Origin of the sequence: Natrarchaeobius chitinivorans (assembly GCF_003841505.1) — an archaeon.
In the GTDB taxonomy this organism is placed as follows: Archaea; Halobacteriota; Halobacteria; order Halobacteriales; family Natrialbaceae; genus Natrarchaeobius; species Natrarchaeobius chitinivorans.
The window spans coordinates 1-97,779 of the sequence record NZ_REGA01000020.1; the positions used below are offsets into that span (position 1 = coordinate 1).

The 97,779-nt window shown below is 62.7% G+C and carries 103 protein-coding genes, 1 other RNA gene and 2 pseudogenes; 56 read left to right on the forward strand and 50 right to left on the reverse strand.

Annotated elements, in window-relative coordinates:
• Positions 1-21 precede the first annotated feature (21 nt).
• Positions 22-1,014 (reverse strand): transposase, encoded by a 993-nt coding sequence (locus tag EA473_RS18060; protein ID WP_124197049.1) that lies wholly within the window; start codon positions 1,012-1,014, stop codon positions 22-24.
• Between the two features lie 612 nt (positions 1,015-1,626).
• Here EA473_RS18060 and EA473_RS18070 point away from each other — a divergent pair.
• Together EA473_RS18070 and EA473_RS18075 are read left to right on the forward strand one after the other, a co-directional pair.
• Positions 1,627-2,124 carry an Lrp/AsnC family transcriptional regulator gene (locus tag EA473_RS18070; RefSeq protein ID WP_124197051.1) on the forward strand — a complete coding sequence of 166 codons (498 nt, stop codon included), beginning with the start codon at positions 1,627-1,629 and terminating at the stop codon, positions 2,122-2,124.
• Positions 2,125-2,418: 294 nt separating this feature from the next.
• Positions 2,419-3,219 carry a TrmB family transcriptional regulator gene (locus EA473_RS18075; RefSeq protein ID WP_124197052.1) on the forward strand — a complete coding sequence of 267 codons (801 nt, stop codon included), beginning with the start codon at positions 2,419-2,421 and terminating at the stop codon, positions 3,217-3,219.
• Positions 3,220-3,284: 65 nt separating this feature from the next.
• Here the strand turns inward: EA473_RS18075 and EA473_RS18080 are convergent, their stop codons facing one another.
• The 6 genes from EA473_RS18080 to EA473_RS18105 all read right to left on the reverse strand — a co-directional run bounded on the left by EA473_RS18080 (position 3,285) and on the right by EA473_RS18105 (position 7,827).
• Complete coding sequence (locus EA473_RS18080; RefSeq protein WP_243645299.1) at positions 3,285-3,539, reverse strand: hypothetical protein; 255 nt, start codon at positions 3,537-3,539, stop codon at positions 3,285-3,287.
• 328 nt (positions 3,540-3,867) lie between these two features.
• A complete protein-coding gene (locus tag EA473_RS18085; RefSeq protein WP_124197053.1) occupies positions 3,868-4,308 on the reverse strand; it encodes a response regulator in 441 nt (146 codons plus the stop codon).
• 199 nt (positions 4,309-4,507) lie between these two features.
• Positions 4,508-4,969, reverse strand: coding sequence for a response regulator (locus EA473_RS18090; protein ID WP_124197054.1), 462 nt, complete (start codon positions 4,967-4,969; stop codon positions 4,508-4,510).
• Positions 4,970-5,147: 178 nt separating this feature from the next.
• Positions 5,148-5,330: a DUF7576 family protein gene (locus tag EA473_RS23410; protein ID WP_449289218.1), complete on the reverse strand. Its 183-nt coding sequence runs from the start codon at positions 5,328-5,330 to the stop codon at positions 5,148-5,150.
• Between the two features lie 5 nt (positions 5,331-5,335).
• Positions 5,336-5,635: a HalOD1 output domain-containing protein gene (locus EA473_RS18100; RefSeq protein WP_124197056.1), complete on the reverse strand. Its 300-nt coding sequence runs from the start codon at positions 5,633-5,635 to the stop codon at positions 5,336-5,338.
• A gap of 86 nt (positions 5,636-5,721) precedes the next feature.
• Positions 5,722-7,827 (reverse strand): bacterio-opsin activator domain-containing protein, encoded by a 2,106-nt coding sequence (locus EA473_RS18105; protein ID WP_165875323.1) that lies wholly within the window; start codon positions 7,825-7,827, stop codon positions 5,722-5,724.
• 189 nt (positions 7,828-8,016) lie between these two features.
• On the opposite strand from EA473_RS18105, the pseudogene EA473_RS18110 reads away from it, so the two are divergent.
• Positions 8,017-8,103: pseudogene (locus EA473_RS18110) on the forward strand (IS6 family transposase); the annotation flags it as partial.
• Positions 8,104-8,298: 195 nt separating this feature from the next.
• Here EA473_RS18110 and EA473_RS18115 read toward each other — a convergent pair.
• Positions 8,299-9,312 (reverse strand): tyrosine-type recombinase/integrase, encoded by a 1,014-nt coding sequence (locus EA473_RS18115; protein WP_124197058.1) that lies wholly within the window; start codon positions 9,310-9,312, stop codon positions 8,299-8,301.
• A gap of 532 nt (positions 9,313-9,844) precedes the next feature.
• Between EA473_RS18115 and EA473_RS22845 the strand changes: the two genes are divergently transcribed.
• Genes EA473_RS22845 through EA473_RS18130 form a run of 4 tightly spaced genes read left to right on the forward strand, consistent with a single transcriptional unit; the run spans position 9,845 to position 11,269 of the window.
• On the forward strand, positions 9,845-10,444 hold the full coding sequence (locus EA473_RS22845) for a hypothetical protein (RefSeq protein ID WP_243645300.1): 600 nt from the start codon (positions 9,845-9,847) through the stop codon (positions 10,442-10,444).
• On the forward strand, positions 10,392-10,682 hold the full coding sequence (locus EA473_RS18125; RefSeq protein ID WP_124197059.1) for a DUF7692 domain-containing protein: 291 nt from the start codon (positions 10,392-10,394) through the stop codon (positions 10,680-10,682). Before EA473_RS22845 ends, EA473_RS18125 begins: the two co-directional genes overlap by 53 nt.
• 54 nt (positions 10,683-10,736) lie before the next feature.
• The gene (locus tag EA473_RS22410; protein WP_165875324.1) at positions 10,737-10,883 is read left to right on the forward strand and encodes a hypothetical protein; all 147 of its coding nucleotides are present in this window, start codon (positions 10,737-10,739) and stop codon (positions 10,881-10,883) included.
• Positions 10,880-11,269 carry a type II toxin-antitoxin system VapC family toxin gene (locus EA473_RS18130; RefSeq protein ID WP_124197060.1) on the forward strand — a complete coding sequence of 130 codons (390 nt, stop codon included), beginning with the start codon at positions 10,880-10,882 and terminating at the stop codon, positions 11,267-11,269. Before EA473_RS22410 ends, EA473_RS18130 begins: the two co-directional genes overlap by 4 nt.
• A 12-nt stretch (positions 11,270-11,281) precedes the next feature.
• Here EA473_RS18130 and EA473_RS18135 read toward each other — a convergent pair whose 3' ends face one another.
• The 5 genes from EA473_RS18135 to EA473_RS18155 all read right to left on the reverse strand — a co-directional run bounded on the left by EA473_RS18135 (position 11,282) and on the right by EA473_RS18155 (position 15,158).
• Positions 11,282-11,665: a hypothetical protein gene (locus EA473_RS18135; RefSeq protein ID WP_124197061.1), complete on the reverse strand. Its 384-nt coding sequence runs from the start codon at positions 11,663-11,665 to the stop codon at positions 11,282-11,284.
• A 166-nt stretch (positions 11,666-11,831) separates the two neighbouring features.
• Positions 11,832-12,371, reverse strand: a complete 540-nt coding sequence (locus EA473_RS18140) for a hypothetical protein (RefSeq protein WP_243645301.1) — start codon at positions 12,369-12,371, stop codon at positions 11,832-11,834.
• 50 nt (positions 12,372-12,421) lie between these two features.
• On the reverse strand, positions 12,422-12,904 hold the full coding sequence (locus tag EA473_RS18145) for a hypothetical protein (RefSeq protein WP_124197062.1): 483 nt from the start codon (positions 12,902-12,904) through the stop codon (positions 12,422-12,424).
• Positions 12,901-13,557: a nucleotidyltransferase domain-containing protein gene (locus EA473_RS18150; RefSeq protein WP_124197063.1), complete on the reverse strand. Its 657-nt coding sequence runs from the start codon at positions 13,555-13,557 to the stop codon at positions 12,901-12,903. The genes EA473_RS18145 and EA473_RS18150 overlap by 4 nt, the downstream gene beginning before the upstream one ends.
• Positions 13,558-13,883: 326 nt before the next feature.
• A complete protein-coding gene (locus EA473_RS18155; protein WP_124197064.1) occupies positions 13,884-15,158 on the reverse strand; it encodes an RNA-guided endonuclease InsQ/TnpB family protein in 1,275 nt (424 codons plus the stop codon).
• A 154-nt stretch (positions 15,159-15,312) separates the two neighbouring features.
• Here EA473_RS18155 and EA473_RS18160 point away from each other — a divergent pair, with 154 nt between their 5' ends.
• Both EA473_RS18160 and EA473_RS18165 read left to right on the forward strand, forming a co-directional pair.
• Positions 15,313-16,032, forward strand: a complete 720-nt coding sequence (locus EA473_RS18160) for a DUF429 domain-containing protein (RefSeq protein WP_124197065.1) — start codon at positions 15,313-15,315, stop codon at positions 16,030-16,032.
• Positions 16,032-16,877, forward strand: a complete 846-nt coding sequence (locus tag EA473_RS18165) for an endonuclease/exonuclease/phosphatase family protein (protein WP_124197066.1) — start codon at positions 16,032-16,034, stop codon at positions 16,875-16,877. Before EA473_RS18160 ends, EA473_RS18165 begins: the two co-directional genes overlap by 1 nt.
• Positions 16,878-16,977: 100 nt before the next feature.
• Here the strand turns inward: EA473_RS18165 and EA473_RS18170 are convergent, their stop codons facing one another.
• Positions 16,978-17,988, reverse strand: coding sequence for a tyrosine-type recombinase/integrase (locus EA473_RS18170; protein ID WP_124197067.1), 1,011 nt, complete (start codon positions 17,986-17,988; stop codon positions 16,978-16,980).
• 436 nt (positions 17,989-18,424) lie between these two features.
• Between EA473_RS18170 and EA473_RS18175 the strand changes: the two genes are divergently transcribed.
• Positions 18,425-18,646 (forward strand): hypothetical protein, encoded by a 222-nt coding sequence (locus tag EA473_RS18175; protein WP_124197068.1) that lies wholly within the window; start codon positions 18,425-18,427, stop codon positions 18,644-18,646.
• A gap of 18 nt (positions 18,647-18,664) precedes the next feature.
• Positions 18,665-19,081, forward strand: coding sequence for a PIN domain-containing protein (locus EA473_RS18180; RefSeq protein ID WP_124197069.1), 417 nt, complete (start codon positions 18,665-18,667; stop codon positions 19,079-19,081).
• Between the two features lie 383 nt (positions 19,082-19,464).
• Here EA473_RS18180 and EA473_RS18190 read toward each other — a convergent pair whose 3' ends face one another.
• Together EA473_RS18190 and EA473_RS18195 are read right to left on the reverse strand one after the other, a co-directional pair.
• Positions 19,465-19,956, reverse strand: coding sequence for a PaaI family thioesterase (locus EA473_RS18190; protein WP_124197135.1), 492 nt, complete (start codon positions 19,954-19,956; stop codon positions 19,465-19,467).
• Between the two features lie 64 nt (positions 19,957-20,020).
• Positions 20,021-22,708, reverse strand: coding sequence for a PAS domain S-box protein (locus tag EA473_RS18195; RefSeq protein WP_124197070.1), 2,688 nt, complete (start codon positions 22,706-22,708; stop codon positions 20,021-20,023).
• Between the two features lie 175 nt (positions 22,709-22,883).
• On the opposite strand from EA473_RS18195, the gene EA473_RS18200 reads away from it, so the two are divergent.
• On the forward strand, positions 22,884-24,320 hold the full coding sequence (locus EA473_RS18200; RefSeq protein WP_124197071.1) for a serpin family protein: 1,437 nt from the start codon (positions 22,884-22,886) through the stop codon (positions 24,318-24,320).
• A 474-nt stretch (positions 24,321-24,794) separates the two neighbouring features.
• Here the strand turns inward: EA473_RS18200 and EA473_RS18205 are convergent, their stop codons facing one another.
• Positions 24,795-25,766, reverse strand: coding sequence for a hypothetical protein (locus EA473_RS18205; protein WP_124197072.1), 972 nt, complete (start codon positions 25,764-25,766; stop codon positions 24,795-24,797).
• A 74-nt stretch (positions 25,767-25,840) separates the two neighbouring features.
• On the opposite strand from EA473_RS18205, the gene EA473_RS18210 reads away from it, so the two are divergent.
• A complete protein-coding gene (locus EA473_RS18210; RefSeq protein WP_124197073.1) occupies positions 25,841-26,584 on the forward strand; it encodes a lipoyl protein ligase domain-containing protein in 744 nt (247 codons plus the stop codon).
• A 129-nt stretch (positions 26,585-26,713) separates the two neighbouring features.
• Positions 26,714-27,268: a DUF7529 family protein gene (locus tag EA473_RS18215; protein ID WP_124197074.1), complete on the forward strand. Its 555-nt coding sequence runs from the start codon at positions 26,714-26,716 to the stop codon at positions 27,266-27,268.
• A gap of 148 nt (positions 27,269-27,416) precedes the next feature.
• Here EA473_RS18215 and EA473_RS18220 read toward each other — a convergent pair whose 3' ends face one another.
• On the reverse strand, positions 27,417-28,181 hold the full coding sequence (locus EA473_RS18220; protein ID WP_243645302.1) for a DUF5806 family protein: 765 nt from the start codon (positions 28,179-28,181) through the stop codon (positions 27,417-27,419).
• A gap of 147 nt (positions 28,182-28,328) precedes the next feature.
• Here EA473_RS18220 and EA473_RS18225 point away from each other — a divergent pair, with 147 nt between their 5' ends.
• The 7 genes from EA473_RS18225 to EA473_RS18255 all read left to right on the forward strand — a co-directional run bounded on the left by EA473_RS18225 (position 28,329) and on the right by EA473_RS18255 (position 35,065).
• Positions 28,329-29,465: a thiolase family protein gene (locus tag EA473_RS18225; protein WP_124197075.1), complete on the forward strand. Its 1,137-nt coding sequence runs from the start codon at positions 28,329-28,331 to the stop codon at positions 29,463-29,465.
• A gap of 165 nt (positions 29,466-29,630) precedes the next feature.
• On the forward strand, positions 29,631-29,870 hold the full coding sequence (locus EA473_RS18230) for a hypothetical protein (RefSeq protein WP_124197076.1): 240 nt from the start codon (positions 29,631-29,633) through the stop codon (positions 29,868-29,870).
• A 4-nt stretch (positions 29,871-29,874) separates the two neighbouring features.
• The gene (locus EA473_RS18235) at positions 29,875-31,041 is read left to right on the forward strand and encodes a hypothetical protein (RefSeq protein ID WP_124197077.1); all 1,167 of its coding nucleotides are present in this window, start codon (positions 29,875-29,877) and stop codon (positions 31,039-31,041) included.
• Positions 31,034-32,176: a TrkA C-terminal domain-containing protein gene (locus EA473_RS18240; protein ID WP_124197078.1), complete on the forward strand. Its 1,143-nt coding sequence runs from the start codon at positions 31,034-31,036 to the stop codon at positions 32,174-32,176. The genes EA473_RS18235 and EA473_RS18240 overlap by 8 nt, the downstream gene beginning before the upstream one ends.
• Positions 32,177-32,251: 75 nt before the next feature.
• On the forward strand, positions 32,252-33,325 hold the full coding sequence (locus tag EA473_RS18245; protein WP_124197079.1) for an ATP-binding protein: 1,074 nt from the start codon (positions 32,252-32,254) through the stop codon (positions 33,323-33,325).
• Between the two features lie 264 nt (positions 33,326-33,589).
• Positions 33,590-34,198: a DUF7310 family coiled-coil domain-containing protein gene (locus EA473_RS18250; RefSeq protein ID WP_124197080.1), complete on the forward strand. Its 609-nt coding sequence runs from the start codon at positions 33,590-33,592 to the stop codon at positions 34,196-34,198.
• A gap of 264 nt (positions 34,199-34,462) precedes the next feature.
• On the forward strand, positions 34,463-35,065 hold the full coding sequence (locus tag EA473_RS18255; protein WP_124197081.1) for a hypothetical protein: 603 nt from the start codon (positions 34,463-34,465) through the stop codon (positions 35,063-35,065).
• A 34-nt stretch (positions 35,066-35,099) separates the two neighbouring features.
• Here the strand turns inward: EA473_RS18255 and EA473_RS18260 are convergent, their stop codons facing one another.
• Genes EA473_RS18260 through EA473_RS18270 form a run of 3 tightly spaced genes read right to left on the reverse strand, consistent with a single transcriptional unit; the run spans position 35,100 to position 37,950 of the window.
• Positions 35,100-35,870, reverse strand: a complete 771-nt coding sequence (locus EA473_RS18260; RefSeq protein WP_124197082.1) for a metallophosphoesterase family protein — start codon at positions 35,868-35,870, stop codon at positions 35,100-35,102.
• The gene (locus EA473_RS18265; protein WP_124197083.1) at positions 35,867-36,427 is read right to left on the reverse strand and encodes a GNAT family N-acetyltransferase; all 561 of its coding nucleotides are present in this window, start codon (positions 36,425-36,427) and stop codon (positions 35,867-35,869) included. Before EA473_RS18265 ends, EA473_RS18260 begins: the two co-directional genes overlap by 4 nt.
• Complete coding sequence (locus EA473_RS18270; RefSeq protein WP_124197084.1) at positions 36,424-37,950, reverse strand: methyltransferase domain-containing protein; 1,527 nt, start codon at positions 37,948-37,950, stop codon at positions 36,424-36,426. The genes EA473_RS18265 and EA473_RS18270 overlap by 4 nt, the downstream gene beginning before the upstream one ends.
• A gap of 308 nt (positions 37,951-38,258) precedes the next feature.
• Between EA473_RS18270 and EA473_RS18275 the strand changes: the two genes are divergently transcribed.
• The 9 genes from EA473_RS18275 (at position 38,259) to EA473_RS18310 (ending at position 46,620) form a co-directional block, all read left to right on the forward strand.
• Positions 38,259-38,774, forward strand: a complete 516-nt coding sequence (locus EA473_RS18275; protein ID WP_124197085.1) for a DUF7437 domain-containing protein — start codon at positions 38,259-38,261, stop codon at positions 38,772-38,774.
• A 6-nt stretch (positions 38,775-38,780) separates the two neighbouring features.
• Positions 38,781-39,062, forward strand: a complete 282-nt coding sequence (locus EA473_RS22855) for a hypothetical protein (RefSeq protein ID WP_243645303.1) — start codon at positions 38,781-38,783, stop codon at positions 39,060-39,062.
• Between the two features lie 72 nt (positions 39,063-39,134).
• Entirely contained in the window at positions 39,135-39,407 is a 273-nt protein-coding gene (locus tag EA473_RS22860; RefSeq protein ID WP_243645304.1) for a hypothetical protein, read from the forward strand.
• A 374-nt stretch (positions 39,408-39,781) separates the two neighbouring features.
• Positions 39,782-41,683, forward strand: a complete 1,902-nt coding sequence (gene nosZ / locus EA473_RS18285) for a TAT-dependent nitrous-oxide reductase (RefSeq protein ID WP_124197086.1) — start codon at positions 39,782-39,784, stop codon at positions 41,681-41,683.
• Between the two features lie 22 nt (positions 41,684-41,705).
• Positions 41,706-42,590 carry a hypothetical protein gene (locus tag EA473_RS18290; protein ID WP_243645305.1) on the forward strand — a complete coding sequence of 295 codons (885 nt, stop codon included), beginning with the start codon at positions 41,706-41,708 and terminating at the stop codon, positions 42,588-42,590.
• Positions 42,587-43,981, forward strand: coding sequence for a nitrous oxide reductase family maturation protein NosD (gene nosD / locus EA473_RS18295; protein ID WP_124197087.1), 1,395 nt, complete (start codon positions 42,587-42,589; stop codon positions 43,979-43,981). The genes EA473_RS18290 and nosD overlap by 4 nt, the downstream gene beginning before the upstream one ends.
• Entirely contained in the window at positions 43,962-44,945 is a 984-nt protein-coding gene (locus EA473_RS18300; RefSeq protein ID WP_124197088.1) for an ABC transporter ATP-binding protein, read from the forward strand. The genes nosD and EA473_RS18300 overlap by 20 nt, the downstream gene beginning before the upstream one ends.
• Positions 44,945-45,979 carry an ABC transporter permease gene (locus tag EA473_RS18305; RefSeq protein WP_124197089.1) on the forward strand — a complete coding sequence of 345 codons (1,035 nt, stop codon included), beginning with the start codon at positions 44,945-44,947 and terminating at the stop codon, positions 45,977-45,979. Before EA473_RS18300 ends, EA473_RS18305 begins: the two co-directional genes overlap by 1 nt.
• Complete coding sequence (locus tag EA473_RS18310) at positions 45,976-46,620, forward strand: nitrous oxide reductase accessory protein NosL (protein ID WP_124197090.1); 645 nt, start codon at positions 45,976-45,978, stop codon at positions 46,618-46,620. Before EA473_RS18305 ends, EA473_RS18310 begins: the two co-directional genes overlap by 4 nt.
• Here the strand turns inward: EA473_RS18310 and EA473_RS22415 are convergent, their stop codons facing one another.
• The 5 genes from EA473_RS22415 to EA473_RS18320 form a co-directional block, all read right to left on the reverse strand.
• Positions 46,621-46,767: a hypothetical protein gene (locus EA473_RS22415; RefSeq protein WP_165875325.1), complete on the reverse strand. Its 147-nt coding sequence runs from the start codon at positions 46,765-46,767 to the stop codon at positions 46,621-46,623.
• Between the two features lie 153 nt (positions 46,768-46,920).
• Positions 46,921-47,082: a hypothetical protein gene (locus tag EA473_RS22420; RefSeq protein WP_165875326.1), complete on the reverse strand. Its 162-nt coding sequence runs from the start codon at positions 47,080-47,082 to the stop codon at positions 46,921-46,923.
• Positions 47,079-47,228, reverse strand: coding sequence for a hypothetical protein (locus EA473_RS22425; RefSeq protein ID WP_165875327.1), 150 nt, complete (start codon positions 47,226-47,228; stop codon positions 47,079-47,081). The genes EA473_RS22420 and EA473_RS22425 overlap by 4 nt, the downstream gene beginning before the upstream one ends.
• A gap of 162 nt (positions 47,229-47,390) precedes the next feature.
• A complete protein-coding gene (locus EA473_RS18315; protein WP_124197091.1) occupies positions 47,391-47,588 on the reverse strand; it encodes a hypothetical protein in 198 nt (65 codons plus the stop codon).
• A gap of 496 nt (positions 47,589-48,084) precedes the next feature.
• Positions 48,085-48,300: a hypothetical protein gene (locus tag EA473_RS18320; protein ID WP_124197092.1), complete on the reverse strand. Its 216-nt coding sequence runs from the start codon at positions 48,298-48,300 to the stop codon at positions 48,085-48,087.
• Positions 48,301-48,639: 339 nt separating this feature from the next.
• Here EA473_RS18320 and EA473_RS18325 point away from each other — a divergent pair, with 339 nt between their 5' ends.
• Positions 48,640-49,317, forward strand: coding sequence for a hypothetical protein (locus tag EA473_RS18325; protein WP_124197093.1), 678 nt, complete (start codon positions 48,640-48,642; stop codon positions 49,315-49,317).
• A 228-nt stretch (positions 49,318-49,545) separates the two neighbouring features.
• A complete protein-coding gene (locus EA473_RS18330; RefSeq protein WP_124197094.1) occupies positions 49,546-49,986 on the forward strand; it encodes a MaoC/PaaZ C-terminal domain-containing protein in 441 nt (146 codons plus the stop codon).
• Positions 49,987-50,080: 94 nt separating this feature from the next.
• Here the strand turns inward: EA473_RS18330 and EA473_RS18335 are convergent, their stop codons facing one another.
• Positions 50,081-50,659: a cysteine hydrolase family protein gene (locus tag EA473_RS18335; protein WP_124197095.1), complete on the reverse strand. Its 579-nt coding sequence runs from the start codon at positions 50,657-50,659 to the stop codon at positions 50,081-50,083.
• 162 nt (positions 50,660-50,821) lie between these two features.
• Here EA473_RS18335 and EA473_RS18340 point away from each other — a divergent pair, with 162 nt between their 5' ends.
• The 7 genes from EA473_RS18340 to EA473_RS18370 all read left to right on the forward strand — a co-directional run bounded on the left by EA473_RS18340 (position 50,822) and on the right by EA473_RS18370 (position 57,581).
• The gene (locus tag EA473_RS18340) at positions 50,822-52,603 is read left to right on the forward strand and encodes an Hvo_1808 family surface protein (RefSeq protein WP_124197096.1); all 1,782 of its coding nucleotides are present in this window, start codon (positions 50,822-50,824) and stop codon (positions 52,601-52,603) included.
• A complete protein-coding gene (locus tag EA473_RS18345; protein ID WP_124197097.1) occupies positions 52,600-54,039 on the forward strand; it encodes an Hvo_1808 family surface protein in 1,440 nt (479 codons plus the stop codon). The genes EA473_RS18340 and EA473_RS18345 overlap by 4 nt, the downstream gene beginning before the upstream one ends.
• A 30-nt stretch (positions 54,040-54,069) precedes the next feature.
• Positions 54,070-55,275: a nicotinate phosphoribosyltransferase gene (locus EA473_RS18350; protein ID WP_124197098.1), complete on the forward strand. Its 1,206-nt coding sequence runs from the start codon at positions 54,070-54,072 to the stop codon at positions 55,273-55,275.
• A gap of 394 nt (positions 55,276-55,669) precedes the next feature.
• A complete protein-coding gene (locus tag EA473_RS18355; RefSeq protein WP_124197099.1) occupies positions 55,670-56,026 on the forward strand; it encodes an Lrp/AsnC family transcriptional regulator in 357 nt (118 codons plus the stop codon).
• Entirely contained in the window at positions 56,023-56,436 is a 414-nt protein-coding gene (locus EA473_RS18360; RefSeq protein WP_243645306.1) for a DUF7521 family protein, read from the forward strand. Before EA473_RS18355 ends, EA473_RS18360 begins: the two co-directional genes overlap by 4 nt.
• 2 nt (positions 56,437-56,438) lie before the next feature.
• A complete protein-coding gene (locus tag EA473_RS18365) occupies positions 56,439-56,711 on the forward strand; it encodes a DUF7521 family protein (protein WP_124197100.1) in 273 nt (90 codons plus the stop codon).
• Between the two features lie 147 nt (positions 56,712-56,858).
• The gene (locus EA473_RS18370) at positions 56,859-57,581 is read left to right on the forward strand and encodes a sensor domain-containing protein (RefSeq protein WP_124197101.1); all 723 of its coding nucleotides are present in this window, start codon (positions 56,859-56,861) and stop codon (positions 57,579-57,581) included.
• Between the two features lie 41 nt (positions 57,582-57,622).
• Here EA473_RS18370 and EA473_RS18375 read toward each other — a convergent pair whose 3' ends face one another.
• Positions 57,623-58,222: a TIGR00296 family protein gene (locus tag EA473_RS18375; protein ID WP_124197102.1), complete on the reverse strand. Its 600-nt coding sequence runs from the start codon at positions 58,220-58,222 to the stop codon at positions 57,623-57,625.
• A gap of 105 nt (positions 58,223-58,327) precedes the next feature.
• Between EA473_RS18375 and rnpB the strand changes: the two genes are divergently transcribed.
• Positions 58,328-58,892, forward strand: an RNA gene (gene rnpB / locus EA473_RS18380) — RNase P RNA component.
• A gap of 109 nt (positions 58,893-59,001) precedes the next feature.
• On the opposite strand, the gene serB is transcribed toward rnpB, so the two are convergent.
• The gene (serB, locus tag EA473_RS18385; protein WP_124197103.1) at positions 59,002-59,646 is read right to left on the reverse strand and encodes a phosphoserine phosphatase SerB; all 645 of its coding nucleotides are present in this window, start codon (positions 59,644-59,646) and stop codon (positions 59,002-59,004) included.
• A 105-nt stretch (positions 59,647-59,751) separates the two neighbouring features.
• On the opposite strand from serB, the gene EA473_RS18390 reads away from it, so the two are divergent.
• Positions 59,752-60,408, forward strand: a complete 657-nt coding sequence (locus EA473_RS18390) for a cyclase family protein (RefSeq protein ID WP_124197104.1) — start codon at positions 59,752-59,754, stop codon at positions 60,406-60,408.
• Between the two features lie 78 nt (positions 60,409-60,486).
• Here the strand turns inward: EA473_RS18390 and EA473_RS18395 are convergent, their stop codons facing one another.
• Complete coding sequence (locus tag EA473_RS18395) at positions 60,487-61,692, reverse strand: mechanosensitive ion channel family protein (RefSeq protein ID WP_243645307.1); 1,206 nt, start codon at positions 61,690-61,692, stop codon at positions 60,487-60,489.
• A gap of 160 nt (positions 61,693-61,852) precedes the next feature.
• On the opposite strand from EA473_RS18395, the gene EA473_RS18400 reads away from it, so the two are divergent.
• Both EA473_RS18400 and serA read left to right on the forward strand, forming a co-directional pair.
• Positions 61,853-62,749, forward strand: coding sequence for an EamA family transporter (locus EA473_RS18400; RefSeq protein ID WP_124197105.1), 897 nt, complete (start codon positions 61,853-61,855; stop codon positions 62,747-62,749).
• An 87-nt stretch (positions 62,750-62,836) separates the two neighbouring features.
• The gene (gene serA / locus EA473_RS18405; protein ID WP_124197106.1) at positions 62,837-64,423 is read left to right on the forward strand and encodes a phosphoglycerate dehydrogenase; all 1,587 of its coding nucleotides are present in this window, start codon (positions 62,837-62,839) and stop codon (positions 64,421-64,423) included.
• A gap of 63 nt (positions 64,424-64,486) precedes the next feature.
• Here serA and EA473_RS18410 read toward each other — a convergent pair whose 3' ends face one another.
• Positions 64,487-65,368: a hypothetical protein gene (locus tag EA473_RS18410; protein ID WP_124197107.1), complete on the reverse strand. Its 882-nt coding sequence runs from the start codon at positions 65,366-65,368 to the stop codon at positions 64,487-64,489.
• 72 nt (positions 65,369-65,440) lie between these two features.
• Entirely contained in the window at positions 65,441-65,731 is a 291-nt protein-coding gene (locus tag EA473_RS18415; protein ID WP_165875328.1) for a HalOD1 output domain-containing protein, read from the reverse strand.
• 458 nt (positions 65,732-66,189) lie between these two features.
• Between EA473_RS18415 and EA473_RS18420 the strand changes: the two genes are divergently transcribed.
• Positions 66,190-67,209, forward strand: coding sequence for a hypothetical protein (locus tag EA473_RS18420; protein ID WP_124197108.1), 1,020 nt, complete (start codon positions 66,190-66,192; stop codon positions 67,207-67,209).
• A gap of 120 nt (positions 67,210-67,329) precedes the next feature.
• The gene (locus tag EA473_RS18425) at positions 67,330-67,599 is read left to right on the forward strand and encodes a hypothetical protein (protein WP_124197109.1); all 270 of its coding nucleotides are present in this window, start codon (positions 67,330-67,332) and stop codon (positions 67,597-67,599) included.
• A 90-nt stretch (positions 67,600-67,689) separates the two neighbouring features.
• On the opposite strand, the gene EA473_RS18430 is transcribed toward EA473_RS18425, so the two are convergent.
• From EA473_RS18430 to ahaH, 9 genes are all read right to left on the reverse strand, one after another.
• Positions 67,690-68,316: a GNAT family N-acetyltransferase gene (locus EA473_RS18430; protein WP_124197110.1), complete on the reverse strand. Its 627-nt coding sequence runs from the start codon at positions 68,314-68,316 to the stop codon at positions 67,690-67,692.
• 213 nt (positions 68,317-68,529) lie between these two features.
• Positions 68,530-69,948, reverse strand: a complete 1,419-nt coding sequence (locus EA473_RS18435) for an ATP synthase subunit B (RefSeq protein ID WP_124197111.1) — start codon at positions 69,946-69,948, stop codon at positions 68,530-68,532.
• A 2-nt stretch (positions 69,949-69,950) separates the two neighbouring features.
• Complete coding sequence (locus tag EA473_RS18440; protein ID WP_124197112.1) at positions 69,951-71,714, reverse strand: ATP synthase subunit A; 1,764 nt, start codon at positions 71,712-71,714, stop codon at positions 69,951-69,953.
• Between the two features lie 10 nt (positions 71,715-71,724).
• Positions 71,725-72,060, reverse strand: coding sequence for a V-type ATP synthase subunit F (locus tag EA473_RS18445; protein WP_124197113.1), 336 nt, complete (start codon positions 72,058-72,060; stop codon positions 71,725-71,727).
• A complete protein-coding gene (locus EA473_RS18450) occupies positions 72,057-73,133 on the reverse strand; it encodes a V-type ATP synthase subunit C (protein WP_124197114.1) in 1,077 nt (358 codons plus the stop codon). The genes EA473_RS18445 and EA473_RS18450 overlap by 4 nt, the downstream gene beginning before the upstream one ends.
• Positions 73,130-73,717 (reverse strand): V-type ATP synthase subunit E, encoded by a 588-nt coding sequence (locus EA473_RS18455; protein WP_124197115.1) that lies wholly within the window; start codon positions 73,715-73,717, stop codon positions 73,130-73,132. Before EA473_RS18455 ends, EA473_RS18450 begins: the two co-directional genes overlap by 4 nt.
• Before the next feature lie 15 nt (positions 73,718-73,732).
• Positions 73,733-74,020: a hypothetical protein gene (locus tag EA473_RS18460; RefSeq protein ID WP_124197116.1), complete on the reverse strand. Its 288-nt coding sequence runs from the start codon at positions 74,018-74,020 to the stop codon at positions 73,733-73,735.
• 374 nt (positions 74,021-74,394) lie between these two features.
• Entirely contained in the window at positions 74,395-76,713 is a 2,319-nt protein-coding gene (locus tag EA473_RS18465; protein ID WP_243645308.1) for a V-type ATP synthase subunit I, read from the reverse strand.
• The gene (gene ahaH / locus EA473_RS18470) at positions 76,700-77,032 is read right to left on the reverse strand and encodes an ATP synthase archaeal subunit H (RefSeq protein ID WP_124197117.1); all 333 of its coding nucleotides are present in this window, start codon (positions 77,030-77,032) and stop codon (positions 76,700-76,702) included. Before ahaH ends, EA473_RS18465 begins: the two co-directional genes overlap by 14 nt.
• Positions 77,033-77,189: 157 nt before the next feature.
• On the opposite strand from ahaH, the gene EA473_RS18475 reads away from it, so the two are divergent.
• Entirely contained in the window at positions 77,190-77,813 is a 624-nt protein-coding gene (locus tag EA473_RS18475) for a methyltransferase domain-containing protein (RefSeq protein WP_124197118.1), read from the forward strand.
• Positions 77,814-77,979: 166 nt separating this feature from the next.
• Here EA473_RS18475 and EA473_RS18480 read toward each other — a convergent pair whose 3' ends face one another.
• Positions 77,980-78,489 carry a type IV pilin gene (locus EA473_RS18480; protein WP_243645309.1) on the reverse strand — a complete coding sequence of 170 codons (510 nt, stop codon included), beginning with the start codon at positions 78,487-78,489 and terminating at the stop codon, positions 77,980-77,982.
• A 226-nt stretch (positions 78,490-78,715) separates the two neighbouring features.
• Positions 78,716-79,960: a DUF7096 domain-containing protein gene (locus tag EA473_RS18485; RefSeq protein ID WP_124197119.1), complete on the reverse strand. Its 1,245-nt coding sequence runs from the start codon at positions 79,958-79,960 to the stop codon at positions 78,716-78,718.
• A 201-nt stretch (positions 79,961-80,161) separates the two neighbouring features.
• Here EA473_RS18485 and EA473_RS18490 point away from each other — a divergent pair, with 201 nt between their 5' ends.
• A complete protein-coding gene (locus EA473_RS18490) occupies positions 80,162-81,424 on the forward strand; it encodes a helix-turn-helix transcriptional regulator (RefSeq protein ID WP_207890215.1) in 1,263 nt (420 codons plus the stop codon).
• Between the two features lie 266 nt (positions 81,425-81,690).
• On the opposite strand, the pseudogene EA473_RS23270 reads toward EA473_RS18490, so the two are convergent.
• Positions 81,691-81,909 (reverse strand): annotated as a pseudogene (locus tag EA473_RS23270) (arsenic metallochaperone ArsD family protein); the annotation flags it as partial.
• Between the two features lie 230 nt (positions 81,910-82,139).
• On the opposite strand from EA473_RS23270, the gene EA473_RS18500 reads away from it, so the two are divergent.
• The 3 genes from EA473_RS18500 to EA473_RS18510 are packed head-to-tail and all read left to right on the forward strand — an operon-like array spanning position 82,140 to position 84,156.
• The gene (locus EA473_RS18500; RefSeq protein WP_124197120.1) at positions 82,140-82,541 is read left to right on the forward strand and encodes an ArsR/SmtB family transcription factor; all 402 of its coding nucleotides are present in this window, start codon (positions 82,140-82,142) and stop codon (positions 82,539-82,541) included.
• Complete coding sequence (arsB, locus tag EA473_RS18505; protein WP_124197121.1) at positions 82,534-83,715, forward strand: ACR3 family arsenite efflux transporter; 1,182 nt, start codon at positions 82,534-82,536, stop codon at positions 83,713-83,715. The genes EA473_RS18500 and arsB overlap by 8 nt, the downstream gene beginning before the upstream one ends.
• A gap of 6 nt (positions 83,716-83,721) precedes the next feature.
• Entirely contained in the window at positions 83,722-84,156 is a 435-nt protein-coding gene (locus tag EA473_RS18510) for an arsenate-mycothiol transferase ArsC (protein ID WP_124197122.1), read from the forward strand.
• A gap of 299 nt (positions 84,157-84,455) precedes the next feature.
• Here the strand turns inward: EA473_RS18510 and EA473_RS18515 are convergent, their stop codons facing one another.
• Positions 84,456-85,451 carry a radical SAM protein gene (locus EA473_RS18515; RefSeq protein ID WP_124197123.1) on the reverse strand — a complete coding sequence of 332 codons (996 nt, stop codon included), beginning with the start codon at positions 85,449-85,451 and terminating at the stop codon, positions 84,456-84,458.
• A gap of 158 nt (positions 85,452-85,609) precedes the next feature.
• Here EA473_RS18515 and EA473_RS18520 point away from each other — a divergent pair, with 158 nt between their 5' ends.
• A complete protein-coding gene (locus EA473_RS18520) occupies positions 85,610-86,722 on the forward strand; it encodes a DUF373 family protein (RefSeq protein WP_124197124.1) in 1,113 nt (370 codons plus the stop codon).
• A gap of 42 nt (positions 86,723-86,764) precedes the next feature.
• Here the strand turns inward: EA473_RS18520 and EA473_RS18525 are convergent, their stop codons facing one another.
• The 3 genes from EA473_RS18525 to EA473_RS18535 form a co-directional block, all read right to left on the reverse strand.
• A complete protein-coding gene (locus EA473_RS18525; RefSeq protein WP_124197125.1) occupies positions 86,765-87,607 on the reverse strand; it encodes a polyprenyl synthetase family protein in 843 nt (280 codons plus the stop codon).
• Positions 87,608-87,678: 71 nt separating this feature from the next.
• Positions 87,679-88,632 carry an electron transfer flavoprotein subunit alpha/FixB family protein gene (locus EA473_RS18530; protein WP_124197126.1) on the reverse strand — a complete coding sequence of 318 codons (954 nt, stop codon included), beginning with the start codon at positions 88,630-88,632 and terminating at the stop codon, positions 87,679-87,681.
• A complete protein-coding gene (locus EA473_RS18535) occupies positions 88,629-89,420 on the reverse strand; it encodes an electron transfer flavoprotein subunit beta/FixA family protein (protein WP_124197127.1) in 792 nt (263 codons plus the stop codon). The genes EA473_RS18530 and EA473_RS18535 overlap by 4 nt, the downstream gene beginning before the upstream one ends.
• Before the next feature lie 208 nt (positions 89,421-89,628).
• Between EA473_RS18535 and EA473_RS18540 the strand changes: the two genes are divergently transcribed.
• Entirely contained in the window at positions 89,629-90,087 is a 459-nt protein-coding gene (locus EA473_RS18540; protein ID WP_124197128.1) for a TRAM domain-containing protein, read from the forward strand.
• An 84-nt stretch (positions 90,088-90,171) separates the two neighbouring features.
• Here EA473_RS18540 and EA473_RS18545 read toward each other — a convergent pair whose 3' ends face one another.
• On the reverse strand, positions 90,172-90,432 hold the full coding sequence (locus EA473_RS18545; RefSeq protein WP_124197129.1) for a hypothetical protein: 261 nt from the start codon (positions 90,430-90,432) through the stop codon (positions 90,172-90,174).
• A 344-nt stretch (positions 90,433-90,776) separates the two neighbouring features.
• Between EA473_RS18545 and EA473_RS18550 the strand changes: the two genes are divergently transcribed.
• From EA473_RS18550 to EA473_RS18565, 4 genes are read left to right on the forward strand one after another with little or no spacing between them, the layout of a single operon-like run.
• Entirely contained in the window at positions 90,777-92,594 is a 1,818-nt protein-coding gene (locus tag EA473_RS18550) for a hypothetical protein (RefSeq protein WP_124197130.1), read from the forward strand.
• On the forward strand, positions 92,591-93,364 hold the full coding sequence (locus tag EA473_RS18555; RefSeq protein WP_124197131.1) for a DUF7269 family protein: 774 nt from the start codon (positions 92,591-92,593) through the stop codon (positions 93,362-93,364). Before EA473_RS18550 ends, EA473_RS18555 begins: the two co-directional genes overlap by 4 nt.
• Complete coding sequence (locus tag EA473_RS22870) at positions 93,361-94,941, forward strand: DUF58 domain-containing protein (protein WP_243645311.1); 1,581 nt, start codon at positions 93,361-93,363, stop codon at positions 94,939-94,941. The genes EA473_RS18555 and EA473_RS22870 overlap by 4 nt, the downstream gene beginning before the upstream one ends.
• Positions 94,938-96,542, forward strand: coding sequence for a DUF7519 family protein (locus tag EA473_RS18565; RefSeq protein WP_124197132.1), 1,605 nt, complete (start codon positions 94,938-94,940; stop codon positions 96,540-96,542). The genes EA473_RS22870 and EA473_RS18565 overlap by 4 nt, the downstream gene beginning before the upstream one ends.
• Positions 96,543-96,606: 64 nt before the next feature.
• On the opposite strand, the gene EA473_RS18570 is transcribed toward EA473_RS18565, so the two are convergent.
• Complete coding sequence (locus EA473_RS18570; protein ID WP_124197133.1) at positions 96,607-97,560, reverse strand: AAA family ATPase; 954 nt, start codon at positions 97,558-97,560, stop codon at positions 96,607-96,609.
• Between the last annotated feature and the right edge of the window lie 219 nt (positions 97,561-97,779).

The following is a 97,779-nucleotide window of genomic DNA, read 5'->3' on the forward strand; positions in this document are numbered from 1 at the left end:
GAGGGTGTCATAGAACTCTTGTCACACCGTGATGATCGTACTTCCCGGATTGTCTCCGCGTTCGTAGTTGGTAATTGCAACGACGAGGCGAAGGCACAGCGCGAGGAACACCTGCGCTCGTGCGTGGACGCGGCCTCGGGCGTGCGTTCGCCCGAGGCCGCAGTCCTTGACTGATTCGTTGGTTCGTTCGACGCCTGTCCGGCGGTTATACGTCTCGTCTAGCGTCGATTGCTTCAGCTGAACGTCCTCGCTGTGTTCCTCGATGCGGTCTTCGACCCTGTACTCGATGTCTTTCGGGTTGTCGGTGTTTCGAGGGTTGTATGGGGCGACTGGCACGACCCCTGCGGCCAGCAGGTGGTCGTGCCAGTCAAGTGTGTCATAGGCGCTGTCTCCAAGCATCCAGATCGGTGTTTCGACGGCGAGCGCGTCACGGGTGACGCGCATCGCCGTCTCTTCTGGCGCTTGTTTGCTCTCGGTGAATTCAGCTGCAATCGGAATCTTCGACCCGGTCGAAACGATCGTGCAGCCGTAGCCGTAGTAGTACTCTTCAGCCGTTGGATCGTAGCATTTCGATGCGTCTGGATCGGCAGGCATCGCTCTCACGTCTGTCGAATCAATCGAGTAGGTCAAGTCGAGCAGGCCCCGCAAGGCGGCCTGCTCGACGAGGTGGTCGAAAATCTCGTCGATGACGTGTTCGAGATCGGTGAGGAAGCGATCGACCGCGTCTCTCGACGGCGGTCGATCGAAGCCACAGCTGAGCCAGACGACTGTGTTGTTCAGTTCTCGCGCAACCGGACGAATGCCGTAGATGTTCTTGTAGTAGCAGTGCAAAAAGGCACGCATCATCTCGGGTGGTTCATGATCTCGTGTTCGCCCCGTCTCCGCCGGGGCGAACACGTCGAACTCTTCGAGAAACTCGAAGGAGAGATGCTCAAACAGCGCTAGCGTCTCGGTTTCCACGACATTGAAGAACGTCTCTACCGTAGGATTCTCTTGCAGGGTCGCTGGGCTCATACCACCTCAGCGTTCACCCTGCTCTCTGGTATGAGAACTGTTCTATGACACCCTCACACAAAAGTTATGCTGTTGGCAGTCGTCGGTTTGGTAAAATGCCGGATGGGGAGCGTGAAAGAACGGTCGCCACGTGTGAATCCTGCGATTCCGCCTATGCTGCCGAGATCTGGAGCAATGGGACGATTCAACCAATTGGCACGAGAACTGGCTGCGAGTGTGGGTCAACGGAGTTCCAAGTTATTGGAGATACATCTGATACCGTCCCCCAAAATGAGGAAATTGACTGATGGATAGTTCGCAATCGTGACAAGCACTCATTTCACGAGCATTGCGCTTATATAATGGACTTTCGACAAAGCTTTCCATCCCTGTCTTTCTTCGCAGTGGCCTCACTAGTCTCTCAAAATATGCAGAGTGGTTGAACAGCAGTAGCACGGAAGATCAGTGGTTGGGACCCTACCGAACTCCGTGCCACATGAGTGTTCGGGGTAGTCCGATATAATCTTACTGTGATTATCTGAGTTAACGGATTGCCGGTGGTAGAACTGCCTAGTCGTTCTGCGTCGAACTGGTGACATCAGGGTACATAGGCCACGGCATCGTAAGGGCACTATGGGCCGAGAACTGGACGAAACCGACAAAGGCATCCTCTACATGCTCCAACGAGAAGCTCGCAACACCACTGCTCAAGAGATCAGTGAGACGGTTGGCGTCTCACCTAGCACCGTTCGTAATCGAATCGATCAGCTCGAATCTGACGGTGTCATCTTGGGGTATCACCCAGAAATTGATTACGAAGCGGCGAATCTCTCCTTACGCGTCCTCTTTGTCTGTACTGCCCCAGCAGTCAGACGGGGAGAGTTAACAGACAAGGTCATGAACGTCCAAGGCGTGATTGATGTCCGCGAAATGATGACCGGACGCCGAAACGTCCACATCGAGATTGTCGCAACGGATACGACCGATATCTCCCGCATTTCGGATGCGATCCATGAACTGGGGCTCGAAGTCGAGAGCTCTGAACTCATGAAACGACGACAGATGCAACCGTTCAATCACTTCCAATTTACGAATTTGGATGAAGGAACCACAGACGGCCCTAATGAGTAACTAGCTGTTATATCCGCAATCTAAAACGGTATTTTTCTTATTTCCACACCAGCTAATTCAGTTTTTGAGGAATACTGCCAATAAATTTGCTGAAATAGCAATACATCAGCCACTAATTAAATAAGATTCACAGTCGTTGAGCGACTCGAATCAGTATGAAGTATATTCGAGAGTGGTCGGTACCACAGGAACTCTCTTGTGCGTGCCGAAACAACAGCGGAGAGAGTACCGGCCACGCCGGTACCATGGTTGGGACCCATGAACGAATTATCTAATCATCAACGAGCGGTCGAATTGCTCCAGCAACTGGGTCTGAAAGAGTACGAGGCGAAGTGCTTCGTTGCCTTATCACGGATGCCAAAGGGAACGGCCAAAGAGATCAGTGAAACCTCTGAGGTTCCTCGAACACGTGTGTACGACGCGATTCGCGTGTTGGAAACAAAAGGACTCGTGGAGATCCAGCACTCGAATCCCCAGCAGTTTTGGGCCGTCCCGATCGATGAGGGAGCCGAGACACTCCGTCAAGAGTACGAATCACGGACGAAGACACTCATCGAGGCAGTCGAAGGGATCAACCCAGTGCCAGCAGGTGATGACGAAGAAGTGTCACACGAGGTCTGGGCGTTGACGGGACAGACCGCAATCGCAACTCGAACACAACAATTCATCGATGGGGCTGGAGAGGAGATCATGTTCGTCGTTGGCCGTGAAGAGGTTCTCACGAAGGAGTTAGTCACGCATCTTCAAGCAGCCCAGGAGACGGGGATCACGGTCGTCGTCGGAACCGTTTCTGAACATCTCCGTGAGACCGTTCAGGAGGCGCTCCCCGACGCCCACGTGTTCGTCTCCGAACTGGAGTGGCTGAAGAATAATCCGACCGACAGCACCGACGACACGACGATCAGCCGACTGATCCTGATCGACCGCAACACGATTCTCGTCAGTTCGGTACACGAGGGTGCTTCGAATGCGGCTGAAACTGAGAGAGCGGTGTTCGGCAGGGGCTTCACCAATGGTTTAGTCGTCATCGCCCGGCGGCTGATGGCGACGGGCTTGGAGACAGGTGCTGATCCCAAGCTGTTCGAGGGAGACTAACCAGCACCCCCAGTATTCAACCGGTCAGGGAATCGGTCGCTCGTGGCACGATGCGATACAGTGAGCTACCTCTGGAGTATGTCACTGTCCTGGAGGCCCTCGTGATGTGCAGCCAGCAGTTCCAGGGTAGGTTCGATTTCGTCGAAACGCGGCCCCCGTTCGACGCGATCCGTCCCGTGACTCCATTCGATAAACCCGTAGTCGGCTAATTTGGGCAGATGAACGTGGTCATATTCAATACGATTTGTCTCATCAACGAGTGCGGTGTCAGGTGGCGTGTCGAGGTCACTCAGTACCTGTGTTCGGGGGATGTTCTCCAATAAGGCAAATAACAGGTGCCGCCGATGTACGTTCGACAGTACAGCGTATAAATCATCGTGGATCTTTTTCATGTTCAGGTGAGTCTACAGTCGGAAATCTCTCAAACCCACTAACATTTCACTCAGGGTCGAGTTTTGATTAACTGGGTGAATCGGATCGCTGTTCAGTTCGTGGATTTATGAGTGGGTTATTTAGTTCAGGTGACTTGAAGGAAGCAACGTTGGATTGCTGTACCAATTCTCTCTTGCATTTCCGTTCTACCAGCTACTGGCAGGTCGGGTGAAGTGTGCAAGAGAGGAGAAGGAGTTATCACAGAAGCTGTACCGATCAATTGTCTATCATAATTGCCAACCGGAACTGCTCGAATGACCGAATCACTTCAACAAATTCACCGGGGTCAACTGGTTTTTCGAGGACTGCGTCTTCATCTGCATCGTCATTGAGATCACGGGATTCAATCAGGCCCTCATCCAGCCCGGTCAGGACGATCACGGGAACATGACCTAGTTCGGGGTGATGTTTGATCTCGTGGAGAACGTCCTCACCGGCCACTTTCGGCAGATTCAGGTCAAGCAGTACGATATCCGGTCGGCGAGCATCCTCGTACTCTCCACGTTGATAGATGAAGTCGAGTGCTGCTTGGCCATCGCTGACGGTGTTGAGTGTATTTCCGATGTTACCGTCTGAGAGGGCTTCTTCGATGAGACGAATATCACCGGGGTTGTCTTCCACCAATAGTATCACCGCCTCAGTTGACTCATCACTCATGGTGTAATGATCTGGGTTAATGGCCATAAGCGATTCGGTGAAGTACCTACTACGCAGACATTCAAGGTTTCAGTATCAACAATTTCTGGCGATTAGTGATCAATAAGCAGACATAGTTACCGAATCGCCTGTTTCAGTTTCAGGTTCGAGACTAAATAAAGAAATCACGCTACTATTTACTGACAACGTAACTAATATTCTAGTTCATCACAGGGAGTTCAACTGATTGTAACCAGAAATCACGGAGTGACTGTACCAACTCAATGAATTCATCTGGATCCACTGGCTTCGTCAGATACGCATTTGCACCGCACTCGTACGCTTGACGAATATCTTCGTCTGCCTGAGAACTCGTCAGGATAATCACGGGGATACACGATAGGTCTACGTCATCGTCAAGCTCACATAATACATCGATCCCGTTGACCTGGGGGAGGTTCAAATCAAGTAGTATGAGATCAGGGGGCGGGGCGTCCGTATACTCACCTCGCTGATGGACGAAGTCCAATGCTTCTCTTCCATCCGTGACAACACGGATTTTTTGATCGAATTCTACCCTTCGCATCGCTTCTCGCAAAAGTCGAACGTCACCGTGGTTGTCTTCGACAAGCAGAATATCAAACGGTGAGTTAGTGCCTGCGGAGGATACTCTCTTACTCATGCTTTAATTTCTTTCATAAGAAGTTGTTGCTGTAGATCGTTCCAGGGAACCGAGGAAGTATCTACAGTGTCAATTGAGTGTCCCGTATCGACGAAGTGATTCACTGCTTTACGGGATTGGTCATCTTGATCTGTGCCGTCAATTTCGCTCGTGTACCAGTCGCAGTGGAGGCAGTATTTCATTTTGGGGTTTCTTCGGGCGGCTGCTGTTGCCAGTTGTTCCGGCATTTCGGCTCACAGAACGTGAGCACGTGCGATTCGTCGTTTTTAACGATGAGTGCGGGATGCCAATCGTCTGTCTGGATCACCTCACCACAGTACTCACATCTCGTAACTGATTCCCCTGTGTTGTGTGTCTCCATATGAATCAGTCCACGCTCGTTGGATTACCCTGTGACTCTGTCCGAGCCCCACGGGCGGTCACATCTACAGTTCCATCTGCGGAGACAGTCACTTCGCAGCCGGCGTACTCGAAGGCCACTGATCCCGTGGTACGATGAGAGCCCGTGTTCGTTGGTTCGAACAGCGCATTAAGACTCTCTGGGTCGATGACGTTGAAGAGCGGGTCAAGATCGAACGGGTCAGTATCTACCTCTTCTGCGACCGCGTGTGTTACTCGCTGACTGACTGGTGCTGATTCAGGGAGCGTGAAGGTTGACTGTGACATCTACACTCCCACTTACGGACCTCAACAGGTAGGGGTTGCCAGTATTACGTTACTCCGGGGACTGAGAAGGGGCTATGATCATAGTCCTACTCGGCCTCGTCTTCGTAGACCATCGAAAGGAACTCGTCTTCGCTTGCTCGGATATGACGGCTCACAGTCGGTTGCGCAATCCCGAGAATATCTGCTAACTCTCCCGATTTCGTCTCGCGTGGCCATTCAAAGTACCCTGCATAGTACGCCGTTTGCAAGACTTCGTCTTGGCGCTCGGTGAGTCGGTCTCTATATTCTGCTTCGAATTCTTGGGCGGTCATGATCGGTTCGTCGTATTCCCGGCGAGCAACCAGATCGACATCCCCGAGACGCTCTTCTAAGAGTGCATCAAATGCGCGCGGATCGGCACTTCGTGGAATACGGATCACAATCCGTGTCGAATCGGAATCGGCAACCGCATCAATAACCATCGCTCCACGTTGAAGGAGTTGCGACCAAACGGTCGATTCTTCCAAGACACACTCGAACAAACACTCTTCATCACGGTCGGTAAGCAGCCGGAGATTCGATATATCGGACTGGTTGTCAGCCCATTTGACTACCTCTTGCGGGTCGCCTCCCTTATTAGCAAAGAACATGGTTGTTCTGCCATCACGACGTTCAACAAGGTTTTCGAGGTGGAATTCACCCGCCACTTCGGTCGTCATAGCGAACAGTGAATCCGTCCTCTCGTGAACCTCAAACGCAAGTTCGACGGATTGCTCGCTCGTGAACGCCTGCCTTCGTTCCTCCGCATTCAAAGCGTATCCGATCATCTCACCAAATTCCTGAAGCACAGCGACTTCTAACTGATCAAAGACACCTGACTCTGTGGCGTAGAGCGATAATATTCCGTATAGCGTGTCCTGATGGACGACTGGAACTGCAATAGTTGATCGGTATCCGTGCTGGATCGCTGATTGTCGCCACGATTCGAACGGCGGGTCCTCTTGGATACTATTATCCACCTGCGGTGTTCGGTCGTGAATTGCATGCCCAATCGGCTCGTGATCGGTCTCTGTCAACTCTTCATCGACCGTGATTGTGACCCCATCGAGGTACGTATCACCGTTCCCAGCAAAGGCCTCCGGAACGACTTCGTTACTCCCAGGATCAAGCGCCCCAAACCACGCGAATTCGTACGGCTCAGATGCTGCAAGTCTCGTACAAATCTCCTCAGTGATCTCCGGACGGGTATGAGAGTTTGTAAGCACCTTCGTGAGGTCTCGAATGTCGTTGTTGAGCCGTTGGACGCGGTCTAATGCCTGCGTCTCCTCTTCAAGTTCTTCTTTTTCCTCTTCAAGTTCGTGTTCACGGCTAATACGGTCGAGCGCTGCGTAGGTGTTTGAAACGAGAAGATTCGCCAGTGCAGTGTCCGACTCGCTGAACGCTTGAGCGTCAGTTGCACCGACTATGAAGACACCATGTGATCCGATAGAGTGAATAAGGACACTCTGAAGCGGTGTTTTCTCTGTGTCAGTCTCATCGCTGGCTGAAAGGTCTTGGATTACCTGTGTCTCTTGTTTGGCGAATACACTCCATGGAAGCGACCGATCATCCCTAAACAATCGCCCGTCAGTCGTCAGATTATCTACCTCAGACGCCCAAGAACACGGTTCGAGACGACCAGCTTCGTCATCGTATAATTCAATCGCTACAATCGGTTGCTCGAATAGTGTGCTGGCAGCGGTAACTGTGGAGTCACAGATGGTACTCGAAGAGTCAGCAGTTTTGTGTTCACGCGAAAGATGAGTTAATGCTTTCAGCTGTGTTTCCAGAAAGCGGTGGTCAGTTATATCACGGATAATCGCAGAGACGTATTGGGAATCATCGCCTTCGAAGGCAGAGAAGACGACGTCTAGGAAGAGTTTATGACCCTCACTATGGCGACCTCGAAGTTGAACCGTCTGTGTGCTCTGATGCTCACCTGAATTAGGTACGTGAGCTTCGATCTCAGACTGATCCGTCTCATCAGTGTTTTCCGAAAGTAACTCGCTAAAGGGCTTCCCAATAAGTGTATCTGGTGAATGCCCAAATATGTCTTCCACGTACGGGTTTGCGTACTGGATCGTTTCGTCAGAAGAGACGATGAGAACCCCGGTATTTGCGGTCTGAACAAGGCGTTCAAAATGTCGTTCGTCGGAGGAGTGATTCGAAGTCAATAGAGGATTCTCGCCAGCATTCGGCTTGAATATTTGGCTTGAATTCTGTCTTCTTATCCAACAACTGGGGCAAGGTGACTTCAGAACAGCAACCAGAAGGAGATCTCTGTGAAGGCCTTTCGATGGGCACATAGACCATAGTACCGTGGGAAGGATAGTGACAGATGAGTTTTACTTCTGTGTCAAAGGATTAGATGCTTTAGACACTATTATAACCACTATCGACCGAATAAAGCGCTCAATGGCCGAACGCCAGCTGAGGAGGTGCTGAACTAGACAGTTCCCTCATACCGTTCATGGAGAAATTTAATGATTCATACCTATTAATAACAAAATTGGTTGTCAGTATCGTTAACATCTTTGACCCTCCACGTGAGGGCAATGTCAGCGAGGTATTCGGTTCGTTTCTGTATCTACTCGATCGAACAGTTACTGTTTGAGTCTACGATACACTACGTCATCTTGTAGGTACTATCCATCCGGAAGGTACTGTCGACGTTGTTCGAGTTTTTCTCGAGCAGACCGTTGATCGTAATGTCGCTCCAGTACGTCCATCCCAACGTCCATTCGATCACTCACGATGCGTTCAGGGGTATCTGACTGGAGATGATGCGTGATGGACCCCCGACGAACGGGATGCGGGCTCAGTGCTGACGGACACTTGTGAGCATACTCTGTCGGGTGTGCTTCGCACTTGCCGATATTCCGGTCGTGTGGACACTTGTTCTCGTATACACACGGGCGCGTATACTGGTACGCGATCGTTCGTCCGCGATTGCGGCTGAGGCGACTACGCTTCGTCGCAAATAGCGGAGTTCGACCGTAGTCATCGACTACCCCTGGATGGTTGACCTCGAGCCAGTCGTCCAGGACCAGACAGACGCGATCATTCAACGCAACCAGCCGCTCGCTTTTCGAGCCGTTCTTGAGAGAGGTTCCCTCGTCTGGTCTGTGGACTAACGCTAGGTATTGATCGTCGGGTCTGTAGTCCTCGACATCGATTCCGGTCGCAGCACCGATTCGAAGCCCGGTATGCCAGAGTACCTCGAGCAGCGCGTGCTCGAGTCTTGCATATCGGTACCGCTCGAGATGGTCCAGAATCTTCTGAGCGCGATCCCTGCTGAGTAACTTGTCGCGTGCGTCATCAGCTGTGGTCGTCGGTAGGATGATTTTCTCATCGAGTCCTGCTTGCACTGCATCGATACTCGCACAGAACCGGAGGAAGACACGTAAGGTCGCCAGTTGTCCTTTCATGGATGCAGTGGCGAGTTCGTCTTCGTTCCGTCGTTTGACTCGGAATCTGTGGATATCGCGTGCGGAGAACTCGTTCAGGTTGTCAATCTCCTCGTTTTCACACCACTGTACGAACTGCTTGAGCCGGTAGTCATGTGATTGCAGGGTTGCATCCGCGAGTTCCTGTTGCCGTTCATCGAGGTACATCTGCTTGGCCGTCTCCGGGCCAAGCGGTTCGAGTTCGGTTGTCATGTCGTCTCACTCACGAAGGCAGAAGACAGCAATCTCTGAACAAGCATGTTAGCGCTTGTCTGGTCGCCTAACAGCTAGCTGATGGCCCCGAAGATTTTGGATGTTCCCCGTCAGGGCCCATTCACTCACCCCACGATTCCTATTCGAAACGGAATCGTACGTTATTCTGGCTCTCGAGTCCTGAGCGGCGCATTTCGAAGATCCGTCGAGGCGGGTTCTGATTCGGATCCCAACCACGGACTCGACGCACCCCCTCGCTGTCGGGCGAATTTTGTAGCCGAAACGAGGTGGTCGCTGTGACGCTCGAGGAACTGCTGGCCGATCTTGACAGCAACGAGCTACACCGTCGAATTCAGTCACGCCCACAGCCCACGTCAGACCGCGAATTCCGCTGCTCTGAGTGCCAAGCCCGGTGTACTCGACTCACCGACGGACATTCGGAAGCCGGTCACAAATCATGGTGCTCACGGCGGTTACAGCGGACGGGAGCGGAACGCCGACCGCCGATGCTCACGGACGGGGGTGAACGCGAGTGAGTTCCCGAATCTCGGCCCTCGAGAGTCCGAAAGCGAGTGGCGATGCGCTCGAGGCGCACCTGATTCAGTCCATCGACGCCCTCGAGTACGTCGGTGACCGGACCGCAACGTGGCATGATGCCCGAACGACGACGCTTCTCGAACCAGCCGAGAGCCTGCCGTTCTACGGAATTGTGGTCGTCGAACCGGGCGTTCCGGTCGAAATCAAAGGGTGCCAGATAGAGACGAGCAACGGGAGCGGATCGACGCGCGGGCGGTTCTACGTCAAGCGTGAGGCACATTCCCGGTTGCTCGAGGCGGGCGGGATGTACCTGTTCGTCGTCTACATTCCGCGGCCCGGACTCCCCCAGGGGTTGGACGTTCGAAGAATCTATTTCCCGAATATGAACACGAACGCGAGTCGGCCGTGTTCATATTCGGCTGGTTTCCATCGTGATGGCCGGGGTGTCCGCCCCGATCGGCCGCCTTCCGCTTCGCTCTTTATAACTGACCACCGAGTGAGTGACCGGAAAAATCTAGGATTTGTGGCTCGAGTTCACGAGCATGGTCCGAAACCAGACGCCCGGATCGGTTCGAATCCGAACCGACGGGGGTGACGAGTGGCGATACGACGCCATCGAGAAGGCCGCGACGTTCTACGACTGCAACCGATCGAACGCCGTCGCGTTCGCTTGCGAAGACGTCGACACGCTCGTCCGTGCGGCCCGCCACGTCCTCGAGTGGGACGACCTGGCTCGAGAACAGCGCCGGGAGATCGCCGAGACGCTCTCGATTCGAGCCGTTACCTTCGACGTCGACACCTCGATCACGGTCACGCGAAAGGGCGGCGAATAACATCCTATTGACGTCACCAGCAGGCTTTTGCAACTAGCACCTGTATGCTCGAGTATGAGTCTCACCACCGACGACTTCGCTGAGTTCATGGGCGGTGATCCTGACGACGACGAAGAGGTTCCACTCGGTGACGCGCTCGAGGAGCTGGCCGTAGACATTGACGTGGATTCCGTCAAGGCGGTCCGTGACGTCCGCGAGTGAGATTGTTTTTCGGCACAAACGTCATTGTCGCAGCGGTTACTCGGGACACTGAGCGGTCCGAAACTGCCGTCACAGCACTCAACGAATGTGATGACACCTATACCTCCATGATCAACCTCATGGAGCTTCGTACTGTCCTCGCGAAAAAGAAACGGATCGAACGGGATCGAGTCCACCAAATCGAGCAACGAGTCGCATCCCGAACGACGGTAACGTTTCCCGACGCCTCCGACCTGATCGAAGCGAATCGGCTCCAAGAAGAGACGCTACTGTATCCGATGGATGCGATGGTTCTCTCAGCGGCGAACGCAGTCGATGCGACACTCGTTACCTTCGACAGTGAGCTTCGAGAGTACGGAGCGAAAGCACCGCACGAAGTGGTATGAACCCGATTCTGATTAGAAGACGCCCGAAATACTGATTTTCGCTTGCTCGGTCCCACGGTGGTCACCGCCACCATGCCACTGGAGCAATGGGAGGTTCGACGCCTTTACCATCTTATCCTTGACAATCGTGCAGCCAGAGCGTCCGTGCGGTCGATAGACAACGAAACAGTACCAGCCGTCAGCCTGTCGGAGCCGATCGTGGTACGCCCGATAGATTTTGAAGTTTCCCGGCTGGCCGTCGCTGTGCTCGAGCATGGTGCTCTTAATCTCAACCGGCGTTCCGTTCTGAAAGCGGGCATCGTGCCCCGACGATCGCTCGAGAGTGAAGCGCCGCTTCTTGGACATCCGCTTCTCGCAGATCGTACCGAAGTGGTTCGCTCGTTTCGAACGATTCACGCAGACCACGCGCTACGCGCGACGTTATATATCAACTCCTCCGAGTGCAACGCCGTCCGCCCATCGGACGCGTCGCGACCGTCGGGAGCGAGCGATGGGCATGGGGGGATGGGCTGTACTGTAACGGGGGGTGTGTAACCGTAACTAGCTAACCACCCCGGCGCTGTCATCCGATTACCCCCTCGACCTTGCCAAGCGTCTCAGTGTGCAGACCCTCGTTCCGGTATTCGTTCCACCGAGAATTGACCCACCCGTGGCTGTATGGCACGAACCGAGCGGTTTCACGGTCCGTCATGCCGTCCTCTTTGCACCGAATTACCGTCCAGATCGCCGTCATCTTGGCCGCTTCGTCGGCCTCGAGATCATCGGTTTCCTCGCCGTAGGCCGACCACGACCAGTCAGACGCCTCTTTCGTGTTGTATCGGAAGTCCGTCGGTGGGATGCCCTCGACCTGACCCTCGATATCGGCGAGTTCGGCGTTCCGAATCGCGTCGGCGATGACGGCTTTCTTCTTCGAGACTTTCTTGACGATCGTCCCGACGCGCCACAGCATCGGATGGACCGATCGCTCGCCGTGAGCGATGTAGATCAGCGCGCCACCGTACTTGCGGATCTTGTAGACGAGCGGAGCCATCTTCTGCCGAGTTTCGTAGCCCTGTTTGCCGGTTCCGCTGGCTGAACTCGAGAACTCATCCCCGGCCTCCACGCGAATATCGAACCGTGGTCCTCTCGTCGTACTTAGGGGGTCGGCTGCGGTCACTCGCAGATGCAGTCCTGGGTCCGCGTCAATTGAACGATCTCGTCGTGAAGTTGCACCGCGAGTCCGTGGATCGTCCGCGCCCGGTACTCGCCGGCGACGCCGGTCCGATAGTAGGATTCCGACCGGTTCTCGCGCCAAAGTTCCTCGAGTCGGTCGGCGACGTCCCGCGAGAAAAGACCGGCCCTGACCCCTAGCTCGTACACCTCGGTGTGGCGCTGGCCGGCAACGTCGTACCCTTTCTCCTCGACGTAGAACTGGATCGAGCGTTCGATCGCGACGAACGAACTCTCGATGATGACGGTGAAGTGACCGTTTCGATCGAGCAAGAAGCCGGCGGCGTCGAGGAGGCGACACGACTTCCGCAACTGGAGGACGGCCGGATCGGAGACGTGTTCGAGTCCGACCTCCGGGTTCTCTGGCTTCCGCTGGAACGCGTCTTCAGCGTCCGCAAGCGCCGCCTCGAGGTCCGTCGACGTCATTCGTCCACCCCGAAGACGTCACGCTTCACCCGCCGGAACGTCTCGCTTTCGAGGAGGGGAATCCCCTCCTGCAGGACGGGCCGTAAATCCTCGCCGCGCTTGCGGGCGCTCTCGGGCGACTCGACGAAGACCTCGATCTCGTACCGATCGCCGTCGATCGGTTCGTCCTCCAGGTCCCGAACGATATCCGAGACGGTTCGTCGCGCCGAAACCGGATCCTCGTCCTCGTCGACGAGGACGAAGACGTCGATGTCGCTCGCGCGGTCCGCCTCGCCGCGCGCCACGCTGCCGAAGCAGAGGATTCCGGCGACCGGGGGCACTTCGTCGTCCACTCGCTCGACGAATCGTTCGAGCGGCTCGCGAAACTCCGCCTGTGGAATTTCGAGAAGCGGCTCGTCGGCGTCGCGAAGCCGGCGCTCGTCGATCCGGTAGAGGGTCCGATTCCCGGCGTCGCGCCTGACGACGAGCCCCATCGACTCGAGGAGGGTGAGCGCCTTCGAGACGCTGGGGCCGCCGTACCCGGTCAGCTGTTGAAGATTTCGGTTCGAAAACTCCTCGGACGGGTTACGGGCGAGTATCTCGAGCGCCTCGTCCATCGCTGCGTACCGAAAGACCTGATCGTCCGGGAGCGGTAGTCGTACTTCTACGGCCATCTGTTACACCTCATGTAACGCGTTATGCCACATATAATCACCGCTAGATCGAGGGGTGAACGCGTGAACGGCGGGAAGCGAAGAGTTGCGATCGGAACGGAAAACGAACTCGAATTACGGGCGCGATCCGCTCGTGGTCTCGCCGCGGAACGTTAAGGCGGAGGACTTCGAATCGAGGGTGAGATCGGATGAGCGAATCGAAACACGCCGTCGGCGTCGACTGGGCGTCCGGGAACTGGCTCGCCGTAGAATACCGAGACGAAGAGTACGATTGCTTGACATCCTCCCCGCGCTAAAGGGCGAGGATTCCCGACCGCGTTGGGATATTACGGTTCGCGGTTCACGACCTGTTCTCGTGGGGCGAAAACACCCTCATCACGGTCGAACAGGCGAACCGCTGGCTGTGCCAACCAGCCGTTATCCCTATCACCGCCATCCGTGGCGAGACTCGGGAGTACCTTTTGTCGAATGTTCTCCGCACCATTCACGTCCGCGTTCGCAACTGTATCACACTTCTCACACACGTACAGTCCACGTTCGACGCGCTGATTGTCCTCTGTGTGGCCGCACGCCGAACACGACTTCGACGTATCGCGTTCCGACACCAACTCCACGTCGATGCCTTCTGCTTCCGCCTTGTAGTCGAGTAGCGTCGTGAATCGGTCGAACGCCCACCCGTGCAAGTCGAGGTTGCCGTGGTCGCCCCAATCCCGGGGTTCGCCGTTCTCGTCGTCTTTTCGGATGCCGCCGAGGTCGCCAACGACAAGCGTCCCGACACCCCGTTTGACGCACTCCTCTACGATTGCCTTCGAGAGTGCGTGCAAGAAGTGTGTCCGGCGACCACTCCGCTTCCGGTCAAGACGAGTGGCTTCACGGGACGAGGAATCGTCGCACTTGGCTTTCTTCTTCGTGAAGTAGTATTCGTCCTCTTTGAGTGCGCCACCGGGATACAACACTGATTCGTCGCCGAACGAAACGGCGGCGAAGTTGCAAATCCCGAGGTCAACACCAGCCACTCCGTCACCCGGCGGTTCCGGGTCGATAGTGGTGCGACAGACGAATTGAAGCCGCCAATCGTCGCGTTTGTAGACGGCACGAACCTGTTGAATGTCCCACTCGGTCAGGTCAACGTCCGGGCGGGTCTGGTACTCGCACAGGATGAAGTCCGAGCGGTGTTCTTTGAGGTTACGTCCTTTTGAGAGGCGAACACGAGTGAACTGTGCGTCGTGCTTGAAGCCAGCCGCTTTGAACGACACGGTTGAACGTGGGTGGGAGTCTCCGTTTTTGCGGTAGCCGGGCGGTCGGGCACGGTCGTCGCCGTTCCGACGCTTGCCGAACCAGCCGTTGAACGCTTCAGCGAGTTCTTCGAGAATGCGCTGACTGGATTGAGAGTGTAAGTCCGTGTAGCGTTCGTGGCTTTTGAGTTCGGCTTTGAGTTCCCCATCATCGGGAATCTCGCCCGTTTCGTCCCACTGTTCTTGTGCGTAGTAGCGACCGACGTTCCAGAGTTTTGAGGCGGCCCATCCGAGTTGGTCGAGGTCGTCACGAACCTGTTGCTGGTTCGTAATCCTGGCCTCGAAGGTTCGGATGGTTCGACTCATTTTCTGGCTTCATAACTGGTTATGAACGCCGTTTTGTTAATAATGTCGAATGGTGTGGAATATCCGGCCATGCTATCGACGGTGGTTGGTGGAGGGGTTGTCAGCTGTATCCCCGCCCTGAAGGCGGGGTTTTAGCCTTGAAATTCCCATAACTCTGGCCGGTGATTTCGAGGAACTCTGGGAATCGTTCGATCGGACACCCGATCGGATACTCGTCGACGTGCCGATCGGACTCTTCGACGAGGACGACGACGAAACCGGGGAACGGGGGCGGCGCTGCGACACGCTCGCGAGGAACGCGCTCGGTTCGAGGTCGGCGAGCGTTTTCACTCCGCCGGCACGTCAAGCGGCCGTACGAGCGAGAGACGGTAAGTCACACGAGGACGTTTCCGAGACGAATCGAGACATCGTGGGGAAGGGGCTCTCGATCCAGGCCTATCACATCGCGCCCGGTATCGCCCAGATGGACTCATTTCTCAATTCCGGAAACGAGGCCGAAATGGAGCGTCGTCGCGAGCGAGTCGAAGAAGCCCATCCAGAGGTGTGCTTCGTCGCGTTCAACGGCGGAGAGCTCGAGCACCCGAAAACGAGCGCCGTCGGACTCGGAGAGCGGCTTTCCGTCCTCGAGAACGTCGCGGACGACCCGGCTAAAACGTTTCGAGAGATCACCCGCGAACTCGCGGAACACGAAGACGAGGGAGACGTCACGGACGTCACCGCGGACGACGTGCTAGACGCGCTGGCGCTCGCGCTCACGGCCAGTGCGAACGAGGACGAACTCCGGACGATCCCCGAAAATCCGCCGAAAGATCAACGACGGCTACCCATGCAGATGGTATACAGAGCAGAGTCCCCGTTGGAGGTGAGTAGGTGATGCGAGTACTGTCGTGGAACGTGAACAAGTCCTCCAACCGAGAAGGGAGAATAGAGGACCAGCTCGCGGTAATAGAGAGATGCGACGTCGACGTTCTGTTCCTGCAGGAGGCTCGATACGGCGCAGATATGAAGTGGCTCGAGGCGTGGCAGGACGGTCTCGAAGGACTCGGTCTGAGTTCGATCGAACACAGTTGCGAGTGGGCCGCGGAACTCGCGGAGTCGACGGTTCCGCCGCACGGCGACATCGGACACGACAACGGTCACATCACCGCCGTTGCCGGAGACTGGGATCTGCGGAGGAACGAGCAGCTGATCAGGCCGAATCTCGAGAGGACCGACCGAAGCAAGTTCGGCACCAACTTCCCGGAGAAAATTCTGGTGACCGAAGTGGAGACTCCCGACATCGAGATCGAGTGCTGGAACGTTAGAGCCGTACCCGGCCGGAGCTGGGGGGACGAGAAGATCAAAATCTTCGAAACCGTGTACGAACGGCTCGTGGAAGCGGGATCCGAGACGCGGCTGCTCGCCGGCGATTTCAACTCGCCTCGTCGCGAACTTCCGGACGGCCAGGCGATTCCGTTCGGGTACGACAAAGACGCCGACGTTCGAGACAGGTGGGTGAATGCCGAGCTCAACGTCCTGAAAGGACTCGGGCACCTGGACATGGTGGATGCGTTTCGATACGTGCACGGGTACGGAGAGATCGGTGTAAAGGATACGAGCTGGAAATCGAAACGGTTCGACCACGTCTTTGCTTCTTCGTCGCTCCGTCCGAGCCGGTGCTATTACGAGTCGGTCGATTGTAGCGACCACGCGCCGATCATCGCCGATTTCGAGGTCTGAGGTCGAGCGACGCGTCGGCCCGATTCAAAAGAGGTGCTCCCGCTCGAGACGTGCTGCGGATGGAGAGCGATTCGCGTTTCCGGTCCCGAGAACGTGGCCGTTAGATGTTCCCCAGGTACTCCCTCCGCTGCTCCATCTTTTCCTTCTCGGTCCGCTGATCGTAGTGCATCTCGAGCACCTTCTGGCTCACGTTCGCTCGATCTCCGACGGCCGTCTCTGGCACGTCGCTGTTCAGGTGGTGGGTGATGCTCCCCCGTCGAATAGCGTGCGGGCTGACGTTCGACGGACACTTGGAAAACTGGCCGCTGTTAGTCGCTTCACACGTCTCTGGGTCTCGGTCGTGCGGACACTCTCGGCTGATGGCACACGGTCGCGTGTACTGATAGCAGTACCGTCGGATGGTCGTCTTGCAGACGCGGCCATGTGACGTCGCCAGGAGCGGCTCGCGGCCGTGCTCGTCGGTCACATCCGGCCGCTGGTCGCGCAGCCAGTCGTCGAGCAGCATGCACAGTTCCCCCGACAGCGCAACCAGTCGCTCGCCCTGAGACCCCTTCTTGATCGGCGTCCCTGTCTCGGGTCGGTGCTCGACGGCCAGGCACTGGTCCTCCGGAGAGTAGTCCTTGAGGTCGAGCGTGCGCGCAGCACCTAACCGCATCATCGTGTGCCAGAGAAGCGCAAGCGTCACGTGCGGGAGCGACGCGTATTCGTAGCGCTCGAGGTATTCCAAGACCGCCTTGGCCTGCTCGCTGTCGAGCATCACCTCGCGGACGTCCTCGCCCGGGTGGAGATCGGGCGATCGGACCTTTTCGTGAAGGTTTGGATGGACGCCATCGACGGTACCGAGAAATCGGATGAATACCCGGAGGGTGTCCATCTGGCACTTTAGGCTCGTCTTCGCGAGGTCGCCGTCGTTCCGTCGCCAGAGGCGGTATTCGTGCAGCGTCCGCCCCGTCAGCTCGTTCAGGTTCTCGATGTCGCGCTCGTCGCACCAGCGGACGAAGTGGCTCAACCGGGCGCGGTGCGAGCGGATGGTCGAGGCCGCGGTGTCCGCTTCTCGTTCGGCGATGTACAGTTCGACTGCGGTTTCCGGATCGATCGGTTCGAGGTTCATAGTTCGGTCGGTGCGAACCGCGCGAAAACCCGACCAACCCCGCCGTCTCCGGATCACCAATTATCTCGCCATTCGAGGCAGACCCGTCAGGGCCCATGGAGTGCTGCGAGCAGATGCGAGCAGCACGGAATGACGTCCTGCGGATTCGAACTAGACGACGGCGAGCGAAGCGAGCCGTCGGCGTAGTTACGAATCCGTCTGGGCCCATGACACCCGTAAAACTATCTTTGAGCCGTTGAGGCGGCTAAATTTGGTATTTCACTCATTTCCTGATGAGGGGCTCATCCAGAATGTGAAGGGTTCTGAGCCAGTGGAATTTGGCACTTTGTAGCCCTCTCGACTCGAACTCTTCTCCTATCTAGCGCGGTGGGGCTCGATGCGTTCAACATGGGATGCACCGAAAGGCACAGTATTCTGTGAGCCCATAGATTCTTGTATGCCCAGTATCACGGTCAACGTGGACGACGACCTCAAAGCGCGAATGGAAAAGCACCCAGAGATCAACTGGAGCGAGGTCACACGACAGGCCATCCAGGAGAAGATCGAGGCGCTCGAAATGATGGACGAACTCACCAGCGAGAGCGAACTCTCCGAGCGCGACGTTCAGGAAATCGCCGACAAGATCAACGAACGTGGACGCAAGCGCGTCGAAGAATAATCGGAGTAGACTCGACGAATGAAGCTGGTCATCGACGCCAACGTCGTCATCTCTGCCCTCATCGCTGACTCGAAGACGCGGGAGTTCATCGTTACACTCGAACCGGATCTCTTGACGCCCGCGTTCGTCTACGACGAAGTCGAGAACTACGAGGATCTGATCGTGGAGAAATCCGGAATGGAACCAGATCGAGTGGCACAATTCATCGACCTCCTGTTCCAGTACATCGAGGTCGTTCCTGCCGACGACTTCTATCCGGCTATCGAGAGGGCAGACGAAGCAATCGGAGACACCGACCCTGACGATGTGCTGTACCTCGCGTGTGCGATTGCCAGCGAAGCTGCCATCTGGAGCGACGATTCTGACTTCGACGAGCAGGACCTGGTCGACACGTACTCGACGAGTGATGTGATTAACTCGTTTGACACGCTTTAGCTCGATCTCCCCTTGTTGGGCGTCGATGATGTCCTCCGCCAGATCAGAAACGCGTTTGGATTCACCATCCTCGAGGGCGTACTCAGACATCGCGACGGCACCTTCGTAATGATGTCCACGGAGTTGAAGTCGGTGTCTTCGGTCTCTTCCTCGTCGTCCTGTGTCCCAGTGGTCACGAAGTCCGCAAATCCGGCCGTGCTCGCCGCATCAGTCGCACAGAGCATCTTCCTTCGTGTGGGGTTGTCCACCACTGTTCCAAGATGCCATCCACCTAACCAGTAAAACGCGGACTGGAAGACGCAACCTGCTGTCGTGATCTGCTAATGGCGAACGATGGTGCCACCGGAATTCGAGTTCACGGTACCTGGGGTACGTGAACGATTCTACGACTCCTGGTCACGGAAGAGCCGGTACGCGCCCTGTCCGGTCGCAACCTCGCGCGTCTCGCCGTCGGGGGTCGTACTCTCGACGACGATCTCGCTGACTCCGACGCTCGAGCCGGCACGGATCACGTCCGCACGCGCGGAGAGGTCTCCGGTCGCCGGGCGGAGGTAGTTGACGTTCAGATTGATCGTCGCGACGTTCGCCGCGAAGGGGTCCTCGAGTTCCGTCCGGAGTGCGAGTCCGCCGACGGTGTCGACGAGCGTCGCGGCGACGCCGCCGTGGATGTCGGGCCGGCGGTCGCCGGTCCCGTTCGGACGCGTGTTCGTCAGTTTCTCGTCGTAGGGTATCGAGAGCGTCATCGTTCCCGGCCCGACGTCGTCGACGGTCGTGCCGAGCCACGAGAGAAACTCCTGGTGTTCGTCGACGTAGTACTGGACGACTCCCTCGAGGTCGTCGAACTCCTCGATCGCCGCTTGCAGGTCGTCGCTCATGGCCTCCGGTCCGCCGGCGACGCCCTTGACGGCTCCGTTTCTCGCCTTTCCCGTTGTCGCTGGTTTATTCACCGGATTCGTCGGCTGCGGGAAGCGTGAGGAAAAACTCCGATCCTTCGCCGGGCTTGGAGTCGACCCAGATCTCTCCGCCGTGACGTTCGACGATTCGCTCACAGATGGCGAGACCGATTCCGGTACCTGGGTGTTCCTCGCGGCTGTGAAGGCGTTCGAAGACGTCGAAGATCTCCGCTCTGTTCTCCGACTCGATGCCGATCCCCTCGTCGCGTACCGACACGACCCACTCGTCTCCCCGGCGATCCGCGGAGACGTGGATCTGCGGATCGTCGCCGCCGTACTCGATCGCGTTGTCCAGCAGATTCTGGAGCACCTGTCTGAGCTGAATCGGATCTCCCGTCACCCGCGGAAGCGACTCGGCCGTTATCTCGGCGTTCCGTTCCGCGATCCGGACCTCGAGATCGGCTCGGACGTCCGCGAGAACGGCGTCGAGGTCGACCGGTTCGAACGGTTCTCCCTGCGTCTGGACCCTCGAGTACGTGAGCAGCCCGTCGATCATCTCGCGCATTCGCGTCGCACCGTCGACCGCGAACTCGAGAAACGCTTCCCCGTCTTCGTCGAATTCGTCCCCGTAGCGCCGCTCGAGGAGCTGGAGGTAACTCGAGACCATCCGCAGCGGTTCCTGGAGGTCGTGGCTGGCCGCGTACGCGAACTGCTCGAGGCGTCTGGTCTCCGCCTGAAGCTGGTCGATGTACTCCTGACGTTCGAAGTGGAACTTCACGAGCGTTACCAGCGTGTCGATCAACTCCCGTTCTTCCTCGAGGAACGCTCCGGTCTCACCCTCGACTGGTGGGTCGACGAACGACACGTCGATCGTGATCGGAGTTCCGTTTGCCGTCTCGCTCCGGGCGGTGATCGATCGGTCGGTCCGGCGATACCCATCGGTCGACGCCTCGTGATCGCCGACGGCGACGCGAGCGGCGGTGTGGTCCGGATACCGGAACGACTGGGGTAGCTTCGAGGCGACCGCGTCGACCAGCTCCTCGATCGGCCGATCGCCGGTCTCGAGCAGACTCGTGGCGAGTCGGACGGCAGACAGTTCCTTCTCGCGCTCCTCGAGTTCCCGCTTTCGTCGCTGTGAGAGCTCTTTCAGGTCGGTGATATCCGTGGCGATCGTGACGACCCGCTCCGGGCCGCTCCCGGCGTCGACGATCGGCGCGGCGTTGATCGACAGCCACGTCTCTCGATCGCTCGATCCCACCCGGATCTCCCTGTCGTAGACGGGGGCTCCCGTGTCGAACGCACGCTTCGGCGAACGGTCATCGCGCGGAATCCGATCGCCGTCCGCGTCGAACACGTCCCGTTTCCCCGTCGTGTACGCCTCGACGTCACCCGAGAGGCCGCCGAGCAGTTCCACCATCCGCTCGTTGGCGCGGCCGATCGATCCGTCCGGTTCGACGACGGCGATCCCGACCGGACTCGTCTCGAGGATCCGTTCGACGAGGTCGCGCTCGCGTTGCAGTTGCCGTTCCCGCTCTCGCCGTTCGGTCATATCGCGGGCGATCATCGCGTATCCCTGCAGGTTCCCCTCGTTTCTGATCGCCGTGACCGTTATACTCGCCCAGAACGTCGACCCGTCGGCATGGACCAGCCACCCCTCGCGTTCGGCAGTTCCCTCGTCTCTTGCCCGGGCCAGCGTGCGTTCCGGGACCGATTCAGAGCGGTCGCTCTCGGTGTGAAACATCGAGAAGTGCTCACCCAGGATCCGATCCCGATCGTAGCCTTTGATCCGTTCGCCGCCCTCGTTCCAGCTGACGACCCTGCCCTCCGGGTCGAGCATCGAGATGGCGTACTCGTCGATCGCGTCGACGAGCGACTGAAACCGTCGTTCGCTCTCTCGTCGGGCCCGTTCGGCCGCTTTTCGCTCCGTGATGTCGTAGTAGAGCTCGATGCGGCCGCCGACGTATCGACCCGACTCGATCGGCCGACTCCGGTGCTCGAGCCAGCGTTCCGGCCGTGAATCGGACGGTTCGATGCGACACTCGAACTGTTCGACGTACGTGTTGTCGTCGTACGTCGCCAGCACGGTCTCCGCGAACGAGTCGGGGTCGGCGAACTTGTCACGGATCGTCTTCTCGATGAGGGTCTGTTTGTCCCGTCCGATAACGTCGGCCCGGCTGATCTCGAAGTACGTCTCGATCGTTTCGTTGATCCAGACCACGTCGAACCCCTCGTCGAGGACGAACACGCCGACGTCGGCCTCGTCGATGACCGTGGCGATCGAATCGTACGTCTCCCAGATCGAGTCCGGTTCGTCGTGTGAGGTGGGTCGGTCGTCGAGTTCCCGAACGACGCCGACGACGCCGGCCAACTCCCCGTCCGTAACCAGGGGGGTAAACCGCAATTCGCAGGGAAGGCGGTCGCCGTCGGCAGCTTCGATCACGAGATCGAACCCGGTGGTTCCACCATCGTCGCTTCCAGTACGGGACAGAAGTTCTCGCTCGAGGCGGTCGCCGTCGGCGTCGGTGACGACGATCGAGACGTGTTCTCCGAGAAGGGACTCGCGATCGTATCCCGAAAGTTCGACGATCCTGTCGTCGACCCCGACGAACCGCCAATCGGCGTCGAGCTGGCAGACGCCGCCGTCGATCGTCTCCGCGAGCGTCCGGCACCACTGGAGTGGATCGAGTTCCTCGGACTCGTCCCGGAACGGTGTCCCTGTGGCCCGATCGGTCATACCTGTACGTAAGTGTTCAGTTGTATAAGTTCACTGCCGGGAATCGTCCCGCCCAGTCTGTACCGCTGGCGATTACCAGTTCGTCGAGTTCGGACCGGTCGAACTGCACCGCCACGGTCAAAGAACCGTTTCACCCTCCAGAAAGGGTTTATCCACGCCGGATGACTGACGAATCATGTCGACTGACAGACGAACCCTCCTCGCGCTCACCGGTGCCCTCCTCGCCGGCGCTGCGGGCTGTACCAGCGACGGCGAAACCGGTGGCTCGAGCGGTGACGACGACGCAGGCGACGATGGGAACGGGAACGGCGAGCGCGACGACGGCGACGACGAAGGCGCCTTCGACCGATCGGCTCCGGAGTTCCCCCGGATCGCACCGGTCACCGACCCCGATATCGATCTCGAGGCGCTCGCCGAACAGATCCGTGGCAACGTCGCGTTCTCGCTCGACGCCCTCGCCGGACTTCGCGAGGACGACCCCGACGAGAACCTCTTTTTCTCGCCGTACAGCATCTCCGTCGCGCTCGCGATGACCTACGCGGGTGCACGCGGTAACACTGCCGAAGAGATGGCCGACGCCCTGCGCTACGAACTCGCTGGCGACGATCTCCACGCGGCATTCGGCGCGCTCGAAGACGAGTTCGAGCGCCGAAACGAGGACGGCGAAGACGTCGAACGACCCTACGGCGCAGACGACGGAGACGAGGACGACCTCGGCTTTCAGCTCTCGAGTGCGAACGCCGTCTGGGCCGATTCGGGCTACCCGTTCGACCGGGAGTATCTCGAGTTGCTCGAGGCCTACTACGGAGCCGGCGAACACGTCGTCGATTTTTCCGGCGATCCCGAGGGTGCTCGCCGGGAGATAAACGAGTGGGTCGAAGACCGGACGAACGACCGGATCGAGGATCTGCTTCCCGAAGGGTCGGTCGACGAGATGACGCGTCTGGTCCTGACGAACGCCGTCTACTTTCTGGCCGCCTGGGAGTACGACTTCGACCCCTCGGCGACCGACGATCACTCGTTTACGAACCTCGACGGAACCGAGACGACGGTCGAGATGATGTCGCAACTCGAGGAGTTCCGGTACGCCGAGGTCGACGGCCACCAGCTCGTGGAACTCCCCTACGCCAACGGCGACACGAGTATGATCGTCGTCCTCCCAGCAGACGGCGAGTTCGAGTCGTTCGAGCAGTCGTTCTCGGTCGACCGGCTCGCGATCATGCTCGAGGAGACGTTTCGCCCCGAGGTCGACCTCGCGTTACCGAAGTTCGGCCTCGAGTCCGCGTTCAGCCTCGTCGACGTAATGAGAGAGCTTGGAATGGCACAGGCGTTCGACCTCGACGCCGACTTCAGCGGGATGGTCGAGGGCGAGGAGGCCGACCTTCGGATCGACGACATCGTCCATCAGAGTTTCGTCTCGGTCGACGAAGAGGGGACCGAAGCGGCAGCGGCGACGGCCGTCGTCGTGGAAGACACCGCCGAGAGCGAACCGCCCGAACGCGTCGAGATGGTCGTCGATCGGCCGTTTCTCTTTTACATCCGCGATCGACCGACTGAGACGCCGCTGTTCGTCGGTCGCGTCGTCGACGGCGATTCGGTGAGCGACGACTGATCGATTTCGAAGAAGGGGGTGATCGTTATCGAAAACGGGAGTCGACCGATTTCGTAGACGGGGTTCGATCGGTTCCGCGCCGGATCGACGTGAAAGGGGTGGGATCTCTCGAGAGATGTCCGCACGAGTTCTTCGGATCGACTTCGGCCAAACGGCGGTATACTCGACCCCCGAGCCCGTGCGTAGCCCCCGGGGGGCTTTCCGTCGTCACAGTCCGGCGGTCCGGTACCTGTCGGCGACGGGCTTCGGCTCGGACGGTGCCCACCACGACCACGTTCGTGGTCGAACTAGGCTTGGTCGTTCACCTTCGCCAGTAGCCTTCGGCGTCGGGCGCTACGGACTGTCTTTTCTCCGCCAGGGGCGGGGTCTGTCCCCGCCGTTAGATACGGGACGACACTATGTAATACTTTCCATCTAGTAGACGTACCAAACAGCCGGGCGGTCCACAGATTCGTCGAAGACGCGTGGCTTCGATCACGACCGAGAGCGGACGCGAACCTCGACCCGATCGTCGATCGCAAACTCGTGGTCCGGACAGACGAGTTTCGCACCGAACCCCTCGTCTCGAGCGCAAAACGTCGAGAGGCCGGTGATCGGGTCGTCGTTCGCCGTGACGACCACGTCGTCCCACGCGACCGTGCGGCCGTCGTCCCCCTCGAGGGCCCCCACCACGTCGCCTGCCAGTGAAACGGTCTCCTCGAGGGGTCCGCGAGCGGAAAACCCGTAGACGCCGCCGCCGTCGTAGTGGGGGAGTCCGCCGTCGAGGACGCCCAGCGAACCGTCGGTCTGTTCGTCGCCGTCGGCCTGTCCGTCGCCCCCAGTCGGCCCGTCATCTCCCGTCGTCTCGACGGCGCTCTCAGCGACGTCCACTCCGATCCCGACGAACTCCTCGCCCGGGTTCGGATGCGTCGGCGCGTCGAGGACGGCGTACGTCTCGCCGGTCGCGACGACCGTGCCGGTCCCGTCCCACTCGAGTGGGCGAACCTCGGTTCCCAGCGCGAGCGGACGCGACCCCGACGCGCGGTGGAGGTTCTGATCCGGGGTTCGAAAGCCCACGTGGAGGTGGTTGTCCACCCACGGTGCGAAAAAACCCGCCCGAACCAGCGACCCGAGCGAGTCCCCCCGCTGTACGCGGTCGCCGGCCTCGATTGCGGGATCGACGTGGAGGATTCGACAGATCAGTCCCTCGAGGTCTGCCGGGCCGGAACACTCGAGCAAAATCACGTGGTCACACTCGGGCGCGTAGGGTTTCTGCGGCGCGCGGACGGTTCTGGTCTCGCGGACGATACCCGACACCGGACTCGGCGCGGCCGACGTCCGACCCCCATCTAACGTATCGGGATAGAGATCGATCGCACAGCCGCGGTCGTGGGCCGGATACGGCGAGTTGTAAAGCGAGAAACGGGCGTACTGGGAAAGCAGGGAGGCTGGAAGCGTGAGTGCCATCGGTAGATCGGACTCTCCGATGGAGGTCCCTGTGAGCCGGGAGCGTTTAGACCCATCGACCCGAACCCCGTCGTATGCTGGTGTTTCGCGGACGGGCGGCGACGATCGAAGCCGACCGTGCAGCGAGCGAGCGGCTCCGTTCGGTCGCCGCGGGCGGCGAGCCGGCGGTTCGAGTCTGGATACCACACCGCCAGGTCGCGTTCGGCCGACGGGACGCCAACCGCGACGGATACGGCCGCGCCCGCGAAGCCGCCCGAACGCGGTCGTTTCCGCCGGTCCAGCGCGATGTCGGCGGGCGCGCCGTCGCCTACGACGGCGAGACGACGATCGCGTTCGCACGCGCCGAACCGGTCGAGGACCTCCGGCAGGGAACCGCAGACCGCTACGAGCGGACGACCGCGGCCGTCGAGTGCGCCCTCTCGAGCGTCGGCTGCGAGACCGAACGCGGAGAGCCAGACGGCGCGTTCTGTCCGGGAACGCACTCGCTTTCGATACCCGACTCGAGTCCCGATCGGCCGTCCTCGCGGAAAGTCGTCGGCATCGCACAGCGAGTGAGACGGGACGCCGCGATGACGGCCGGAATCGCCGTCGTCGACGCGCGCGAAGAGATCGTCGACGTGCTCGAGGCAGTGTACGACGCGCTCGAGGTCCCGTTCGATCCCGACGCCGTGGGTGCGATCGCGGCGGGTGGCGACGATGTCGTCGACCCCGAGGCGGTTCGATCGTCCCTCGAGCGAGCGCTGGTCGGCGACGATCGGCCGCGGATTCGACCGATCGCGGATCTCGAGCCCGACTCGGTCGAATCGGGTGTCGAGTAACCGGTTCGACCGCTTCGAACCCCGGTGGCCCTTTCGGCCGGTCGACAACCGAAACACTGCAACGTTTTCGGGCCTCGGTCCCGTCCCGTATCGTATGTTGCCACGATTCGGGACGGAGGAAGCGAAGCGATGACGGACGAGAACGCGCCGACGGCGGATCCGATCTGGACGGAGTTACTCGAGGACGCGGGATCGATCGCGGAAACGTACCGCGACGCAGGCTGGGACGTCGTCGTCCTCGAGCCCGTCGATGTCTCCTCGAGCGAGCGCGCGGACCGCTTCGGCCTCGAGGCCGTCGTCTCCGACGCCGAGTACGACCTCCTCGAAACGTTGATCGAGGACGAGGACGTCACGTTCGCCGACGCCGAGGTGTACTACCGACCGGCCGACGGTGACGATCGGCGGTTCGCCCTTGCGGTCGAACGCGACGAGGCGAGCACGACGGCCGTCTGTGTCCCGCTGACCTACTCGATCTCACGGTCGCGTGAGGTCTTCCGGACCGCACTGTCCGAAGAGGAGTTACTGGTTCACGTCCGAGCGGTCCGTTCCGACGGAGACGACGACACCGACGACGACACCGGTTCGAGAACGGAGGGCGAACAGGACGTCGATTTCGACCGGTGGGTCACGTTCTCCCACGACGACCCGTCGCTGTTCCTCGAGGAATCGGACGTTCAGGCCTAGCGCCAGGAGATCGACGCGGCGTCGTCCGACTATCGGGGCGACTGACCGATGACTGGCTGTTCCTCTTATACGGATTACTGTAACTGTTTACCGGCGCACCCGCGACCTGTGCGGTGGGTGCGCCGGCAATGACGGACAGTAAACCGTATTACTCTTCTTCTTGTTCGCGGAGCTCCTGGCTCGCTTCCCGAACTTCCCGCATCACACTCGAGATGCGCTCTTCGGCCTCGAGTTCGTCCTCGACGGAGAGATCGACCCCCTCCACCTCGAGGAGGAACTTGGCGACTTCCGTCGACTCGTACATCACGTCGTCGAGTTCTTCGGCGGTGAAGAAATCACACATCGCGCCGTAGAGGAAGGTCGCGCCCGATTTCCGGACTTTCTCCTCGAAGGACGATCTTGCCTGATTGACCGCCTGTGGGGAGTAGGTGTCGGTCATGAACGGGACGAGTTCGGGCAGGTTCTCGCCGATCTTGGTCATCTCGACGCCGGTCTCGGTGCGAAAATCCGAACAGAGGCGGGCGATCGCCCACTCGCGGGCGGTGACGTAGGTCCGGTCCCGCAGGAACTCGTTGACCCGGTCGTACTGGGCCCCGTCCATCTTCGTGAAGCGGGCGTACTTCTGGACGTCCTCGGGAACGTCCGACTCCTCGGATTCGGGGTCGGGAACGCCCGGCATCGGCGCGTCGTCGGCCGACTCGTCGGTTTCCTCGTCCGGCTGTGCGCTCGAGTCGGCTCTGCTGTCTGCTTCGTCCACACTCGAGTCTGCCCCGTCGTCTTCTTCGTCCACACTCGAGTCGTCCTCGGTACCCGTCCCCTCCGTGTTGGGTTCACGAGCGTCAGCGTTCTCGCTCGGACTCGATCCGGGCGTGGCCGTAAGTTCCGCTTTCGGTGCGTCCGATCCGTCGTCCATGGCCCTCTATTCCCAGACGCGTGGGATAAGGATTGTTCTCGACTCCGCCTCGCTCGCTCGTCACGATAGAGTGAGGGAACTATAAACGATACTCGAGTTTCGTGACGTTCGACCGGATTTAAGTTCGTGAACGCTGTTCGGTACAGTATGACACAGACACCGGTCGTTGTCGAGGCCGTGCGGACGCCCCAGGGCAAAGAGGACGGCGCGTTTGCGGACGTCCGAAGCGAGGACCTCTCGGTTCCACTGATCGACGAGATACTGTCCGAAACCGGTCTATCCGGCGAGGAGATCGACGACCTGATGTGGGGCTGTGCCCAGCAACGCGGCGAGCAGGGGAACAACCTGGCTCGCGTCATCGCGTTGCTTTCGGAACTGGGCGAAGCCGTCCCGGCGACGACCATCAACCGCTGGTGTGCGTCCTCGATGCAGGCGGTGATGTCGGCGTCGGACGCGATCACCGCGGGTAACCGCGACGCCATCATCGCCGGCGGCGTCGAGAGTATGAGCCGCGTCCAGATGGGGGAGAACATGGGGAGCGTCCACCCGCGGATGGCGGAGCTGTACAACGTCGGCGAGTTACAGATGGGGATGACCGCCGAAAAGGTCGCCGAGGAGTACGGCATTAGCCGCGAACAGCAAGACGAGTACGCCGCCAAGAGTCAGCAACGCGCCGTCGAAGCGACCGAAGAGGGGCGGTTCGACGACGAGATCGTTCCGGTCGAAACCGAAGACGGAACCGTCGAAGAGGACGAGGGGCTGCGACCGGGAACGACCGTCGAGAAACTGGCGGAGTTACCGAGCGTCTTCAAATCCGATGGAACGGTCACGCCCGGCAACGCCTCGCAGGTCTCCGACGGCGCGGCCGCGTTGCTCGTCACCAGCGAAGCCTTCGCCGAGGAACACGGCCTCGAGATCCTCGCGGAGGTCGGCACGAACAACGTCGCTGGCGTCGATCCGACGGTGATGGGGATCGGCCCCGTCCCGGCGACGCGCGGCCTGCTCGAACGAAACGGTCGTGACATCGACGAGTACGATCTCGTCGAACTGAACGAGGCGTTCGCCAGTCAGTCGGTGTACTCGCGCGAGGAACTCGGCGTAGATCCCGAGCGGTTCAACGTCAACGGCGGTGCGATCGCCATCGGCCACCCGCTCGGTGCCTCCGGCGCACGCCTTCCCGTGACGCTGATTCACGAACTCGCTCGGCGCGGTGGCGGCCTCGGCCTCGCGACGCTCTGTGTCGGGTTCGGTCAGGGCGCAGCGATCGAGTTCGACGTCAACTAACGACCGCCGACGCCGAAACGCATCCTCGAGCGAGCGCTCGACTCTGCTGGCGCTGTCGGGTTCTCGTTGCGATGCGTTCGCGTTGGGTCACGAATTTTCTCTTCGGGTTCAAAAGGGATGGCGGGCACAGTAGCGGGTATGATCGCTATCGCTGGTTCGAACGGAGTGTGTAGTACGTCTACGGTGGCGCTCGGACTCGTCGATGCGTTCGCCGAATCCGACACGCCGTCGCTCGCCATCGACGTGGACAGACGACTCCCGACCCACCACGTCGTCACCGGTCTCGAGGCCGACTCGAGCGCGGTCGAAGTCAGGACGCCGACGACTTCCCGGGTTCTCGGCGACCACACGTTCGAGGAGGCGACCTCGCCGATCGAATCGCCACCGGGCGCGGATCGGGGGTAAACCGATGGTCGATCTCCCATACGAAACGCTGCTTGGCGTCTCGTACGGCCTCCTCGTCGGTTTCGTCCCCGCCCTCGCGGTGGGGTCGATCGCCGCTGTGATCGGATTCGTCCGCGACCGGTCGATCCCGGTCGCCGCGGGTGTCCTCACCGTACCGATCGCAGTCGCGACCGTCGTGGTCGTCGGGGTGGGTGGGTCGGGATCATCGCTCGCCCAGGTGTATCGCCTCTCGATGGTCGCGCTCGTCGCGGGACTGCTCGGCGCGGTCGCGACGAGCCACGGAAACCGCATCGCGACCGAACTCCCGCGAGATCGAGCGTCTCCGATCGTTCGCGGACCGACGCTGTCGGCCGACGCGATCGATGCCGTCGACGCCATCGGCCAGGTGACGATCCGACCGACCGGTGCGATCCGCGAGTTCGACGGGTACCCACCACTCTCGCCAGCGCTTCGAAGTACCCTCGAGGAGGGTGCCTGGCGGTTTCCGGCCGACCTCCAGTTGGTCGAACTCGAGGCGCGTCTCGAGCGTCGACTCCGGACCGAACACGAACTCGCCCAGGTCGATGTCTCGGTCGACGGACGCGGACGTGCGACGATCGCCGCCGCCCCGCCGGCGAAAGGTGTCGCGACGACGCTCGACGCCGGCGACCGTGCGGTGACGGTAACCGGCCTGCTCCCGACCGGCCTCGCGCCCGGCGACACCGTCGTCGTCGGTGACGACGAGGCAGCCGTCGACGGTGAGGTGCTCGCGATCGACGACGAACCGATCCGCCAGAGCGAACGCGATCGAGACGAGCGAGCGGGGCCGGTGAGCGCCAGAGAGCATCGCCGCGCAGACGCCGGAACCGACGGCGGCGAACGACGGCTAACCGTGGCGGTCGAAACGACCGACGCCGGCACACTCCTCGGGGAGTCAACGCGCCGGATCTCGGTGCGTCCGACCGGAGCAAATCACGAATTCGAAGCGGCGGCGCTTCTCGAGGCGACCGGGCGGCCGGTGACCGCACTCGAACCGGCAGACGACGACGCGCTCGAACCCGACGCGACGCTCGGCGTACGAACGGGCGACCGCTGGCAGTTCGCGGTCGGCGACTCCGTCCCCGACGGCGTGGATCGTGCGTTCGTCGCCGAATCACCGCGCTCGACGCGGGAGGTGACCAGCGATGACTGATCTCGGCCTCGCGATCGATCTGGGCCGACACGCGACGATCGGAGCCGTCGGTACGGGACTACTTGCGGTGGCCGTCGGGCTGCTCGCGGCAACGGGCTACCGCTGGGCGTCGACGCGGTCGCCGCCGGCTGGATCGACCGTGATCGTCGCCGTCGCTGCGGTTTCGGCGTATCTTTCGGCCACCGCCCTCGGAGCGGGGGAGTTCCTCCCGAACGTCCCGCTCGAGCACCCGCTCAGCGCGGGCTACCTGCTCGCGACGATGCTCGTCGCTGCAGGGGGAGCGACGGCCGGCAGCCGACTCGGCGACCGGATCGCCTGCCAGCTTCTGGAGATCGCTCGGCTCGATGCGACCGGCGAGGCGGCGGCCGCCGTTCGCGACGCCAGAGTTGCCGTCGAACTCGAGTTGCCGGAACCGATCGAGACCGTGGAGGGGTATCGAGCGGTCGACGCGGCGGTCGAACGCGGTCTCGCCGGCACGACGGTCCGTCTCCCCCACGGACTGGAAACCGAAACGCGTCGCGAGCGCCTCGAGCGCCACGTCGAGCGCGAGTACGGCGTTGGCTACGCGTCCGTCGAGTTGGGCGACGACGGTACCGTCGAGCGCGTCCGCGTCGGCCGCCGTTCGTCCGGACTCGGATCATTGCTTCCGCCCGGAACCGTCGCCGTCGCGATCCGGGCCGACCCGTCGCCGAATGCGAGCCTCGGCGATCCCGTCGAAATCCGGTCGGCCGACGACCACGGTCGGTTGATCGCGACCGGCACGCTTCGAACGGCAACCGGGACGATCGCGACCGTGATCGTCGACGCTGAGTTCGCGGGCGACCTCTCGAGCGACGAGCGCTATCGGCTGGTCACTCGGCCGGACGAGCCGACCGACGGATACGAGTTCGCCTCGACCCTTCGGACGGCCGAGGAAACCGTGACGACGGTCCGGGTCGACGACGACTCGCCGCTCGCCGGCGAGTTCGCGGGCTGGCTCCCCGGCCGCGTTCTCGTCGTCGACCGCGACGGCGAGTTGCTGTCGCTCCCGCCGGACAACGAACCCCTCGAGGTCGGCGACGAACTCTGGGTGCTCGCCTCGCCGACCGAGTTGGCAGCGTTCGATCCCACCGACGCATCCGACGCAGCGGTATAGACGTTCGACTCCACCTGGTACTGACTCGCACTATCCGTATGAGGGTTCAAGTAGGGAAGTGGACGAACCACAGTCATGAGCTTCGTCATCGGTCGCGGTTCCGACGCCGAACCGATACAGGCGGGTCACCTCGGACGGTATCGTGCGCTCGACGGGAGTGAAGGGGCGAAGCTGTACGTCGACCTCGACGGGCCACACGCCATGTTGATCGTCGGGAAACGCGGCTACGGGAAGTCGTTCACGCTGGGCGTCGTCGCCGAGGAACTGGCGCGTGCGCCGGGTGTCGCGCCCGTAATCGTCGATCCGATGGGCGGCTTCTCGACGATCGCCGAACCAGCCGACGGCGAGGCGGTTCCCGTCGACGTCGTCGATCGACCGGCGGTCGCAGCCGACGTCCTCGACCCCCGCTCGTGGTGTTCGCTGCTCGGCCTCTCGCCCGAAAGCGGGGCAGGCGGACTCGTCTGGCAGGCCGCCCAGGAGGCCGAGACGCTCGAGGCGATGTGCGAGCGGGTCGAGGAGACCGACGCGCCGATGACCGACAGGCGCGCGGCGACCAACCACCTGGCGCTCGCGGAGTCGTGGGGTGTGTTCGATCCGGCGGGCCTCGATGCGTCCGACCTCGCCAGCACGGCGATCACCGTCGTCGACGTCTCCGGACTGGACGCCGCGCCGATGAACGCCGTCTGTCGCGCCATCGCGGAGGCGCTCTACCGAGCCCGGGTCGACGAGACGATCGATCGACTCCCGTGGCTCATGATCGACGAGGCCCACACCTTCTTCGACGGCATCGCCGACGCGGCGTTACACACGATCCTCACCCGCGGACGTGCGCCGGGAGTCAGCCTCGTCCTCGCGACCCAGCGCCCGAGCGCCGTCACGGACACCGCCATCTCCCAGTCCGACGTGTTGATCTCTCACCGACTGACCGCCGAAGCCGACCTCGAGGCGCTGGCTGCCGCCCAGCCGACGTACATGGACGAGTCGCTCGACGAACGACTGCCGACGGAACCCGGCCAGGTCGTCGTCGTCGACGACGCGACCGAGACGATCCACGCGGCACAGATACGACACCGGGACACCCCACACGGCGGCGCCAGTCCGAGCGCGCGTGAGGTCGTCGGTATCGAAACGCGGGCGGCCGACGACTGATACTGTCGGCTGTAACTGTGTCGCAACTCTCGCCACACCGGAGCGGCGAGAACCTTGAATGACTTACAGCCGACAGTATGACGTAGCTGCTGTCGTACGGTTGCTGACTTACAGCAAACCGTATGAGACAGGTCGCGCTCACATCCAGATGACGTCCAGCAGTCCGTCTCCCATCGATTCATCCGAGAACCCGCTGAGTATTCGGTGTAATGGGTTCGGATGCTTTGTGCCGGAATTTAAATAGGAACGAGGCGAAACTGGGGCATGACCGACATCGACCGACTCGAGCAGCGCCTGGCGGCGGTCGAACGGGTCGTCGTCGACGGCGACATCGAACTCGACGAACTGGCTGCAGTGACCGCGCTTGCCGAAACGGTCTCGGAACTCGAGGAACGCGTCGATGCCCACGAACGACGCCTCGCCGACCTCGAGGGAACCGTCCAGTCGATCGAGGGCTACGTCGGCAACGTGGAGTCGATCACCGACGACGTCGAACGCCAGTCGGCCGCAGCCGTCGCGACGGTCGACCGACTCGAGCGGCGCATCGACGCGCTCGAGGGCGAACTCGACGATATCGCGGTCGACACTCTCGAGGCCGACGGGGAACGCGACGACGAGAGCGAGACTGACGCCGCGGACGGGTCGACCGACGCAGACGGTGGGACCTTCCGGTTCGACGGGTCCGTCAGCGAGACGACTCGACCAGAACCGGAACAGTCGGTCGCGGAGGTACTCGACGAGGATTCGAAACCGTTCGTCGACGACATCGACCGACCGACGTCGTCTGCGAACCAGTCGATCGTCGACGAGGCGGTCGAGTCGGGAGACGACGACGGCGGATTGTTCGGCTCCATTCGATCACGACTCGGGTGATTCGCGACGTATTCACAGCCCTGCTGACGGCCGTGATACTGAGGATGCTGGAGTGGCCCCCAAGGAAGTGTCGTCTGACACCACCGACCAACCGTCGTCCGACACCACCGACCGAGCGTTACGGACGTCGATTTCTGACATCGGCGCAGCGCAGCCTCACTCGAGGACGACGAATAGTGGTAAGTAGTCACCGTAATTTGTCAGATAGTGGTAGTTTCGATCATAACGTCAGAACTATGTGGGAGCGTATACCGTCGCTACGGAATGAAAGCGGATGCCACCGAAGAGATAGTAGAAGACGAGCTCCGAATGACCGAGAAATCGGTCGCGAATCTCGACAGTATCTGTGATACCACTCTCGTCGGTATCACGTTCCTGTTTGCGGGAATCGCGACCTGGGGAGCGTTCGGATTCGGAGAGGTCTCTTCCGGAAGTATCAGTACTACCCAGGCCTGGCCGTTTCTCGGCTTCATCGTGCTTTCGGGAGTTGCGACGACTGTCGCAGTGAGCTACATCATCCGTGGGCTCTTTCCACGGCAGTTCTACACCGAAGAAGTCGGCGAAACGATACTTCACTCGACGTGGCTACCGGGTATCGGCAGTGGGACCTCGCAGTCGGCGATACTGGACCGTGCTCGGTCGACGACGGCCGAGGCGTACGTAAGCGAGTTCATCGAGAGCTACGACCCGGAAGACGAGATTGAAACCCACGAGAAGTTCTCGAAGGTCAAACTCCGCAACCTCAAGGCGATCGCCGGGATAAAAGCGAAACTGACCGGGAAGGGGCTCCTGTGGTTTCAGCTGGGGGTGCTGTTCTTCCTCGCCTCCTTGCTGTACGGTGGCGTTCTCGTCGTGCTGAGTGGCTGAAACGCGTCGAAACGGAATCGCGACGCGAGAGCGATTACTGGGGCAGGCGATAGATGCGTTCGAAGCCAGTGCTCTCGACGAGCCGAACGCGAGATCCGTCCTCGAGGTCGACGACGCCGAACGCCCCGTGGGGTTTCTCGGAGAGTTCTTTGTTGAACGAGTCGACGGTAAAGTGATCCGTCCCACCGTCTCTGGTGTGATCGGACCAGTGGAGGTGCCCGTTTACGACGAACGCGGGTTCGATGGCTTTCAGGATCTCGTTTATCGCCACCCTGTCGGTACAAAACGCCTGTTCGGGACGGTCGTGGAACCAGCGGTTCTCGTCGAGTCGCCGGAAGCCAAGCGGGTGATGGACGAACACGATCGGGTTCGACAGCGCATCCGCTTGCGACTCGAGTGCGTCGCGTTGCTCGCTGCCAATCTCGCCGCCGAATCCGGTACAGCCAGCTCCCGTCGAGTCGAGAAAGACGATGCGTTCCTCGATAGACCACAGTTCGTGTCCGAAGGCGTCTTCGAGCGTCGACCGGTCGAGGACGGCGACGTCGTGATTTCCCGGGACGTACCTGACAGGTGTTTCGCCGCCTTCCAGCGTGTCGATCACCGCCTCTAATAGCTCGAGCGTCGTTTCTTCGGACTGCCCGCCGTGGACGAGATCACCGAGTGCGACGATCAGATCGGGCTGTACCTCGCGTTCGATCTCCGTGCGAAGCACGGATAGGGCTTCGGCGAGTTCGCCGATAGAGTCCGGTTTGGCGTGAATATCCGTGACGACTGCGATTCGTGACGGACGGTCGGTCCCTGTCATTCGAACTCGGAGCGGGACACAGCGTAGTACACCGTATCGACTCCGTCACCCCTGTCGTCGGGAATCGTCTCGACTTCCTGGAATCCCAGTTCCGCGAGCAGCGATAGATGGCTCTCGTTACTGCTCCACGTTCGCGTCGAGACGTACGGCGAGGTAATCTCTTCTGGGAGATCAGACAGAATCGTCCCGTACATCCGTCGGGCGAGGCCCTCACGGCGGAACTCCGGGTCGACTGCGATCGTCGAAACGTAGTTCGAAGGCTGGAAAGAGCCGAGTTCGGGCGTCTCGTAGCCATCCCGGAACGACATGAATCCGGCAAGCTCACCGTCGTCGTGACACAGGATGAGATGCTGCTCGAGACACGCCTCGTGATACGTTTCGATGGCCTCCGAAACCTCCGCATTCGTCTCGCGCTCGGCGTCTGAAAGTCCCGAACGCTGGGTCGTCCCCTCGCGGGCCGACAGGGGAGGAACGAACTCGTCGTCGACGACGACGAGCAGTCGTTTGATCGCCTCACTGTACCGGTCCGGGTCGGAAACGTATTCGACGGTAGTCATCGTTCGGAACGTGTCGCGAACGCGTAAATTCGCGTCGTGTCGATGTCGTCGTACTCTCGTGCGAACTCCCTGTACTGCTCGGTGAAGGCGTACTTCTCGGCTTCGTTGGAGAGACGTTGCTTGTACGAAAGCAGCGTCGCCTCGGCGAAGTCGTCGACGAGCGTGTCCGGCTGTTCGGATTCCATCACGTCGATTTTGAGCACGTCGAAGTCGTTTCGCTCGAGCACCTCGGCCATTTCGTCTTTTTCGTAATAGACGAGCGGAAACTGGAAGTCTCGGAAGTACTCTTCGAACCCGAGTTTCTCGTAGGCCCGTCGAGCGGCTTCGTGAAGTTCTTTGTAACAGCCCTTGGCACCCTGGTGTACCGCGAGAATGCCACCTGGATTCATCGCCGACCGGATGTTCTGATAGGCGTCGTCCTGTCGCTGTACCCAGTGCATCGTCGAGTTACTCATCACGATGTCGAACGACCGCTCGGCGTCCCAGTCCGAAATATCGGCAACCTCGTAATCGACTTTCGGATGGGTGTGATCCTGGCGCGCTTTGCGGATCTGGTCCGCTGACTCGTCGATGCCCACGATTCGCGCTTCCGGGAACAGGTCGGGTAGCGTCTTCGTGAGCGCACCCGAACCACACCCGATGTCAAGGACCTGTGCCGGCACCAGGTCTCGACGGTCGACGTACTGCTCCAGCCGCCAGAACAGGAAGTCCGCCTGTGTCCGCTGTGTCGTCGAATTCTCGTCGTACCGGTCTGCGTTCTGAAACAGGCTGTCGGCGCTATCGAGCTGATCGAAACACTCGCTTGCGAAGTGATGGAGCAGGACTCGATCCGCCTTGCGGTCGATCTGGGAGTACGACGAGACGAAAAATTCCAGCGCGCGCGAATACTCGCCTTCCTTGTACCGTTTCGCAGCGGCGTTGAACTGGTCGATGTACTCTTCGTCGTAGTCGTCGAGCGAACAGATTTCGAAAACGTCGATGCGCTCGTAGATACCTTCGATACGTTGGTCGGGAATGAGTCGGAACCGATACCCCTCCGGCAGCTGCTCGATGTTCTCCCGGGTTCCCTCGTCAGTGAGAACGGACACATCGAACTTCTTACAGAGGCTCTGTAATCGAGACGAGATGTTGACGTTTCTGCTGATGATCGTCTCGTCGATGTCGGCGATCGTCGCCCGGTGGAGTTCGCCCGTCGACAGTCCGATACCGATTTCGAGATTGAGTTTCGTCCGTCGCTCGAGTTCCGGTAGCCGCCGGTACAGCATCTCGCTGGCCGCGCGGACGGCGTTGGCTTCACAGTCCTGCCGGCGATCGTCTCGAAACACCGCCAGCATGCCGTCGCCGACCAGTTTGTCGACCGCCCCGCCGTACGAATCGACGGTCCGCTGAAAGTCGACGAACAGTTCGTCCAGTACCGATTCGATCCGGCTCGGCCCATAGAATTCGAGGAGATTCGTGAAGTTCCGTAAATCGACGAAGAGAACGCATCCCCAGTCTGTACGAGTCGTAGCTGTCTCGCTCATTCAACGCTAGCAGTTCTTTCGAAGGGGGATAAATAAACCTAGGTCGCTCCGTCAGGACATCATCTCACGTCGTTCGCGTTGCTCATACTACCGGCTGTAACTGTACCAGGCCTCTCACCACACCGCAGCGGTGACAATCTCAAATGGTTCACATTCGGTCGTATCACGACGTCCGACTTCGCGGCGGCCATAGGACTGCTCGAGATCACTGCTTCCGGGCTCGAGGGTGCCGACTGAGCACGGCCCCTCTCCCACGGGGACACCCTCACCAAGCATTATTGCAGCTTGCGTGCAATTTGCGAGTAGAGATGGCGACGAGAGAAGCGGAGTGGAAAACGCCGCTCGACACCGGCGGGGACGTGTTCGAACTCCTCGGAAACGCCCGAAAAGCGTGGATCTACACGTACCTCCGGCACAATCCGGACGCGACGATCGAGGACGTCGTCGAGACGCTCGAGATTCCACAACGAACGGCCTACGAGTACGTTGACGACCTCGAATCCGCGGGGTTCATCGAGCAGTCGAACGAGGGGCGACCGGCGCTGTACACTGCCGGAGAGATCGATCTTCACCTGGTACAGGGCGACGTCGAACGGGAGATCACGCCGGCGTTGATCGAAGCGGTCGCCCGCCGACTGCGAGACGACGACGTCGATACCTACATCGACCACCACGGATTGGACGGACTCGCCGTTGCCCTCGAGTACGCTCGCGAATACGTCGACGGGACGGTTACGCATCGGATTATGGCCCGCGAGCAAGCGATCAGTTCCCTGGAAGCGGGCATCGTTTTGGATGCACTCCGTCCGGTCGTCGAGGGCTGATCGAAGATGGGCGACGATGACGAAGCCGTGTTCGTCGACTCCTCTATCCTCATCAGCTGTGGCCGGCGCGAGAGCACGCGGTTTCGGGCGTTGGGCCGGGAAGCCGATCGACGCGGTACGATCTTCCGGATACCGCCACAGGTCTATGCCGAAATGGGAGGTGAGACGTTGCTCGAGGGGTACGCGACGACCGATTCTGCTGTAGACGAGGCGCTACGTGACGGGTGGATGTCGGTCACCGAAAGCCCGTCGTATTCGGAACCGGACGTCTCATACGGTCTGCTATGAGTCTTTACCGGTCGATCGCAGAACGGTGGGCGATCGACCGGCAATCAGTCATAGCAAACCGTATCACGGGTCATGGACCAGGCTCGGCGTTCCATCGCGACAGCCAGCGACCGATCCGAGGATGTCGTCGAAAAGACGGATACCGAAGTCGTCGACCTGGCACTCGAAACGCTCCTCGACAGCGCTGTTGACCGGGTGATCGTTGTCACGAACGACATCCCGCTCGGTGAAGCAACGGAGACGTTGATTCCACGGCACGGGTTCGACGACGAGCAGATATCGTGGCTGACCGGTGGCGAACTCGCTGACGAACTCGCGACCGACTTCGTTCCCGAATTCGATTGAAGTGGTCGTGTCTCCGCCAGACCGTTCTCGCTCTTCGACCCTCGAACTGCGCTGATACCGCTGTAACCGACGACTCGAGCGCGAGCCCTAATTTTTGTCCCCGTGCGACCTGCCTCTCGCGTTGTGAGCCCTTGCGACGGTGGGAGCCGACGCTGTCGTCCCGACTACGTGGCGACGATGGGGCTGCTCGAGATCGCCGTCGACCGGACCCTCTCTCTATTTAAATAGTACCGGCCGAACCGGTTCCCCTGGTTTACTGGCCGTCGGGAATCTGAGACGGCCCTAATGTCGTGGTCTACCGAGCTATTGCTGTAGTCAACGCTCGGTTCGACGCACGGTGCAGCAACCGATCCGACATACCGACTCACAGGATCATGACCGATACTCACTCCACGACCGACCGATCGACGACCGAAACGGACGCAGCCGACGACCGCGACCCGCTGTTCGCACGGATCCCGCGACGGGACTTCATGAAAGCCGGCGCGGCGGCCGGAGCGATGGGATCGCTCGCCGGCTGTACGGGGTTGTTAGACAGCGACGGTGACCAACAGGCGGCAGCCGACGTCGATGCGTCGGTACCGCCCGGCGAACTCGACGATTACTACGCGTTCCTCTCGGGGGGCCACTCCGGGGATATCCGCGTCTACGGCGTGCCGTCGATGCGCCAGATCATGCGCATTCCCGTGTTCAACGTCGAGAGTGCACGTGGCTACGGCTTCGACGACGAAACGCACGAAATGTTGCAGAATTCGGGTGGCTACACGTGGGGAGACACTCACCACCCCCGCGTCAGTCAGACCGACAACGAGTACGACGGCGAGTGGCTGTTCGTCAACGACAAGGCCAACGGCCGGATGGCCCGGATCGATCTGAAGTACTTCGAAACGGACGCGATCATCGACCTGCCGAACCACCAGGGAACCCACGGTGCGTGTATGCTGATGCCCGACAGCCGGTACGTCTTCGGCGTCGGCGAACTGCGCGTCCCGATCCCGAACGACGGCCGCGACCTCGACGACCCGAGCGAGTACGGCTCGACCCTCTCGGCGATGTCGCCGGACCCGTTCGACCACGAGTGGGACGTCCGCGTCGACTGCAACCTCGACAACGGCGACTCCGGCAAAGAGGGCGAGTGGTTCTTCACGACCAGCTACAACAGCGAGGAGGGCGTCACGGAGTCGGAGATGACCGCGGCCGATACGGACTACGTCGTCGCGTTCAACATCCCCCGCATCGAGGACGCCGTCGAGGCAGGCGAGTACGACGAGGTAAACGGCGTTCCGGTCGTCGACGGCACCGAAGACAGCCCACTCAACGACGACGGCGAGCCACTCGTGCGGTATATCGACGTCCCGACGAACCCCCACGGCGTGAGCGTCACGCCCGACGGCCAGTACGCGATCGCCTCCGGGAAACTGGACCCGACCTGTACGATCATCGAGATCGACCAGTTGAACGAGGTCGACGATCCCAACGACGCCGTCGTCGGCCGGGTCAACGTCGGCAACGGCCCACTGCACACCGCCTACGACGGTCGTGGCCACGCCTACACGACGCTGTTCGTCGACTCCCAGGTCGTCAAGTGGGACATCGAGGCCGCCGTCGATGCCGAGATGGGCTCGGAGGACCCCGTCATCGAGAAACACGACGTCCACTACAGCCCCGGTCACCTGATCGCCGCGGAGTCGTACACCAGCGAGGCACAGGGCGACTGGCTGATCGTCCTCAACAAGCTCTCGAAAGACCGGTTCCTCCCCGTGGGACCCGTCTTCCCCGAGAACGACCAGCTGTTCTACATCGGCGACGACGACGCCGGGATGGAACTGGTCAAGGATACGCCCGCCTACCCCGAACCGCACGACGCCTCGATCGTCCGCGCCGACCGGCTCGACCCGGCCTCGGTGTACGATCCGGACGACCTCGAGTTGGACTTCATCTCGCCGGCCGACGAGGACAACTTCATCGAGCGCGACGGCGATCAGGTCCACATCGAGATGTACAACCAGCGCAACCACTTCGGCTTCGAGGACATCACCGTCCAGGAGGGCGACGAGGTGACGATTCGCTCGACCAACATCGAGCAGGAAGAGGACATCCTCCACTCGCTCGCGATCCCCGAACACGACGTCAACGTCAAACTGGCACCACAGGAGACCCGCGAGGTGACGTTCACGGCGGACGAGCCGGGCGTCTACTGGATGTACTGTGCGTACTTCTGTAGCGCGCTCCACCTCGAGATGCGCTCGCGCCTGCTGGTCGAACCGGCCGACTGACCACCTCACACATCCGTCACCTATGTCCCGACTCACTCACCTGACCGAACTCCGTCGCGCGCTCCCGCTCGTAGCGGCCGCGCTGTTGCTCGTCGCGATCGCACTCCCCATGTGGCGGATCACGCTCGAGGCACCCCAGTATCCGGACGGGATGTTCGTCGAACTCTACGCCTACCCCAGACTCGAAGGCGACGTCAGCGAAACGCAGGGGCTCAACCAGTACGTCGGCTTCTACTATCCGGATCCGGTGTACCTCGATCCCAACTACGACGTCCACCCGAGGGCGATCGAGGTGCCGGAGTGGTCCGTCGGCCCGCTCGCGTTCGTGGCCGTGGCTGCGGCTGGCGTCTTCGTCGCGTTCGCACCGACGGTCCGGAAGCTCAAACTCGGGCTCACGTGCCAGCTCGTCGGGACGATCACCGTCTTCGCCGGAATGTTCGCGCTCATCCAGTACCGGCTCCACCAGGCCGGCCACGCGCTCGATCCCGACGCGCCGATGCGCGGCATCGACCCGTTCACCCCGCCGTTGCTCGGCACCTACGAGATCGCGAACATCAGCGGCGTCGCCTGGTTCGGCCCCGGCGGCTACCTCACCGCACTCGCGCTCGTCCTCGTCGTCACCGCGTTCCTCCTGCGAAACTCGGATGCGACGGTCGACGAGATCCCTGCACTGGTGGCGGATGTCTCGGCCCTCGTCGGGGCCGGGCGTCGCTCGTCGGCGGACGACTCGAGCGACCGACCGACGGACGAAACGGTATCGGAGTCGCCACCGACGGCCGAGGCCGACGCGACGGCGATGCAGACGGAAAACGACGCGACGGCAATGCAGACGGAAAACGACGCGACGTCATCGCAGACGGAGACCGACGCGGGAGTCGTCCCCGCGGACGGGGGTGAGTCGCGATGAAATTCGACCGCGAATCGTGGTTCGTCGCGATCGCCGTCGCCGTGCTCGTCGTCTCGCTCGCCGCCGCGGCAGTCGCGGCGACGGACGGAAGCGGGAGCGACGGCCACGAGGCGACCGTCGAGGGCTGGACGCCGGACGTCGGCGACGTCGACGACGCGGAGCCGCCGACCGAACCCGGCGTCGCGACCGTCGGCGATCGTGAGTACGACTCCCTGCAGGCGGCGATCGACGCCGCGAAGTCGGGCGAGACGATCGCCCTCGAGGGTCAGTTCGACGAACGAGTGACCGTCGAGACGGCGGACCTGACTCTCGAGGCGACCGGTGAGGGGGCGTCGATCGACGGCGGCGGCGAGGACACCGTCGTTCACATCGCCGCCGAGAACGTCACCCTGGACGGCGTCTGGGTGCGGGAGTCGGGCCACGAGCGCTCGAACGAGGACGCCGCCGTCCACGTCAACGGCTCGGGGTCGACGCTGTCGGACGTCCGCATCACTGAGACGACCTACGGCGTCTGGATCGGCGAAGCCGAGGACGTGACCGTCGCCGACGCGACGATCGTCGGCCGCGAGGACGTTCCCGAGACCGAACGGGGCAACGGCATCCACCTCGACCGAGCGGACGGCGCTGAACTTCACGATAACCGGATCACGACCGTCCGGGACGGGATTTACTTCTCGTGGTCAGAGGAGGTCGTCGCGTCGGGCAACGCCATGTGGGACCTCCGCTACGGCGTTCACTACATGTACTCCGACGACAACCGCCTCGAGGACAACGTGGCGTTCGACAACGACGTCGGCTACGCGTTGATGGTCTCACAGAACCTGACCATCGTGAACAACACGGCCGTGAACAACGACGGACCCAGCGGACAGGGGATCCTCGTCAAGGGAGTCGATTACAGCGAGATCCGTGGCAACGCCGTCGTCGCCAACGGGAACGGCTTCTACGTCTACAACGCCCACGGCAACGACATCGTCGACAATCTCGTCCTCGAGAACGAGGTCGGAGTCCAGTTCACGGCGGGGAGTTCCGACGAGCGCGTCGTCGGCAACAGCTTCATCGCGAACGGACAGTCGGCGTACGCGCCGACGAACGCACAGATCCACTGGAACGACACGGACCGGGGCAACTACTGGTCCGACGCCCGTCCGCTCGACCTCGACGGCGACGGGACGAGCGAGACGCGCCACCAGCCCGCGGGTACCGTCGAACGGCTGGTCCACGAACAGCCCCAGGCGGCCGTCTTCGCCGAGAGCGCCGCGTTCGACGCCGTTCGGATGGCCGAGAGTTCGTTCCCGGTGCTCGAATCGCCCGGCGTGGTCGACCACCGACCGCTCGCCGAGTCGCCCCACGACGAATGGAGGGAGTACTATGCAAATCACGATTACTGACGTTCACAAACGTTACGGCGACGTCGTCGCCCTCGGCGGGCCATCCTTCGAGATCCCGTCGGGGTCGACCTACGGCGTCCTCGGGACGAACGGCGCGGGAAAGACCACCCTCTTCGAGCTACTGGTCGGCCACGACCGGCCCGACGAGGGGCGAATCGACGTCGGCGGCATCGACGTCGCCGAGGCTGGCCACCGGGTCCGCGAGCGCGTCGCCTTCCTGCCCGAACACGCCGGCTTCCCGCCGGCGATGACCGGACGGGAAGTGCTCGACGTCCACGCGCGCATTCGCGGGCTGTCGGCTCGAGACGAGCGCATCGACGAGGCCCTCGAGACGGTCGGGCTGAGCGAGGCGGCGGACCGAGCCGTGTCGGGCTACTCGAACGGGATGGGCCGACGCCTCGGACTCGCGTCGACGCTGCTGTCCGAGCCCCCCGTGCTCGTCCTCGACGAGCCGACGGCGGGACTCGATCCTCGCGGCGTGGCGACGTTCCACGAGGTCATCGAGCGGATCGACCGCGAGACCGACGCGACCGTCGTCCTCTCCTCGCACGTTCTCGAGGAGGTCGAACGGCTCTGCGACGAGGTCGCCATCCTCGAGGACGGCCGGTTGCGCGCGGCCGGTCCGGTCGACGAACTCCGGGCCGCCGCCGGCGACGGCGTGACGGTCGAGATTCGACCGGCCGGGGCCGACGACGGCGCGAAGCGAACGCGCGAGCGTCTCCTCGAGTCCGTCCAGGCGCTGGGCGAGGTGACCGAAACGGACGAGACGATCGCGGTCGTCTGCGACCGCGAGGACGCCCTCTCGCTCTGTTCGACCCTCGACTCGGCGCTGATCGATCGCTTCGAGGTTCGGGAGCCGGGACTCGAGGCGGCGTTTCACGACGCGCTCGCCACGGCCGGGAGAACTCGCGAGGACGACGGCGGCGGGGACGCTGCCGAACCCCGAACGGAGGTGCGTGCGTGATGACCGACGACCGACGGCTCGAGGGAGACACCCAACGGCTCGGGGGAGACGCCCGGCCGGGCGGCAACGACGGCCGAGGAGGTGGCGACGACCGCCGAACGCTCGAGGGCGGCGACGTGGTACAGACAGACGGTGACGTGGTACAGCCAGACGGTGACGTGGTACAGCCAGACGGCGGCTACGCGACGCTCACGGACGCCGACGTGGGACGTGCTGGCGACTCCGGCACCTGGTACCGACAACTGCTGGTCGTCGCCGAGACCGAGTACCGCCTCGCGATCCGGAGCCGCTGGGCCATCGCGATGACGGGAATCTTCGCCGCATTCGCGCTCGGGTTGACGACGTTCAGCGGCTCGAGCGTGAGCCCGGAGGGGTTCGAACGGACCGTCGCGAGCCTGGCCGTTCTGGCGGTCTATCTCGTTCCGCTCGTGGCGCTCGCGTTCAGCTACGACGCCATCGTCGGTCGCGAGGAGAGCGGCTGGTTGCACACCCTGTTCGCATTACCGGTCGAGCGCGCCTGGCTCGTCGTCGGCTCGGCGCTCGGACGGGCGGTCGTCCTCGCGAGCGCGACGATCCTCGGATTCGGTATCGCCGGCGGGTTCCTGCTCCGGGAGTTCGGCCTCGCCGGCTTCGACGCCTACGTCGGATTCCTGCTCGCGACCGCGGGACTGGGACTCGCGTTCCTGGCGATCGGGGTACTGGTGTCGTCGCTCGCACGCGAGAAGACCCACGCCCTCGGCATCTCGCTTCTGGTCTGGGCCTGGTTCGTCCTCGTCCACGACCTGCTCGGGCTGGGACTGATCGCCGCGTTCGACCTCTCCGACGCCGCGGTCTCGGCGATGTTGCTGGCGAACCCGACCGGGATCTTCCGGGCGCTGGTGCTCGGCTCGCTCGGCGCGGCCGGCGACGCCGGCTTCGCGACGGTCCTCGCCGACTCCGGGCTCTCGAGTGGCCTCCTCGTCGCCGCGTTGCTCGCCTGGATCGTCCTGCCGACGACGCTCGCAGCGCTCGCGATCCGGAGGCGACGACTATGAGCCGACCGACCGACGACGCGGACCGTCTTTGCTGCCGGCACGCTCGAGCACAGGGGGACGTACTCACTGACGCCGGCCACGGCGAGGACGTTCCGACCGGCCGCTCGAGGCGGAGCGTCCTCGTCGGCGTCGGCGCGCTCGCGGTTGGCGGACTGGCGGGCTGTCTCGGGGACGAGGGACCGGCCGAGACGGCTCCCGCGGAGCCCATCGCTCTGACCGACGGCGAAACGTGTGACGTCTGCGGGATGGTGATCGAGGACCACCACGGCCCCGCCGGCCAGCTGTTCTTCGAAGACGGCGAACCCGAAGATCGGGACGGGCCGGCGCGGTTCGACAGCCTCGTCGAACTTCGAAACTACCTCGAGGAGCGAACCCAGCGGGGGTGGGAACTGCGCGAGGCGTTCGTCACCGACTACTCGAGCGTCCAGTACGACCTCGTGGAGCGAAACGGGACGACGTACGTCTCGAGTCACGTCGACGCCGCGGCCTTCGCCGACGCGACGACGCTCTCTTACGTCGTCGACAGTGCCGTCGAGGGTGCGATGGGTCCGGATTACGTCCCCTTCTCCGAGGCGGCGGACGCCGAGGAGTTCGTCGACGAGAACGGGGGCGAGATCCGACAGTGGGACGACCTCCCGTAATCAGTTCGGACTCGAGGCTCCGTCGGCGGAGTCGCCGTCGCGACGGTGGTCGAACCAGAACCGTGCGTAGAGAGCCATTCCGCCGAGGGCAACGAGGACGAAGTAGAGGTAGATCGCCGTTTCGACATGGACGGGGATCGCTTCCATACCCGGTCGTTGGACTCACGGATCATACGACTCCGGCTGAACGGGTTCACGTTCTAATACGGTCTGTCGTAAAAATGCCCGCTCGAAACCGTCATCCCGCCTCGAGTGGGCGGGCCGGTCTCCTCGAGGGCCGGACCGATCGCACGGGCCGGTTCAGTTTCGAGAGACCATCCAGTACCGGAGTCCGAGATAGACCATGACGAGCGCGAACGTCACCGCGTACAGGGTCGCCCCGGTCGACGCCGCAGCGACCAGCGCGGCCCCGTTGAGCGCGATGCCGAAGACGTACATCGTGCTGAGGCGTCGGCGGTTCATCCGCTCGCTCCCTCGCTCGAGACGTCGTCGCCGATATGCACACTGTCGCCGATTTCGTCCCGCACGTCCCTGATTTCGTCCTGCACGTCGCCCATTTCGCCCTGCTCGAGTGTCCCGCTTGCGGCCCCGGTAGCGAACGCGTCCATACCGTTGGTTCGAAGGAGCGAATAAAAACCCTCGCACCCCGGCTCGTCGGCGCGTTCTGTTCGACGGTATCGGTCGAGACTCGAGGGGCCATCGGCAGGCTCGAATACGCGACGGGAACGCCGCCCGTCGTGTCGGGGGGATTACCCGTCGCCGTCGGGGGACTACTCGTCGGCGTCGGACGCCAGAACGTCCCCGGGCACCCGACAGCCACAGGGTGTCGCGACGTGGGTCGTGGGTCCGACGCTCGAGACGATCGCGATCGGCGTCTCACAGCGCGGACACCGGGTCACGGAGTCGTCGGGTTCGTCCTCCGGTTCGATGGAGCCGAACGGGTCGTCCGCCCAGAAACAGCCGGTCATCGTTCCCTCCGGATCGGGGCGTGCAGGTGGGCTCTATAGTAGCCACTGAAAGCCATTGCACACCCGATCGCCAGACGATCGGCGATCGGTGTGTAAATCGTTTCAGTTGTTACTATAGCCGGCTCGTACCGGACGGGGTCTCGAGGTCGATCGGGCCGCGGGCTGGCGTCTCCGTCGGTCGCCGACCGCGGCGGTACTGTTCGATAGCGGTACTGTCGCCGTGCGAGACGTTTATATCTCGTAAGCAGGAATGCAAACATGGCTTGCAAACGGCACGAGTTTGGAAGCCAGACTCGGGTGTTCTAGCACCCGGGGCATTTCCGCGCATGCCCCCGCGGCTCGGTGGAGCCGACTTCCATCACAGGATTCTACATATAGTGACTTATAATTACTGATTAGTGGGGGAAAGATACCCAGTCGTTTCATCTCCTCCGACACGAGCGAACCCGAAACGGGTGGTGCGATCTCCCCTCGAGGCGACCGACCATCGTCCGTATCAGGCGTGCGTTCGCTGGTAGTGCATGATCCACAGCGACATCGGCATGCTCGCTGCGATCAGTCCGTACACGCCACCCATCAACGGGGTGACGTCGAACGACGGGGCCAGCAGGTAGCCCGCGGCGAACCCGATCGGATCCAGCACGAGCGCGAGGATCAGTATCTGCCGTTCGAACGGTTTCGACTCGAGCCACCGAAATGCCGGCCGGTACATATCGGTAGTTTGCTATCCGACACGATATGTATTATGGTCTCTCTGCCGGAGATAAATAGTCCCGAACGGGGTGCCTACTGGTCGTGGCGCGTAGCGTTCGGTGAGGAAACTCGGTTCCGGTGGACTGGGTTTCGGGAGTAGACATGTGCCATCGCTGCGAATGCGCGAATGCGACTCCCGTACCAGATCGTGTTTTCTATGCGACAGGATACGATTACCGATCGCTACGGATCGTATTACTTTACTAACACTCGGCGATCGAATCGTATGGAATCGGACTCCACAAACAGGTCCGCAGATGAACCGTCAGCCAACGACTCCCCCACGCAGGGCGGAGCAATGCTCTCGCGTCGTGCGCTCGGACGAGGTGCAGTCGGCCTGGTCGGCGTCACCGGGGCGGGGCTGGGATACGTGTGGCTCGGGAGCGGTCCCGCGCTCGCCATCGACGATCCAAGCGACTGGATCGCGAACTCCGCCTCGATAACCACCCACGACGGGAGCGTCAGCGGAGTAACGTTCGGGGATCCGGACGGGATAACCGATAGCGAGGACCTCGAGGAAGGCGACGACCACCTGGCGGTCGAATGGTCGGGGTTCAACGCACAGAGCCGCCAGGCGACGTTCAACGTCCACCTTTCGGGTACCGACGGTGGCGACGGCGGCGACTGGGACGGCGGTGACGTGACGACGGGCGAGGAGGAACTGGCAACGGGGTCGGAAACGCTCACTGGCACGAGCGGGGTCGACTCCTTCACGTGGAACGACGTGTTCGGCGAGTCACAACCAGTAGACGTCTCCGATCACACCGAAATCGCCCTGAGCGACTTCGAAGCGGACGCGGACGGGTCCACGACGGAACGAGAACTCGAGGTCCGAATCGAAGTCGTCGTCCCGGACGAGGATAATTTGACGGCAGATAAAACGGCCACGGCGACCATTTCGATCACCAACGAGGCGGCGACTATCGAAGTCGGCGGCGAAGGGAGCTTCGAAATCACGTCCGACGAAGAGGTGTAGCACCGATCGATCCGATCTGCTGTCCTGCCGCCGGAAAACGGATATGGTTGGACGAAGACGTCCCTCTCCCAATACTTCGAAAATCAAAGTAATGGTGAGTGAGACGCGCCTGTATCGACCGAACCGTCACGGGAAGCTCGACTCGGTCCTCGAGCGGGTGGTGCGGTCGGGTCGGGAGAATCGGTTCGACACAGCTTTTTCGCGTCTCCGCGTTCGACCTGACGACGAATGACCGCGCTGAATTACGACGACCTCCGGGCGGGCGAGAACCGAACGGTCGGATCGTTTTCGCTCACCGAGACGGAGATACAGTCGTTCGCACGCCAGTACGATCCGCAGCCGTTTCACACCGATCCGTCGGCCGCCGAGTCGACGCTGTTCGGCGGACTGGTCGCGAGCGGGTGGCAGACGGCCTGTCGGTGCATGGACCTCCTCGTCCGCAACTTCTTTGACGACCTCGGCGGGGCCGTCGGTCTCCACATGACCGACCTGCAGTGGCCCACTCCCGTCAGGCCCGGGGATACGATCACGGTCACCTTCGAAATTCTCGAGAAAGAACCGATTCCGGACCGAGCCGGCAGCGGCTATCTCGACGTCCGGATCACCGGGACGAACCAGGACGACGAGGACGTGATCCGCTGGACCGTCCGCTCGCTCGTCCCTGAGTGATCCCGGCGATTCGTTCTCGAGCGGGGATCGGTGGTGAAATCGCCGCGATCGTTCCCGAACTCGAGGCGTTCACCCGGCTGCGAACTCGAGGCGTTCACTCGGCTGCGAACTCGAGGTCCGTGCTCTCGACCACTTCGCCGAACAGCCACTCGGCGTGGTCCAGGGCGTACTCCCGGTGGTCGTCCTCGATCGCGCCGATGCAGTCTTCGACCAGCAGCGGCCGGAAGTCACGGAGACCGGCGCTCCCGCCCGTATGAAGGACACAAACGTTCGCGAGCGTTCCACAGAGCACGAGGTCGTCGACCCCGCGCGCGTTCAGCCACCCCTCGAGTTCCGTCTCGTAAAAGGCGTCGTACGTGTGTTTCTCGACGACGTTGTCGGCGGCTTCCGTGGGGAGTTCGTCGACGATCTGGGCGCCCCACGATCCCTCGAGGACGTGTTCGCCCCACTGGTCGAACTCGTCGTAGTAGTGGGTATCTTCGAACTGTTCCGGCGGGTGGACGTCCCGCGTGTAGAGAATCGACGCCCCCGCGTCGGTCGCCCGGTCGACCAGTTCGCCGACCGGTTCGATCGCTGCCTCGCTGCCGGGGGCATAAAGCGCCCCGTCGGGGTGACAGAAGCCGTTTTGCATGTCGACGACCACCACCGCCGTACGCGCTGGCTCGAGGTTCATACGCGATCGTTCGAACGCGATCGCCAAAACGTTCGCGGCGGTCAGGAGGCCGTCGACGGCGGTTCGCTAGAGTTCGTCGTTCTCACGTCCGACGTTCGATCTCGGCCGGCAGGACCGGCGTCCTTTTTGCCGTCGGTTCCATATTCTGTTCTATCAGTTCAGATGAACTCGACGCGAACGCGGTTCGTCGCTCTCCTCGCGGTCGTCGCGGTGGCTCTCCTCGCGGTCGTCGCGGGCGGAACGTTCGTCGGCATTCTCGGCGACGGTCCGACCGAGACGGACGCAGTCGTTCCGTCCGACGCCGACCGTCCCGCAAACCCCGCGACCAACGCGACGATCGGCTACGTCGGCGGCTACTGGTACGACGACGACCTCCCCGTCGACGACCGTGACGACGCCGCGCTTACCGAGGAGGAACTCGAGGCGGTCGTCTACCGGTCGATGGCCCGCGTCGAGGTGATTCGGGAACTCGCGTTCGAAGACGAGGTGTCGGTCGAGGTCGTCTCCCGGGAGGAGTACCGAGACGACCACGACGACGTCTTCGGCAGCGTACCCGACGACGAGCGACTCCAGGAAAACGTCAACTACGAGGCCCTGTTTCTCGTCGACCGGGCCACCGACGCCGAAGACGAGTACGATTCGCTGTACGGCGGCGCGGTCAACGGCTACTACGACCCGAGCTCGGAGGAAGTCGTCGTCGTCTCGGACACGCCCGACGCCCCCGAGACCGACGAGATCACGCTCGGACACGAACTGCTTCACGCCCTGCAGGACCAGCACTTCGACCTCTCGTCGTTCGATCGGTCGACGATCGACGGAACCGCCGCAAGAAACGGCCTCGTCGAAGGTGACGCCGTGCGGGTCGAAACGGAGTACGAGAACAGGTGCGAGACCGAGTGGAACTGCGTCCGTCCGGCGGGTGGATCGAGCGCGTCGTCCGATATCAACTGGGGGCTCTACCTGATCCTCTATCAGCCCTACGCCGACGGCCCGGCGTACGTCGACTACCTCAAAGCCCAGGACGACGGCTGGGCGGCCGTCGACGCCGCATACGACGATCCGCCAGCCAGTAGCTCCGAAGTGATCCGCCCCGGCGACGAGCGCGGCCCCGTCGACGTCGACGTGCCGGATCGCTCGAGCGAGGAGTGGGACCTCTTCGAGGTCGACGGCGAGACCGCCACCGAGACCGTCGGCGAGGTCGGGATGGTGTCGATGTTCGCGGCCGGCGCGTTCGACGCGACCCCGACGGTCATCGACTACGACACGTTCGTCGACGACGGCTACGAGTACGACCAGCCCGCCACCGACGGCTGGGCCGGCGACGAACTCGTCGTCTACGTCAGCGAGGACGCCGACCCCGACGACCCGACCGACTCCGCAGAACACGCCGGCTACGTCTGGCGAAGCGAGTGGCAGACGCCGGAAGACGCAGACCAGTTCCTCGAGGCCTACCTCGACCTCCTCGCCGGGTACGACGCCGAGCCCGTCGACGACCGGGCGAACACCTACGTGATCGACGAGGACTACCCCGGAGCGTACTACGTCGAGGCCGATGACGACGTCGTGACGATCGTCAGGGCACCGTCGGTCGACGACCTCGAGGGGATCGAAGAAGGCGCTTCCCCCGCGGGCGAAGACACGCTCGCCTTCGCCGGACCGACCGACGAAGGGGCCGCCGGGAGCGAGTCGGCGGGATCGGTCGACGAACCCGAATCCGGCGGTAGCGACGACGCCGACGCGATCGCGGGTGCCGTCGACGTCGGCCTCGGCCCGATGGCGACCGTGACGGCCATCGTGGCCGGTACCGCGATCGTGATCGTCGTCCGACGGCGCGCCTCGAGGAACACTGCCGTGAACTCCACGAACGCCGGGTCGGCTGCCCGGAACGAGGGCTTCGAGCCGGCGAACGTGGAGATTGCGAGCAGGGACGACGACCGACGATGAGCCGGCTTCGACTGGTCGCGGTGCTCGCGCTGGTCGTCCTCTCGGGGTGTGCCCTTCCCGGAACCGCGGGCCAACTCGACGACGACAGCGAACTCGGCCACGTCGAGACGTACGCCCACGACGACGTCTTCGCGTTCGACGGCAGCGACACCCTCACCGAGGAGGAACTCGAGGCGGTCAAGTACCGGTCGATGGCTCGAGTCGAACTCATTCGCGGCGAGAAGTTCGAACGCGACGTCGAGATCGACGTCGTCAGTCGGGAGGCGTTTCGCGACCAGCGTGGCGACCGCCCCGACGCGTCGGCGTTCGAAAACGAGCGGTGGCGGGGCGCGTTCCTCGTCGACGGCGAAACGGACGCGAACGAAGCGATCGAGGAAATATACGCCGAGTCCGTCGCGGGATACTACGCGAGCGACCGGGTCGTCATCGTCGTCGACGACGCCGACGAGATCCGGGTCGACCGGCAGGTACTCGTTCACGAACTGACCCACGCCCTGCAAGACCAGCGGTTCGGACTCGAGCGCGAGGGGGAGACGCTCGACGCTCGGCGCGCCGAAAGCGGACTGCTCGAGGGGGAGGCGAACTACGTGCCCTATCTGTACGACCAGCGCTGTGGGGAGCAGTGGCAGTGTCTCCTCGACGACTCGCCGGAGCCAGCTACCGGCGACGAACTCGCGGATCGACCGTTCGAATCCGGTCTCTTCCTCTCGATTTTCGCGCCGTACGCCGAGGGGACGTCGTTCGTCGCCCACCTGCACGAAACCGGCGGCTGGGATGCCGTCGACCGCGCTCACGATGAGCGGCCGACGAGTACTGCCCAGTTGATCCACCCCGAGCGCTATCCCGATCACCGCCCGGTCGACCTCGAGGTGACGGATCGCTCGAGCGACGACTGGGAGCCGATCACCGACGCCGAGGGCGACCTCCGGACCGACACGGTCGGCGAGGCGACGCTGTTCGCGATGCTGTGGGAAAACGGCGCCGTCGACCGGCCGCTCACCGCGGGCGGAACGGAACTCTCGCCGTACAACTACTCGTATCCGGCGACCGCGGGCTGGGACGGCGACGCGTTCGTCGCCTACCGCGACGTGGACGACGAGAACCGAACTGGACACGTCTGGGAACTCGCCTGGGAGCGTGAATCCGACGCGGACGCCTTCGCCGAGGCCTACCGAACGCTGCTCGAGAACCGCGGGGGAGAGCCGATCGATGCTGCGGGCGAACGCTACGTTATTTCCGACGCCGAGGCGTTCGCCGGCGCGTACCGCGTCGACGTGAGCGGCGAGACGGTCGAAATCGTCGGTGCGCCGTCGGTCGAGGAACTCGAGGCGATCCGCGCCGAAGAGCCGCCCGCGGTTGCCTCACCCGCGATCACCTCGCCCGCGGTTGCCTCACCCGCGATTACCTTGCCCGCAGCGAAAGCCGCGTACGGGTAGCTTTTTTGCCCTCCGGAGGAAATCGACGCTATGTCACATCCGTTCGGAACCGTCTCCCCTGACGCGATTCTCGAGGGGGCCGCGACCGACGCCTACTTCGAGCGCACGCGGACGACGCTCGAGTACGCGGAAAAAAACCCAACGGTGGTCGCCGAGGTGACCGCCGACCAGTTCCCGACCGGTTCCTTCGACGTCTTCACCGGCGTGAACGACGTCGCGACGCTGTTCGAGGGCCGGGCCGTCGACGTCGACGCGCTCCCCGACGGCCAGTTGTTCGACGGCGGGCCGGTGATGCGAATCGAGGGGCCGTACCTCGCGTTCGCGGAACTCGAGACCTCGTTGCTCGGCTTTCTTTCACAGCCGAGCGGATTCGCGACGGCCGCACTCGAGGCGCGACTGGCCGCCCCCGACTCCCTCGTGTTGTCGTTCGGGGCCCGCCACGTCCACCCGGCGATCACCGCGTCGGTCGAACGCGCCGCCTTGCTCGCCGGGCTCGACGGCTTCTCGCACGTCGCAGCTGGTGAAATTCTCGACAGGGTGCCCGGCGGGACGATGCCCCACGCGCTCATGTTCTGTTTCGGCGAGGGGAACCAGGCCGAGGCCTGGACGGCGTTCGACGAGGCTGTCCCCGAGGACGTCCCCCGAATCGCGCTGGTCGACACCTTCTGGGACGAGGTCAGCGAGAGCCTGCTGGCCGCGGAGACGCTGGGCGACGATCTGGACGGCGTTCGCATCGACACCACGAGTTCCCGGCGGGGCGACTTCCGTCACATCGTTCGGGAGGTGCGCTGGGAACTCGACGCTCGAGCCCGCGAGGACGTCGACATCTTCTGCAGCGGCGGGCTCGAGCCCGAGTCCATCCGGAACCTGCGCGACGTCGCCGACGGCTTCGGCGTCGGCAGCCACATCACCGGCGCCGACTCGGTCGACTTCAGTCTCGACATCGTCGAGATCCGCGCGGGATCGGACGATCCCTCGAGCGGCCGGGCACAGGCCGGCAACGAGGGGAAACCGGTCTCGAAACGGGGGAAACTCTCCGGCCGGAAGCAGGTCTACCGGACGCCCGACGGCGGCCACCACGTCGCGCTGGCCGACCGCGAGGGGCCCGAAGACGGCGAGGCACTGCTCGAGCCCCTGATCCGGGACGGCGAAATCGTCCGCGAATTCGATCTGGACGAGGCGAGCGAACGCTGTCTGGCCGACGCCGAGACGGTCGGGTTCGGGACTGACGGGTAACGGTCGCGTCAGGTTCGGTCGGCTGCGGCGAGTACCACTGCGTCAGGTTCGGTCGGTGACTTCGAGTACCACTGCGTCAGGTTCGGTCGGCGACCTCGAGTACCACTGCGTCAGGTTCGGTCGGCGGCCTCGAGTTCCCGGTAAACACTCGACGCCGACGACTGATGAGCTCGCGAGGTGGAGAACCGACGCGATCCGCCACAGCCGGTCACGCGGTCGGTCTGTCCCGTATCCGAACGGTTATTTCGATTCGAACGTGATACTCAACGGACGTGTCGGCACGGAAATCGATGCTCCGGGGGAACGTTTCGACTCGAGGACGCCAGGAACCTCGAGTCCCGCCCGTCTTCGACCGACGTTCGAACCGCTCGGTCAGATTTCGGGTGACGAGCCGATGAGCCGCCGCCTCGACGCCGATACCGAGGAACTGCTCGCCCTGCTCGAGGACGACTACGCCCGGACGATTATCGTCGAGACGTACGACGAGGCCCAGTCGGCGGAGTCGCTGAGCGCGGCCTGTGACGCAGATCCGTCGACCATCTACAGACGCATCGACCGGCTTCAGGAGCGCGGGCTCCTGGCCGACCAGCAACGCCTCGATCCGAACGGTCACCACTACAAGGTGTACGTCGCCCGACTCGAGGGCGTCGCGATCGACGTCACGGCGGACGGGTTCGTCGTGGAGGTCGACTACGCCGAGGAGGAGCCGGCGGATACGTTCACGCGACTGTACGAGGAGTTCACGGGATGATCGGGGAACACGCGCGATCCGTCGCGGCGTTCGATCCGCAATCGGGAGCGGCGGGCTGGGTCGACGCTCTCGAGAGCGCAGTTTCCCACACCCTTCCGCTGGCTCCGCTACAGGTCGAGGTCGAGGGCGGTTCGACGCTGGTCGTCCTCGCGGCGATCGTGACGTTTTTCGTCGCGTTACTCCTCTCGGTGCTCGTCACCTACCGGTTCGTCGAGGGCTACCGCCGGACGAGGGCCCGCCCGATCCTGTTGCTCGCGGTGGGGATGTTCCTGCTGGCCCCGGGCCCGATGTTCGTCCGGCTGATCGTCGGCAACGTCGCGGTGATCCCGCTGTCCGCACAGCTTCTGACCACGACGCTCTCGGAACTGTGCGGACTGATCGTCATCCTCTACGTCGTCTACTCGAGATAACCATGCCACTCGAAACACTCACCGCGGTCGCGTCCGCCCTCACCGCAGTGGTGGGACTGTTCGTCGCCGTCCTCGCCTATCGTGGCTTCCGACGAAACGACAGCCCGACGATGCGCGCGCTCTCGATCGGTATCGTCTGTATCGCAGTCGTTCCGTACCTGATCCTCTATCTCGTGGGGCCGGCGGTCGACCTCGCGGACGCCGAGGCGCTGCTCGCGATCACCCTCTCACACACCGTCGGCCTCGCGGCGATCTACCGCACGTTTCAGTACTGATCGACGACGGACGCCCGGTCTCTCCCTCGAGAGCTGACTCTTTCGCCCCCGCAACGAAAACTCCTATATTACTCTTTCTCAGGACTGGCGACCGACCAACTCGGTGGCCCCTTATACGCAGTTGGGGGTTCACTCCTCGAGTGCACCATGAGTTCGATGCAATCCGCGTTCGCGATCGGTCAGAACGGATCCGACGGGCCGAGGGACCGCCCGGTTCGCTGGTTCTTCGGCGTCCCGTTTCGCCTCCAGACGTACAGCAACCTGTTGTATCTCGCGGTGGCGTTTCCGCTGGGACTGCTTTACTTCGTCACCGTCGTCACCGGCGTTTCCCTCGGCGTCGGCCTCTCGGTTACGCTGGTCGGAATTCCGATACTGGCGTTTCTGGTCGGCTTCGTCATGGTGCTCGCGGCGCTCGAGGCGGTGCTTACGACCCACCTCGTCGGCGTCGACACCCCGCTGCCTGCGGCCCTCCGAAAAGAGAATCCCCGCAGCCTCCTGCGTGCGGAAGACGGCTACGACGACGCGCTCGTCGCGCTGGTGACCGCACCGACGACCTGGACCAGTTTCGTGGTCGTCCTCGCCAAGTTCGTCTACGGAACGGTGGCGTTTACGCTGCTGGTTACGGCCGTCGCCGTCGTCACGGCGATGCTTGCCGCACCGCTCGTCTACGGGGATCCGACGGTCACGTATATGATCGGCCAGTATCAGGTAGAGACACTTCCGGTGGCTCTCCTCGTGGCCGGGTTCGGCGTCGTCCTCGGATTCCTCTCCGTTCACGTCCTGAACGCCGTCGCGGTCGTCGGTGGCGTGTTGAACGCAATCTTGCTCGGTGCGTTCGACGACCGATCGCCGGACGGCGATCCGGAGTGACGACCGCTCGAGTGGGAACGGCCGCTCTGAATCGTTCGCCGTTAGAGTTCCTCGATACTACCGCCGGCCTCGCGCTCGCGGAAAACCTGCCCTTCGAACAGCGTGACGACGACGTCGTCGTTCTGCCAGGCACCCGGCGCGAGTTTGGCTTTCCGGCAGGTTCGATCGAGGTACTCGTGTTCGCTCCAGCCGTTCTCGACTGGAACCGTGGGGTACAGCCAGCCGCCCTCGCCGCCGTCGATGGCGACCCCGTGGGTGCCGAGTTCGAGATCGGCGACCGGATCGTCCGTGAGCACGACGTTCTTGACGGAACAGACCGAGACGGTCAGGTTCGGAAGCTCCGACGGGCTCACTTCCGAGCCACAGGAGTCCTCGCTCGCGGCTTCGATCGCCGCGTCGACGATCACGTGACCGAGCTGGTCGCCCGACCGGTAGCCGCCGGCACACCCCCGGAGACTCCCGCGTCCGCGCGTAGACTCGAGGCGGACGAACGCGCCCGTTCGCTCGTAGAAGGCTTCGCGCATGCTGCCTGGCTGTTCTCGTTGCCCGTGTTGTACGTAGGATTCGACGGCCTCGCGCGCCAGTTTGACGGCACGCGCGCCATCCTCGTAAGAGAGGTCGACGCCCTGTCGCTGGGACATACACCAGTACATGGGAGTAGTCGTCCTAAAACGCTTCCATTCCTCTCGGGGGTCGGATCAGCCACTGACCGAGGGACTTATTCACCCGAAGTGCCTACGATAACTGGGAGAGAGAGCCTGGCTGCCGCGGTGGCCCCGCCGGCGACGGCGCGGCCACAGTACCGCGATACATCCCGACGGGATGTGTCACGCTCGCGAGGAAAGTCCCCCCACCCGTTCGGGCGGGTGACCGGACGCAAGTCCGGAGCGGGAGACCGCTGGCTCTGGAACAGAAACGACACGTCTCGGCCCGACCTATGACGCGTGCGAACCCGACCGCGAGGAAGGGGAGTTGACCCGCAGAGGGAGGCGGTTCTCGTGCGACGAGCCGAGGACCGCCGACGAGCGACAGACCCGCTCGCGCGTGCGGTTGACGACCGACGGTTCGAACCCGTCGATCGTGTGTGCGGTTCCCGCCGACGCGGAAACCGCGAGATTCGAGGCGGATCGACCGCCGAAGACGACGCCACGATCGACCGCACGTCGACGGCCGAGGATCGATGGAACGGCGAACCCTCACCGGTGCAAGTCCGTGCCGTGGTAGCCCGAACACCCCGCGGCTCCGCCGCGGACGGCGCGGACGCTCAGCCGAATGCCGGGACGAACAGAAGGGGGCTTACTCCTCTCACCCGATTTTCACACTCGAGTGGCGACGCCGATCGGAACTCAGTCCTCGAGTCCCACGCCGGAACTCCTCGAATATCCACATCGAAACTCCTCGAATCTGCGGAAAACCCGATTCAAACCGCCGGCAGCACGTCCTCCTCGAGAAGGACGTCACGAACCCCATCCATCGACGTGACGACGACGTCGCAGTGGGGTTCGACCGCCGGCTTCGGGTCGAAGCCCACCGCGAGCCCCGACACCGACAACATCGGCAGGTCGTTCGCCCCGTCACCGACCGCGACGGTCTCCTCGAGGTCGACGCCGACGTCGGCGGCCAGCTCCTCGAGCGCGTCGTCTTTGGTCCCCTCGATCAGGGGCCCCTCGACCTCGCCGGTCAGTCCGCCGTCTCGAATCGGGAGTCGGTTCGAGACGACGTGATCGACCGAGACGCCTTCGCGCTCGAGTGCGGCCGCGACCCCGCGTTCGAAGCCGCCGGTGAGGATCGCCGTCGTCACGCCCGCCTCGTTCAACGCGGCGATCAGGTCGGCCGCCCCCTCGCGGAGTTCGACATCGTCGTAGGCGTCTCGAGACTCCTCGGCCGCAAGCCCCTCGAGCAGCGCCGCTCGCTCCCGGAGACTCTCGGCGTAACCGATCTCGTCGTTCATCGCCCGTTCGGTGATTTCGGCCATCTCGTCGGCGACGCCACAGCGCTCGCCGAGCAACACGGTCATCTCGGAGTCCGATAGCGTTCCGTCGAAGTCGAAGGCGACGACTGTCATCGCTCGCCGATTGTGGGCCACCGGATAAACCAGTTCAGGTTTTCGCCTCGGGAGCGGGTATCGTTTCAACGACCACTTTAGGATCTTCGGGCCCACGGCCCGAGTATGTACCGCGATCTGTCCCATCCGATCGAGGCGGGGATGCAAACGTACCCGGGTGATCCGCCGGTCGAGGTATCGCAGACGGCGACGGTTTCGGAGGACGGGGTCGCCGTTCGAGAGATCTGTTGTGGCAGTCACACCGGAACGCACATCGACGCCCCGAGTCACACCGAACCCGACGGGAGAGGCCTCGAGGACCGTCCCGTATCGGAGTACGTTTTCGAGGCCCGCCTCGTAAACGTCGCGCCGTGTCGACCCCGCGAGCGGATCGGTCCGTCGGACCTGCCGGCGGATCTCGACGAATCCGCCGATCCGGTCGACCTCCTCGTGGTTCGAACCGGCTACGACGACCGCTGGAACACCGACGCATATCTCGACCACCCGTATCTGGCACCCGAAACCGCCGTTTCCCTCCGGGAGGCCGGCTGTGGCGTCGCCGCCGATACGTTGAATCCCGATCCGACGCCAACGGCGAACGCGAGCGAGGACGAACCCGACGGCTTTCCCGTCCACCGCACGTTACTGGGCGAGGGCCTCCCCATACTCGAGAACCTGCGGAATCTCGAGGGGTTGCCCGAACGGTTCCGCCTCTATGCGTTCCCGCTCCCGCTTCGAAACGCCGACGGCGCACCGGTCCGGGCGGTCGCCGCCCTCGAGTGACGACCGCCAGACGATTTGGTACGCGATACCGGGAGACGAATCGGTACGCGATACCGGGACGGATGTCGGCGAGACGCGTTATCGGTCGCGATCGGCAGCACTCTCCTCGACCCGAACGTCCTCTTCGAAGTCGTACTCCGCGCCCGCCCCCTCCTCTAAAAAGCTGAGTTCCCGCTGGGGGAACGGGATCGTGATATCCGCCTCGTCGAAGGCGTCGTAGACGCCGCGGTTGATCTGGTCGATCGCGCGCCGTTCGACCAGCGGGTGATTGATGTAGGCTCTGAGTTCGAACACCAGCGCGGAGTCGCCGAACTCGACGAACAGTAGTTTCGGCGACGGCGTTTGACGGACGAGCGAACACTCATCGCAGACCTCGAGAACCAGTCGCTCGATCGTCTCGTAGTCGCTCCCGTAGGCCGCCGTGATCGGGATGCGAAGCCGCATGTGTCGCTGTGGTGCGCTCTCGTTGACGACCTGCGTCGAGTTCAACATCGCGTTCGGCACCGTCACGAGGAGGTTGTCCTCGGTCAACACCGTCGTACTCCGGATGCCGACGTCGGTGACTGTTCCGCGCATATCGTCTTCGATCCGGATCACGTCGCCGATCTTGTACGTGTTGTCGACGTAGAGGGCGACCCCGCCGATCAGGTTGCCGATCGCGTCCTGTGCAGCAAAGCCGAGGACGATGCCGAGAATTCCCGCTGACGCGAGAAACGGCGTCACGGTGAAATCCCAGACCGAGATCAACAACAGCCCCGCGCCGAGGACGACGGTGATCGTCCAGAGATTGCCCAACATCGGCGCGAACTCGTACCCGTTGTCGCCATCCTGGAGGATCGCGATCCAGCGGCGGCCGATCGTGATCGACGCTCGAGCCCAGAGGACGATCACGGCCGTCGCGATGAGCGCCACGACGTTCGGCGTCGAATCGAGGAGATCCAGCACGAGCAGGCTGAGATACACCCCGAGCAGGGCGATCGTGATCGCGAAGGGCGTGTGAATTTCGGAGAACACCGCGCGGCCGACGGTCGTCTCTGCGTCCGTCCCGTCGAGATACCGGCGACTCCCCCACTGAACGAACCGGGCCAGCAAGACCGAGCAGACGAGAATGAGCCCGACGACGAGCCAGGTCCGGTCGATGGGGCCGAGTCCGCCGTCGGCAAGCGGCGTTTGTGACCACGCTGCCAGCGCGGATTGCATCCAGTGATTCGGTTCGACGGCGGGGGCCGCCTCGGCTGCGTCGGGGCCGATCCGCGACCGCGTACCGAACGGGTGTCCCGCCATCAGCGTGGCTAACGCATAGTTAACCGAGAAGTAAATACTGATTGATTTCGGACCCCGCCGACGAGATCGGATTCGGCTGTAGTCTCGATATCGCAACGTTCACCCCGCGGCAATCCTCAGACTCACTGATGGAAGTACTGGCGGACTCGAGGGTGGATAGATGACGGGTGCGACCGTCGAAGTACTCGCGCTCGCGTTACTTCCGGCGGTTCTCTGGGGGCTCACGCCGATATTCGACAAGCGCGGGATGGCCGCCGGCGGTGGTTCGGTCCAGGGGTCGCTGGTCGTCGTCCTCGTCGACTCGACGCTGTACTGGATCGCGGTCGGTGCGATCTACGGCCGATCGGCGTTTTCCGGCCTCACGCTCGAGATCCTGGCCGTCTTCGTCTTCGCGGGGTTCGTCGGCACCGCCCTCGGCCGGATCACGATCTTCGTGGGCACCGACAGGGTGGGCGCGACTCTCACCAGCGCGATTCTCAGCAGTCGACCGCTGTTCGCTGCGTTGATGGCGCTTACCCTCCTCGGCGAGCCGCTCGGTCCGGTGACGGCCGCCGGCATTGCCATCCTCGTGGGCGGACTGTCGGTCCTGACGGCGTCGAAGGGTGGTGACCTCGCCGGCTGGCAGCCGCGGGACCTGCTGTGGCCGATCGCCGCCGCCGTCACGTTCGCCGCCGCGAACGTCGCCCGCCGGTACGGCATGGTCGAGACGCCGATCTCCGCACTCGAGGCGGTCACGATCAACGAGACGGCCGGGCTGGTCGCCCTCGCCGCGTACGTCTTCGCGGTCGGCGGACGTGGGGTCCTCGACCGCCCTCGCTCGTCCTACCGGTATTTCGCCGTCAGCGGCGTTCTCACCACGTTCGCGATGCTCTCGCTGACGGCCGCACTCGGCCTCGAGGAAGGGCGGGTCGCGATCGTCGATCCGCTCGTCGCGACCGCACCCCTGTTCACGCTCGCGTTCGCCGCCGTCCTGTTGCGCGACCTCGAGCGGGTGACGAAAGGCGTCGTCCTGGGTGCGACACTGATCGTCGTCGGCGCTGCGTTGATAACGATCTGACACCATTTATCCGTCTGATAGGTGTCAAAATTTGCCCACTCCGGGCACAACGGAAGGGTTTACCCGCTCCGCACGAGTGACTCGCGCATGAAGGTGCTGGTCACGGACCCGATCGCGGACGCGGGTCTGGACGTACTCACTGACGCCGGCTACGACGTCGAAACAGGCTACGAACTCGAGGGCGAGGAACTCCTCGAGGCGGTTTCCGACGCGGGCGGACTGATCGTCCGCTCCGGAACCGAGGTCACCGAGGAGGTGTTCGAGGCCGCCGAGGAACTGGTCATCGTCGGCCGCGCCGGGATCGGCGTCGACAACATCGACATCGACGCGGCGACCGACCACGGCGTCATCGTCGCCAACGCACCCGAAGGAAACGTCCGCGCCGCGGCGGAACACACCGTCGCGATGGCGTTTGCGACCGCACGATCGATCCCACAGGCTCACGTCCGCCTGAAAGACGGCGAGTGGGCGAAAAGCGACTATCTCGGTGCCGAACTCGACAACAAGACGCTTGGCGTCGTCGGACTCGGACGCGTCGGCCAGGAAGTCGCGAAGAAACTCGACTCGCTGGGTATGGACATCGTCGCGTTCGACCCCTACATCTCCGAGGAGCGCGCCGAGCGTATCGGCGCGGAACTCGTCGAGTTCGAGGAGTGTCTCGCGGCCGCCGACTTCCTCACGATCCACACGCCGTTGACCCCCGAGACGGAGGGACTGATCGGCGAGGACGAACTCGACCTGCTCGAGGACGGCTACGTCGTCAACGTCGGCCGCGGCGGCATCATCGACGAGGACGCCCTCGCGGCCAAGGCCGCGGACGGGACGATCGCGGGCGCGGCACTCGACGTCTTCGCGGAGGAACCGCTGTCGGCGGACTCGCCGCTGCTCGGCCACGACGAGATCATCGTCACGCCACACCTCGGCGCGTCGACCGAGGCGGCACAGGAAAACGTCGCGACGTCGACGGCCGAGCAGGTCGCCGCCGCACTCGCCGGCGAACCCGTCGCGAACGCGCTCAACGCCCCCTCGATCGACGAGAGCGCCTTCCCGCGCGTCGAACCGTACATCGAGATCGCCGAAACCGCCGGCAAGGTCGCCGCACAGTTGCTCGACGGTCGAATCGAACGCATCGAGGTCACCTACGAGGGCGATATCACCGACGAGGACGTCGAGTTCGTCACCGCGAGCGCGCTGAAAGGCGTCTTCGAACCGCTCGAGTGGCAGGTCAACGCGGTCAACGCACCCCAGATCGCCGAGGATCGCGGGGTCGACGTCACCGAGTCGAAGACTCGGCAGGCGGAGGACTTCCAGAGTCTGATCTCCGTCACCGTCGGCAACGACGACGACGAGGTGTCGGTCGACGGGACGCTCTTCGCCGGGGACGACCCACGGATCGTCCGCGTCGACGGCTACCGGGTCGACGCCATCCCCCACGGAAAGATGGTCGTCACCCGCAACACGGACGAACCCGGCGTCATCGGGCTCATCGGCTCCGTCATGGGGAACCACGACGTCAACATCGCGGGCATGTTCAACGCCCGCGAGACGATCGGCGGCGAGGCGCTTACGGTGTACAACGTCGACAGCCAGGTTCCCGAAGCGGCCAAAGACGAACTCAACGCGGACGAACGGATCATCGGCGTCGACTACATCACGCTCAACGGCCAGAACTGATACCGTCGAACAGCAGTCAGTGCGACGTCGGTCGCGGATTCGCGGCCGTCTCCAGATCGCCGCTCAGGGTGCTCCCTCCGGTATCTCCGGCGGCCTGCCGCGGATCGTCGCCGTTCGACCGTCGTAACTCGACTCGTCGACTTCGCCGGAAATCTCCTCGAGATCCGCTGCAACCGCGTCGGTCAGGTCCGACTCGCGTTCGAAGATAATCACCCACGTCATCGTCTCCGCCGAGGGCGATTCGCTCGAGACGCCCCAGCAGTGGATTCCGTCGACGTCGAGGTGAGTCACCCCGCCGTACTGGCCGGTGACGGTCGTCTCGTGGGGTAGTTCGTCGAAGAGGTGCGTAAACTCGGGATCGACCTCCTCGAGTCGGTCTTCGTCCCCGCGGCTGGCGTCGATCCGGCGTTCGGCGTCGTTCCCGACGACGATCGCGTCGGAGCCGACCGCGATGTCGCGTGCGCTCCCGTTAGACAGCTCTTCGGCGAGGATCGTGTACCCCTCGTACTGGCCTCTCATCTCGACGTCGTCGGTCGCGGCCACGCCGTCGACGATCGACTCGACGTCGAACGAGCCGAAAAAGACGTGCGTGCCCGTCTGTATCAGGTGGGCGTCGACGTCTCCGGCCGACATGCCGAAAAACGCGGGAAACTCCTCTGCCGGATCGACGCCGTCGGGAAACGCCGCCGTGTAGTCGAACCGGCTGGTGACGTCCGTCTCGAGTAGCCATCGTCGAAACGCCGGGGCCTCGTCCCAGTCGACGTCCACGTCGCGTTGCGGGGCGTCGCGTGAGTCGTCGGTGGGATCGTCGGTCCCATCGTCCCCATCGCCGTTCGGGTCGTCCACGCTATCGTCGTTTTCTCTCTCCTCGCTGCCCGTACACCCGGCCAACCCGGCCGCTATGAGTGCGACGACGCCGCGGCGCGTGATCCTCGAGTGAGTCATTCGAGTAGCGACGACCACGGACGGAACAATAACTGCTCGTGACTGTCCGCTGAGTGAGAACGTCCGTAACCGTCACTCGTCGTAGATGCAGACGTGCCCGTCTTGGGAGACGACGACGTGGTCACCGAGGTAGTCGAATCCGATGACGACGTCCGATCGACGGCTGGTCGACTGGTCGACGAGCGCGGCCATCGCGTCCGGATCGATCCGATCGTACAGCGGGGGGAGGTCGGTCGCGTGGACGTCGTTCCGGGTGGCCACCGCTCTGACGACCGCGTGAACGATCGATTCCGACTCGCGCTGTTCGACGTGAACTGCGGCGGAGTCGTCCGCTGGAGGGCAATCGCGGTCCTGAAAGACCATATCAAAATGTTTGACCGTACACGGAAGAGACTGCTCCCAAAATGAGTAGGGTTGTCGGATGTATACTGCCGTCGTACTCCGGCCAGACGGCGAATTCGGCGGCCGAGGCGGTCGAAAGCCGAAACTCCATACGAGGATGGCTCGAGTGCCGGGTTCGCGAGGTCGCTACTGGACGCCGACGGCGTGTTCTATCGCGTGTCGAGACCCGTCGTTGTCTAGTCGGTCGAACGCCACCTAGAGCAACCCCCTACCGTTCTGTCGACAGACTCGCCCAAGGGACCGCTATGTTAGCAACACCCTTAGCTACTGGTTATCATTGAATTGGTCTGACCGGATCGATCGTTATTCATCGGAACATAAACCCGCAGAAGACCATATAATATACAATTATATTATAACATTTATTTATTACTTCTAGCAGAAACATTTATATTGTATTCTCTATACTTCCTACATGTATGCCACGTAAGATTGACAGACGAAAGCTATTGAGTGGATTAACGATGAGCAGTTCTGCGATAGCTATTCCTGGCCTTGTCAGTGCGAACGAACACTCTGAGGAAGAGTCCGTTGAGATTTCCGATCTTGATTCAACAGATCTTCTTCGAATACAATCCAAAATACGACATCGCGAGGATGTCCGCTTACTCATGCGTCGAGCGAAGGAAATGGGCTGGTCACCAAAGTGGCGAGAGACAAGAGGAACCAGAAAAACAATCGAGACAGACATAGTAACCGGTAGATATGATACGGTCGTCGTTCCATTCAAAAACATTCAAGCAAAAGATAATGATGCTACCGTGTTTCTGACGTGGAACGGAAACAACACGTTTGATCTAGATGGGGATACCCATCCAGCGTTCCGTTATATAAATTCAGGTGCGACGCTCACGTATCTTGACGGACGGATTAGCGAGGTCGCCAAACTTGGTGATATCGACGCACGCGAATACCGAGTTAATGATGGAAAGATAAGCGAAAAAACACTATCTGATGTTCTTAGTACTCAAGACGACGGAACAGTAGTTTCCAGTGCTGGTCTTGTTGGTCCCGATTCCGAAAGCTCATCTGTTGAGAGGAATTCCAATGAATATTGTGAGATTCACGTCAAACTGTTTGATCCAGGAGTGGGTCTGTTAAGCTGTGCGACTCTCGAATGTCTGAATGTGAACCTAGGTGCCAGTGCAGTTACAATCCTCGGTTGTGCGACCGCAGCGGGGATATTTGGTGCAGTAGCGTGTCTTGGGGCTACCTTTTTTACGAGTTACAATGTGATTGATTGTTTTGCCTGTGACCACAGTGACGCGGTCGTTGAACTAGAAGTTGATTGGTTAGAAGACAACTTTATGGCTCTTGAGGGGGACCCACATCCCTGCTACGTGGCATCTCCAGCTGGCCCCTCCTACATCCCTATGACAAAGTGCGAACTGGAAGACGCACCGACAAGAGAGGAATATAACTATGCGGAGTGTGACTAATGTTTTAGACGACAACGCACTCAGATGATCTGCTGGTAATCATTATCGGTACAATCACAGGCCGTTCACGGCCCTGTCGAGGAATAGTGACACCACCCCCCCTCAACCGGTGACAGTACTATGGACGACAACGGACAGACGGCCGATGACGAGTCGACCTCCGACCGTACGGCGATAGCGCTCTTCGCAGTCTTCGGTTTGATAATTTTCGTTCACGGAGTGATAACCGGTGAGATCTACAGGATCCTGATGGGCAGTCTCTTCGGAACGATCGCGGTCGGAGTATTCATCTCGCCGACGTTCGAACAGTGGGCGACGGATCATGCACTCGCGATTCTCGCGGCACTGATTTTCGTGTTCTTCACGTCTCTGCTGTGGCAGGGCTCCTAATACACCTGCTGAATACGTTCGGACGATCCCATACGCCGGATACGGTCGCCGCGGTACTGTCCTCCGTCTCAAGTGCCCCGTCCGCCGCCTCTACTGGCCGTCGACGGCGTCGTCGTACTCGGCGGCAGTGATCGTGTACCGGTGTGCGTCGACGACGTCGTCGCCGTCGGTTCGCCAATTCCGAAGGCGTCCCTGGTACTCCCCGCCGTAGCTCTCGACGTAGCGTTCGATCGCCCGGCGGGATCGGTCGTTTCCGTTCTGGTGGACGACTTCGACGATCTCGAGGTCCAGTCGATCGAACGCCATCTCGAGCAACGCCCCGGCGCGTTCGCCGGCGTACCCCCGGCCCCAGAACCGCTTTCGCAGCCAGATTCCGAGCGATCCGGTTTCTCGAACCCGATCGACCTCGAGTTTGGCGACGCCGGCAAGCGTGCCCGCGTCCGGTTCGTCCGCACGCGGACGTACGAAGTAGCGCGCGACCGTCCCGTTTTTCCACTCGCGCCCGAACCGGTCGAGTCGGTCGGCCGTCTCTCGTGGCGAGTCGTCGGGTTCCCAGGGGAGATACTCGGCGACCTCGTCGATACCGTCGTCGCTCGCTCTGATCCGGTAGAACTCGAACGCCGAGACGTTCTGCCGACACGCCTGTTCGAGCAGCAGCCTGTCGGTCCTGAGCGTCTCGGGAAACGGTCGATCGGTCGCCTCGAGTGTGGCGTGCATCGGTTCCCGCGTGGGCCCGACCGTACGTACTTAATACCTCTCTAATCGGTTTCGAAACCGAGTGCAGTCCGATTCGGTTGCTCGGCACACCCGCTGTGTGGCTCGTGTTCGCTGGGACTACCGCTGTTTGGATTCGCATCCGTCGGAGCGACATCACTGTGTTGACAACACGCTTTTGATTCGCTCCGATCGAAAGAAAACTGCGGCGAGCGATCAGTCCGCGGAGACTTCGGCTGCTTCCGGTTCCTCTTCGCGATAGTGCTCCTCGATCAGGTCCTCGCCGATGCGGTTGAGTTCCTCCTTCGGGAGCATCGAGAGCAGGTCCCAGCCGATCTCGAGGGTGTCCTCGATCGTCCGGTTGGTATCGTAGCCCTGCTGGGCGAACTCCTCTTCGAAGCGGTCGGCGAAGTCGAGGAACTTGTTGTCCCGCTCGGACAGCGCCTCGCGACCGACGATGTTCACGAGGTCGCGTAAGTCCTCACCCTCCGCGTAGGCGGCGTACATCTGGTCGGAGACGTCGCCGTGGTCTGCGCGGGTCAGCCCCTCGCCGATCCCGTCGTCCATCAGCCGCGAGAGGCTTGGCAGGACGTTGATCGGCGGCTCGATCCCCTGGCTGTTCAGGTCCCGATCCATCACGATCTGGCCTTCCGTGATGTAGCCCGTCAGGTCGGGGATCGGGTGGGTGTCGTCGTCGCCGGGCATCGTGAGGATCGGAATCTGGGTGACCGAACCCTCGCGGCCCTCGATGCGGCCCGCGCGCTCGTAGAGCTGGGCCAGGTCGGTGTACATGTACCCGGGGTAACCACGGCGACCCGGAACCTCTTCGCGTGCGGCACCGATCTCGCGCAGCGCCTCGCAGTAGTTCGTGATGTCGGTGAGGATGACCAGTACGTGGTAATCCTTCTCGAAGGCGAGGTACTCCGCCGTGGTGAGCGCGAGTCGCGGCGTGACCGTCCGCTCGACTGCGGGGTCGTCCGCGAGGTTCATGAAGACCACCGAGCGCTCGAGTGCGCCCGTGCGCTCGAAGTCCTGCATGAACTCGTTTGCTTCCTCCTGGGTGATCCCCATCGCGCCGAAGATGACCGCGAACTCCGAGCCGTCCTCGTCGTCGCCTTCCTCTTCTTCCGGCACCGTCGCCTGGCGGGCGATCTGGAGCGCGAGTTCGTTGTGGGGTAGTCCCGATCCGGAGAAGATCGGCAGCTTCTGGCCGCGAACCAGCGTGTTCATGCCGTCGATGGCGGAGACGCCGGTCTGGATGAACTCCTCGGGATACTCCCGCGAGTAGGGGTTGATCGCTTCGCCGACGATGTCGACGCGCTCGTCGGGGACGATCTCCGGGCCGCCGTCGATCGGGTTCCCGGAGCCGTCGAGCACCCGCCCGAGGAGGTCCTCGGTGACGGGCATCTTCATCGTCTCGCCCAGGAAGCGAACGGACGCGTTGCGGTCGATACCGCCGGTCCCTTCGAACACCTGGATCGAGACGATTCCCTCGCTCGACTCGAGCACCTGCCCGCGCAGGGTCTCGCCCTCCGGCGTCTCGATCTCGACGATCTCGTCGTAGCCGACGGGTTCGTCGACTTCGGCGAACACCAGCGGGCCGCTGACTTCCGTGATGGTCTGATACTCTTTCATTGTTAGTACAGACTCCGAATCTGTTCTTCGAGGTCCGATTCGAGTTCGTCGATGAACTCGTTCCACTCCTCGGCGGTGCCCATGCGGTTGAGCCGCGGGGCGGCGTCGACGTTCGCGATCTCGTCGACCGGAACGCCCGCGTCGAGTGCCTCGAAGGCCTCGTCGTTGAGCGTCTTGATCGCCTGGAGCATCCGGTAGGTCTTTTTCGGATCGCAGTACGTGTCGACGTCGTGGAACGCGTTCTGCTGGAGCCACGCCTCGCGGAGGTAGCGAGCGACCTCGAGGGTCAGCTGCTGGTCCTCCGGCAGCGCGTCCTTGCCGACGAGCTGAACGATCTCCTGGAGCTCGTCCTCTTCGTCTAACACGTCGACGGCCCACTGGCGAACCTCCGGCCAGTCTTCCTCGACGTTCTCGCGGAACCACGGATCGAGTTGCTGTCGATACAGCGAGTACGACTCGTTCCAGTTGATCGACGGGAAGTGCCGACGCTCCGCGAGGTCGGCGTCCAGCGCCCAGAACGTCTTGACGATGCGCAGGGTGTTCTGGGTGACCGGCTCGGAGAAGTCACCGCCCGGCGGGCTGACTGCCCCGATAACCGACACCGAACCCTGCGTGCCGTTGATGTTCTGGAAGAGGCCGGCGCGCTCGTAGAACTCAGACAGCGACGCGGCCAGATATGCGGGATACCCCTCCTCGCCGGGCATCTCCTCGAGTCGACTCGAGATTTCGCGCATGGCCTCGGCCCACCGGGAGGTGGAGTCGGCCATCAGCGCGACGTCGTAGCCCATGTCGCGGAAGTACTCCGCGATCGTGATCCCGGTGTAAATGCAGCTCTCTCGAGCGGCGACCGGCATGTTGGACGTATTCGCGATGAGACACGTCCGGGACATGAGCGGCTTGCCCGTCTTCGGGTCCTCGAGTTCCGGGAAGTCCTCGATGACCTCGGTCATCTCGTTGCCGCGTTCGCCACAGCCGACGTAGACGACGATGTCCGCGTCGGCCCACTTGGCGAGCTGGTGTTGCGTGACGGTCTTGCCCGACCCGAACGGGCCGGGAATCGCCGCGGTTCCGCCCTTCGCGATCGGGAAGAGGCCGTCGAGGATGCGCTGTCCCGAGACGAGCGGGATCGTCGGCGTCTCCTTTTCCTCGGCGGGACGCGCCTCGCGCACCGGCCACTCCTGGTGCATCGTGATCTCCTCGCCGGAGTCGAGTTCGGCGACCGGTTCGTCGACCGTGAACTCGCCGGCCTCGATCGACGTCACCTCGCCGCCATCGGAATCCGGCGGCACCATCACCTTGTGGGTGATGCTCGCGGTTTCGGGAACTTCACCGATGACGTCGCCGGGCTCGACGGCGTCGCCCTCGTCGACGGTCGGTTCGAACTCCCACTCTTTCTCGAAGTCGATCCCGGGGGCGTCGACCCCGCGGTCGAGAAACGCCGTCCCCATCTTCTCCTCGAGCACGTCGAGGGGGCGCTGGACGCCGTCGTAGATGGCGTTTAGCATCCCCGGCCCGAGGTCGACCGACAGGGGCTCGCCCGTGTTCTCGACGGGTTCGCCCGGGCCGACGCCGGAGGTCTCTTCGTACACCTGAATCGTGGTCAGGTTCCCTTCGATCTCGATGACCTCGCCCATCAGCCCTTCGTCGCCGACGTAGACGACGTCGTTCATCCGGGCGTCGAGGTCCGCAGCGGTCACGACAGGACCGCTTACGCTTTCGATTACACCGTCTTCGTCGACGGTTTCGATGTCTTCTGCCTGACTCATAGTTGTAGTCTCACTCGTTGTCACCGTCCTCGTCCATCAGATCGATACCGATCGCACGCTTGATCTGATCGCGTAGACCGCCGCCACCGGTTCCGGAACCGATCGTGACGACGACCGGCTCGACGCTCGTTTCGACGTTCTGGCGGACGTTCCGCGAGAGGTACTCGAGATCGTCGTCGTGCATGACGACGATGCCGACGTCCTCGTCGTCCAGGACGTTCGTGACGGCGTCGTCTAACTCTGTCCCTTTCTGTTCGTCGGCGACGTTCTCGAACCGGCGAACGCCGGCCAGTCTGAAGCCGGTCGTAAACTCCGGGTCGCCGACGACTGCGATTTCCTGGCTCATAGGATCACCAGCTCCTCTTCGATCTCGCTTTCGTCGAGTCCGACCTCCCGTCCGCGCGCGATCGCGCGGATGTTCTCGACCTCGCGTTCTTTCGCGAGGATGTACGAGAGGACGGCCGAAACCGAAACCGGATAGATGCTCGAGAGTCGATCCGAGTACTCGAGTAGTGCCGCGTCGAGCGCGTGTTCGAACTGGATCAGGCTCTCCGCTTCGCGAAGCCTGGTCAGCGCGCTCGAGAGTCGATCACCGTAGCGTTTGCTCTCGGCGATGTGGTCGACGAGTTCGTCGTAGTCGGCGACGAGCCTGGAGAGTTCCGCTCGGTCGAAGAGGACGCCGCCTTCGATGTAGTACTCCGCCGGCTCGAGGTCGGCACCGCTTCGGGCGAGACGCAGGGCGTTCCGGGCGTTCCGGAAGTCGATTTCGGCCTGCAGGAACTCGACGTACAGCGCTTCCGGACCCGACTGTGGCTCGGTAAACGACAGATCGTACGATCCGCTCAGGTCTTCGATGAGGCGTTCGTAGAACTCCCTGTCGAGAGCGTTCTCGAGCGGGACCAGCGCGCCGGTCTCCTCGTACTCCTCGTAGGCCTCCTCGAGGGCGTCGTGGAAGATCGTCCGATTGAAGATCTCGATGACGTCCTCGACGGTGTCGGCCTCGAGTGCGCGATCGAGCGTCGCGTCGTCGATCTCGCCGGCACGGATGAGGTCCGATTCGATCTCTTCCGATGGCGTCTCCGTGTAGACGCCGCGGATGATCGTCTTGATGTTCCAGACGTCGAACTTCCGGAGGTAGCGGGCGATGAGGTCGTAGAGACGACCTTCCGACCAGTCGAGCAGGTCGTCGAAGTGTTTTGCGAGGTTTCGGTTCAGCGCGTACTCGATCAGGTCGACACCCGAAAAGCGCGTTCCGAGCTGGTTGATCTCGCGTTCGTACTCCGACTCCTCCATGAACCGTGCGATCCCGCTCGGCCCCATCCGGATCAGCTTGCGGTAGTCCTCGTCCGCGAACAGCGACGCTCGGCGTGACCGCACGCGGCCGTTTACGTACTCCGGATTCGAGGCACCGAAACTCATTGCTCGAAGAGGCGGTTGCTGATCTCCCGGAGGTTCTCTTCCCAGACGTCCTCGAGGACCGAGTCGAACGTGTTGTTGACGCGGACCCGGGATCCCTCGCTCTCGACGACGACGCCGCCGAGACAGTCGTAGGAGCCGGCGTACTCGTAGTCGGCGTACTCCCCGTCCGAGAGGATCGACTCGAGCAGGTCGGCGTCCTCGTCGCGACCGTAGACGCTGACGTCGTCGCCCGCTTCGAACTCGACGCTCGCGGCGTCGAGCAGTTCGCGGGTGAGATCCTCGCGGTCGTCTCCCTCGAGCGTGGCGAGTTCGTCCTCGACTGCCTCGCGGACGTCGCCGAGGACGTCGCGTCGGGCCTCCAGGCGCTGTTGTTTCGCCTCCAGTTTCGCGCTGGAGAGTCGCTGTTCGCGAAGCTGCTCGATCTCGCGTTCGACCTCGCGCTCTGCACTCTCTTCGATATCGTCGGCGTCCTCCTCGGCCGCCGAGACGATCTCCTCTGCGCGGGTTTCGCCTTCCGCACGGATGTCTTCCGCACGCGCGCGGGCCTCGTCTCGAATGTCTTCGACGACTGTGTCCAAACTCATTGTGGGACGGTCGGGTTATCCGACCAAGAAGATGACGACGATGGCGAAGATGACGAGCGTTTCCGGCAGCACCGTCATGACGATACCGGGGACGAACATGTCGTCGTCTTCGGCGATCGCGCCGACTGCGGCTGCGCCGATTCCCCGCTCTGCGTACCCCGATGCGAGCGCAGCGAGACCGACCGAGATCGCTGCGGCGGCTTCGGCGTAGTTCTCCGCGACTGCAACGTCGGATTCGTTCGTCTCAGCGGCCTCAGCCGCCTGCAGTGCGATATCAGCGAATTCTGGTGCGTTTTCGATCATGATTAATGCGATATAGGGGTTGGATTGCTCCGAACAGGCGTACCTGTCGCTGCTCCCCTCATAAAACTCTCGAAAGAATTCGACATAGCTAAACCGTAGCAACAGATTTCGCCCGGTTGCGCGAGTAGTTATCCGGACCGATTCGCAGAGACGGGACTCGAGTGCGACGAACTCGAGACCGTCCGACGGGGTTTCGACCACCCCAGTTCCCTCCCAAACGTCGACTGATGAGCGAAATCGAACCACACCGCGTAGTTTCGCTCATCAGTGCAGGCTTGGGACGCCACTCAGTACGATCGAGAGGCGTCTCGATACGTCGATGGAACGGATCCACTTTCGCGAAAAACGAACGCCGAAAACGGGAACAGAACCGGTCAATCGGCCGGCTGGGCCGGCCGATCGTCGCCGAACGGTTCGTACTCCTCGCCGCCCCCCTCGTAGAACTTCTGGAAGAACTCCACGTACTCGAGGCGCAGCATCTGGATGCCTGCTGCGGTGATACCGAGCAGGAGCACCAGGATGTGCCCGAGGATGAAGACGACGATCGCCGCGAGGATCGCGATCGCCGAGACCAGGATGCCGTCGCCGGCGTGAATGAGGCCGACGAACTCGGGTGAGAGTTCGGCGTACTCGTATCCCGAGATGTCGGTGATGTGTAGCCCGGGATAGTTGAAGTACGTGTAGCCGGCGGGGGTCTCGTACGCCCCGAAGACCAGCAGGTTGACCGCGAACGCCATCCCACCCTTCGCGAGCAAGACGGCGACCATTCGCAGGTACGAGAGGACGTGACCGAACGCCCACGCCGGAATCTCGAAGGTGCCGGCGATCCCCTCGCCGACGCTAACCATCGCGCTACCGACGAGGAACATCACGAGTCCGAGGACGCCGACGATCTCCGGCAGGCCGGCGAAGCCGAGGAATTCGTACAGAACGGCCTCTTCACCGGTGCCCACGAGGAATTCGGGTTTCGTCTCGCTGAACGCGAGATCGGCCGGCAGGAAGCCGATTCCGTGGTCGAAGCTTCCCGCGTCGCCGTGTGCGAAGATCCAGATGAACAGCCCGTTCATCGCGAAGATCCACGACAGGCGCTCGTAGACGGCGGCTTTGACGCCGTGACTGAGCTCGTTGACGAAGCCCATGATGAGGCCGATGTTGAGGTGGACGATCCCGAACGCGATGCTCAGGATGATCCAAAGCAATGCCCACTCCGAGAGCTGCAGCCCCTTCGAGAGCGACCCGGCGAGCGGCAGGAAGCCGAGCCCGACGTCGCCCATGTGGATGCCGAAGATGTCGTCGTACAGATAGCCGAAGATGACGGTGAACGCGCCGGCCCAGATACCGATCGTTCCGAGCGCCTTCCCGGCGTCGGAGTCGAACACCTTCCAGCAGCCGTAGCCCATCAGCATGTAGAGGATCCCGTAGCCGATGTCCCCGATCATAAACCCGAACGCGAACGGATAGGTCAGAAACACCAGCAGCGTGGGATCGAGTTCGCTGTACTTGGGCTGGCTCACCATCTTCACCAGCAGTTCGAACGGCTTCGCCGGCGTCAGGTTGTCGAGGATCACCGGCGGATCCTCGTCCATCGTCACGGCACCGCTCGAGGCACCCGCCGCGCCAGCGGATGTGGCGGACGTTCCGCCGTCGGTCGCGGCCTTTTGGGCGGCGGGCTGTGACGGTTCGGCCTCCGCTTCGTCGCCGTCGCCACCCTCGCCGTCGCCGCCACTACCGGTGTGTGCTTCGGCTCCGTGCTCGTGGTCGTCGTACTCCGCGACCTCGAGCTCTTCGATCTCGACGCTCTCGCCGACGGCGTCGGTGACGGCGTCGACGAGCCGATCGTACTCGGACTCGGGGATCCACCCCTCCGCGATGAAGGCGTTTGCCGTGGTCGCAAACTGCAGCGGCGCTTCCGCGCGCTGGACCTCGATACTGAGTTCTTCTTCGAGACGGAGCAAGAAGCCGCCGTCCTCGAGTTTGACCTCCTCGAGACTGGTCTCGATTCGCTCGAGTTCGGATTCGAGTTCGCGCTTTTCCTCCCCGAGGTCGGCGACGTACTCCTCCGGACTCTGCTCGGTCTCGGGAACCGGGTGACGGGTGAACTCGATCCCGACGAGCGCGTCGTCGACGAGTCCGTCGGTGGACTCGCCTTCGGCGGGCGCGGCGACGATCGCGACGACGTCGCCCCCGGTCAGGATCTCGAAGGCACGGATCTCCTCGGCAGCTTCGAGGGCCGATTCGACTTCCGATGGCGTGCCCTCGCCGACGAGGACGTCGACGTGGTCGTACCCCGAGAGCAGATCGAGGTCGATCCCGAGTTCGGCGAAGGGTGCGACGCGGTCGATCTTCTCGTCGACCAGGCGCAACTCCTCGCGGGTCTCGGAGTGCTGGTCGTCGAGTTCGTTCACTCGCGTCCGAATCTCCTCAAGTCGGCCCTCCCAGCTCTCGCCGACCGTACCGGCCGCTGTGTCCTCCGGGGAGAGTTCGAGCGTACTCTCGAGCGCGCGGACGGTCACCAGCTTCTCGGAGGCATCGTCGGCTCCCTCGATCGGGTTGCCGTTGTCGAACCCCTCCCAGGAACCGTCGTAATCCGAGAGGTGAACCAGGTTCAACTCGTGGATCGTCTCGATGACCGTGGGCATGACGCCCTTCGAACCGGCCATCGAGACCTTGCTCATCCGCTCAGGTCTGAGCATGGACGTCCTCCTGGAACAGGGAGACGACGTGGTCGGTCACTTCGTCGACCCGCTCTCTGGCGCGTTCCGCGAGCGCCTCTCGCTCCTGTTCGCCCTCCTCGAGGACGCGCTCACACTCCTCGTCGATCTCGTCTCGCGCCGCCTCGAGGCGACGTTCTTTGAGATCGCGCGCTTCCTGTTCCGCGTCCGTGCGAATCTCCTCGGCACGTTTCCGGGCCTCGGCTATTCGCTCGTCGCGGTCGTTTTCTGCCTGTGCGACGATGTCGTCGGCATCCGCTTCCGCCGACTGAATTCGTTCGAGAACCTCTGGCCTCGGCATACTCTAAGCAGGCGAACCTTTGCGAGAGCGCGTATATGGTAGTTGCGAAAGTGAGTCGAAACCCAGCCGCCTCGCGAGAACGGTAGTGGTCGATTGGGATCGCCCGCTGGGGACGGGAACAGTAGACATATCCCGATCGACGCGAAACGCTGCCCCGATGGGAGTTCTCGAGAACAAGGCCCGGGCCCGGCTGTTCTACAAGTACCTCTCGAAGGTGTACGACCAGGTCAACCCCTTCATCTGGAACGAGGAGATGCGAGCGGACGCACTCGACCTCCTCGATCTCGAGCCGGAGATGACCGTCCTCGACGTCGGCTGCGGCACCGGCTTTGCGACCGAGGGGCTGCTCGAGCACGTCGACGACGTGTACGCGCTCGACCAGAGCGAACACCAACTCGAACAGGCCTACCGGAAGTTCGGCAAGCGCGCGCCGCCGGTCCAGTTTCACCGCGGCGACGCCGAACGCCTCCCGTTCGCGACCGATACGTTCGACGTCGTCTGGTCGTCGGGATCGATCGAGTACTGGCCGAACCCGATTCTCGCACTCCGGGAGTTTCGCCGCGTGCTGAAACCCGGCGGACAGGTACTGGTCGTCGGACCGAACTACCCGGATAGCCTTCTCGCACAGAAGCTTGCAGACTCGATAATGCTCTTTTACGACGAGTACGAGGCCGATCGGATGTTCAAGACGGCCGGCTTCGAGGACGTCAAACACGCATTTATGGGGCCGTCCTACGACCCGGACGTAGCGATCACGACGATCGGCCGCGCACCGGAGTGATACGGTCTGTCGTCCGCCACTGCTGTGCGAACGCGGGTCCCCGGTCCGACCGGGCGATTGAGATGGCAACCCGGTTCAACCGGGTGATTGAAGCGGCAATCCGTCCGAGTCCTGTTGCCACAACTGCACTACTGTATCCCCGTCCCCGCCGTCTCGAGGCCCTGGGCTACGTCGCCGTCGTCTCCAGAACTGCGATCCGCTGGTCGTCGACGACGAGTCGAACGGTCACCGAGTCACCGGCCGACGGTCGCGGATCGTTCGTGTCCGCGACGAACACGCTGGCCCGCTCGCCGGATCGCCACTCCGGATCTGCCTGTTCGTTGAACGGTCCCGTCGGAGTCCCCTGGAATCCCGGCGCGCCAACGGTCGGGGTCGGCGGCTGGTCGGCGAGTTCGGTTCCCTCGACCGCGATAACGAGCGAGAGGTTCCGGACGTCGATGGAGTCTCCGGCGACGTGACCGATCGCGACTTCGCCCGTCTCGCCGTCGACCGAGAGATCGAACGCCGCATCCGGTCCCGTCGCCTCGAGCGACCACGACGCTGCACCGACTGCGAGAACTCCCGCCAGACAGACGGTGATCGCGATCAACACGGCGACGCCGACGACCGGGTTGACCCCCCGGCTCCGCTCGGAACCGTAACCGCCGTCGGTTCGATCGCGGATCTGTTCGCTCACGGGCCGCTCTGGACGCGGTTTCGGTTATAAAGGTGCGGTCGATCGTAACTGCAGGTGCCCTCGAGCGCGCTCGAGCGGGGAACCGATCAGTGCTCCTATACTACCAACTGAAACGATTCACACATCGATCGTAGTATCCGCGGTTCTCACTCATTCCGTACGGTTCTCACTCCCCCCGTTCGTTCCGAGCCACGTGGCCGTCATGCGATCAGGCGTGCAGTGACGTTCAGTGGCTCCTATCGCTACCCGGCACCGTCGCGTTCACCGTTCCCGTCGACGCTTCGGCCGATAGTTCGTAGGTGTCGGCAGGTGGGAGAATCCAGAGCGAACCGTCCCTGTCAGTCTCGCCGAGTTCGTACTCGTCTACGGTAATCGTCGCCGAAACCGGTTCGCCCGTCGTCGAATCGGTAACGATAACCTCGGCCGGTCCGTTCGCCGGCGTCTCATTGAGCGTGAGCTCGAGGCCGTCGTCGGACCAGCTCTCGTTCGATTCGATCGGGAGCGTCCCGACCGATATCTCCTGTAGTTCACGATGGACTTCGCCGGCCCCGCCGTCGAAGTACAGGTCGAGCGAGAGACCGTCCAGTGTAAACCAGACGTTATAGATGTCGCCGTGAGTGACGATGTGCGGGGGACCCTGGCTGGCAGCCCACGGATACAGTTCGACCGCGTAGTCCGCAGCAGGGTACTCGTTCGGGGCGTGATCGCCGAACTGGTCCCCTGAATTCGGATCGCGGTTGTCGAATCGAACAGTTTCGGTCAGGTAGGTGGATCGCTCGAGACTCGAGAGTCGGTATCCGGTCTGAGTCGTCTGGACCTGTACGTCGTAGTGCTCGTCGGATTGTGACACGCGACTTGCCGCGACGAGCTCCGCTCGGACCGGCGAGTGATGGAACTCGAGGCTTGCCCTATTACTCCGAACCTCGTCGGAAGACAGCGAGAACCCCTGGACCTGCGCCGTACGATCTTCCAGCATTTCGAGATCGGTCAGGAGGGCCGTCGCATCGTGGTGGTTTCGCAACAGTACTCGAACCAGTTCGGCGTCAGATCGCTCGCCGCTTGCGTGTTCCCGAACGGCAGTCCGTTCGCGTTCCTCGAGTTCCTCGATACGATCGGTGAGGCGGTCGTACTCCCTCTCGAGCAGGTCGGCACGCTCGTCAGGATCGGCATCGTCGAACCGGCTGTCGACGATGTACCGCTCGTGATCTATCCGCAGTTCGTCGTTGCCGCTTGCGAACGTCGCGCCGAGGTCCGGACCGTGCGTGACGTAACTGGTCCGGACCGGATCGGTTAGCAGGAGCCGGTTCGTCGTGTCGTTCACTTCGACCGGCGTTCGTTGAACGGTTTCGTCCTGCAGGCTTCCGTCGGGCTCGCTGTCTGTACCGCTGCCTGGATCTGCAGCGACGAGGGTCATCGCGGGGAGCGAGCAGACGAGAAGCAACGCGAGGAGGGCAGAAGTCGCGCTGTTCATCGACCCACCGTACGGGCTCCTGATACAAAAGGGGGGCGTACTCGAGTCGACGGTGAACCGATAGCTTCGAACCGAGTCAACGGCGCCTAGAACTGGCGTGAAAAGCGATCCTCAGTGCTCGAGAGCCTTCACAACCGGTAGTAACGTTTTATTTGTGTATGGAAAGGGTTTTTTCCCCCGGGAAACCACCCGTTGATACGCATGCGGTTGTCCACCGCCGTCACACTCGCCCTCACAGCCCTCCTCGTTACGTCTTCGCTCGGGGTGGTGGGAGCCACATCGCCCGCCGGTTCCACCTCCGAGGTGCAACCGGCATCTTCTCTCGGCACCCATTCCCTGGACGAACGGCCATCACTCACTCCGTCCTCTCCCCAGGGGTCCGGCACTAGCCACGCGTCGCTGTCGGCATCCGATCCGCTCTCGCCGGCTGATCCAGCACAGGTCATTCGGATCAACATCAGCGACGACGGCGACACGCACTGGACGGTCGAGAGCCGATACCTCCTGACCGACGACGAAGACGAGGAACTCTTCGATGAATACGCCACAGCCGTCACACGTGGCGAACGCGACGCAGGCTACGACGAGTCCCAGTTCGAACCGTTCGTCCAGAACGCAGCCGAAGCGACCGATCGCGAGATGGCACTCGAGGACGCCGGCTGGAACGAACCCCGAATCGAAGTCCCCGACGAGGACGAAAACCTCGAGGAAGACGTTCGAATCGGCGTGATCTCCTACTCGTTTACGTGGACCAACCTCGCGACCGTCGAGAACGACCGCATCTACTTCGGCGACGCGTTGGACCCGTCCGCCGGCATCGGAATGCAACTCGACGAGAACCAGCGTCTCGTCATCGAATCGCCGCCGAACTACGGCCTCGAGACGCCCACACAACTCTCCTGGGAGGGACCACACCAGTTCGAAGAAGGCGAACTCGAGATCGTCTTCCTGCGCGGGGCCGGATCAGCGGATTTCGTCCCTGCCGAGTTGTTACCGCTGATTGCCGGTGCGATCGCCGTGCTCATAGCCGGCTACCTGCTCTATCGCAGACAACAGTCGTCGGACGCGCTCCCCGAGTGGCTTCCGATTCCTGATCGGTATGAATCGGAAAACGCCGGCCAGAACGACGTTTCGCCGGAACCGTCCACCGCCGACGGAGCCGACACGAGACGAGGAGCAGACCCGAACCCCGCAGGGGTGTCCGGGGCGAGCGTCGAGTTCGACGAGGAACCCGACGACGTCGATCTCGAGTTGTTGAGCGACGAAGAGCGTGTTCACCGGCTGCTGCGACAAAACGGCGGTCGGATGAAACAGGCCAACATCGTCAAAGAAACCGGCTGGTCGAACGCCAAAGTCTCGCAACTGCTCTCCAAGATGGACGACGACGACGAGATCGAGAAGCTCCGCATCGGCCGCGAGAATCTCATCACGCTTCCGGAAGTCGATCCGACCGAAATCGATTGATCTCGTTCGAAAGTTCCGGCGAAACCCGACCGCCCACTTGTCGCTTCTGATCGAAGACGTGATCGCTCCACCCAACCCCTGTCAACGGCGTATTATAGTAACAACTGGAACTAGTTACACACCCCATCGCACAGCTCACGGGTCGTTCCCCGCTCGCCAGTCCGCGGTTCTCGCTCACTACGTTCACTCCGAACCGCGCTCTCGTCGTGCGATCAGGTGTGCATTGACTTCCACTGGCTACGATAGCGGATCCCGAAGAAACAATAGAGTCGTGGGCCGGGTTCGTCGACTAGATCGGCGATCCGCTGGGTTTCGAGAACCCGGTCGATGCCGTGTTGCATGTTCGCTCTCGATACCTCGATATCGAACTACTCTTCGAGTTTGTCGAGCGCAGCGCTGACCTCGACGAGTTCGTCGTCGGGGTAAGGGCCGCAGACGCCCGTCGAGCAGCACGTCGCTTCTTCGTACGGTGTACGTTCCATCATTTGTGGTTTCCTCGGTTACCGTTCCGACTGCCAGCGGAGTCATGGTCATAATTCACCATCTCTAATTTAGTTTGAGTTCAACTGAAACTCATCTCGGGTTCTTGGGCGAGTACTTCGGATCGCCTTTACCTGGCGATTGTGGGTGGCTTAGACACTCGATGGTGTGTTACTTACTCTCTCAGCAGGATCTTCCGCAACATCTAATTGAGAGAGTAATCAAGTGACTGCTAATGGCACAAGCGACTAAACGATTACAGCGGTATCTCGACGACGAACTCGGCGAGTGTCGCAGCGAGGACGTCGAGCGCCGACTCGACGAACTCTCAACGCTCGAGGCCGGACTCGCCACGGCACGCGCCGAGGCTGAACTCGACGTGCTTTCGGCACTGTCCAACGAGACGCGTTATACTCTCGTTCGCGTCCTCGTTGCAGCAAACGAGGAACTCTGCGTCTGCGAACTGAACGCCGTCGTCGACGTAACGGAGAGTGGCCTCAGCCACGCCCTCTCGACGCTCGTCGATGCGGGTCTCGTCGAGGGATGGAAGGACGGCCGCTGGAAGAAGTATCGGGCGACCAATCGGGCCGTCGCGCTCGTCACCGTCCTCGAAGGGAGCGTTATCGTCGATGAGTGATCTCGACCACGACCACGGGCCGGATTGTGACTGTCCGAACTGCGGCGATCCGCGGTCGATGGACTTCCTCGATAAGTATCTGACCGTCTGGATCTTCCTCGCGATGGCGATCGGTGTCGGACTCGGCTCCGTCGCTCCGTCGGTAGTCGACCCGATTCAGGAGTATTACCTCGTTGAACTCGGCCTTATCGCGATGATGTATCCGCCGCTGGCGAAGGTCAACTACCGACAGTTGCCGCGGGTATTCTCACAGTGGCGTGTTCTCTCGTTGAGCCTCGTTCAAAACTGGCTCATCGGTCCGACGCTGATGTTCGCGCTCGCGGTGGTCTTCTTCAGCGGTATCGTCCCCGTCTTCCCGGCCCGTCCCGAGTACTTCCTCGGGTTGATATTCATCGGGATGGCCCGCTGTATCGCGATGGTGCTGGTTTGGAACGACCTCGCCGACGGTTCGAGTGAGTACGCCGCCGGACTGGTCGCGTTCAACAGCGTCTTCCAGATCATTACCTACGGGGTGTACATCTGGTTCTTCGCGCTCTTCTTGCCCCCGATTCTTGGACTCGAAGCGATGGTTGCCGGGATCGGCGAGTTCGACATCACCGTCACACAGGTGTTCTGGGCAATCGCGATCTTCCTCGGTATTCCGTTCGCAGGCGGTATCGTGACCCGTCTGGGTGGCGTTCGCTCGAAGGGCGAGGTGTGGTACGAGGAGATGTTCGTTCCGAATATCAGCCCGCTCACGCTGATTGCACTGCTTTTCACCGTTATCGTGATGTTCGCAACGCAAGGTGACAACATACTCGCACAGCCGCTCGACGTGGTGTGGCTTGCTATCCCGTTGACGATTTACTTCGTGGTGATGTTCCTCGTGAGCTTCGGAATGGGTCGGGGAATCGGGGCCGATTACTCGACGACGACCGCTATCGGTTTTACCGCCGCTTCGAACAACTTCGAGCTCGCTATCGCGGTCGCCGTCGCCGTCTTCGGCGTTGGCTCCGGCGTCGCCTTCGCGACCGTTATCGGGCCGCTGATCGAGGTGCCCGTCCTGCTCGCGTTGGTGTACGTTGCTATCTACTTCCAGGAGCGATTCGATTGGAGTGGGTACGAAACCGGACGGCTCGAGAGTACGAAGCCAACGGACGATGACGTGACGTCGTCGAAAACGGTCGATGACTGATTGCGTATGACCGAATCGTTGGATCGAATTCGTATCGCCTTCGTCTGCGTTCAGAATGCGGGCCGCTCACAGATGGCGTATGCGTTCGCCCAGCGCGAAGTAACAGACCGAGGATTGTCGGACGAGATCGACCTCGTAACTGGTGGAACGAAACCCGCCGACAGTGTTCACGACGAGGTCGTTCGGGCGATGCACGCAGTCGATATAGATATCTCCGAGCGGACCCCGCGTGAAGCCACGTTCGAGGAGATCCAAGACAGCGGGTACGTCATCACAATGGGCTGTTCAGCTGATGATGTCTGTCCTGCTGGATGGGCAGGCGAGAACCGCGATTGGGATCTCGATGATCCGGACGGGAAGTCGGCTACTGAAGTTGGTCGAATCCGGGAGGAGATCGAACGACGCGTGACCGTTCTGTTCGACGAAATCGAATCGACGTAGGAACTCCTCTAGAAGAGTCGGTACCCCGAAAGTATCGCTCTCGACAACTTCTCGTCGGGTTCGTTCGCGACGCTCACTCACCGCTTCTCGAAAAATCTGCACCAAAAAGCCCGCTCACTCGCGGCGCTCGTTCGCGGGAGAAGCGAATAGCTCACGCAAGCGGCGTTCGCTCGACCACCTGGCACATGCACCTTTTTCTCGTCGGGTTCGTTCGCGACGCTCACTCACCGCTTCTCGAAAAATCTGCACCAAAAAGCCCGCTCACTCGCGGCGCTCGTTCGCGGGAGAAGCGAAATAGCTCACGCCAGCGGCGTTCGCTCGACCACCTGTCCGTCGTAACTCGGATACTGTTCGACGATTTCTCCGTCTTCGAGGTCACCTTCCTCGATCATCTCCTCGAGCAGCCACCAGGCGACCTCGACGTGGTTGGTCTTGATGGTGTAGAACTCTTCGGGAACGCCGAGTTCGACGAAACGGTCAGGGTCGGTGTGGGTCTTCCCGTAGACGAGCGTCCCATCGTCGGTGACGTCGTCGAACTCCCGGCGGACGTTGCGGGCCATGCGCTTGAGTCGGCGGCGGTGCTGGGCGGCGTCTTTGAACACCGACGTACAGAAGTAGACCCGTTCGTGATCGCCCATCACCTCGAGGATCTCCTCGCGAGTGCCGTCGACGGCGCTCATGTGATCTTCCTTGAGCTCGTATCCCTTCTCTTGCATCCGGCGGTAGTTGCCCTGGGACATCTCGAACTCGTTGACGTTACAGAAGTCGGCTGCCCCCTCGTCTAAGAACTCGAGGAACTCCGCTTCGGGACGAATGCCGGGAATCTCGAACGCCGGAGTCAGCCCTTCCTCGCGGGCGATATAGAGGATCTCCTCCCACTCGGTTCCGTGGAGGTCGCCCCACTGTTCGAGCGGCGGGTGGAATCGGATCTCGTCGAGGCCGGCCTCAGAGAGCCGACGCATGTTCTCTCGACCGCCGGTGATCCCGGTGTAGAGGTGCGTGTGGTGATCCTCGCCGAACTCGTCCGTGAGCAACTCGAGGTAGTGACAGGTCCGGTCGAGGGCTTCCTGGGGTTCGCCGCCGGTGATCGAGGTACCGAGTGCGTCCATTCGGTGGGCTTCCTCGAGGACGTCGTCGTCGGATTCGACGCGGCGTTCGTTGGCGTAGACGTCGGTGACGTTCTTTCGGTTCTCCCCGAGCGGGCAGTAAAAGCAGTCGCGCTGGTCGCAGTAGCCGTAGACGAACAGCACCATCTTGCCACCTTTCGCACACTGCTCACAGCCCCTGGAGATCATTCGAGCACACGTAGCCGGCCGAGCCTCAAAAGCCGTGCGAAACGATCGTCGGTTTCGGCTCTCGAGCAATCGATCCATCACGCTCTCGGACGAGCGACCGCTGGTGGCGAGTTTTTCCTCCAGAAGAAGGATATAGCGTCGTCTCCAACCTCGAGTCGATGCTGCTGGTCCTGTGTGTCGACCTCGACGACGACCTCGGGCGAAAGACCGGCTTCTCGACGCCGGTTATCGGCCGCGACCCCGTCGAAGAGGCGGCCGTCGCGCTCGCGACCGCGGATCCCGAGGACTCGGACGTCAACGTCATCTTCCAGGGGTTGCACGTCTACGACGACCTCACCGAGCGCGACGAGAGCGTCGAAGTCGCCGTCGTCACCGGAAACGAAGAAGACGACGTCAGTGCCAACCGCGAAGTCGGCGACGAGGTCGACACGGTCCTCGCGAGTCTCTCGACCGCCGAGGACGTCACCGCACTGGTGATCACCGACGGCGCACAGGACGAATCCGTCATCCCGATCATCAGATCTCGAGTCCCGATCGACGGCGTCCGCCGCGTCGTCGTCCGTCAGGCCCAGAACTTGGAGTCGATGTACTACACGATCAAGCAGGTGCTCGACGACCCCGAAACGCGGGGTACCGTTCTCATACCGCTGGGGATCCTCCTGTTGATCTACCCGCTCGCGTTGATCGGCAGCGCCCTCGAACTGCCGGGATTCGTGCTCGGAACGACCTCCGCGCTTCTCGGCCTCTATCTCATCTCGCGGGGACTCGGCCTCGGTGACCGTCTCGATAGCGCCGTCGAACGCGGCCGCCGCTCGCTGTACGCCGGCCGGACGACGCTGCTGGCGTACGTGGTTGCCGCCGCGCTGGTAGTCCTCGGCGGCGTCAGCGGGGTGAACGAACTCGAGGCGGTACGCGAGTCGGCGGTCGGCGACGCGGGCGCGCTCGCGACCGTCGCCGCGCTCGTCTACGGCTCGATCCAGTGGATCGCCGCGGCCGGCGTGACGACCAGTCTGGGTCAGATCACCGACGAGTACATCGCGGACACCCTCGAGTGGCGCTACCTCAACGCGCCGTTTTACGTCCTCTCGATGGCGCTCGTTCTCCACGCGGTGAGTGCGTTCTTCCTCGATCGCGTCGACGTCACCTACCTCGCGACGGCGTTGACGGCCGGCACACTCCTCGGAATCGTCAGCACTCTCGCGTTCGCGATCGTCGAGTCCCGATTCTCGGATTCGGACGACCGGGACGCGCGTCGTCCCGAGAGCGCGTGATCCGATGCAACGACTACTGCAGAAATTTCAGACTGCGTAACCCTATCGCTCGCGTTCGACGACGAACTCGGCCAACTCGAGTAAGTACGCCTTCGCTTCCGGATCGGCCGCGTCGACCTGCTCGAGGGCGTCGATGGCTCGGTCGGCCTCGGCACGCGCCCGGCGGTTCGCCTCGTCGGGTGTGAGGTCGGTTACCTGTACGACTGACGGCCGCTTGAGTGCGGCGTCGTGGCCCGTGGGCTTGCCGAGTTCGTTGGAGTCGGCGACCGCGTCTAACACGTCGTCTCTGATCTGAAAGGCGATCCCCACGCGTTCTGCGTACTCGCCGAGGGTTTCGACGGTGAACGGATCCGAGTCGGCGGCGATCGCACCGAGTTCGGCCGCAGCTCGAAAGAGCGACCCGGTTTTTCGTCTCGCGAGCGTCATGTACTCCGCTTCGTTTTCCGGCTGTGAGGTGAGTTCGGTCGCCTCGCCGACGCCGAGTTCGACCATCGCTTCGGCGACGACTCGAGTGGCGTCCGGGTTCGCCGAAAAGAGCGCGAACGCTTCACCGAGCAGTCCGTCGCTGGTGACGATCGCCGGCCCGTGGCCGAATTCGGCCCACGCGCTGGTCGTCCCACGTCGCAGTTCCGATCGATCGATGATGTCGTCGATCACCAGCGAGGCGTTGTGGACGAGTTCGATACCGACGCCGAAATCGGTCGCGTCAGTGGCCGTTCCACCGACCGTCTCGCAGGCGAGGATCGTGACCATCGGTCGAACCCGTTTGCCCCCCGAGAGCGCGACGTGACGGACTTCCTCGTTGAGCGTCTCGGGATCGACCCCGTCGATGATTTCGGCGAGACGCTCTTCAATCAGCGCCCGGCGGCGCTCCAGAAGTTCCATTGACGGTTCTTGGGAGGGGGTGAAAAAGTAGGTGACGGTTCGCAAAGCGCCACCGTGCGGTCAGGGCCAGTTTACTGGAACTGCTCGGTCAGCGCGGGGACGACGTCGAAGAGGTCGTCCTGGATGGCGTAGTCGGCGATGTCCATGATCGGCGCGTTCGGATCGGTGTTGATCGCGACGATCGTCTCCGAGCCTTTCATGCCGGCGACGTGCTGGACCGCTCCGGAGATGCCGATCGCGATGTAGACGTCGGGTGTCACCACTTTCCCGGACTGGCCGACCTGTCGGTTCTTCGGTAGCCAGCCGCTGTCGACGATCGGGCGCGAGGACGACACCGTCGCCTCGAGCGCGTCGGCGAGTTCGTGGATGAGCTCGAGGTTTTCTTCTTCGTCGATGCCGCGGCCGACGGAGACGAGGACGTCGGCGTCGCTGATGTCGACGTCGCCGCCGGCGACCTCTTCGAAGCCGGTGACGGTCGCGCCCAGTGCATCTTCGTCGATGTCGGGGTCGAACGCCTCGATCGTGGCGTCGCCAGTGCCCTCGGCGGCGGGCCACTCCGCGCCGCGGATGGTGACGACGGCGGGTCCGGACAGCGAGACGGTCGTTTCGACCTTGCCGCCGTACATCTCGCGGGTCGCGCGCAGTTCGTCGCCATCGCTCTCGAGGGCGACGGTATCGGTGACGATGGGAACGTCGAGGCGTGAGGCGACGGCGGGGGCGTAGTCCAGCCCGTTGACGCTGTTGGGCGTGAGGACGTACTGGGCCTCGAGTTCGGTGGCGAGCTGGACGGTGGTCTGGGTGTAGACGCCGTGGTCGAACTCCTCGCCGTAGTCGACGGTGTGGACGGCGTCGACGCCGTCGCGGTCGAGTTTGGCGGCGAAGTCGTCGACGGTGCCGCTGATGACGGCGACGTGGAGGTCGGCGCCGACGTCGTCGGCGAGGGCTCTGCCGGCGGTGAGGAGTTCGTAGCTGACGTCTCTGAGTTCGCCGCGGCGGTGGTCGGCGACCGCGAGAACGGCGCTCATTGTGCCACCCCCTTCTCGCGGAGCAAGTCAGCGAGTTCGGCGGCGGTCTCGTCGGCGTCGCCCTCCCAGACGGTGACGTCGGTCTCGCTTTCGGGTTCGGCCATCTCCTCGAGGGTGAGCGCCGATTCGAGGCCGTCGGCGTCGATGCCGAGGTCGGCGAGATCCTGCACCTCGAGTGGTTTGCGCTGGGCCTGCCGGATACCCCGGAGGCTGGCGTAGCGGGGTTCGTTGATGCCGGTCTGGATCGTCAACACGGCGGGAAGCTCGACGTCGGTCAGCTCCTCGACGCCGCCCTCGAGTTCGCGTCGAACGGAGGCGGTATCGTCGTCGAAGTCGTGGGCGAGGTGGTTGACGACGGCGGCCCACTCGTAGCCGACGGCGTCGGCGAGGGTGACGCCGGTTGCGCCGAAGCTGTCGTCGCCGGACTGGACGCCCGAGAGGACGAGATCTGGCTCCTCGGCGTCGACGACGGCGGCCAGAATCTGGGATTTGAGGCCGACGTCGAGGAGATCGACGTCGGCGAGAGCGTCGTCCCAGACGCGGATGGCGCGGTCTGGGCCCTTCGCGAGGGCCTGTCGAATGGTCTGTTCGCAGTCGTCGGGACCGATGGTGACGGTGACGATTTCGTCGGCGAGGCCGGCCTCCTGGAGCTGGACGGCCTCCTCGATGGCGTACTCGTCCCACTCGTTGAGGTCGGCACCGAGATAGCGATCGGCGATGGCGGTGCCCTCGATCTCGAACTCGTCTTCGACGGTCGTGACTTCCGTGACCGGAACGAGAATCTTCATCAATATTGCTCCAACGTCGCTCCCGTAAACGTTTTCGAAACTCCGGTTCCGGTGTTCGCCGTTTTCCGCCGGTCGTCGAGGGGATCCGACAGCCGTCGGCCGTCGGCCGAACCGATCGGTCGCGGAGACACACAGTTCGTTTCACAGACCGCTCGAGGCGGTCGTACCGAGACGGAAACGGTTTAACGTCGCCTCCGGTATTACGGGTATGGCAGACTGTCCACTCGCCGACGACTGTCCGAGCTTTTCCGAACGGATCTCCGGAATGGGGTGTCAACACTACGGAGATCGGGGCGGCAAAGAGTGGTGCAACCACTACAGCCAGCCGATCGAGGATCTGAAGACACAACCGGTGAAACCCGGCGAGGAGGTCGTCATCGACGTCGTCGACATGCACGAAAGTGGTGCCGGCGTCGGTCGAACCGACGACGGGTTCATCATCATGGTCGACGGTCTCCTCCCCGAGACTCGGGCTCGAGTCGAAATCACGCGAGTTCACAGCAATCACGCACGCGCGGAGGAACTCGAGACCCTTTCGATCGACGAAGACGAGGACGCCGAGGAGGACGAGTCGGACGGCGGGCGAACGGACGGATCTGACGGAAGGGGCAGTCTCCGCGAACAGCGCGAACAACTCGGCAGTCGAGAGAACTTCTGGGGCTCCTGACCGCCCTCGAGGCGGTGTCTCGTCGGACCTGGACAGTCACAGTTAGTGGTTTTCGCGGCGGGGCTACCGTCGATTCGCTTATTTTCAATTCGCTTCTTCTCGGCGGCAATCCATCGCCACTTTGTGGAGGATTGCAACGACCGTGATTACGAACACGGTTGCCGAGAGGACGACGATACCCGACGAAACGAGACTCTCGAGTAGCGGGATGCGAACGGGCAAGATACCGCGTGTAATCCGTTCGAACGCGAGCAACGCCCAGGAGACGAGGAATCCGCCGTACAACGTGAGAAATTCGTCACTGGTTGCGTACTCCAGTGCTTCGCGAGCGGGGACTTCTGCCATTACCTAACACGATCCGTGTGAGTATTTATGTCGTGTCAATTCGATGGAGGTGTCACACAGTCAGCTCCGGTGGAACAAAGCCACTGTTTCGGACGGATCGTTAATTCCGGCGCAATCGCGACTTTCCTGCAGTCGCGCTGGCACATCGACGAGCAATCCGTCTGATACAGTTTGCTATGCTGATTGCCGGTCGATCGCCCACCGTTCTGCGATCGACCGGTAAAGACTCATAGCAGACCGTATGAAACGATGTCACGTTATGCTTTCGCGTGAATTCGGACGAGAGCGGAAGACGCCGCTGCAACAAGAGGTAAATGCGAGTTTCGCAAAGTACAACCCGATTAATGGCAGCCGGATCGAACGCCGGACGGCGTCTCCTCGCAGCGGTCGCCGTCGTCTGTGCCGTCGGCGGACTCCTGCTCGCGGCGAGTGCGATGCCGATGCTGGCGGGGAACTCTCCTGCGCACACGCTTCTCACGGACGAATCCGCAGAACCGACGGCTCAGGATGGCTTCCAGTCGGCCGAGAGCCACGGGTCGCCGGCCGACTCGCTCGAGAGTCGGGACGACAGCGGTGATCGTGAGGGGACTGCCGACCACGGGGGTACCGGCGAGGCGTCGGCGGGTGGTCCCGGTGATGGGGGTGACACCACCGCTCTCGAGGGCGGGCCGGGCGGAGACGCGCAGTTCGCCGACGGGGAGTCCGGAACCGCGGAACGAATCGCGGGCGGCGCGCTGTACGGACTCGCAACGCTGTTTTCGGCGATCGGCGGCGACTGGTTGGCCGGTGCCGACGAGCCAGCTGCCGGTGAGTTCGCCGGTTCCGAAGTTGCCGACGCAGAAGAACGACTCGAGGAGGGCGAACCCGCCGACGCAGAGACACGGGCGGGGGAAAGCGAATCCGCCGAAAGCGGCATGGGTGGCGAGTTCGGCGCGTTGCTGACGGGGGAGGACGATCCAGATGCCCTCGAGGCGGGCGTCGGGGAGGAGAGACTGGGCGGAGGAGAGTTCCCGGACGAAGACGGGACGACCGCGGACGAACTGACAGCAGACGACGAGGAACGCACGCTCGCGGACGACTTCGAGCCCGGTGAAATGGAAGACCTCGAGTCCGGTGAAACGGCCGACCTCGAGGACGAACCGGAAGGCGACGGGCCGGACATGGGTGATGGGGGCGTTTCGGGAGCCGAGGACGAATTCACGGGAGCCGACCCCGACGGGGACCAGGACGACTTCACGAGAGGTGCGGCCGAATTCGGGGACGGCGACGCGGAACTCGAGGACGGTGATTCCACCGCCGGGAGCGACGAGACCGAGACCGGTGGCGACGCCGCGGCGGTGGGTGACGACGCGTTCGAGGGTGGCGACGCCCGAACCGACGCCGAGCAGTTCGACGATCCACCGCCGGACGGGGCGAGCGATGAGGACGAAGCGGCGACCAGCACTGCCGAATCGAGCGGGCCGGACGAACCCGACGCGGGCGGTGAATCCACGCTCGAGGACGCCGTTTCGGCCCCCTCGACCACGACTCTCCTCGCGGCCGTCCTCGCGCTCGCGCTTCCGATCGTCGGCTACGTCCTCTACGCGTGGGACGACCCGATCGGGACGCTGCAGGCGATTCCCGGACGGGTCGTCTCGGCCGTCATGGCTGGCGTCGTCGCCTGTTCGGAGGCCCTCGAGCGTGCGGTGGGGGCGCTTCGCGGAGTTCGGTCGATCGCCGAGTTGCCGGGGCTCGTCCTCGCGGGGATAGTGGCTGTCGTCGGATCGGTCCGTCTGCGGGTTCGAGACACCGGTTCGTCGCTCGGAGTGTTCGACGGCGACGGGGGGAACGCTCAGGAGGTCCCGGCGACGGATTCCCAGATCGGCGCACGCGAACGGATCAGGGAAGCCTTCGAGGACGTGATCGACGCGTCGTCGATGTATCGATCGCGGGTCGCGACGGCGACGCCCGCCGACGTCGCACGCAGTGCGAAACGGGCCGGCGCGCCGTCCGATCCCGTCGAGACGATCACCGGCGCGTTTCGCGACGTCGAGTACGGCGCTCGAGATCCCGAGGCATACGTCGATCCGACGACCGCTGCCCACGACCGACTCCGGACCGAACTCGTCGGCGACGCGGGCGAGGAGTCCGACACCGGGTCGACGGAGGCGTCCGACGAATGAGCCGGATGCCGTCACGTCGGGGACTGGTCGTCGTCACGCTCGTCGGGGGTGTCTCCCTCGTCGTCGGATCGCTCTTCGCCGTCCGTCCCGCGCTCGTCCTCGAGGTCGTCCCGGCGCTCCGGTCGGTCCTCGACGTCGTCGATCCCGGCGTCGTCGTCCTTCTCGCGACGATCGGGCTCGTGTTGTTCGCCCCGACGCTTGGAATCGTCGGGAAACTGCGGGGGAGTTCGATCGATCCGCTTGTCGAATCGAACGACTCGAGCGCAACGGGGCGACCGGGCGGCGGTCGAAACCGGAGGGATGCCGGACCGTCGCTCGAGCGAGGATCGACCGTCGGCGCGTCGTTCGATCGGTACGTCGACCGCGCGACGGCCTACGAGGGCGATCGCGAGGTTCGCTCGAGTGCACGGGAGGAACTCGTCGGCTCCCTTCGATCGATCGCGGTGACGGCGTACGCAAACCGGGCCGGCGTCACGGACGAGGAGGCGACGGCGGCGATCGAAACCGGGACGTGGACCGACGACCCTCGTGCGTCGGCGTTGTTGTCGGGTGAAGGGGGGCCGTCGACGCCGCTGTGGCTCTGGATGTTCGATCTCGTCTCCGCGAGCGATCCGTTCTCCCGGAGCCTCGAGCGGACGATCGACGAGATCGAATCGCTACAGTCGGCTGCGGCGATCGAACCGCCGACGGTCGAACAGGAGGGGGACGATGCCGTCTGCGAACTGGACGCCGACGCCGACGACGAGGCGGCGGGAGGGGACGACGGGTGACGGATCCGATTCGACGGGCACGGTGGCAGGGTGCGCTCGTGGTTGCGCTGGTTTCGTCGCTGCTCGCGGTCGCACTCGGGATCTCCGCGCTGTTTTTCCTCGCCATCGTCGCCCTCGGTTTCGTCCTCGTCGGGCAGGTGAGCGCCGATCCCGACCCAGATCTTCGGGTCGAGCGTCACCTGGACAACTCTCGAGTCCGTCCGGGAGAGCCGGTAACGGCAACGGTTTCGGTGACCAACGAGGGCGACAGCGTCGTCTCCGACGTTCGAATCGCCGACGAACCGCCGGCTGGTGTCCCCGTTACCGACGGATCGCCCGCGTTCGCGAGCGCGATTCGACCTGGCGAGACGGTCAGCTACGAGTACGAACTGACGCCGCCCCGCGGGGAGTTCGCGTTCGGTTCCGTAACGGTCAGGCTGCGTTCGCTGTCGGCGACGACCGTCGTAACCGATGACATCGAGCCGGGCGGGGACGCCGAACTCGCCTGCGAGACGGTGCTCGATTCGTTTCCGGTCCAGGAGCGGACGATCCAGTTCGTCGGACAGACACCCACCGACGACGGCGGAAGCGGCATCGAGTTCTTCTCGACGCGGGAGTATCGACGCGGCGACCCCATCAACCGAATCGACTGGCATCGCTTCGCTCGCACGGGCGACCTCGCGACCGTCGAGTACCGCGAGGAGCGGGCGGTGACGGTCGTGTTCGTCGTCGACGACCGCGACGGCGTCCACCGCGAGGCGGTCGGCGACGGCCCCGACTCGTTCGACCTGACGCTCTATGCCGCCTCGAGGGGCGTCGTCGCCTCGCTCGAGGACGGCAACCGAACCGGCGTGGCGACGCTTTCGGGCGACACCTGGATTTCTCCCTCCGCCGAAAGCGACGTCACACGGCGACTGGACGACGCGCACGAGGGTGAGGGCGGACCGCCGACGGCCGACGGTCGTCGATCCTCTTCGACGCGTCGGTCCCGCTCGAGGAGGGGATCGAACGGCAGGTCCGACGCGGCTGCGGACACGCCCGTCACCGACGGCGGACCGGTCGGTGAGGACGGGTCAGTTGGCGAGAGTGGGTCGGTCGACGGGGAGGGATCAGTTGGCGACAACGAACCGACTGGCGACGACGGGTTCGGCGACGACAGTTCGACCACCGACGGCGCTTCGACGACTGACGGTGCGTCGACGACCAGCGGTGCTTCGCTCGTGGCCGACCTCGAGCGGCGGCTTCCCCGCCGAGCGCAGGTCGTCCTCTGTACGCCGCTTTCGGATCGGGCCGCGGTCGACCTCGTCGAGACGCTGCGGACTCGCGGACGGGACGTGACGGTCGTCACGCCGGACCTGACGACCGGCGTCGGCTCGTCGTCGGTCGGTACGGGTGCCCGGATCGCCGGCCTCGTGCGAACGAACAGGATCGACGAGCTTCGCGGGATCGGCGCGGCCGTCGTCGACTGGCACCTCGAGGATCCGATCTCGGTCGATCTGGCGCGGGTCTTTCGGTCGGGGACGGGTTCCGGCGGGTCGAAAGCGGGGACTCGAAACCCGCGGACCGGTCGACGGGGACCTCGAGGTGATCGCCGATGACGGGGAGAACCGTCCTCGAGGACGGAAGATCGCTGTTGTCCTCGGGGATCGCCGGCGTTCGAATGGCGCTCTCGCGGCCGACGGCGAGCGACGTCGCCACGATCTGTTGTACCCTGCTCGTCGCCGTCGTGGTCGGGTCGGCGCTCGTCGGCGTCGGTCTCGCGGTGTTCGCGACGGCGTCGGGGCTGGCGGGAGCCGTCGCGACTGTCTTACTCGCCAGCGAACGGCCGCTCGTCCGGGCCGTCGGGGGAGTCGTCGCAGTCCCCGCTGCGCTCTTGATCGTGTTGCCGGTCGTTCTGGCCGGCGCGCTCGTCGTCTCGAGCGGCGTCGGACTGTTCGCTGGCGTCACCGTCTGGGCACTCGTCGTCGCCGGACTCGCCTCCGGGCTGGTGTCGTGGCGGCGTCTCGGCGACGGCGGCGCGGGACACGGCGGAACGGGCGCGATGCTGGCGGCTGCGGGGGTAGTCGCCCTCGTCGTCGTGCGCGTCCTTCCGGAGTCGACGGTCCGGGAGCGGGCCGGCGACGCCGCGGCCGACGTGTTCGGAACCGTCTGGGCCGTCCTCGTCGTCGCCGACGGTTCGTGGGCGTTCGTCTGGTTTGCCGTCTTGCTGTTCGCGAGCGCTCTGTCGGTCAGTTCGACCCTCGCGTCCCTCCCGCTCGAGCGACTCGTTCCGCCGGATCGAGCCGACCGACTCGACGACGCCGTCGAGGCGGCCCGCCGCGGGTGTTCGTACGCCGTCCGAATCGCGATCGTCCTCGCACTGGCGGCGTTCGTCGTGCCGGCCGTCTCCGACCGGTTCCTCGAGTTTCCGACGACGCCACGTGAGGTCGCGACGATCGTCCCCGCACCCGTCGGAACGGCTCTCGCGACGGTCGTCACGCTCTCCGCGCTCCGACTCGTGCTGGTCGCGCTGTTGATCGCAGCCCTTTCGCTCGCGGCCCTCGAGTGGGGCCGACGGACGCTGCATCACAACGTCGCCCTCGCGATCGCACGGGTGAGCGGACCGGCCATCGGGGCGGCCCTGATCGCCGTCGTCGCCGCACTCGTACTGTCGCTCGTCGGTCCCGACCTCGAGCTCGCTGCGGCGCTCGCGGGAACGGCCCCACCCTCGGTCGTCGACCTCGTCGCCTCGCTCCCGCCGTTCGCGCTGGCGGCGGCGGTCCTCGTCGTCGCGCTGACCGCACTCTCGGCGGTACTGTACAGCGTCACGCTGTTGCGCGCGCTCCGGATCCTCCCCGGCCGGGCGATCGGCGGCGCGCTGGCGGCGGGATCGGTGTTCGTGCTGGCGATCGGGCTCGCCGTCGTCGACCGGGTCGAACTCGCCATCGTCACCGCCGTCGGCGCGTTCGTCCTCTGGGACGTCGGCGAGTACGCCGACGTGATCCGGACCGAACTGGGACGCGACGCGAACACGCTCCGGGCGGAACTCGTCCACGTCGTCGGGACGGCGCTGTCGGGCGCGGTCGTCGCCGGCGGGACGATCGTCCTCTATCGGTGGGTCGGGACGACGACGCCGGTCACCGATCCGACGTCCGCGGCGATCGCCCTCGGAACGGGGCTGTTCGCGGTCGTTCTGGTCGCGTGGTCGCTTCGAGGTTGAGTTCTCGCCCCCTCGGGCTAACGTCTCGATTACGGGATTGCGGACTCGCTTTCCGGCTCGAGGCTCACTCCCCCATCGAGGGAACCGGGACGCCGTTCAACGCGCTCTCGACGATCGCGTGCGGATCGACGCCGCGGACGTCGGCTTCCGTCGTCAACACGATCCGGTGGTCGAGCACCGGATGGACGACGGCGTGGACGTCCTCCGGCGCGACGTAGTCGCGACCGACGATCGCCGCTCTGGCCCGCGTCGCCTCGAACAGTCGCTGGATTCCCCGCGGCGAGACGCCGACGTCGACCCGTTCGTCCTCGCGCGTGCCTCGACAGACGTCGACGACGTACTCCCGAAGCTCCGGATCGACGGTGACCGATTCGGGGGCCGACTGCAGCGCACGCACCGACTCCCGGTCGACGACGCGGGAGACGTCGGGTGTCCGCGCCCGCCGGCTCGCCCGCCGGTTTACCAACTCGAGTTCGCCGTCGCGGTCGGGATACCCCATCGCCGTCTTCACCATGAAGCGATCGACCTGTGCCTCCGGCAACGGGAAGGTTCCCTCCTGCTCGACGGGGTTTTGCGTCGCGATGACGAAAAACGGCTCCGGCAGCGCGCGGGTCTCGCCGCCGGTAGAAACCTGTTTCTCGCCCATCGCCTCGAGCAACGCGGCCTGGGTCTTCGGCGGCGCGCGGTTGATCTCGTCGGCCAGCACGACGTTCGCGAAGATCGGGCCGGCCTCGAACTCGAACCGGCCGGCGTGTTCGTCGTAGACGTGTGTCCCGGTGATATCCGCCGGGAGCAGATCCGGCGTGAACTGAATCCGGCTGAACTCGAGGTCGAGCGCCGTCGCGAGCGTCCGCGCCGTGAGGGTCTTGCCGGTTCCGGGGACGTCCTCGAGGAGGACGTGGCCCTCTCCGACCACCGCCGTCAGGATCGTCTCGAAGAGGTCACGTTCGCCGATGACAGCGGTCTCGATCTCCTCGAAGACGGCGTCGCACGTCTCGGCGGCCTCGGCAACGTTCATGGAGTCGACCAGTTTCCCGACGCCCATATAGCGTTTGGCCTCGCCTCGAGATGTGTCAGTTGTTGTCAAATAGGAACCAACCGATGGCAGTACGACGACCTCGAAAGCCCCCGAATCGCTCGAGTCGGGAGGCTCGCTGTCGTTCGAGAGAGCTTAATGAGTGACGGAAGTTATGGGCATGGGCTGAGATGGGCGAGTGATGGGAGGAGACCGGCGGGG

Excerpts from the sequence above, each read along its gene's own strand:
- EA473_RS18060 (WP_124197049.1), bottom strand. The coding sequence starts at position 1,014 with ATGAGCCCAGCGACCCTGCAAGAGAATCCTACGGTAGAGACGTTCTTC.
- EA473_RS18070 (WP_124197051.1), top strand. The coding sequence starts at position 1,627 with ATGGGCCGAGAACTGGACGAAACCGACAAAGGCATCCTCTACATGCTC.
- EA473_RS18085 (WP_124197053.1), bottom strand. The coding sequence starts at position 4,308 with ATGAGTGATGAGTCAACTGAGGCGGTGATACTATTGGTGGAAGACAAC.
- EA473_RS18090 (WP_124197054.1), bottom strand. The coding sequence starts at position 4,969 with ATGAGTAAGAGAGTATCCTCCGCAGGCACTAACTCACCGTTTGATATT.
- EA473_RS23410 (WP_449289218.1), bottom strand. The coding sequence starts at position 5,330 with ATGGAGACACACAACACAGGGGAATCAGTTACGAGATGTGAGTACTGT.
- EA473_RS18100 (WP_124197056.1), bottom strand. The coding sequence starts at position 5,635 with ATGTCACAGTCAACCTTCACGCTCCCTGAATCAGCACCAGTCAGTCAG.
- EA473_RS18115 (WP_124197058.1), bottom strand. The coding sequence starts at position 9,312 with ATGACAACCGAACTCGAACCGCTTGGCCCGGAGACGGCCAAGCAGATG.
- EA473_RS18125 (WP_124197059.1), top strand. The coding sequence starts at position 10,392 with ATGGTCCGAAACCAGACGCCCGGATCGGTTCGAATCCGAACCGACGGG.
- EA473_RS22410 (WP_165875324.1), top strand. The coding sequence starts at position 10,737 with ATGAGTCTCACCACCGACGACTTCGCTGAGTTCATGGGCGGTGATCCT.
- EA473_RS18145 (WP_124197062.1), bottom strand. The coding sequence starts at position 12,904 with ATGACGTCGACGGACCTCGAGGCGGCGCTTGCGGACGCTGAAGACGCG.
- EA473_RS18150 (WP_124197063.1), bottom strand. The coding sequence starts at position 13,557 with ATGGCCGTAGAAGTACGACTACCGCTCCCGGACGATCAGGTCTTTCGG.
- EA473_RS18155 (WP_124197064.1), bottom strand. The coding sequence starts at position 15,158 with ATGAGTCGAACCATCCGAACCTTCGAGGCCAGGATTACGAACCAGCAA.
- EA473_RS18165 (WP_124197066.1), top strand. The coding sequence starts at position 16,032 with ATGCGAGTACTGTCGTGGAACGTGAACAAGTCCTCCAACCGAGAAGGG.
- EA473_RS18170 (WP_124197067.1), bottom strand. The coding sequence starts at position 17,988 with ATGAACCTCGAACCGATCGATCCGGAAACCGCAGTCGAACTGTACATC.
- EA473_RS18175 (WP_124197068.1), top strand. The coding sequence starts at position 18,425 with ATGCCCAGTATCACGGTCAACGTGGACGACGACCTCAAAGCGCGAATG.
- EA473_RS18180 (WP_124197069.1), top strand. The coding sequence starts at position 18,665 with ATGAAGCTGGTCATCGACGCCAACGTCGTCATCTCTGCCCTCATCGCT.
- EA473_RS18190 (WP_124197135.1), bottom strand. The coding sequence starts at position 19,956 with ATGAGCGACGACCTGCAAGCGGCGATCGAGGAGTTCGACGACCTCGAG.
- EA473_RS18195 (WP_124197070.1), bottom strand. The coding sequence starts at position 22,708 with ATGACCGATCGGGCCACAGGGACACCGTTCCGGGACGAGTCCGAGGAA.
- EA473_RS18200 (WP_124197071.1), top strand. The coding sequence starts at position 22,884 with ATGTCGACTGACAGACGAACCCTCCTCGCGCTCACCGGTGCCCTCCTC.
- EA473_RS18205 (WP_124197072.1), bottom strand. The coding sequence starts at position 25,766 with ATGGCACTCACGCTTCCAGCCTCCCTGCTTTCCCAGTACGCCCGTTTC.
- EA473_RS18210 (WP_124197073.1), top strand. The coding sequence starts at position 25,841 with ATGCTGGTGTTTCGCGGACGGGCGGCGACGATCGAAGCCGACCGTGCA.
- EA473_RS18215 (WP_124197074.1), top strand. The coding sequence starts at position 26,714 with ATGACGGACGAGAACGCGCCGACGGCGGATCCGATCTGGACGGAGTTA.
- EA473_RS18220 (WP_243645302.1), bottom strand. The coding sequence starts at position 28,181 with ATGGACGACGGATCGGACGCACCGAAAGCGGAACTTACGGCCACGCCC.
- EA473_RS18225 (WP_124197075.1), top strand. The coding sequence starts at position 28,329 with ATGACACAGACACCGGTCGTTGTCGAGGCCGTGCGGACGCCCCAGGGC.
- EA473_RS18235 (WP_124197077.1), top strand. The coding sequence starts at position 29,875 with ATGGTCGATCTCCCATACGAAACGCTGCTTGGCGTCTCGTACGGCCTC.
- EA473_RS18240 (WP_124197078.1), top strand. The coding sequence starts at position 31,034 with ATGACTGATCTCGGCCTCGCGATCGATCTGGGCCGACACGCGACGATC.
- EA473_RS18245 (WP_124197079.1), top strand. The coding sequence starts at position 32,252 with ATGAGCTTCGTCATCGGTCGCGGTTCCGACGCCGAACCGATACAGGCG.
- EA473_RS18250 (WP_124197080.1), top strand. The coding sequence starts at position 33,590 with ATGACCGACATCGACCGACTCGAGCAGCGCCTGGCGGCGGTCGAACGG.
- EA473_RS18255 (WP_124197081.1), top strand. The coding sequence starts at position 34,463 with ATGAAAGCGGATGCCACCGAAGAGATAGTAGAAGACGAGCTCCGAATG.
- EA473_RS18260 (WP_124197082.1), bottom strand. The coding sequence starts at position 35,870 with ATGACAGGGACCGACCGTCCGTCACGAATCGCAGTCGTCACGGATATT.
- EA473_RS18265 (WP_124197083.1), bottom strand. The coding sequence starts at position 36,427 with ATGACTACCGTCGAATACGTTTCCGACCCGGACCGGTACAGTGAGGCG.
- EA473_RS18270 (WP_124197084.1), bottom strand. The coding sequence starts at position 37,950 with ATGAGCGAGACAGCTACGACTCGTACAGACTGGGGATGCGTTCTCTTC.
- EA473_RS18275 (WP_124197085.1), top strand. The coding sequence starts at position 38,259 with ATGGCGACGAGAGAAGCGGAGTGGAAAACGCCGCTCGACACCGGCGGG.
- EA473_RS22855 (WP_243645303.1), top strand. The coding sequence starts at position 38,781 with ATGGGCGACGATGACGAAGCCGTGTTCGTCGACTCCTCTATCCTCATC.
- EA473_RS22860 (WP_243645304.1), top strand. The coding sequence starts at position 39,135 with ATGGACCAGGCTCGGCGTTCCATCGCGACAGCCAGCGACCGATCCGAG.
- nosZ (WP_124197086.1), top strand. The coding sequence starts at position 39,782 with ATGACCGATACTCACTCCACGACCGACCGATCGACGACCGAAACGGAC.
- EA473_RS18290 (WP_243645305.1), top strand. The coding sequence starts at position 41,706 with ATGTCCCGACTCACTCACCTGACCGAACTCCGTCGCGCGCTCCCGCTC.
- nosD (WP_124197087.1), top strand. The coding sequence starts at position 42,587 with ATGAAATTCGACCGCGAATCGTGGTTCGTCGCGATCGCCGTCGCCGTG.
- EA473_RS18300 (WP_124197088.1), top strand. The coding sequence starts at position 43,962 with ATGCAAATCACGATTACTGACGTTCACAAACGTTACGGCGACGTCGTC.
- EA473_RS18305 (WP_124197089.1), top strand. The coding sequence starts at position 44,945 with ATGACCGACGACCGACGGCTCGAGGGAGACACCCAACGGCTCGGGGGA.
- EA473_RS18310 (WP_124197090.1), top strand. The coding sequence starts at position 45,976 with ATGAGCCGACCGACCGACGACGCGGACCGTCTTTGCTGCCGGCACGCT.
- EA473_RS22415 (WP_165875325.1), bottom strand. The coding sequence starts at position 46,767 with ATGGAAGCGATCCCCGTCCATGTCGAAACGGCGATCTACCTCTACTTC.
- EA473_RS22420 (WP_165875326.1), bottom strand. The coding sequence starts at position 47,082 with ATGAACCGCCGACGCCTCAGCACGATGTACGTCTTCGGCATCGCGCTC.
- EA473_RS22425 (WP_165875327.1), bottom strand. The coding sequence starts at position 47,228 with ATGGACGCGTTCGCTACCGGGGCCGCAAGCGGGACACTCGAGCAGGGC.
- EA473_RS18315 (WP_124197091.1), bottom strand. The coding sequence starts at position 47,588 with ATGACCGGCTGTTTCTGGGCGGACGACCCGTTCGGCTCCATCGAACCG.
- EA473_RS18320 (WP_124197092.1), bottom strand. The coding sequence starts at position 48,300 with ATGTACCGGCCGGCATTTCGGTGGCTCGAGTCGAAACCGTTCGAACGG.
- EA473_RS18325 (WP_124197093.1), top strand. The coding sequence starts at position 48,640 with ATGCTCTCGCGTCGTGCGCTCGGACGAGGTGCAGTCGGCCTGGTCGGC.
- EA473_RS18330 (WP_124197094.1), top strand. The coding sequence starts at position 49,546 with ATGACCGCGCTGAATTACGACGACCTCCGGGCGGGCGAGAACCGAACG.
- EA473_RS18335 (WP_124197095.1), bottom strand. The coding sequence starts at position 50,659 with ATGAACCTCGAGCCAGCGCGTACGGCGGTGGTGGTCGTCGACATGCAA.
- EA473_RS18340 (WP_124197096.1), top strand. The coding sequence starts at position 50,822 with ATGAACTCGACGCGAACGCGGTTCGTCGCTCTCCTCGCGGTCGTCGCG.
- EA473_RS18345 (WP_124197097.1), top strand. The coding sequence starts at position 52,600 with ATGAGCCGGCTTCGACTGGTCGCGGTGCTCGCGCTGGTCGTCCTCTCG.
- EA473_RS18350 (WP_124197098.1), top strand. The coding sequence starts at position 54,070 with ATGTCACATCCGTTCGGAACCGTCTCCCCTGACGCGATTCTCGAGGGG.
- EA473_RS18355 (WP_124197099.1), top strand. The coding sequence starts at position 55,670 with ATGAGCCGCCGCCTCGACGCCGATACCGAGGAACTGCTCGCCCTGCTC.
- EA473_RS18360 (WP_243645306.1), top strand. The coding sequence starts at position 56,023 with ATGATCGGGGAACACGCGCGATCCGTCGCGGCGTTCGATCCGCAATCG.
- EA473_RS18365 (WP_124197100.1), top strand. The coding sequence starts at position 56,439 with ATGCCACTCGAAACACTCACCGCGGTCGCGTCCGCCCTCACCGCAGTG.
- EA473_RS18370 (WP_124197101.1), top strand. The coding sequence starts at position 56,859 with ATGAGTTCGATGCAATCCGCGTTCGCGATCGGTCAGAACGGATCCGAC.
- EA473_RS18375 (WP_124197102.1), bottom strand. The coding sequence starts at position 58,222 with ATGTCCCAGCGACAGGGCGTCGACCTCTCTTACGAGGATGGCGCGCGT.
- serB (WP_124197103.1), bottom strand. The coding sequence starts at position 59,646 with ATGACAGTCGTCGCCTTCGACTTCGACGGAACGCTATCGGACTCCGAG.
- EA473_RS18390 (WP_124197104.1), top strand. The coding sequence starts at position 59,752 with ATGTACCGCGATCTGTCCCATCCGATCGAGGCGGGGATGCAAACGTAC.
- EA473_RS18395 (WP_243645307.1), bottom strand. The coding sequence starts at position 61,692 with ATGGCGGGACACCCGTTCGGTACGCGGTCGCGGATCGGCCCCGACGCA.
- EA473_RS18400 (WP_124197105.1), top strand. The coding sequence starts at position 61,853 with ATGACGGGTGCGACCGTCGAAGTACTCGCGCTCGCGTTACTTCCGGCG.
- serA (WP_124197106.1), top strand. The coding sequence starts at position 62,837 with ATGAAGGTGCTGGTCACGGACCCGATCGCGGACGCGGGTCTGGACGTA.
- EA473_RS18410 (WP_124197107.1), bottom strand. The coding sequence starts at position 65,368 with ATGACTCACTCGAGGATCACGCGCCGCGGCGTCGTCGCACTCATAGCG.
- EA473_RS18415 (WP_165875328.1), bottom strand. The coding sequence starts at position 65,731 with ATGGTCTTTCAGGACCGCGATTGCCCTCCAGCGGACGACTCCGCCGCA.
- EA473_RS18420 (WP_124197108.1), top strand. The coding sequence starts at position 66,190 with ATGCCACGTAAGATTGACAGACGAAAGCTATTGAGTGGATTAACGATG.
- EA473_RS18425 (WP_124197109.1), top strand. The coding sequence starts at position 67,330 with ATGGACGACAACGGACAGACGGCCGATGACGAGTCGACCTCCGACCGT.
- EA473_RS18430 (WP_124197110.1), bottom strand. The coding sequence starts at position 68,316 with ATGCACGCCACACTCGAGGCGACCGATCGACCGTTTCCCGAGACGCTC.
- EA473_RS18435 (WP_124197111.1), bottom strand. The coding sequence starts at position 69,948 with ATGAAAGAGTATCAGACCATCACGGAAGTCAGCGGCCCGCTGGTGTTC.
- EA473_RS18440 (WP_124197112.1), bottom strand. The coding sequence starts at position 71,714 with ATGAGTCAGGCAGAAGACATCGAAACCGTCGACGAAGACGGTGTAATC.
- EA473_RS18445 (WP_124197113.1), bottom strand. The coding sequence starts at position 72,060 with ATGAGCCAGGAAATCGCAGTCGTCGGCGACCCGGAGTTTACGACCGGC.
- EA473_RS18450 (WP_124197114.1), bottom strand. The coding sequence starts at position 73,133 with ATGAGTTTCGGTGCCTCGAATCCGGAGTACGTAAACGGCCGCGTGCGG.
- EA473_RS18455 (WP_124197115.1), bottom strand. The coding sequence starts at position 73,717 with ATGAGTTTGGACACAGTCGTCGAAGACATTCGAGACGAGGCCCGCGCG.
- EA473_RS18460 (WP_124197116.1), bottom strand. The coding sequence starts at position 74,020 with ATGATCGAAAACGCACCAGAATTCGCTGATATCGCACTGCAGGCGGCT.
- EA473_RS18465 (WP_243645308.1), bottom strand. The coding sequence starts at position 76,713 with ATGCTCAGACCTGAGCGGATGAGCAAGGTCTCGATGGCCGGTTCGAAG.
- ahaH (WP_124197117.1), bottom strand. The coding sequence starts at position 77,032 with ATGCCGAGGCCAGAGGTTCTCGAACGAATTCAGTCGGCGGAAGCGGAT.
- EA473_RS18475 (WP_124197118.1), top strand. The coding sequence starts at position 77,190 with ATGGGAGTTCTCGAGAACAAGGCCCGGGCCCGGCTGTTCTACAAGTAC.
- EA473_RS18485 (WP_124197119.1), bottom strand. The coding sequence starts at position 79,960 with ATGAACAGCGCGACTTCTGCCCTCCTCGCGTTGCTTCTCGTCTGCTCG.
- EA473_RS18490 (WP_207890215.1), top strand. The coding sequence starts at position 80,162 with ATGCGGTTGTCCACCGCCGTCACACTCGCCCTCACAGCCCTCCTCGTT.
- EA473_RS18500 (WP_124197120.1), top strand. The coding sequence starts at position 82,140 with ATGGCACAAGCGACTAAACGATTACAGCGGTATCTCGACGACGAACTC.
- arsB (WP_124197121.1), top strand. The coding sequence starts at position 82,534 with ATGAGTGATCTCGACCACGACCACGGGCCGGATTGTGACTGTCCGAAC.
- EA473_RS18510 (WP_124197122.1), top strand. The coding sequence starts at position 83,722 with ATGACCGAATCGTTGGATCGAATTCGTATCGCCTTCGTCTGCGTTCAG.
- EA473_RS18515 (WP_124197123.1), bottom strand. The coding sequence starts at position 85,451 with ATGATCTCCAGGGGCTGTGAGCAGTGTGCGAAAGGTGGCAAGATGGTG.
- EA473_RS18520 (WP_124197124.1), top strand. The coding sequence starts at position 85,610 with ATGCTGCTGGTCCTGTGTGTCGACCTCGACGACGACCTCGGGCGAAAG.
- EA473_RS18525 (WP_124197125.1), bottom strand. The coding sequence starts at position 87,607 with ATGGAACTTCTGGAGCGCCGCCGGGCGCTGATTGAAGAGCGTCTCGCC.
- EA473_RS18530 (WP_124197126.1), bottom strand. The coding sequence starts at position 88,632 with ATGAGCGCCGTTCTCGCGGTCGCCGACCACCGCCGCGGCGAACTCAGA.
- EA473_RS18535 (WP_124197127.1), bottom strand. The coding sequence starts at position 89,420 with ATGAAGATTCTCGTTCCGGTCACGGAAGTCACGACCGTCGAAGACGAG.
- EA473_RS18540 (WP_124197128.1), top strand. The coding sequence starts at position 89,629 with ATGGCAGACTGTCCACTCGCCGACGACTGTCCGAGCTTTTCCGAACGG.
- EA473_RS18545 (WP_124197129.1), bottom strand. The coding sequence starts at position 90,432 with ATGGCAGAAGTCCCCGCTCGCGAAGCACTGGAGTACGCAACCAGTGAC.
- EA473_RS18550 (WP_124197130.1), top strand. The coding sequence starts at position 90,777 with ATGGCAGCCGGATCGAACGCCGGACGGCGTCTCCTCGCAGCGGTCGCC.
- EA473_RS18555 (WP_124197131.1), top strand. The coding sequence starts at position 92,591 with ATGAGCCGGATGCCGTCACGTCGGGGACTGGTCGTCGTCACGCTCGTC.
- EA473_RS18565 (WP_124197132.1), top strand. The coding sequence starts at position 94,938 with ATGACGGGGAGAACCGTCCTCGAGGACGGAAGATCGCTGTTGTCCTCG.
- EA473_RS18570 (WP_124197133.1), bottom strand. The coding sequence starts at position 97,560 with ATGAACGTTGCCGAGGCCGCCGAGACGTGCGACGCCGTCTTCGAGGAG.